The following is a 97,549-nucleotide window of genomic DNA, read 5'->3' as shown; positions in this document are numbered from 1 at the left end:
AACGCATGGATTAGCTTGGCAAACATCAAACGGGTGCTCAAATTCTGCTAACTCAAACAGCTTCTTAACCCTGGCCGCTTAGCTCGCAAGGACAACACCTTACAATACACGGCCTACGACGAGCAGGGCCAACCCGGCGTGGTGAAGTACCTGCCCGTGGAAGACGTGGCCGACCTCTACGTCTTCGGGTCGCTGGACGCCAATTCCAGTCTCTACAATTTTCTGGGCAAGCAGGGTATTTCGGTGCATTTCTTCGACTACTACGAGCACTATACCGGCTCGTTTATGGCCAAGGAATACCTGCTGGCCGGCAAGCTTCAGGTCAATCAGACCCAGCATTACACCTCCAAAGCCCGGCGGCTGGTGCTGGCCCGCAAGTTCGTGGAGGGCTCGGCGTTCAACCTGCTCAAGAACCTGCGCTACTACCAGGGCCGGGGCCGGGCGGTAGGCCCGGAAATCGACCGGATTGAGGGCTACGTCGCCTCGTTGCCTTTTGCCACGGCCGTACCCGAGCTGATGGGCCTGGAAGGCAACATCCGCCAGACCTACTACGGGGCCTTCGACCGGCTGGTGCCGGCCAAGTACGCCTTTGGTACCCGCACCACCCAGCCCCCGCAGAATGAGCTGAACGCGCTGATGTCGTTCGGCAACATGCTGTGCTACTCGGCCTGTTTGTCGCAGATCTACCATACCCAGCTCAACCCGACCATCAGCTTTCTGCACGAGCCCGGTACCCGCCGCTTTTCGCTGGCCCTGGACCTGGCCGAAATCTTTAAGCCCCTGCTCGTGGACCGTCTCATCTTCCGGGTGCTCAACAAGAAGGAGATTCAGCCCCGGGATTTCGTGCAGGACCTGGGCCGGTGCGTGCTGAAGGAGTCGGGCCGTAAAACCGTGGTGCGGGTGTTTGAGGAGCGGCTGAAAGAAACCATTCAGCACCGCTCCCTCAAGCGCAGCGTGAGCTACCAGCATCTTATCAAGCTGGAATGCTACAAGCTTACCAAGCACCTGATGCAGATGGAAGAATACAAGCCCTTCAAGGCGTGGTGGTAGGCTCGTTTTTGGTTTTTGGTTTTTTGGTCAGCCATATCGACCCCAGGGGCGGCGCCTTCTACGTGCTGACAGGTGGTTGTTCGTGAGTTGTTTTCAACGGGTTTACTGGTTCGGCCATGTACGTATTGCTAGTGTATGACATCAAGGAGAAGCGGGTGGGCAAGATGCTGAAGCTCTGCCGGCGCTATCTGAACTGGATTCAGAATTCGGTGTTTGAAGGGGAAATCACGGAGGTAAAACTGAAGGAAATGCTGGCCAAGGCCGACGCCTTCCTGGACCTGGAGGAAGACAGCGTGCTGATCTTCAAAAGCCGCAGCCAGCAGTGGCTGGAGAAGCAGGTGGTCGGGCTGGAGCGCAACCGGCTGGATACATTTTTATAGCGCCGCTGGTCGTCGGTTAGGGAAGAACACCCAGGAACAAGGACCGATTTTAAACCGGGTTTAGCGTAACCCACTGACTACCATTAGTCGTCGCTCCCCCAGCAAAATCGTTCTATTACCGACAGACGACTTTTACCCCGCTGTTCTGCCGGAAAAGCAGTAGTTTCCGCCGCGCAAACGGGCTTTTTCGTATGGGCTTCAATCGGACTGTGTGGAATTGAAATGACAAGGACGTGGTGCGGGCCGCGCGCGGGGCCGCAGGCTTCAATCGGACTGTGTGGAATTGAAATGTGCAAAACACAGGCAGACCACCGCCGTCGAGCAGCGCTTCAATCGGACTGTGTGGAATTGAAATATATTCTTCCTTCCAATTTCCTGTTGTCAGCTGCCGCTTCAATCGGACTGTGTGGAATTGAAATGGAGCAACTCCCGCCGAACGTGGTAATAATTCGGCAGCTTCAATCGGACTGTGTGGAATTGAAATTCACTTTGCGCGGCAATTTCAAACAATGTTTGAAGCGTGCTTCAATCGGACTGTGTGGAATTGAAATGCCGCGGCGGGCTACCATCTGCTTGGCCTCAGCCAGGCTTCAATCGGACTGTGTGGAATTGAAATAGGTTTTTGCTCCGGGAGTTGACCACTATCGCCGTGGCTTCAATCGGACTGTGTGGAATTGAAATCGATCTGTTGTGACGGTGGCGGAACTGGTACCGGGGGGCTTCAATCGGACTGTGTGGAATTGAAATCGAGAAAACGCGCATTTGCGGCGCGGGCCGCCTTTTGCTTCAATCGGACTGTGTGGAATTGAAATGTTGAGCAGCTCCGTGAAAGCCTCTTCGCTCAGGGGCTTCAATCGGACTGTGTGGAATTGAAATAGATAACGAGTTGAAAAGCAATGCGTTGCGGCCATTGCTTCAATCGGACTGTGTGGAATTGAAATGTTCCACGACGCAGCCGCGGCCGTTCTGACTACGCCGCTTCAATCGGACTGTGTGGAATTGAAATGCGGAGTAGCTCAGGACTGTGCCAACGGAATTGAACGCTTCAATCGGACTGTGTGGAATTGAAATGGCCGGGCGCTGGCCGGGCGCGTGGCGCACGTTCGTTGCTTCAATCGGACTGTGTGGAATTGAAATCGTATTGTACAATAGTTGGAATATAGCCGCGCTGGGCTTCAATCGGACTGTGTGGAATTGAAATACGCATGACGCAGCGCATCAGCCCGGAGCGCGAAGCCGCTTCAATCGGACTGTGTGGAATTGAAATACGTCTCACCTGCAACGGCGGGGGCTTGCGCGAGGGGCTTCAATCGGACTGTGTGGAATTGAAATATCTTGGCGGGGGCAACGCCACCACCTCCACGATCCGGCTTCAATCGGACTGTGTGGAATTGAAATCGATTTCAGGGAAGTAGCGGTTCTGGCGGATGTCGGCTTCAATCGGACTGTGTGGAATTGAAATCAATCGACGAGCTGGTATCAGCCCTGGCGCTGCTCAGCTTCAATCGGACTGTGTGGAATTGAAATGTAGTTGCATTCTAGGTCATAGGTGAGGCTGTATGGCTTCAATCGGACTGTGTGGAATTGAAATGGCGTGGGGCCGTGGGGGTAGGCGGTTAGGCGGCGGGGCTTCAATCGGACTGTGTGGAATTGAAATGGGCCTTCCGGCCGGCGGAGCATATCCAGACCGACCGCTTCAATCGGACTGTGTGGAATTGAAATTGCCAGTAGGCTGTCCGGGCGGCGTGGGCCTGTTCTGCTTCAATCGGACTGTGTGGAATTGAAATATTATTACAGCGGTTACAGGGTGGCAATGCGCGGGGCTTCAATCGGACTGTGTGGAATTGAAATTGCAACCCGGTCAGGAAGGTGGCACCGAGTTCGCGCGCTTCAATCGGACTGTGTGGAATTGAAATGGGTGACGCCGGGGCCGTGTCCGCCATGCGCGTGTACGCTTCAATCGGACTGTGTGGAATTGAAATGCGCAAGCTGTTGCGGCTCTCGAGTATGCCGAAGTGGCTTCAATCGGACTGTGTGGAATTGAAATCGGTAACCTCCGGAAAAGTGCGGTCAAATGGGCTGGGCTTCAATCGGACTGTGTGGAATTGAAATCAGACCATCACGCCGGGCACCTCCGTAACATTCGCGCTTCAATCGGACTGTGTGGAATTGAAATGCGCCCGGCCGGGCAGCTGCAACCAAATCCGCTAGCGCTTCAATCGGACTGTGTGGAATTGAAATAGGTGCAGCGCCCGGGGTGCGGCCGGGTTGCGGTGCGGCTTCAATCGGACTGTGTGGAATTGAAATAGGTGCAGCGCCCGGGGTGCGGCCGGGTTGCGGTGGCTTCAATCGGACTGTGTGGAATTGAAATTGCGCCTGCTGCTGGTAGATGGTACCGTTGTCACGACGCTTCAATCGGACTGTGTGGAATTGAAATCGGCTCTCAACATCACTTAAAAGCCTTGTTCGGTGGCTTCAATCGGACTGTGTGGAATTGAAATTGAAACTATCCGCCTTCACCCGCAACGACGCCGCCGGCTTCAATCGGACTGTGTGGAATTGAAATAAATGAAGGCGGGGGAATGACTGCGCCACAACACCAGCTTCAATCGGACTGTGTGGAATTGAAATAAATGAAGGCGGGGGAATGACTGCGCCACAACACCATAGCTTCAATCGGACTGTGTGGAATTGAAATGTTTTTTCGAGGCGGCTCACTCTTAATTTTTCGATAGCTTCAATCGGACTGTGTGGAATTGAAATGCCAGCATGAGCCAAAGCACGAAACCAGCCCAAATAGCTTCAATCGGACTGTGTGGAATTGAAATGCAGGTCCAGGCCCAGCGCATTACGTTCGTAACACTGCTTCAATCGGACTGTGTGGAATTGAAATTGACTTGGCTCGGGTGTACACCGAGGCCAAGGCCGCGCTTCAATCGGACTGTGTGGAATTGAAATGCGAACTGATCCAGCGTCAGCTCCGGATTGGCGCACGCTTCAATCGGACTGTGTGGAATTGAAATGAGCGGGTATGGCACACCGGGGAAGACGAAGAGTTCGCTTCAATCGGACTGTGTGGAATTGAAATAGGCCACGGCCGGGGGCGCTATTGCCCCGGTGACGGCTTCAATCGGACTGTGTGGAATTGAAATGAGAAAACGCGCATTCACGGCGCGGCCCGCCTTTTCGCTTCAATCGGACTGTGTGGAATTGAAATTGACGATGCATGAGAAGGGCAGCCTGCGCAAGTTCCGCTTCAATCGGACTGTGTGGAATTGAAATGTGGTCATGGCCCCGCGCATGACGCAGCGCATCAGCCCGCTTCAATCGGACTGTGTGGAATTGAAATAAAAAGCCCCGACCGCTCAACTGGTCGGGGCTTTTCAGCTTCAATCGGACTGTGTGGAATTGAAATATGTACGGTTGTGATGCGTGGGAATATCTGCAACGGCTTCAATCGGACTGTGTGGAATTGAAATTACCTCGCAGCAGCGGAGTACTCGCATAGCGCTGCGCTTCAATCGGACTGTGTGGAATTGAAATAGTATCGGTACACCTATCGGTTACACTGCCCTTTCGGCTTCAATCGGACTGTGTGGAATTGAAATACTTCGGGAACCAGCGCAGCAGGCGCGGGCTGCCATGCTTCAATCGGACTGTGTGGAATTGAAATCGCGCTCCACGGCGCAGGCCGCGCACTCCGAGAGCAGGCTTCAATCGGACTGTGTGGAATTGAAATCGTTTGGCTACGACACGAATTTCACGATGTGGCTGTGCTTCAATCGGACTGTGTGGAATTGAAATACTGTTGTCCGTGCCGGTCAGTCTGGATATGCTCCGGCTTCAATCGGACTGTGTGGAATTGAAATGCGCCTACCCGGAACAGGGCCGGCGGCGGGGGAAGGCTTCAATCGGACTGTGTGGAATTGAAATTACTAATCAGCACCCCGTCCGGCAGCCCGCCGGGCGGGCTTCAATCGGACTGTGTGGAATTGAAATAGTCGTGGCGTGGGGACTTGCTTAGGGGCGCCTTGCTTCAATCGGACTGTGTGGAATTGAAATTGCATCTACCTCTGGCCTTAACCTGCCACGTCGGGCGCTTCAATCGGACTGTGTGGAATTGAAATGAGGCTGCTGACCACGTTCGGTTTCACCATTGCGGCGCTTCAATCGGACTGTGTGGAATTGAAATCAACCTTGTCGGCAGACAAACCCGGATGATCGAGCCAGCTTCAATCGGACTGTGTGGAATTGAAATGCGCTTGCCAGATTCATTTAGCCTATGAAATTGCTCGCTTCAATCGGACTGTGTGGAATTGAAATAACGCATCACGTTCGTAACACTAACACTGCCTTGCAGCTTCAATCGGACTGTGTGGAATTGAAATAGGTGCAGCGCCCGGGGTGCGGCCGGGTTGCGGTGCGGCTTCAATCGGACTGTGTGGAATTGAAATTACGTCGATTGCCTGGGCCGGGCTTTTCTCGTGTTTGCTTCAATCGGACTGTGTGGAATTGAAATTTACGCGAGTTGATAAGACCGGCATGGAGGCCGTCGGCTTCAATCGGACTGTGTGGAATTGAAATGCGCCAGACCGCCTACCAGTTCCGTCAGGCTATGCTGCTTCAATCGGACTGTGTGGAATTGAAATTCTTTCATCTCGATACCGCCTACGTGCGCCGGGCCGGCTTCAATCGGACTGTGTGGAATTGAAATCAAACGCAACCAAACGAGTCCACCACCACAACCAACGCTTCAATCGGACTGTGTGGAATTGAAATGGGTCACGTAAAAGCCTTCGGTGCCGCCAAGGGTGTGCTTCAATCGGACTGTGTGGAATTGAAATGACGCACCGACTGAATGAAAGTACTTATTGCCAGCGGGCTTCAATCGGACTGTGTGGAATTGAAATGGGCTACGGGGCAGATCCGCTTCCCCGACAGCCCCGGCTTCAATCGGACTGTGTGGAATTGAAATATCACCAGCATCCGCCTGTTTCCGAGCGGCGAAGTAGCTTCAATCGGACTGTGTGGAATTGAAATACGGACGTTCTTATGCTTCATAGTATTTATGAAGGGCGCTTCAATCGGACTGTGTGGAATTGAAATGACGGGAGCATTGACCTAATCCTCTGCGATCTGCCGTGCTTCAATCGGACTGTGTGGAATTGAAATAACAGTATAACAGACGATTGTTCGTCGACCTCCTAAGCTTCAATCGGACTGTGTGGAATTGAAATCGCGGTGCGGGAAAGGGGCGGCAGGGCGTAGAAGGCGCTTCAATCGGACTGTGTGGAATTGAAATTTCGGGGAAATAGCTGCTGTACCGGTTTTTGTAGGCGGCTTCAATCGGACTGTGTGGAATTGAAATAGGGTGTAGCGCAGCAGGAAGTCCACCGGGTAGCCGGGCTTCAATCGGACTGTGTGGAATTGAAATCGCTGCGGGAATACCTTCAACCACTTCAAGAACCCGGGCTTCAATCGGACTGTGTGGAATTGAAATCGGAACGCCGTGGCGACCTTTGGCTGTTGGATACCTGCTTCAATCGGACTGTGTGGAATTGAAATCGGGCCGGCACCGCATTGACTTCATTGAGAACCGCGCTTCAATCGGACTGTGTGGAATTGAAATAAGCGCAACCAAACGAGTCCACCACTGCGACCAACGCGCTTCAATCGGACTGTGTGGAATTGAAATACTGCTGCCCGTGCCGGTCGGTCTGGATATGCTCCGCTTCAATCGGACTGTGTGGAATTGAAATTGACCTGGCTCGGGTGTACACCGAGGCTAAGGCCGCCGCTTCAATCGGACTGTGTGGAATTGAAATTCGTAGACCACCCGCAGGCGGGCGCTCAGACCGGGCAGCTTCAATCGGACTGTGTGGAATTGAAATTGCGCCCTTCGCGGAGACTGGAGCCGTCCATGCATCGCTTCAATCGGACTGTGTGGAATTGAAATATCTACCCCGGCATCCGGGCCCGCCTCGACACGCCCGGCTTCAATCGGACTGTGTGGAATTGAAATTGCTTGGGGCTCACGTTGTCGCGGGTGCGCAGGGCCGGCTTCAATCGGACTGTGTGGAATTGAAATTGGCTTATCGGTGGCCTTGTTGGCGTGATCGGCATTGCTTCAATCGGACTGTGTGGAATTGAAATGGTGGGGGCGTAGCCGAAATACTCCATCGTGCCCGTGCTTCAATCGGACTGTGTGGAATTGAAATTACATCGGCAAACACGGCTATATCTGCTCGTGGAAGGGCTTCAATCGGACTGTGTGGAATTGAAATAATTGCGTTTCGTTCAGATATGCACCTGTTGCACCGGCTTCAATCGGACTGTGTGGAATTGAAATCGCAACGGGCCCGGTTACACCCACCGCGGCGCCCGTGCTTCAATCGGACTGTGTGGAATTGAAATGAACCAGGTCGGGGTGCAGGTCGTCAATGCGGTTAGAGCTTCAAGCGGACTGTGTGGAATTGAAATCACAAAAAGCCCCAACCTGATGCAGGTTGGGGCGTGTTTCAAGCGGACTGTGTGGAATTGAAATGCCTTGTCGACTATGTAAATACCCCCATCTATAGCAGTTTCGTGAACAGTATATTTAGTGCTCGCTGCTCTGGACTGGTCGCTGGGAGCGGACGTTGAACGGCCCGGGCCAACGACGACCGGCCCGACGGCTGATAGCCGCCGGACCGGCAGCCACACCGTTCGCGAAACCGCTATAAAAACTGCTTCAATCGGACGGTGTGGAATTGAAATTGCTGGAACACGGCGGGCCTTTATTCAGGGGACCAGCGCTTCAATCGGACGGTGTGGCATCAGCTCAGTCCCCAATTCTGTGCACGTCTGGCTCCCCCTCGCCCTTTGGAGAGGGGGCCGGGGGGTGAGGCATCCGGCAGAACGGCAGGGGCCGAGCCAGACGGCGCGGACTAGATCTTTTCCGGCAGCAGCAGCGCGTCGGCGAAGTTGCCGCGCACCACTTTGTCGCCTTCGGTTACGGCTTCGACCAGCAGGGCCCCGCCCACGAAAGCGCCTTTCCAGGACTCGCCCAGGCCGCCGAACACCTCCTCCCGGTCGCCGCGGGAGCGGAGCTTGTTCACGCCTACTTTAAAGGCCCGCACTTCCCGGGCCGTACGCGCGGCCCATTTCACATCGTCGGAGGCCACGGCCGCCACCAGGGCGCCGTTGCTGATGTTCATCTCCCCCACCAGCTCCTCCACCCGATCGACCAGCACGATGGAGTCGATGGGGCCGAAGGGCTCCTTGAAGTACAGCTCACTCTGCCGCGGCAGGTTCACCAGCGCCCGCGGGGCCCGGTAGGCCGAGCGGTCCTGACCGGGCAGAAACAGGCTCTCGTCGAGGCGGCCTTCGTAGATGGGCGTGGCCCCGGTTTTGAGGGCATTATCGTAGAGCCGGTCGAGGTCTTCGGCCTGGGCTGCGTTGATGACGGGCCCAAACGCCAGGTCGGGCAGCGGGTCGTCGGCGTGGTCCACGAGCGTGGGGTTGCCCACTTTCAGGCCCTGCATCGCGGTCCAGTAGGTTTCCAGAAACTGCGGAAACAGGCGGCGCTCCACCACGAAGCGCACGTAGGCCGTGCAGCGCTGCTTGCCGTAGTCGTAGCCTTTTCTGAGCTGGTCGGCCAGCGTAGCCCAGTCGGAGTAGTCCCAGATGCCGTAGGTGTTCACGCCTTCCATTTCCAGCATGTAGCGCTTGTTCTGGGTGGCCAGGGCGTCGGCGATGTTGCGGCCGTTGTAGCGCCCGCCCACGAACGAGAGGCAGTCGATGGCCTCGTGCTTGACCAGCACGTCGCTCAGCTCCCCCCCCGAGCCGCTGACCAGCGTGACGGGCAGGCCGCAGCGGCGGGCAATGGCGAACGTCAGACTCAGGGAGATGAAGCCGCCGTCGGTGGGGGTTTTGGCGATGACGGCATTGCCGCACAGCACCTGCACCAGCACCGCGTGCAGCAGCACCGACATCGGGTAGTTCCAGGAGGCAATGTTGCTCACCAGCCCCAGGGGCGTGCGCCGGCCCAGCATGCCTTCGATGTTATCCACGTACCACTGCACGCCCTCGATGGCGCGGTCGATGTCGGTGAAGCCCAGCTTGGCGGTTTTGCCGATTTCCCACATGATCAGCTTACCCGTCAGCTCGACGTGGGTGCGCAGCTGATTCAGGCAGTCCTGCACCCGGCTTTTCCGCTCGTCGAGGTCGGTGGCGGCCCAGGCGGCAGCTTCGCCCTTGGCAAATACCACGGCCCGCAGCGCCGTACCGGGGCTGAGCATGGGCATCCAGCCCAGCTGGGTGCCATCTACGGGCGAGGTGAACTCGCGGGGCGTGCCGAACTCCTGCCAGCGGCCTTCGAGCAGATTCAGGAATTTGCCATCGGCCGAAAATACTTCCGGCGTCGCGGTTTTCATCTGGCTCAGCAGGCTGCTGAACTCCACCTGGGGCGAAATCATCTTGGACATAAGGTAAAAAAGGAGCGGTGAGAGGTGGAGGTTGGTTGAGGTTGTGCTTAAAAGTAGGTTGGTTTGAATTAGGTTTTGTCATGACCCGGAATGAGGGCTAAAACCGGTCGGGGAGCGGCCCAACGGAACCCCAGGGCCGCCTATGCGGTAAGCAGCCTCAGACCATACCCCGCACCCCCCCGCCCATGGGCCCCGCCGCCGATATTCCCGACCCTAGTGCTGCGGCCCGCCTGGCCGACCAGAACCGACAGCTGCGGCAGATTCTGCGGCAAAGCCCGGCCATGATAGCCACTTTTGAAGGGCCCGACCACCGCTTCAGCTTTATCAATCCGGGCTACGACCAGCTGGTGGCCCACCGTGGACGGCTGGGCTACCCCCTGGGCGAGTGTATTCCTGAGCTGGTAGCCCAAAGCTTCTTTGGCGAGCTGGATACCGTGTACCAAACGGGCCGGCCCTGGGTAGGGCTGGAAACCTACGCCGAGCTGGTTGACCAGACCACGGGGCAGCGCCGGCAGCTCTACATCGACATCACCTACGAGCCCCTGTGCGACGGGCAGGGCCGGACCACCGGAATCCTGGTGTTTCTGGTCGACGTGACGGCGCGGGTGCGCTTCCGGGAGCAGGCCACGGCCCTGCAACGCGAAGTACAGGCCGCCGACGGGCGCCTGCGCCGGCTCACCGAAGCCCTGCCCATCATTACCTTCACCGTGAGTGCCGCCGGCCAGCTGTCGTACGTGAGTCCGCAGTGGTACGCCTACACCGGGCAGCCCGCCGGCGGGCCCTGGGCCGCCGTAGACGCCGCCTGGCGCACCCGGCTGCACCCCGACGACCAGCTGGCCGTGGCCCGGGAAATTCAGGCCAGCCTGGCCGCCGCCCGCCCTCTGCGCCTGGACCTGCGCCTGCGCGGCGCCGCGGGGCACTACCGCTGGTTTCAGACCGAAATCGTGTCGGAGTGGGACGCGGCCGGGCAGCTGGTTCTGCACCACGGCTACCTGCTCGACGTGCACGAGCTGCGCGAGGCGCAGCAGCAGCTCCGGCTGCGCGACCAGCAGCTCCGCCAGATTCTGGGCCAGCTGCCGGCCGGCATTGCCACGCTGGAAGGGCCCGAGCACCGCTTTTCCTACTCTACGCCCGGCTACGACGCCCTGGCCGGGGGCCGCGTGACGCTGGGACGCACGGTGGCGGAAATGCTGCCCGAGGTAGTGGACCAAGGCTTTATCGGCCTGCTCGACCACGTATACCGGACCGGCGAAACCTTTCAGTCGGACGAAATCCGGGTGAAGCTGCTCGACGCCGCTACCGGCGAGCTGGGGGAGCACTTCGTGGCCCTCACCTACCAGCCCCTACACGACGACCAGCAGCGCGTCATCGGTATCCTCGTCTTTGTGCTCGACGTGACCCCGGCCGCGCGGGTGCGGCAGCGCGTAGCGGCGCTGCAGGCCGAGGCCCTGGCCGCCGCCAGCCAGCGGGCCCGGCAGGCCCAGGACCGGGAGCGGGAGCTGCACCAGATGAAGGCCGACTTCGTAACCCTGGCCTCGCACGAGTTTCGCACCCCGCTGAACACCATGCTAACTTCTACGTCGCTGCTGGAACACTATTTCGGGGCCGCCGACGCGCCCAACCACCACAAGCACGTGCAGCGCGTCAAGGCCGCCATCCACGATCTGACCAGCATCCTGAATGGCTTTCTGCACCTGAACTCGCTCCCGGCCGGCCCCGCCCCCGTGGTACGCGGCGAGATTGAGCTGGCGGCCTTCATCGACAACGTGCTCGACGAGCTGAGCCCCGCCCTGCGGCCGGGGCAGCGCATCCGCTACGAGCCCGGCGCTGCCCGGGTCACCTTGGACGGCAACCTGCTCAAGCACATTCTGGTGAACCTGCTTTCCAATGCCAGCAAATACTCGCCCGAGAGCAGTGACATCTGGCTGCTGACCCACGCCGACGCCGCGGCCCTGCGCGTAACGGTGCGCGACGCGGGTATCGGCATTCCGGTGGAGGATCAGGAGTACGTATTCAACGATTTTTTCCGGGCCCGCAATGCCACCCACATTCAGGGCACCGGGCTGGGACTGTACATGGTGCGCCGCTACGTGGAGCTGATGCGTGGCCGGCTGGAGTTCACCAGCGAGCTGGGGGTGGGCTCCGAGTTCACCGTTCGCCTGCCCCTGCATGCTCCCACGCTATGAAAACTATTCTGCTGATTGAGGACAACCGCCCGGGGCGGGAAAACACGGCCGAGATTCTGGAGCTGGCGGGCTACGCCGTAGTGCAGGCCGCCGATGGCAGGCAGGGCATTCTGGCCGCCCGGCAGCAGCGCCCCGATCTGATTCTGTGCGACATCATGATGCCCGGGCTGGACGGCTACGGCGTACTCCATATTCTGAGCAAGGACCCCGCCACCGCCGGGGTTCCCTTCGTGTTTCTGACCGCCAAATCCAGCCTGGAGGATTTCCGCAAGGGGATGAACACCGGGGCCGACGACTACCTGACCAAGCCCTTCGACGGGCAGTCGCTGCTGCTGGCCGTGGAGCTGCGGTTGCAGAAGCTCGCGGCGACGCGAAGCGGGGACCCGGCCCCGGACCCCGCCCCGGGCCTGGGGGAGCTGCACACGCTGCTGGCACCGGAGCACCGCCAGAAAACCTACCGCAAACGCACGCTCCTCTACCGCGAAGGCGACGTGCCGGCGGGCATCTACTTTATTCACGAGGGCAAGGTCAAAACGTTTAAAACCGACGAGGGCGGCAACGAGTACGTGACCGGCCTGAGCAGCGCGGGCGACTACGTGGGCCACCTCAACGTAGTGGAGGACCCGCCCTACCCCAACTCCGCCACCACGCTCGAAGAGTGCGTTATCAGCTTTTTTCCGCTCCAGGAATTCCGGACCCTGCTCATCCGGTCGCCAGCCGTGGCCCGGCAGTTTTCGGCGCGGCTCTCCCAACAGCTTATGGCCCGGGAGCAGCAGCTGCTCCGGTTGGCCTACCACTCGGTGCGCAAGCGCCTGGCCGACGCCCTGCTCAGCTACCAGCAGCTCTACCACCCCGACGCCGACGCCCCGGCCCCCGACCTGCTGGTATCGCGCGAGTACCTGGCGGCCGTAGTGGGCGCGTCCAAGGAAACCATCAGCCGGATGCTCAGCAAACTGAAGGAAGCCCGGCTGATTGATATCCGGGGGGGCCGCATCAGCATTCCCGACGTGGAAAAGCTGCGCCGCATCCGGGTCTGAGGCTGGTTTTGTAGCCGCGGCCCGGAGTGGTGGCTCCCGCGCTTCCCCCTCCCCCGGCCGTATCAGCGGACTGACTTGGCCAGCACCCCGATGGCACGACGGGCCCGGGTTTTCACGGTGCCCAGCGGAATATCCAGCTCCTCGGCGGCTTCGGCCTGGGTGAAACCGTTGTAGTACAGCAGGTCAATCAGCTGCTGATCGTTGGGGCTGAGCTGGTCAACCAGCTCCCGCAGGCCAATGTGCTCGGGTTGAAATGAGACGGCCGCCGCCTGCTCCCTGACGGCCAGGGCCGTCAGGTCTTCGGTACGCACCGCCGCCTTGTAGCGCTGGGTCCGGATGTGGTCGATGGCCACGTTGCGGCACACGTTCAGGGCCCAGGTGAACAGGCGCCCCCGGTTGGGGTCGTAGCTGGCAAAGGAAAACCAGATCTTGACCATGCTTTCCTGCAGAATATCCTCAGCTATGGCCTCGTGCTTTACAATGCGCCAGATCATGTTGTGCAGCGCCTTGCCGTAGCCCTCGTAGAACAGCGTCATGGCCGTTTCATCGCGGGCATACAGGCGCCGGACAAGTTCCTGCTCCGGGGCCCGGAGGACTAGAGCTGCTGGTAAAGACATAAAGTACTGGCAGAGTTTAGGATAGCCCGGATAGCTCGGGAAAAGCAGGGTTGATCAACCGAAAAAACTACCGCTACAACGGCCTGGCCACTGGTTGGCGACGGGCCGGAAGCAGTTGCGTCTTCAGCCGTTACCCCTGGCGCCTGGTAGAACGCACCCGGTAATCAAAGGTTGGCGAGTACCTGTAAGGATAAAATGACCCCCGTCAGTCCGGGCGGTGACCGAAGTCATTTTTCGCCTCCCCACGGACGAGCTTACTCCGGCGTTGTGCCCGGCGGCCGGGCCGCCCGGGTAGTCCGCGCCGAAATTCCACTGAGCCGGCGCTCCAGCGGCGCTATTTTCTCCGGTTCCTTTTCCGACTGCGCGTGGGGGCCCTACCTTTGCGGTTCGTTTTTCGGGGTCCTGCTCCTTTTTTATCTTGCGCTTCTTATTTCGCTTTCGTTTCTGCCGCCGGCTGGCCCCCGTGGCGCTGCTGCTGCTGCTGCTGACTTTCTCCGCCCAGGCGCAGGTTGCTCCGGCGCCCTCGCCCCTGCTGCGCGAGCTTATTATCCGCACCGATACCGCCCGCGCCGCGCTGAGCCGCCAGCTGCTGCCGGTGCAGGGAGAAGCACGGCTGACCTTTCCTTACCAACAGGACGACGAAACCGCCGAGCTGCTGATCTACCCGCGGGTGTGGCGGCCCCAGGCGCCGCCGCGCCTGCGCCGCTCCGCCGACTTTATCCTGCTCGACTCGCTCACGGCCGTGGGCAACCAGTATTACCGCACCAAAATCCGCTTCCGCGACCTGACGGCGGCGCGCTTTCTGCAGCTCACCTTCACCCAGGCCGCGGACAGCGTGGGCCGCCCGGCGCTCACCCAGACCGTGCCCCTGCTGCCCGTGACGCGCACCACCCTGGAGCTGCACCCCAACGATACGGAGCTGTTCATCGGGGAAGAAAAGGTGTTTGACCTGACCAGCAACCACCCCAAAAACGTGCGGGTTTCCGCGGAATGGACCCGGGGACAGGACATCGACTACCGGCTCAGCCAGGAAAACGGGCAGCTGCGGCTGCACGTGCTGCCCAACGTGCCGGGCTCCCGCGTGCTCACGGTGCGGCCCCAGACGGAGCGGCCCTTTCTGGTCGAAAACGGCCGCCGCCTCAGCTACGCCCTGGCCCCGCTGCGGCAGGAATTCACGGTGAAAGCCAGCCGCCTGCGCTTTCTGAGCGTGGACAAAAAAGAACTAACCCTGGACGACTTTTCGCGCCGCCAGGGCGTGGAAATCATCCTCGACAATGGCCGCAGCTTCGAGCTGAAGCGCACTTACCGCATCGAAGACCAGGAAGAAGCCGGCGGGGCCCTGATGGCCGAGCTGTTCACGCGCCAGTACCTGACCAACGACCGGGTACTGTGCTGGCTGCGCGTGTACAACCCGCACCGGCAAACCGATAGCTACCTCTACATCAAGGAAAACGACCTGCCCAGGTACATCACCAACTTCAATATCTCGCCCAAAACCAGCATTGCCACCGTGCAGGTGCGCCACCGCGGCGGCGACTGGAGTCCGAACCTGGCCGTGAATCCCGGCGAAACCGTGGACGTGCGCCTGGAAGGCGAGTCGCTGCAGAAAGCCCGGTTGCACTTCGAGGATCTGACGGTGATTCCCTCCGACTCCAGCGTGCGGACCGAGCGGGCGGTGGTGTACCGCGTGCAGGTCCCGGTTACCATCGACAAGCGCCGCATCCTGATCTTCAACGCCGGGCAGCCCACGGGCTACGCCCTCACGGTGAAGGAGTTTCAGCGGCCCCACCCGCTCGACTTCGTGGCCGTGAACTTCGGCGAAGGGCCGCGCGTCGTCAGCCGCCTCAGCGGGCCGGTGCTCTATGGCCGCGTCATCTCCGACGTAGTGTTCAGCTTCAACCCCAACGGCCTCGACACCGACCAGCAGCTCTACGGCAAGCAGTACCTGAGCTTCGACATCCGCACCCAGAACAGCAAGGGCGAGCTGCTGGAGATGCGCACCCTCGACAACGTGGTGATTTGTCCCGGCGACAACTCGGTGCGGGCGGCCTTCTACCAGGATAAGCAGTGCCAGGTGGGCAACCTCAGCCTCAACAACCTGCTCAGCGCCCGCAAAACCTACGACCTCGACGACTGGAGCACCATCAGCATCACCATCCGCCACAACCCCAGCCAGTACCAGGAGGCGGGCTTCACCCAAAAGCTGGAGCTGGTGCTGAAGCGCCGCCTCAAATTCGACATCGACGTGAGCTTCCCCGGCGGCCTGCTGACCAAGTACAAGGGCGAGGCGAGCTACACGTCCTTCGGGGGCATTTCCCTGGCCATGCTAGGGCAGCTGAGCTTCTATCACCCCGAAAAAATCAACCGCCTGCGGCCCTACAAGATCGGGGCGGGCTTCGTGGCCCTGAATGCTTTCGACCTGAGCAAAAACGGCGGCAACCGGGACCTGGGCCTGGTTATTCTGGGCTCCGTCTACCCCACCCGCCGCGAAGCCAAGCTCACCTTCCCGCTCTACCTGGGCGGGGGCTACCTGCTTTCCACCGGCAAGCCGTTCTTCCTGCTCGGCCCCGGCATCGGCGTAAGGCTTTGATAATTAAGAATTAAGAATTAAGAATTAAGAATTGATACGGCCGGTCTTCCGACTGGGGTGGCTCCGCGGCAGAATTCTTAATTCTTAATTCTTAATTCTTAATTCAATCGAAAGGTGGCTCCGCGGCAGAATTCTTAATTCTTAATTCTTAATTCAATCGAGATGATAGTGCCGCGGCCCAGGCGCGACTCTACCTTGAGCTCCCCACCCAGCAGGTCGATCCGGTTGCGGATGCCGGCCAGCCCGATGCCCGTGAGCGGAGCCTCCAGGTGCGCGGGGCTGATGCCGACGCCGTTGTCCTCCACCGATATGTGGAGGTCTGGCCCTTCGTGCACGACGTGAATGAAGACCTCACTGGCTTGGGCGTGCTTGATGATGTTGTTGAGCAGCTCCTGCACCACGCGGTACGTGGCAATTTCAATCAGGCGCGGGCGCGGCTTTTCCAGTCCGGCCAGGTTTAAGTGAAACCGCAGGTTCTGCTTGGGAATCCGCTTGCAGAGCTCCTCCAGGGCTATCTTCAGCCCAAAATCCTCCAGAATCCCCGGCGTCAGCTCGAAGGAGATAGTGCGCGTAGCCCGGATGGCGTCGTTGAGCAGGCTGATGGCCGTGGTACGGAACGGCGACACCGCGGCGGAGCGGTTTTCCAGGTTGAGCTTGGCGGCGTACAGCAGCTGACCCACGCCGTTGTGCAGGGCCTCGGCAATCCGTTTGCGCTCCTCTTCCTGAGTGGTCAGAATGGCCGACAGCACTTCCTGCTGCTGGCGTAGCTTCAGCCGGGTAGACTCTTCGGCCAGAGCCACCCGCTCGGTTACGTCCCGGATCAGAATCAGGCCGCCGTTCACCTCGTTCCCGGGGCCCAGCAGGGGTACCAGGTAAGATTCGTAGTGCCCCGGCTGAGGATGAAAAGGCAGGTTATAGCGCGTTACGCGCTGCCCCTGGAGTACCCGCCCGATGGCCTCCCCTTCGGCTTTGGCCTGCCATTCGGGAAATACCGCGAAGACGTCGCGGCCCAGCACGTCGGCGGCCCGGTGGCCGGTGCGCTGTTCCAGCACCCGGTTCCAGGCCAGAAACCGGCCCTGCTGGTTGAAGGCCATAATTCCGTCGACGCTGTTGTTGAGCAGGCTTTCAATCACTTCCTTTTCGGTTTGCAGCTGCTGCTTCTGCTCTTCTACCTCCGTCACGTCGATGACCAGCAGCGTGGCCTGCCGGCGCTGCTCATCGAAAAAGCCGTAGCCGTGAAAGTAAATCTGCCGGCCCGCGTACTCCACCGCCGTGTCGAACTCCACCCGCTCCCCGGCCAGCAGGCGCCCAACGGGAGTCCGGGCGGCGGGGAAAGTATCCAGGACATTCCTCCCGATCAGGGAATCGTTGGTCAGGCCGAGGTTGCGCAGCCCCTGCCCACCCGCTGCCACGTAGCGGCCATCGGGCTCCAGGCGGGCCAGCACCACGGGCATGGTTTCGAGCATGCGCTGCATGAGCAGGTTTTGGTAGCTCAGCTCCTCGGCGGCCTCGTGCTGGGCCGTCACGTCGCGCCACGTCATGTGCAGCAAGAGCTGCCCACTCACCGTAATCGGGGTCAGCACCGCCTCCACCCAGCAGAGCTCCCCCGACAGGCGGTACAGGGTAAACTCGCCCCGCCAGGAGCCCCGGTGCTGCGCCACCGCCACGGCCTGGGCGAAATACCCGGGGCTGGGCCTCCCATCGGGGTGGTGCGGGGAAGCCCGCGCCCAGGGAGAATGGCCCACCAGCTGCGTTTTCTGCCGGGCCCCCAGCAGCCCCAGGGCGGCGGCGTTGCAGGCTACTACTACGTTGTGGTGTACCAGCAGGCTGGCATCGGCGCTTTGCTCGAAGAGCTGCCGGAACCGGGCCTCGCTGGCGGCCAGCGCCTGGCGGGTTTCGCGGCGGGCCGTGGTATCGATGACGGCCAGCCGGCACTGGGGCTGCTCGGCGCCGGGGGGCGCCACGGCCAGCCCTTCGAGCTGGGCAAAGAAGGAAGTCCCGTCTTCCCGCAGCATTTCCAGCTCGCAGGTCTGGCGGGAGCCGGCGGCGAGCACCCGGGCCAGAAACCCGGCAAATTCTTCGCGGCCCGCCGGAGCTATGAACAGCGGAAAACGGTGGCCGATGAGGCGCTGGCGGACGGCGCCCAGCAGCGTGGCCCCGCTCAGGTTGAGCTGCCCGATCAGCCCGTGGGCATCCAGCGTAAAGTACCCGACCGGAGCAAAGTCGTAGAGGTCCACGTACTGGGCCCGCACGGCTTCGGTTTCGGCCTGGGCCCGCAGCAGCTCTTCGTACTGCATTTCGAGCTCAAGCTGATGGACCTGCAGCTCCTGTACCAGCCGCTGGACGTCCTGGGGACTTGTATCGCTAACCGCCTGCGTGACCAGCAGGCGCCGGGCCTCGGCCCGGCGCCGCAGCTCCAGCAACGCCGCATGGGCAGCGGACGACGAGGGTTCAGCAGTGCTCATGAGCCTGGTGCGTTGTGGATTCGGGTTAGCCCTCAGCAAAGAAAGCCCGCGGCTGGTACCAGGCCCTAACCGCGAAACAGCAGTTAGTTGTCCAGCTCTTTTATGCCCAGCAGAATCCGGTTGGTAGGATGCCCCTCGCTTTGCAGGCGGCGGCCGTAAACCAGCATGCGCCGCCGGCCCAGCCCCACAAAGTCGGCTTCGACCACCGTCTCGTCGAATTCGCTGGCGTCGGTGCTGAGCAGAGCCTGCAACTGCCCCCGCAGCTGGGAGCCTTGCCAGCCGCCCCCGGACAGCTCCCAGAATAGCCGGCCTTTCGTTTGCTCTGGCCCCAGCGCGAAATACCGGGTAAACGACCAGCTGGCGCTAACCACCCGCAGGCCTTCGTCGAGCACCACGAGCATTTCGCGCACCGTTTCCACGATGCCCTCCGCGAAGTGACTGCTGGCCTGCAGCTGTTCTTCCAGCCTTTTCAGCCCCGAGATGTCGGTGAAGGTGATGACGGTACCGCTGATGTAGTTGTCCAGGGTGCGGTAGGGCAGAATGCGCATCACGTACCACTCGCCGGCCAGGGTTTGAATGTTCACCTCCCGGCTCACCAGCCGGTCGAGGACCCCCTGCACGTCGCGGGCCAGATTTTCGTGGCGCAGATTGCTGGCAAAGTGGGTGATGGGACGGCCTACGTCGGTGGGCAGCAGCCGGATGATGCGCGCCACGGGCGGGGTGAAGCGCTTAATCAGCATGTTGTTGTCCAGGAAAATAGTCGCTATTTCCGTGGCATCCAGCAGATTCTTCATGTCGTTGGCCGCCTGGCTCAGCTCGTCCGACTTACTCAGGTACTGCGTATTCAACGTCATCAGCTCTTCGTTGAGGCTCTGCATTTCCTCCTTGTTGGTCATGGCCTCCTCATTGGTGCTTTGCAGCTCCTCGTTGGCGCTCTGCAGCTCCTCATTGGCGCTTTTCAGCTCTTCCAGGCTGGTTTCCATTTCCTCAATGGTCGTGTAGAGCCGGTGCTTGGTATGCTGCAGCTCCTTGTCCAGCGCGGCTACCGTACCGTCGCGGGCCGGGTCCGGTTCATGCTTTTCTTTCCCCAACCTTACCCTCCGGGGAGTGGACACTTCCTCGAAGGCGACCAGTAGCAGGCCGGCTACGCCCTCGGGCTCGTTCAGAAACTTCACCGTGAGGCGCAGCAGCTGGTGGCCGGCATCGGTTTTCACCTTCACGTTTTCTACCGTCACATCCTGGCGCTCGGTGGTGGCCCGGTGCACGGCCCCGCTGATTTCGAAGTTCAGCTCCTCGCGCGCCATTTCAAACAGGTTCATGGTCCCCAGCCCCGGAGCCGGCTCCAGGTAGCGCCCGGTGCGCCCGTGGATATAGAGAATTTCGCCTTTGGCGTTGATCAGGACCGCGGGCGGGCAGAAGGCCTGCATCAGGGTCTTCTGCACCAGCGCCGCAAACGGGCCGTCTTTGCCAGGTACGGGAGAGGTCATGGTACCGGTAGCGCTGGCCGGAGCCGCCGCGTGCCGCGCCAGAGAAAAAGGAAAGTTGAGGAGGCGACTGAACTGGGACGAAGCCTCGGTACGCCGCGACAGCTTCCACTTCACGTCGAGGGACAGGAACAGCTCCTGAAAGCCCGTCAGGTTTTCCGAGGGCCCCAGAAACAGCAGTCCCCCGGGATTCAGGGCGTAGTGAAACACGGGAATCAGGTTTTTCTGCAGCTCCGTCGAGAGGTAGATCAGCAGATTACGGCAGCACAGCAGGTCGAGCTTGGTGAACGGCGCATCTTTGTTGAGGTTGTGCAGGGCAAAGACCACCACGTCGCGGACCTGCTTGCGGATCTGGTACCCCCCGTCAGTGCGCTGAAAAAACCGCTGCAGCCGTTCCGGGCTCACATCCCCCGCGATGCTGTCGGAGTACAGGCCGGCGCGGGCCCATTCAATCCCCTCGGCGCTGATATCGGTAGCAAAGAGCTGAATCTTATGGTCCTGCCCGGCTTCCAGCTGGTCGAGGCATTCGAGCACCGTCATCGCCAGCGAATAGGCTTCCTCACCCGTCGAGCAGCCCGGGGCCCACACCCGGATGAAGCTGCCGGCGGGTTTCAGGCGCAGGACCGGCAAGAGGTGGTGCTGCAGCCGCTCAAAGGCTTCCGGGTCGCGGAAGAACTTGGTTACGCCAATCAGCAGCTCCTTGAATAAGGCTTCCACTTCCGCCGGGTTTTCCTGCAGGTAGCGCACGTAGTGGGTGAACTCGCGGATCTGGTGGGCATTCATGCGCCGCTCGATGCGCCGGAACACGGTGTTGCGCTTATACAGGCTGAAGTCGTGGCCGGTCCGGGCCCGGATCAGCAGAAAGATTTTCTGCAGGGCGTGGGCGGGCTTGGTCGCCGACTCGGCTACTTCGCGGAAGGGGCGGTTGGCAAAGGGCTGGTTGACGTATTCGAGCAGCTTGGCGGGCAGTTCATCCGCGGGCAGCACGTAGTCGACAAACTCGGTGGCAATAGCTGAGCGGGGCATGCTGTCGTACTCGGCCGTTTCGGGATCCTGCACCATCACCATCCCGAAGTTTTCCATCACCAGCTTCAGCCCAATGGTGCCATCGGAGCCCATCCCCGAGAAGATAATGCACACGGCCCGCTCCCGGGCGTCATTGGCCAGGCTCTGGTAGAAGAAATCGATGGGCAGCCGCCGGCCCCGCGGCTGGGTGGGCACGAACAACAGCAGCGTGCTGTGCAAAATCGACATTTCCTTGCCCGGCGGTATCACGTAAACGTGGTTCCGCCGCACCCGCATCCCATCTTGGGCCTCCGCTACCGGCATGCTGGTATAGCGCTGCAGGATGTGGGGCAGCTCCGATTCCGCCTCGGGGGCCAGATGCGACACCACCACGAACACCAGCCCGCTGCCGGGAGGCAGGTGACGGAAGAACTGCTCAAATCCTTCCAGCGAGCCCGCCGAGCCGCCCAGGCTCACAATCGTCAGCTTCTCCGACTCGCTTTCCGGGGGCCGCGCTCTCTGGCTCCGCGGGGCCACCCCGGCCGAAGCAGCCGGCAGCCCGTCGGGGGGGAGGGTAATCTGGATGCCGGGCTCGTTGGCCGGCGGGGGAGGAACTGGGGCGGTGGACATGGTAAAGACTAGGGAGGGAGACGAAACCTGCTCGGCGGCGCAGCCGGGGCCCACTGCCGCCCGGACTACCGCGGGTGCGCCGCCGATTCCGGATCTTCAAGCCGGGCCAGGAAGTTTTTTTAGCGTAGCCAAAGCTAACCACATTCTACTGCTCGCGGCGGGCCCCAAGCGCTTTTACGGAAAATAATGCGGCCGCGAAGGCCGCTTTGTCCGTAGTTGACCTCGGGCCGCGGGACAAACACGCTCGTCCTGTTTCTTCCCTTCTTCCTTATCCTTTAGGCGATGAACGATCATCATATCATTGTCATTGGCACCTCGGCCGGCGGAATGCCGGCGTTGTGCCAGCTGGTGGCCCAGCTCAACAATACCTTACCGGCCGCTGTGCTGGTCGTCCAGCACCTGGCACCCGATTCGTGGGGGGCGCACCTGGTAGAACGGATGGCCCGGCACACCTCCATGCGTTGTCAGCTGGCCGTCGACGGCACCCCTATTGAGTTGGGCAACATCTATCTGGCTCCCCCCGACCGCCACCTGCTGGTCCGTGACGGCCATATTCTTATTACCAGAGGCCCCCGGGAAAATCACTACCGCCCGGCGGTCGACTCGCTTTTTCGCTCGGCGGCGGCGTATTATAGTACCCGCGTGATTGGCGTAGTGCTCACGGGCATGCTCCATGATGGCACCGCCGGGCTGGAATTTATCAAGCGCTGCGGCGGGCGGGCCCTCGTGCAGGACCCGGCGGATGCGGAGTACCCCGGCATGCCCGAGAGTGCGCTGCACAACGTAGAAATAGATGACGTGCTGCCCATCTCGCTGATGGGGGCCCGGCTCGAAGAACTGGTATTTCAAAACGTCCAACCGGTCTGGCCCGTTCCAGAGGACATTAAGCTGGAGGCCGCTATCGCGGAAAGAGTTGTGGGAACCGGCACTACCGAAGAAGCAAGTCAGCTGGGCCATACGGTGCCCGTTACCTGTCCCGACTGCGGGGGCTCGCTCTGGCAGATGAAGCACGGGAAGATACTGCGCTACCGCTGCCACACCGGCCATGCCTTCACCGCTGACTCGCTGCTGAAGGAATCGCAGAAGTCGCTGGAGGAGTCGTTGTGGGTGGCCCTGCGCATGCTGGAGGAGCGCAAAACGCTGCTCACCAACATGGCCATCCGGGGCGAAGGCAGCTCAAACGGGTCGCAACAGGAGCGGATTGAAGAAATCAAAAAGCATATCAACCGCCTGCGCGAGTTCATGCTGAACGGAATGAGCAATTCGGCCGTCCCCGGCCCGCGACCTCCCGGCCCGGTGCTCACGCCCGACGACGACGATCTGGAGTTAGCGGCCGAAGCGTAGACCGACCTGGCGGCACGCCCGGTGTCAAGGTTTGCCGAAGCCCCACCGAAGTAATTTTCGGCGGGGCTTTTTTATTTTCCGGCTTCGTGGCTTCCTCTTCCGCCCGGGCGGGCGGGCAAAACATCCGCCGGGCCGGGCCGCTTTCCTACTGTTGCTCCTCTCTCTGCCCGCTATGAAACTTCTCTACAGCTACCTGCGCCACTACCGGGGCCTGCTGGCGCTGGCGCTGCTGCTGGCCGCCATCAACCAGATTTTTTCCCTGCTCGACCCCTACATCTTCCGGCAGATCATCGACCGCCACGTGGTGAAGGCCGGCGAAACGGTGTTTCACGCCGGTTTCTGGGCCTTCCTGACCGGCGGTGCGGGCGTGCTGATTCTCAAGGCCATGGGCGTGGCCATGGTGTCGCGCGTGGCCAAGAACTTCCAGGATTACTACGTCAACGTCATCACCCAGCGCCTCGGGGCCGAGCTGTACTCCGATGGCCTGCGGCATTCCCTGGAGCTGCCCTACCAGGTGTTTGAAGACCAGCGCTCGGGCGAAACCCTGGGCAAGCTCCAGAAAGTCCGTACCGACGTGGAGCGCCTAATCCAGAGCTTCGTCAACGTGCTGTTCATCTCCCTGGTCGGCATCATCTTCGTGGTCTGGTACGCCATCAGCGTGTACTGGCCCATCGCGGCGGTGTACTTTCTGACCATTCCTGTTCTAGGGTCGCTGAGCTTGTTTCTGAGCAAGCGCATCAAGGTGATTCAGAAAACCATCGTGGCCGAAACCACCGCCCTGGCCGGGTCCACCACCGAAAGCCTGCGCAATATTGAGCTGATCAAAAGCCTGGGGCTGGCCCAGCAGGAAACCAAGCGGCTGAGCGCCACCACCGGGAAAATACTGAAGCTGGAGCTGAAGAAGGTGCGCTACCTGCGGTCGTTGTCGTTCGTGCAGGGCACGTTTGTGAACCTGATGCGCAACGTGATTCTGCTCATGCTGCTCTACCTGGTGGTGCAGCAGATCATCACCGTGGGCGAGTTCTTCTCCTTCTTCATCTACTCCTTCGCCATTTTCGGGCCGTTGCAGGAAATGGGCAGCATCATCAACGTGTACCGCGAAACCGAGGCTTCCCTGGCCAACTTCCAGCTGATCCTGGCCACACCCAAGGACGTGAAGCCCGCCAACCCGCAAATGATTGAGCAGATCCGGACCCTGGCTTTCGACGACGTCCGGTTCAAGCACCTGTCGGCCTCCACTGCCGCCCTGGATGGCATTTCGTTCGACACCAGGCTGGGCGAAACCATTGCTTTCGTGGGGCCTTCGGGTTCGGGCAAAACTACGCTCGTCAAGCTGCTGGTGGGGCTCTACCCGCCCGCCAGCGGCCGGATCTGCTACAACGGCATCCCCGAAAATCAGATCGACCTCGACCAGCTGCGCGAGCAGATCGGCTTCGTGACCCAGGATACCCAGCTTTTCGCCGGCACCATCCGCGAAAACCTGCTATTCGTGGCACCCCAGGCTACCGACCAGGAATGCCTGCACGCCCTGCACCAGGCCGCCGCCGATGGGTTGCTGGCCCGCGCGCCCCTGGGCCTCGATACCGTTATCGGGGAAGGCGGGGTGAAGGTTTCGGGCGGCGAAAAGCAGCGGCTCAGTATTGCCCGCGCCCTGCTGCGCCGCCCTACCCTGCTCGTTTTCGACGAAGCCACGTCGTCGCTGGATTCGCTGACGGAGGAAGAAATCAGCACCACGGTGCGGGAGCTGTCGGGTTCGCGCCAGCACATCACCATCCTCATTGCCCATCGCCTGAGCACCATCCTGCACGCCGATAAGATCTTCGTCCTGGAGCGCGGCCACATTGCCGAACAGGGCCGGCACGAGGAATTGCTGGCCCAGAAAGGCCTGTATTACGCCATGTGGCGCCAGCAGATCGGCGAGCGGCCGGCCGCCGATATTTTGCCCGCCACCAAAAAGCTGGTCAAGGCGTAGCTGCAAACCCAGCGCGCCTGACCGGCTACGTCGCCAAACGAAAACAACCCCGCCGGCCCCTACTTTTTCACCATGCGCCCCCACCGGACGGTTGTGCCATCCGTCCACTCCACCAGATACAGGCCGGGACGCAGACCACTAACCCCGACCTCGGTCTGGTCAGCTGCCAGCGGGAGGCGCAGCCCGGCCTGGCCGGCCAGGTCGTAGAATATTAACCGGCCGGGGCCGCTGGGCCGCGGCACCAGCGCCCAAAGCTTATCATCCACGGGGTTCGGGTAGAGGTCGAGGCGGGTCAGGACCGGGCCGCGCACCGCCACCAGCGGGGAGTACTCCGTGCGGCCATCGACATCCACCTGCCGGAGCCGGTAGTAGCGTACCCCCACGAACGGCGTGGCATCCAGGAACTGGTAGGTGCGGCGCCCGCTGCTGCTGCCCGCCGCGGGCACGCGGTGTACTTCCGTCCAGCTCGCCGGGGCCGGGGTGGCATTGGCTTCCACCGCGAAAAAGGCGCTGTTGGTTTCGCTGGCGGTTGCCCAGGTAAGCCGGGTGCCCCGCCCCGGCTGGTAGGTGGCCGCAAAAGCCACCAGCTCTACGGGCAGCACGGTTGGGCAGTCCGGCGGAATAACGGCGGCCAGGGGCGGACTCAGCGCCGGGAAGGAAGCCGTGCAGGGGTTGCTGGCGCTGAACGCAAACACGTCGGTACCCCCGGCAATGTCACTATCCGGATCCAGGGTACGCTTGTTTACTGCCGGGGGCACGGCGAAGTTCATCACCGCGGCATTGTCGATGAGGTGGGTAAGCTGGGTGCCGTGGCCCAGCTCGTGCAGGGCCACGGTTTCAAAATCGAACTGCGCCCCGGTAGCCAGGGCCGGGCCAAATTGCCAGTTGGTACCGGTATTGAACGTGTAGTCCATTTCGACCAGCGAAAAGAAAACCTCGCCATTGATGCCGCAGCCGGAGTAATAGGCATTGGTGACGCCGAGCACCCCACTGGGCACTTCCCCGGCGGATCCGAAGCGCACCACGTTGCTGCCGTCACTCGCCGTGGCTTCGGCCGCCGCGGTGGCGCTGACTTCCCGGCGCAGGCGCGTGGCGCAGGCCCAGGTAGTCAGGGCCCGCCCGAACGACGCGGGCGCGCCGGCCCGGCTCGTGAAGCTGGGACTGTATTGCAGCGTATAGCCGCCCTGGCCGTCGTCGTTGATGAGCCGCGGCCGATTGGGCGTATCGCCGCCGCCCGCCAGCGTATTGATGAGGGCGTAGACGACGGTGAGGGCGGTGGGACTGTCGCCGGTTTCGTCGGTGTTGTTTGTGACGCGGAAAATGCCGGTGCCGGCCGTATTGCCCGTGCCGGCCCCAACGGCGCCTCCTACAATCAACGACGGCACCCGGACCTGAATCTGAGTCTCGGACCACAGCACGTAGTCGGTGGGGTTGGCACTGAGGTAGGTGCTGCCGCCGTTATCGGCGTTCGGAAAGCTCACGCGGCTGCGGCCCGGCGTAGCGCCAAAATTGCTGCCGTTGATGGTCAGGACGGAACCGGTGCCGGCGGTGAGAGCCTGGGGCGTAAAGCTGGTAATGATGGGCACGGCCGTGGGCCGGGCCAGCCGGGGCGCGTCCAGCAGCTCGTTGGGCCGCATCTGGCGGATGGCCTGGCCGGTGAGCTGCTGCAGGGCCGGATACAACGCTCCGGTGATGGAAGCATAGCGGGCAAAAGGCTCCGCGGCCGTGCCACGGGTCAGGTCGTAGCGGATAACGCCCTGCGGGCCCGCCTGCAGCCGATACAAACCCGCTTCGCCGGTGGCCGGGTCGGGCTCCAGTAAAAACACACCCTGCTCGGCCGGCCGTAAGCCGGCCGAGCTGCTGACCTCCTCCCGCCGCAAACCCAGCGTGCCGCCCGGCTCAGCCAGCCGCAGCTCCCCGGCCGGCAGCAGCCCCTGAAATACCTTGTACACCGTCAGCTCGCTCACCGTGAACAAGTGGTCATTCCGCCCGGCCAGCACCTGCTGCCGGCCCACGCTGGCTTCCACTATCAGCGGGGCGGCCGCCACCCGTTCGGGCAGCGGCACGGGCCGCAGCAGGCAGCCGGTCTGAGCCGCTACGGGCAAGGTCCCCAGCAGCACTACCAGCACCAGGAATCCAGCGCCGCCAAAGGGCGCGGGCAAGCAGCGGAGTAAACGCGTTTTCATGGTCGGGCACGTAAAAAGGTGAGATGCGCTGCCAAATAGCAGCAAGCGAAAAAGCGGGCGGGTGACTCCCGTGGCCAATCATTCCTGCGCGTCAAAGCACGAAGACTCCTCCCCTGACGTTTAGCCCCTGAAGCTCGTCTTTGGCTGCCCAGGCTGTTTAAAGCTGAATTCTGGCCGAGTTATTGATTTACGTCTCGCCTACCAAAAGGATACCCGAATGCCCCTCAACCGCCTCTTTCGCCGTACTCCGGGCCTGTTGCTGGCCGCCTGGCTCGTTCTTACCGGTAGCACCCCGGCCCAGTCGGCCGCGGGCCCCCGCGACGTACTCCGGGAAATCACTGATGTGGTAGGCCTGAAGCCCCGCTTCGAGCTGCGCGCCACCACGGCCGTCCAGAATGCCGCCGCCGTGGTCTACGACGGGCACCGCTACCTGCTCTACAATCCGCAGTTTGTGGCTACCGTGAACCGGGCCGGCCGCACCGACTGGGCTGGCATCAGCATTCTGGCCCACGAAATGGGGCACCACCTCAACGGCCACACGCTGCTGGCCGGCGGCAGCAAACCCGCCGATGAGTTGGAGGCCGACGAGTTCTCGGGCTTCGTACTGCGCAAGATGGGGGCCAGCCTGGCCGAATCCCAGGCCGCCATGGCCGTCATTTCTGATGACGCGGCTTCGCTCACGCACCCGGGCCGGGCCAACCGCCTCACGGCCATCAGCCAAGGCTGGCAGCAGGCCAACAACCAGATTGCCGCCAGCTCCCGCACGACGGCGCCTTCTGCCGCGCCGGTAGCCTTAGCCAGCCGACCGCCCCAGCGGACCGCTTCGGCGGAGCCGCTGAGCGTAGTGGGTAAAATCACCTTCCGGGCCAACCCCGCCGAGTCGTACTACCTCACCAACCGGCTCAACGTGATGAAGGTAGACGCCGATAGCGGGACGGCAAAACTGGTCGGCCGGCTCACCCGCTCGTCGAACACCAGCTTCCCCTACGTTCTGGTCGATGGTCAGGAGCGCCACCTCTACGTGAGTGCCCGCGGGGGCGTATTTAACCCCCAGGGCCAGCAGGTAGGCCTGCTTTCCGATCCGTCATAAGCTTTCCGGGACTGCCGCAGGGAGCAGAGCCCAGGACAGTACTGGTTAAGCACTACCCATTTTTCAACGTCTGAAGCCCTCTACCGACCATTGGTAGAGGGCTTTACTTATTTGCGGGCCTGACCACTCCCGGAAAATCGCCTTTCGTCGGTTCAGACTGACCGGTATCACCGAGTTGGGTTATGTAGGGCCGTGCTACCTTGCCGGCTCAATCTCAAACCACCGCCATGCCCGCTTCCTACCCGTTTCTGCTCGTCGATGCCTTCACTCAGACCGCGCTGGGCGGCAACCCCTGCGCCGTGGTGCTCGATGCCGACGACCTGACGCCGGAAGTCATGCAGCGACTGGCGCGGGAGTTCAACCAGTCGGAAACGGCTTTTGTGCGCCGCTCGGCTACGGCTGACTTTGGGGTACGCTACTTCACGCCGGCGGAGGAAATCCCGCTGGCCGGTCACCCTACTATTGCTACTGTCGCGGCCCTGCTCCACACCGGTCGCCTCCCTCTGACAGGGGCCAATACTACGCTCCAGCTGGAGCTGCTCGAAGGCCCGATCCGGGTGGACGTAGCGGCCCCGGCCAGCCCGAACGAGTGGCCCCAGGTGCTGATGACCCAGCGGCGCCCGGTATTCGGCACCCTCCACGACCCGGCCGTAGTGCTGCCCCTGTTCGGGCTCACGCCCGACGACCTGCACCCTGGTTCGGTCATCCAGACCGTGAGCACCGGCACGCCTCAGCTCATGCTGTTGCTGCGTGACCACGAAGCGCTGCGCCGGGCTCATATTCCCGATACCGCTGCCTTCGCCCGCTACCGCGCCGCCAGCGACTTTTTCAGCCCGCACCTGTTCTGCCTGGGCGGGGCCACCGCGGCCGGACAGACGTTTGCCCGCCATTTCGGTACTCCCCCCGATATTGCGGAAGACCCCGTAACCGGCTCCGCCACGGGCGGCATGGCGGCCTATCTGTGGCACTACGGTTACGTTCCGAACCCGGACTTTGTGGCTGAGCAGGGCCATTGGATGGGACGAGCCGGAGCGGTACAGGTACGCATCGTTGGCCCGCGCGAAGCCATTGAAGCAGTCCAGATCGGCGGCACGGGAGTGGTGGTGGTGGAAGGCCGGCTGACGGTATAGCCTTTACCTGTTCTGCGCGGCATCTCGCTGGCAAAACAACCGGGTTTCCAGCCATGAAAAGCCCGGCCTACGGCAACTCCTCTTGTCCTTACCCAAATCCTGAGCGGGCTTGCCCGGATGTGCTTCCCGCAGGGTCCCGCAGGGGTAGAGCGCAGTGTCTCGCAGTGCCATTCAGCAACGACACGGCAAGACACTGCGCTTTAACACTGCGCGACCCTGCGTGAAAGCTTCATTGCAGCCGCTGGAAAAGATGTGGGGAAGGACAAGCCCACGGCAACTCCCCAGGGCACCCTACTGTTTAGGAGTAGTAATTGAGAAGTCCAAAGTGGGCCTTCTCAGTCCATCTTTTCCTTTTCAGCCTCTCCCGTGCCCGAGCTACCCGAAGTCGAAACCTACCGTCGTTTTCTGGACGAAATCATTCTGCACCAGCCCATCACCGCTTTTGAAGTGCGCGACGCGCACGTCCTGGGTACTGATGAGGACACGCTGCGCCGCAATCTGGTGGGCCAGCAGGTAACCGCCACCCGCCGCATCGGCAAAAACTGCTTTCTGGAGCTGAGCAACGGCACGGCCCTGGCTCTGCACTTCGGCATGACCGGCGACGTGGGCGCCTACCGCGACGACCACGATGCGCCGCGCTTCACCCGCGCCGCCCTGCACCTGGCCGACGGCCTGCGCGTAGCCTTCATCGATCCGCGTAAGTTTGGCCGGATCCGGCACACCGGCAGCGTAGCGCAGTATCAGCAGGCCAAAAAACTAGGGCCTGATGCGCTGGACGTAACGGCCGCGCATCTGCAGCAGGTGCTGGGGTCGAAGAAATCCATGATCAAGCCGCTGCTGCTCGACCAAAGCGTGACGGCGGGCCTCGGCAACTGGATTGTTGATGAGGTATTGTTCCAGGCCAGGATTCACCCGGAGCGGCGGAGCAATACGCTTTTGGCCAAGGAGTTCAAGGCTATCCACGCCGCTATTCAGCTGGTGCTAACCACCGCCATTACCCATGAGGCTACTTATCGTCGTTTCCCGGCGTCCTTCCTGATCCATGCCCGGGAGTGGGATACATCGGCCACCCCAGGCACGGAGCAGCATCACTGCTGCCCCCGGCACTCGAAAACCGAGATAGCAAAAAGCTACGTTGGTGGTCGGGCAACCTATATCTGCCCGCGGTGCCAGCCCGTTCCCGACCCATTAAAATAATACTAATCCATCTTCTCAAAACCCTTCTCAAAATCTATCGGGAAGGGTTTTTATTTGCGCAAGTTTACTGAAACACAAAATCTTATGTTTGATTTACCAAGTTTAACTTTCTTAATATAATATTTCAATAATTGTCTTTTTCCGCGATATTCTGAATTATGTTTTTTACCTTTGAAGCAGGATCACCGCTCAAAGGTCAGGGCAGGGAAGGATACGGGGTTGTTGGGAAAAGAAAGTGGATTGCCTATGCCACATGGTTACTACGCGTTTTTGCGTGCTGTTTCATTCACCTTAATTGTTGTCATGAAGAGAATGTCCTTTTTGCTGGGATTGGCTGCTGCCGCCCTGTCGTTTACCTCGTGTCAGAAAGAATTGGATCAGGTGCTGCCCGCGACCCAGGAATCTGCCGCCGCGCTAACCCAGTCTAAAAACGACTTGCTGACGGCCAGCCCCTGGCATCTGGCCGCCTTAACCAGCAGTGTTGCGGCCACTGCCTCCCAGGAGGCTGGCACCGTTGATATGCTGGCCCGCCTCAAGCCCTGGGTCCGCGACAACGTATTCACCTACGCCGCCGGAGGCAGCTACACCGCCAACGAAGCGGAAATCAAAATTCATCCTCAGACCCCGCAGCAGCTGACCGGCACCTGGCAGCTCAGCGCGCCCGGGGATTCGCTGACCGTGACCCAGGAAAATGTAGCTCGTCATTATGCCGTAGCCGAGCTGACGGGTAGCACCCTGCGCCTGAACTACACTCAGGCCGGCAAAACTACTTCGAGCGTGTACTCCCACTAGTTTTCTGTGGTTTACCCCCAAAAAAAACCACCCTGCCTTGCTGGCAGGGTGGTTTTTTTTGAGCTATTGGCGCGCTCCTGGCCATATAATCGGCGAATAGCGAGGAGACGTTACCGCTGATTATTCCTCAGCTCGGCTTTCCGCGTGAGCGTAGTGAGCCAGGAGTCCGTGAGGGCCGACTCACTTTCTGAGCCCCGGCGGCGCTCGTTGCCCACGACGTCGGTGGGACCGGGCAACGTGCGGTTGGCCCAGCTGAGCAGATTGGCCGTGGTGCCGGGCAGCAGGCCGTGGAAAGCCGCCAGCAGCTTGGCGGGCAGCCCCAGAATAACCTCGGCGTCGCCCCGGCGGCAGGCGTTCCAGATCAGGCGGCCGGCGCTTTCGGCATCCATCGAAATGACCGGCAGCGAGTCGGCAATGCTGAAAGCGGCGTACTCTTTTTCGTGCTGACCCTTCACCATGGCATTGCGGGGGCTGCCGGTGCGCATCAGGCCGGGGCACACGGTGGTCACCTGAATTCCGTACTGCAACAGCTCGGCGCGGAAGCCTTCCGAGAGGCCTACCAGCGCAAACTTGCCGGCGCTATAGGGCACCAGATGAGGCACGGCTACCTTGCCGCCTACCGAGGCAATGTTCACGATTTTGCCTTCGCCCCGCCGCCGCATGGCGGGCAGCACGGCCAGCATGGCGTGCAGCGGGGCCCAGAAATGCACGTCGAGCGACTCTTCGTAGTCGCGCACTTCCATGTGGTCGAGCGGGCCGGCCGTGATGATGCCGGCGTTGTTGATGAGCACGTCGATGGGGCCCAGCTGCTGCCCGACTTCGGCCACCAGGGTGCGTACGTCGGTGGCGTCCGAGAGGTCCCGGACCAGGGTCATCACCTCCGCGCCGTGGACGGAGAGTTCCTGCCGGGCGCGTTCCAGCTCATCCGCGTCGCGGGCGCAGATGGCCACGCGGGCACCTTCGGCCACGGCCTGCCGGGCCAGGATGAGCCCCAGCCCCCGGGAGCCCCCGGTGATGAGCACCACGCGGCCGCGCAGGTCGTAGGAGCCGCGGCGGTTAACGAAAAGGGTGGCGGCCGCCAGCAGGGCCCCAGCCCCGGCCGCGGCCAGCCAGTTGTTTCGGGTTTCTCGCTTCATAGTGCTATGTAAGCAAACCCGCCCGGAAAGGTTACGCCGTCCTCCCACCTGATTTTTCCGGCCGTCTATCCGAAATAGCCCCAACTTGTCGTTCATGCCGGGGAAACGCCCTTTTTGGCATCATATTTACACGGAAAACCTGCTGCGTCTGGGCCAACCTCAGCCGCTTCCCCTCTCTGCTTACCCTGTTTCTCTCTATGAAAACTTTCCTGCTCACCTCCTGCGCCGTACTGGCGGCGGCTGCCGCTCAGGCTCAGACGACCCCGGTCAAGACTAAAACCAAAACCGAAACGGCGGCGGCCACGGTGAAAACCAAGACCAAAGCTCCTGCTTCGGCCCCGGCCACACCCAAGCCGGTCCCGACGCCGCCGTCCGAAAAGGTGGAGGCTAAAGCCACGGCCCTCACGGCCAACATGCGTCAGGCGCTGAATCTGACGCCGGCCCAGGCCGAGAAGGTGCAGCAGCTCAACGTGACGAGTGTGCGCAACGTGGAAACCGCCCGCCTGCAATACCGCACCGATCTGCGCAAGCTCAACGCTATCATCAACGACATCGGCCAGTCGCGGCTGGCCGGGCTGAAGGACGTGCTGACGGCCGACCAGTTTGCCCGCTACCAGCGCAAGCGGGAGGAGAAAATGGGTATTCAGAACACCCCCGGCAATCAGGGCAACCCCGTCCCCGGCCTGCCAGGCAACGGAAACGAGTAGCTGATTTTCTTGCGGCGGTTATCCCTGGCTCGGCTCAGACTCGACTCAGGATAACCGCCGAAAAGCGCCCCGTTTGCCGCTCATCAGTCTGCCTACGCCCGGAAGGTTTCGTAGCCCAGCTTGAGGATGATGCCGCAGACCACCACCAGGAACAGGACCCGCACGAAGCCGGTGCCGCGCTGCAGGGCCACTTTGGCCCCCAGTGCCGAGCCCAGCGTGTTGCAGACGGCCATGGGCAGCGCTACCTTATACAGGATCTGATTGGTAAAGGCGAAGTAGGCGACGCCGGCCAGGTTGGTGGCCACGTTCACCAGCTTGGCCGAGGCGGAAGCGGTGAGGAAGTCGTAGCCGAACAGGCCCACGAAGGCAAACAGCAGAAAGCTGCCGGTGCCCGGGCCAAAGAAGCCGTCGTAGAAACCCAGCCCCAAGCCAACGGCAACCCCGTAGAGCGGCTCGCGGTTGGCGGGCAGGCGCGGGGCGTGAATAGCGCCGAAATCCTTGCGCCAGAAGGTGTAGAGGGCAATAACGACCAGCAACCCCAGCACCAGCGGCCGTACCAGCCCGGCCGGCAGCAGGCTGACCACCCGCGCCCCCAGAAACGAAAACAGCGCCGCCGTAATGGCCGCCGCACCCACGGCCCGCCACCGGATGGGCACCTGGCCGGCGTAGCGCCGCAGCGCCGTAGCGGTGCCGGCCAACGACGAAACCTTGCCGGTTCCCAAAATAGTCGGGACCGGCACGCCGGGCAGCAGCAGCAGCATGGCCGGCAGCTGAATCAGCCCGCCGCCCCCCACGATGGAATCGATGAAGCCCGCCAGGAAGGCAAACAGGCAGAGCAGAATCAGCGTGGTGGTAATCATAACTGAGGTTACGCCGGGTGAGGGGGTTGCCGGCGGTTAGAAGCTGGGAGTTAGGAGTTGAGGAAGCCGGGGTTAAAAGATGAAGGAACGAAACGCGCGCCAAGGCAGACGCGTCTTACCTCGGCAACCTGCTCGTATTCTGCCTTCCAGCTCCTAACTTCCAGCTCCTCAAACCGGGTTTCCGTAATGCCCCGCGGAACCGCAGATCATAAAAAGGGCCGGGGGCAACCGGGGGCGAAGATATGGCGGCGCGCCGGACCGGGCCGGATAAATTCCGGGCGGCGCGTCAACTCCACCGGGCCAGGGCCCGTACCTTCGTTCGGCCTTCCCTGCTCTGCTGCTTCATGACTTCTGCTTCTATCCCGACGGCGTCCGCGCCCGCGGTGCTGCCCCACCGCACCAAGCTGCTGACCCTGGCCGGCGTACTGCTGGCGTTGTTCCTGGGCTCCCTCGATCAGACTATCGTGTCGACCGCCCTGCCCCGCATCGTGGCCGACCTGCACGGGTTCGACCGGTTTACGTGGGTAGCCACGGCCTACCTGGTGGCCAGCACGGCCCTGGTGCCGGTGTATGGCAAGCTGGCCGATATGTACTCGCGCCGCGCCATCGAAGTCACCGCTATTCTGATATTCCTGGCCGGCTCGGCCCTGTGCGGCTTAGCCGGGGAGTTCGGGACGCTGCCCGTACTGGGCGACGGCATGAGCCAGCTCATCATCTTCCGGGCCGTGCAGGGCCTGGGCGGCGCGGGGCTGTTTGCCATGGCCTTCATCGTTATTGCCGACTTGTTTACGCCCGCGGAGCGCGGACGCTACCAGGGTTTTGTGGGGGCCACGTTCGGCCTGTCGTCGGTACTGGGGCCGTTTCTGGGCGGCCTGCTTACCGACCACGGCACGGGTCTGGTCCCGGGTATTGCCGGGTGGCGGCTGGTGTTCTACGTGAACCTGCCGCTGGGCCTGCTGGCGCTGTGGTTTATTCTGGCCAAGATGCCCCGGCTGAAGCCCCGCGGCGAAAAGCAGCCGCTGGACTACCTCGCGGCCCTGCTGCTGATGACCGGGCTGGTACCCCTGATCATCGCTTTACAGCTGAATAAGGCCGAGTACGCCTGGGCTTCGCCGACTACGCTGGGGCTGCTTGCAGTTTCGGCAGCCTCGCTGCTGCTGTTCGTATTTCGCTCGTTGCGGGCCACCAACCCCATTCTGGACCTCAGCCTGTTTCGTAACCACGTCTTCCGGCCGGCCATCATTGCCGTATTTCTTCTGGGGGGCTCTTTTCTGAGCCTCGTCATCTTCGAGCCCGTGTTCATGATCAACGTGCTGGGGGTGACGGCTACCAGGGCCGGGGTGAGTCTGATTCCGCTGTCGTTGGGCGTGGTGCTGGGCTCGATGCTGGCCGGACGCATGGTGTCGCGCTACGGCCACTATAAGCGCTGGATGCTGGGTGGCGGACTGGTCCTGCTGGGCGGGCTCCTGCTGCTGGGCACTATGCCTGTTACGGTTTCCTACGGGCAGGTATTGAGCTACGTCCTGCTCTGCGGCCTGGGCCTGGGTCCTACCATGCCGCTCTACACCCTGGCTATTCAGAATGCCATCGAGCCGCGCTTTATGGGCCAGGCGACGTCAGCCAGCCAGTTTTTCCGGCAGATTGGCGGCGCTATTGCCGCGGCCCTGTTCGGCACGGTGCTCACCATGAGTCTGGCCGGGCCGCTGTCGGCAGCGGCTCCCGCCAAGGCTCCCGCGCTTCAGCACCAGCTGGTAACTCATGGGGCGGAACTGCCAGCGGGAGCCGGCTCGGATAGCCCGGCACCCCTGACGCCAGCGCTGAAAGCCGCGTTTGCCCAGGCTATTTCGCGCATCTACCTGTGCACCATGGCGCTGGTGGCGGCGGGGTTGGTGGCGTCGCTGTTTATTCCCGAGCTACCGTTGCGACGGTCCCACCAGGGGGCCGCCCCGGCGGAGTAAACTAATTGCGGCCGTTGAGCTGTTTGCCAGATTCTGAGCCCCGTCGCGGGTTCTTCACTCCCGTCTTCTCCCCCGCATGACTATCCCTGAGCTTCAACTCAGCGTGCTCGACCAGTCGCCCATCCGCCAGGGCGGTACGGCCCGGCAGGCGCTGCTGGAAACCATTGCGCTGGCCCGCCTCACCGACCGGCTGGGCTACACCCGCTTCTGGGTTTCGGAGCACCACAATGCCAGCTCCCTGGCCGGCTCGGCCCCGGAAGTGCTGCTGGGCCGCCTGGGCGCCGAAACCCACCGTATCCGCCTGGGCTCGGGCGGGGTGATGCTGCCCCACTACTCGGCCCTGAAAGTAGCCGAGAATTTCCGCCTGCTCGAAGCCCTCTACCCCGGCCGCATCGACCTGGGCATCGGCCGCGCCCCCGGCACCGACCGGATTACGGCCCACGCCCTGAACCCCCACAACCAGTTCCGCGACGAGGAATTCGCCGGGCAGCTCATGGACCTGCGGGCCTACCTCCACGATGAGGTGGTGCCCGATACCATCCACGCCCGGGTGAAAGCCGCGCCCTTTATCGACACGGTGCCGGAACTATGGCTGCTCAGCTCCAGCGGGCAGAGCGGCCTGTTCGCGGCCGAAATCGGGGCCGCGTTTTCCTTCGCCCACTTCATCAACCCCGTCGGGGGCCCCGACATGGTGCGGCTATACCGGGAGCGGTTTCGGCCGTCGGCGGAGCTGACCGCACCCCAGGCCAACGTGGCCATTTTCGTTTTCTGCGCCGATAGCCAGGAGAAGGCGCAGGAGCTGGCCGAGGCCCTGGCCCTACAGATGCTCAAGCTCGAAATCGGCGACCGGACGCCTATTGGGCCACCCGATTCGGTCCGCAGCTTTCCCCTGGCGCCGGAGCAGCGCGCCCGCCTGGCCTACCATCACCAGCGCATCATCAGCGGTACCCCCGGACGGGTGAAAGCCCAGTTCACCCGCCTGGCGGCGGCCTATGCTGTAAACGAAATCGTAGCCGTCACCATCTGCTACGACTTCCAGGACCGGCTGCGCTCCTACGAGCTGCTGGCCGAGGCGTTTGAATTGCCCGCGGCCATCGAAAAGGAGCAGCTGGCAGCAGCTGAGTAGCCAATAACGTCTCGTCTGTCATCCTGAGCGGAGCAAAGCGGAGGGAAGGACCTTCCTTCTTCGCCCCTAAGTAGGCCGAAGGAATTAGTTTGACTTATCAGCACGTCATGCTTCATCTGGCGTCCGCCTGTCGAAGCATCTCTACCGCTTCGCTGAACGGACCTGATGAAGCGGTAGAGATGCTTCGACTTCGCTCAGCATGACGTTTTTTTATTGCCAAGTAATTTTTACGACCTACTTACCAGGCTTTTTTAACGGCCAAAGCCTTCTGCCGCGCCCCGGTGGAGGGCTTTACTCATTTTACACCGCGTGGCGGGTTATCCGAGGAAGGTCCTTCCCTCCGCTCTGCTCCGCTCACGATGACAGCAGGTTTTTCCCGCAGCCCGCGCCATCTTTGCCCGTATACCGCCGCTCATGACCAACCCGACCCACCTGGCCCCCGAAAAGCCGGCCCACCCCCTTGCTGCCCTGCTCAGCCGTGCCGGCCTCGACTGGTTTCTGCTCGGGCTGATTGGGGTAGTAGCCCTGGCGTATTTTTTTCCCGATGTGGGTAGTAACGCTAGTCCGGTGCCGTGGAAGGCGCTGACCACGGGCGGCGTGGCCCTGATTTTCTTTTTCTACGGCCTGCGCCTCAGTGCCGAAAAGCTTACTGCCGGGCTGCGCAACTGGCGGCTGCACACGGTGGTGCAGCTCACCACCTTCGTTCTGTTTCCGCTGCTGGCTCTGGTGGCCCGGCCCTTCATGACCAGCGAGAAAGCGGAGCTGCTGTGGCAGAGCATTTTCTTTCTCTGCACCCTGCCCAGCACGGTTTCCACCTCGGTGGTGATGGTGGGCATTGCGGGTGGTAACCTGCCCGCGGCCATCTTCAACGCCAGCATTTCCAGCCTGCTCGGCATTCTGCTCACCCCGCTCTGGTGCAGCTTTATCCTGCACACCGGCACCGGCAACGGCCACCTGTGGAGCCTGGCGCTGAATCTGCTCTGGCAGGTGGTGCTGCCGGTGGTGGCGGGGGTGCTGCTCAACCGCCGCTTTGGTCACGTAGCCGAGCGGTACCGCCAGGAGCTGCGCGTGTTCGATCAGGTCACTATCCTGCTTATCGTTTTCACGTCCTTCTGCGAGTCGTTTGCCGAGGGGGTGTTCCGCCGCTACGGCCCCGCCGATATTCTGGCCCTGGGCGCGGGGATGGTGGCGTTGTACTTCCTGATTTTCGGGTTGGTCTGGGGGCTGAGCCGGCTGCTGGGGTTCTCCCGCGAAGACCGGATTGTGGCGCTGTTCTGCGGCTCCAAAAAGTCGCTGGTCCACGGCAGCGTACTGGCCAGTCTGCTGTTTCCGGGTGCCACCCTCGGGGCCCTGCTCCTGCCGCTGATGCTCTACCACGCCCTGCAGATCATCATGGCCAGCGTGATGGCTCAGCGCATGGCCCGGCAGGTGGCGGGCTGACCTGATTAAGTCGATCCTGCGCATTGCACAATAGAAATAATAACCTGACTATAATCAGGGCGGCACCGGAGTTCAAACCAGCGGTATTCAGCCCCCAGGCTCAGCGATAGGCATTTCAAGGAAAGCTTGGCAGAAGCCGCGGCCTTTTGTACTTTTGCTGCTTGTCCCTATTCTCCCTCCTACCCGCCTGCTTGCTTCATGAAAAAGAGCTTTCTGCTTTTCTCCCTCCTGCTTAGCCTGACCGTAGCCGCCCTGGCTACCCCACCCAATAAAGAGCTGCTGACGGCCGTCATGAAAAAAAACGCGCCGCAGGTGGAAACCCTGCTGGCCGCCGGGGCCGACCCCAACGCCCCCATCGAAGTAGTACCCGGCTTCCCGACTACCTACCTGATTACCGCCGCCGACAATGGCAGCCTCGACGTGGTGAAGGCCCTGGTCAAGCATAAAGCCCAGGTCAACCAGTCCGACGCCTTCAAGGCTACGGCGCTGATGGCGGCCGCGGGCAAGGGCCATATGGCCATGGTGGAATTCCTGCTGGCCAGCGGCGCCGACGCCAAAGCGAAGGACGACGACGGTAAAGACGCGCTGGCTGCGGCTAAGGCCAACGGCAACGCCGAAGTTATCAAGCTTCTGGAAGCCAGGCTGAAATAATCAGCGCCTTATGATCAGCTGCTGAAGCGGCCGGACAGGTTGTCCGGCCGCTTTTTTATGCCCCTGCAGGTCCGAGCAGTTGGTTTGGCCACACCTATTTCAGGAAATCGTAAGACCTGGGCTCGTAAGATGAACTATCTTATTCTGAATTGCATTCTGTCGCTGCAATCCAACCCAACTACTTATGCTTGATGTCCAGTTGACCAACGCCGGGTTCTACGAAATTGCCGGCTCCGGCTCTTCCGTAGCCGGTGTCACGCTCATCCGCCCGGGTCGCCGCGAATCGGTACGGGTATTTTTACCCCATAACTCGCCGGAGGTGGAAGTTTACACCGGCTCGGTCCGGAACGGCCGGCTGGTATACCAGGGTTCCGCCGAAAATGCCGCCCTGCTCACCCTGCTGGCCAACCGCAACAACTAATCTGCCTTTGTTTGATTGAACACCTTTACGCTTCCTCCCGACGGCCATCCGGCCGGTGAACTCACACCAAAAAAGCGCCCGACAGCAATGTGGGGCGCTTGTTTGTACAGAAAAGGGTACTGCTGTCCGTATTGCTACCGGCTCTTTACCGCAGTTTCTCGTGGAAAAACGCCAGCGTCAGCGCCCAGGCTTCCCTGGCGGCGGCCGCGTTATAGCTCGGCCGCTCATCGCAGTGGAAGCCGTGGTCGGCGTAGGAAATGATGGTGTTGATGTAGGGCTTGCCGGCGGCGTCTACGGCCGCGGTTACCTCCGCAATCTGCTCCTGGCTGATGTGCGCGTCGAGCCCGCCCCAGAAGAACAGATGGGGCGCGTGCAGATCCGGGGCGCGGTCTTTCAGCAGGTGGGTGCCCCCGCCATAATACGATACGGCCGCCGCCAGCGGCAGCACGGCATTGGCCAGAAACGACACCCGCCCGCCCAGGCAGAACCCGATGCTCCCGATTTTATCGGCCACCACTTCCTCCCGGGCCTGCAGCCAGGCGTAGGCCGCCTGTACATCGGCCGTCAGCCCCTCCGGGGTAATGGCGGCGAAGTGCGGCATGGCGCTGGGAAAGTCGTTGTAGGGAATTTCCAGCCCCGGTGCGGCGGTGCGGTGAAACAGCTCGGGCGCAATCACCACGAAGCCCGCCTGGGCCAGCCGGTCGGCCACGCTGCGGATGTGGTGGTTCACGCCAAAGGCTTCCTGGAGCAGAATGATGCCCGGGTGCGGGCCGGTGGTGGTGGGGAAAGCGGTATAGGCCTGCAGCTCGGTGTGGTCGGCAGCCTGCAGAGTTATGGCGTTGGGGTAGGTCATGGGAATGCTTGGGGGATGAATGAACCGGCTAAAGCTGGGAGCGGGGGTTTTGTCTAGAGCCTCACATCTGCAGCAGCCGTACAATGAGCCCCGTCCAGCCGGTTTGGTGGCTGGCGCCCATGCCGCGGCCATTGTCGCCGTGGAAGTACTCGTGGAAGAGCAAGTTGTCCTTGAAGTGGGGGTCGGTTTGCAGCAGCTCGTCGTTGCCGAAGGCGGGGCGGCGGCCGGTTTCGTCCTTCAGAATCAGCCGGGTGAGGCGGCCGGCCAGGGCCTGGGCTATTTGCTGGAGGTTGAGCAGCTGGCCCGAGCCGGTGGGGTATTCCACCGTAAACTTCTCCCCGTAGTAGAAGTAAAACCGCTGCAACGACTCAATAATGAGGTAGTTGATCGGAAACCAGATCGGGCCGCGCCAGTTGGAGTTGCCCCCGAACATGCCCGACTCGGCCTCGCCCGGCACGTACTGCACCGTGAAGTCGGTTTCCTCGGTGCTGTACACGTAGGGCGCGTCGAGGTGGTGGCGCGACATGGCCCGGATACCGAATTCCGACAGGAACTCCTGCTCATCGAGCATGCGGTGGAGCAGGCTTTTCAACCGGTCCTGGCGCATCAACGACAGCTTGTGGCGGGCGCCCTTGCCGGGCTCGTCCCAGCGGCTGACCAGCTTGGCCAGGTGGGGCCGGTTTTCGAGCAGCCACTTCGCCCGGGCCGAAAACTCGGGCATGGCATCCAGCAGATCCTGCTCAATCACTTCCACGGCGAACAGCGGAATCAGCCCCACGATGGAGCGCACCTTGAGCTTGGTCCGCTCGCCGTCGGGAGTGTGGAGCACGTCGTAGTAAAACTTGTCCTCGGCGTCCCAGAGGTTGAATTCGCCGTCGCCGCCGCGGGTCATGGCGTCGGCGATGTAGAGGAAGTGCTCGAAGAACTTGCCCGCCATTTCCTGGTACACGGGGTTGGTTTTGGCCAGCTCCAGGGCCATACGCATCATGTTGAGGGCAAACATGGCCATCCAGCTCGTGCCGTCGCTCTGCTCGATGAAGCCGCCCGTGGGCAGCGGGGAGCTGCGGTCGAACACGCCGATGTTGTCGAGCCCCAGAAAGCCGCCCTCGAAGATGTTCCGCTCACTCTTGTCCTTGCGGTTCACCCACCAGGTGAAGTTCAGGGCCAGCTTGTGAAACACGGCTTCGAGAAAAGTGGCGTCGCCGCAGCCCGCGTTCAGCTTCTTATCCATCTGGTACACCCGCCAGGTAGCCCAGGCGTGCACCGGGGGGTTCACGTCGTTCAGGTTCCACTCGTAGGCCGGCAGCTGCCCGCTGGGGTGCATGTACCAGTCCTTGGTGAGCAGGCGCAGCTGCTGCTTGGCAAACTCGGCATCGACCATAGCCAGCGGAATGCAGTGGAACGCCAGGTCCCAGGCCGCGTACCACGGATACTCCCACTTGTCGGGCATCGAGATGATGTCGGCGTTGTGCAGGTGGCGCCAGGTGCTGTTGCGCCCCGCCCGCCGCTCCCGGGCCGACTTATAGCCCGTCGGGTCGCCGTCGAGCCACTGGGTCACGTCGTAGTAGTAGAACTGCTTGCTCCAGAGCATGCCGGCGAAGGCCTGGCGCTGCACGTTGCGGGCGTCGGGGTTGGTCACGGCTTCCTGGAGGCAGTCGTAGAACTCATCGGCCTCGTGCTTACGGGTTTCCAGGAGGGCGTCGAAGGTGGCGAAGGGGTCGTCGAACTCCATCTGGCTCAGGCGCAGGCGCACCGTCCGGCTTTCGCCCGGCCCCAGCTTCAGCTTGTACTGGGCCGCCACCTTGGTTCCTTCCTGCCGGGCGTTAACAGCCCCGCGCACCCCACCGACCACGTAGTCGTTGATGCCGTCCTTGAAGTGCATGCCCTGGGCCGGCAGGTCGTAGAGGCGGGCGCCGTTGGTATCGTTTTCGCAGAACAGCAGCGCCGGGGTTTCGTCGCAGTAGAGGTGGTAGCGGCCCAGCGTGGGGTGGTCGGCCCGCACCGTGCCGGGGTGGGTTTCGTGCAGCGTGGGGCGTTCCTCCTGGGCATCCCAGCTCCAGGTGTTGCGAAACCAGAGCTGGGGCAGCACCTGCACCCGGGCGGTACGGGGGCCGCGGTTGTGCACCGTAATCTGCAGCAGCATATCATCGGGCCCGGCCTTGGCGTACTCGATGAACACGTCGAAGTAGCGGCGCTCGTCGAAGATGCCGGTGTCGAGCAGCTCGTATTCGGCTTCCTCCCGGGTGCGGGCGGCGTTTTCGGTCAGCAGCTCCGCGTAGGGAAACGCCTGCTGCGGATACTTGTACAGCATCCGCATGTAGGAGTGGGTCGGGGTGCTGTCGAGGTAGTAGTAGAGCTCCTTCACGTCCTCGCCGTGGTTACCCTGCCCGTTGGTGAGGCCGAAGAGGCGCTCCTTCAGAATCTCATCCTTCCCGTTCCAGAGGGCCACGGCCAGACACAGCCGCTGCTGGTCGTCGGAGATGCCGCCGAGGCCTTCCTCGCCCCAGCGGTAGGCCTTGCTGCGGGCCATGTCGTGGGTGATGTAGTCCCAGGCGTTGCCGTCGGGGCTGTAGTCTTCGCGCACGGTGCCCCACTGCCGCTCGGTGAGGTAGGGGCCGAATTTCTTCCAGAGGGCCTTTTGCGCGTTGGTATCTTGTAAGCGTAGTTGTTCCTGCGTCATAGGTGGTGGCTCCGGGTCCCGGAATATACGGGTATCCCCATGTTTGCGGCTACGCGGGGCAGATCGGCCATAGGGAAGCGTGGCCGGTTCCGGCGAGTGAAGTTCTGCCGTACTGGGTTTTGAGGGCAAGGGTTGTCGCACCCGGTGCAGTGGCCCGGCCGCTCAGCCAGGGGGGAGGGACTACCAGGCTGGTCGAAGGGTACTCCCACAAGCTCCCCGGCACGCACTACCGGCAACACTCCCTGCTGCCTGCACCACGCCTGACCAAATGGACGCCTGTTATTCTTGGATACTACCGGCAACACTCCCTGCTGCCGGCACCCTCGCCGCTACTTCCCCGAATACGTCACCGAAACATAATACAGCCCGCCCACGCCCGGCCCACCCAGATACGACACGTAGTACCGATTCAGCACGTTGGTAGCCCCCAGCTTAAAGCGCAGCGCGGCTTCCGGCACCGCGTAGCTGAGCTGGGCGTCGAGAGTATGGTAGGCCGGCACGCTGCCCGTGACCAGGAAGGTCTGGGAGAAGTAGCGCTGCTGCCAGCGGTAGTTCAGCCCGAAGCCCAGGTGGCGGAATACGTCCTCGCTGCCCAGGCTCAGGTTATACATCCAGCGCGGCGTGTTGAAGCCGTCCTCCAGCCCGTCGCCCGACTCAGTGCGGGCCAGGCGGGCGTAGGTCACGTTGGCCCCGGCCTGAAAGCCCCGGGGCAGCTCGTAGCGCAGGCCCAGGGAGCCGCCGTAGGTGTACACCCGGCTCCGGGCATTGGTCCAGAGGCGGTAGCGGTTCTGAGTGGCCCGGGCGTTGAGGTAGATGGCGGCCGAGTCGGGGTTGTTGGTTTTGGGCACGTAGGCTTCCACCTGGGCGATAAAGTCGCGGTAGGCGTTGTAGTAGAAATCCACGTCGGCCCCCAGCCGGCCGCCGGGGCCCAGGGCCGCCTTGTAGCCCACTTCCAGGGAGCGGATGTACTCGGGCCGCAGATACGTGTAGGGCGTACGCCGCAGCAGGCTTTTATGCTGGTCGATAGCCAGCTCCCGCTTCCGGGCCGGCGGAACCGGGGTGGTATTGGCGTTGATGGCCGCCGTCACGGCCAGGTTGAAGGCGTCGATGCTGCTGCGCAGGTAGCTGTTCTCAAACACCCCGTCCGACATCACCCGCAGCCCGCCGATGCGCTTCACCTGCCCGCTGTTCACGTTGGAAAACCCCTCGAACAGACTGGGAAAGCGGTAGCCGCTCTGGTAGCTCCCCCGGAAATGATGCTGCCGCGTGGGCGAGTATACTGCCGTGAAGCGCGGGTTGAAGCGGGTGCTGAAGTAGTCGTTCCTGTCGGCCCGCAGCGTGGCCGTGAGCCGCAGCTTGTCGGCCAGCAGACGGGCCCCGGCCTGCACGAAGCCGCCGGTTTTGGCGTAGGTCAGGTTGTCGCGGAGCGGGTCCTGGCCTTTTTCGGGGTTGATGAAGTAGTTGCCGTCGGGCACGATGACGTAGGTGCGGTGGTCGGCCCCGGCCAGCAGGTCCACAGTCGCGGGCAGCCACTTGCTTCCCTGGCGCCGCAGCGCCTCCCCGATGTTCACCTGGCCTTCCGCGTGCACCAGGTTGGCCCGCACCCGCAGCGCCGCGCCCTGGTCCCAGTTGTTGATGTCCTGCAGCTCCCCCAGCCGCTGGCCAAACGCCGGCGTACCGGGTTGCAGCCGCCCCGCATCGGCGGCCGCGCGGGCCGTGGCGTGGGCCGCGGCCACCGGCTGCCCGGCCAGCGTAGCCGCGTTCCAGGCGCGGGTGTACTCCTGGTTCCAGCCGGCATCGGTCCTGAAGCTGCGGTCCAGGTTTTCGGCGGCGGAGCGCAGGTTGTAGCTGCGGCCGGTATTCTCCCGGGTGAGGTAAGCCCGCGCCTGCACCACCGGCCCGGTGAGCTGCAGGGCGTGCTGCTGCAGGCGGTAGTCCTGGAGGCGGAAGCGGTTGGAGCGCTGGTACACGTTGTCGAGCACCGCCACGCGGTAGGTGTAGGTCAGCTCCGCCTGGTCCGTGAGCCGGTAGTGCAGGGCGGCGTCGGCCCGGCGGTTTTCCAGCCGGTAGTCCACCACGTCCCGCTCATCGTAGCCGGTGCGGGCCACCGAGTAGCTTTTGCCTCCCAGCGTCAGCGCGCTCCGGTTCGACGACTCGTTGCCGTACCCGTTCACCGGGTCGCGGGCCGGGTTGTCGGTCCCCCGCAGGCCCGTGGTGGCGTTGCCGTCGGGGTTCAGCTCGGTCTGGTCGTGGGCTATCCAGTCGGAGCCGCGCAGGTAAGAGCCGTTCACCTTGAAGGCCAGCTTCGGCGTCAGCCCCCGGGCGTAGCGCACGCTCAGGTCGGTGTAGGGCCGGGGCCGGGAATTCGGGTCGTGCAGGTGGTTCACCCCGGACTTCTGCTGCACGCTGAACCCCTGGGAGGAAAACGGATTCCGGGTGGTGAAATTCGCCAGCCCGTTGATGGCGTTGAGGCCGTAGAGCGCCGCCGCCGTACCCGGCACGATTTCCACGGCCGCAATGTCCAGATCACTTGGCCCGAGCACGTTGCCGATGGGCGCGCCGAGGTGGGGCGCCTGGTTGTCGATGCCATCCACGAGCTGGGCAAAGCGCACGTTGGTGGTGTTGGTGAAGCCGCGGGCGTTTATCACCTTGAAGCCCAGGCTGGGCGTAATCATCTGCACGCCCTTCACGTACTCAAGGGCCTCGAAAAACGACGGGGCCGGCGTGAGGCGCAGGTCCCGGGCCGTGAGCTTCTCCACCGTCACCGGCGAGTGCAGAATACTTTCCTCCACCTTCGAAGCGGCCACCACCACTTCGCCCAGGGCCACGCTGCGGCGGGTGGTGTCGGCGGCCGGGCTGGCCGGGCGGGGCCGGGTGGGCGGGCGCTGCTGCGCGGCCGCGTCAGCGCCCGCCAGAACACTTAATACCGTGAAAGCAGCCGGAATACCACCGCGTAAAACGTGCTTCATCGAATCAGAAAAGTAGCCGGCGACTTCGTTATATTTTCAGCAATATAACGACACCGGCCGCCGCTGGTTTTTTTATTCGCTCAGCCGCTGGGTTTCCTGCGCCAGAAATGCCTGAAACCGCGCCTGCATGGCCTCAAACTCCGCCACCAGCTGCTGTCCCGCCGCCGTTACCACGGCTCCGCCGCCGCGCTTGCCGCCGGTCTGGGTGTCTACCAGCGGCTGCCGCGCCTGCTGATTCAGGGAGTTTACCAGATCCCAGGCCCGCTTGTAGGACATCTCCATGGCCTGGGCCGCTTTGGAAATGGAGCCCAGCGCCTGAATCTTCGCCAGTAGCTCCAGCCGGCCGATGCCCATAAACCGGTCGTCGGGCCCCTCAATCCAGAGGCGGCCGTTGAGGTGAAAGGTCAGGTCGGGGCGCAGCAGGTCTTTCATGCTGCAAGCTTAGGAAAATAAGACTGCAGCCCCTATTTCGTCTGTCCAGGACTTACGCAAAATGCTTTCACGCAGTGTTTCGCAGTGTTAAACCGCAGTGTTTCGCAGTGCGAGGACGTTAACCCCTGCGAAACACTGCGTGAAATGGCACCAGGAGGGTTTTGCGTAAGTCCTATGTCATCCTGAGCAGCGCGAAGGACCTTCCTCTTTCCGTACTGCAACGCTCTTTTCAACGCCCAAAGCCTTTTACCTGCATTCTGTAGATGGCTTTGCTCATTTCAATGTGCCGGCAGGGTATCGGAGGAAGGTCCTTCGCGCTGCTCAGGATGACCGGCAAGTAGGAATGACCGTTTGCTTTATCCGCGGGAGACGCGAAGTGTCGCGTCTCCCGCGGCGTTCCCGGCTTGGGTTTGGGTACCTTGCCGGCCCGCTCCCTCTCCCACCCAGTACCCCATGCGATTCACTTTACCCACCATTGTGGGGGCGCAGTTCTGCTGCACCTCGCTCTGGTTTGCCGGCAATGCCATTGCCCCGGAAATTGCCGCCCGCTTTCACCTGGGTCCTGGCTTCGTGGCTTCCCTCACCAGCGCCGTGCAGCTGGGCTTCATCACCGGCACCCTGGCCTTCGCCCTGCTGGCCGTAGCCGACCGCTTCTCCCCTTCCCGCGTGTTTTTTGTCAGCGCCCTGCTGGCCGCGCTGGCCAATCTGGGCATCATGCTCGAAGGCCTGGAAACCGAAGGGTTGCTGCTGTTCCGGTTTCTGACCGGGTTTTTCCTGGCCGGCATCTACCCGGTGGGCATGAAAATAGCCGCTGATTACTACGAGGCCGGGCTGGGTAGGTCGCTGGGGTTTCTGGTGGGTGCCCTGGTGCTGGGCACGGCGTTTCCGCACCTGCTCAAGGGCCTCACCACCCGGCTGCCCTGGCAGGCCGTGACGCTGGCCACCTCGGCGCTGGCAACCCTGGGCGGCCTGACCCTGGTGCTGCTGGTTCCCGACGGACCTTACCGGAAAGCCGGGCAGCACCTGCGGTTTTCATCTCTGCTGGCCGGGTTCCGGCAGCCCCGGTTTCGGGCCGCCGCGCTGGGCTATTTCGGCCACATGTGGGAGCTATACACCTTCTGGGCCTTCGTGCCGGTGATGCTCACTTTCTACAACGGCCAGCATCCGGGCGCGGGGATTTCCGTGCCCCTGCTCTCCTTTCTGATTATCGGCGGCGGGAGCCTGGCCTGCGTGGGCAGCGGACTGCTCTCGCAGGTGATGCCGGCCCGCGCGGTGGCCACGGCGGCGCTGGCGTTGTCGGGGCTATGCTGCCTGGCGTCGCCGCTGGTGCTGGGGGGCAGCTCGCCGGCGCTGCTGCTGGGGTTCCTATTTTTCTGGGGCCTGGTGGTAGTGGCCGACTCGCCGCTGTTTTCCGCGCTGGTGGCCCGCAATGCGCCGGCCGCCACGCGCGGCACCTCACTCACCATCGTCAACTGCCTCGGATTCGCGCTGACCATCGTCAGCATTCAGCTCACGGGCTGGCTCGCGCCCCGGCTTGGGCCGCAGCTGCTGTTCCTGCCGCTGGCGCTGGGCCCGGCGCTGGGGCTGTGGGCATTGGGGCGGGAGGTATCCAGGTGACGCCTATGGAGCATAATTAAGTGTTCCTCCAATGGCTTCAATCCAACCAACGTTGGCTGGATTGAGACCATTGGGTTGCGTACTAAACGCAGATTGCTGACATTCGACCTCCTTTGCTGGTGACAGCAATACAGATGTTAGCGGACATTACGGACAAGCCTATGAAAATCTATACAGAACTTACAGCGGATTCATGATCGGGGTACGCTCCGGTCCGGCGGCTTTTTCAGCCGTCGGGCCGGTCGCCGCCACAACAACCCGCCAGCATGAACCAATGGCCGCGACCTTCGACCGGCCCGACGGCTGAAAAAGCCGCCGGACCGGAGGGAGTGGAACAGGCTACATTGTTCGCGAAACCGGTATAGAACACATTTCCGCTAAATCACCTTAAATATTATTGGGGGTACTGCTAACTTACAGGCTGTTTCCGACCTTCTTTTTACCACCTGTTGCCCTTGTTGCCCTCTTTTCCTGATGCCCAATCACGGTCGTTAGGAAGCACGACAATTAGGTTTTTTTGTGTCCATATTTTAGGTGACTCATATCATCAATCACAGAATTTAAAATCCATGAGTATTTTTTTATCCTTTTTTTTCCTCAAAAAATAACTCTGTCGGACATTGTTAACTACACTTGATTGCAGGAAAAAAACGAAGCACATAACTACTTTTTTTAACAGTTATACAATACTCTCATTGTTCATTTTATTATTCCCATCGATTGGCACTGCCCAACAGCAAATATATATTGAACCTACTGTAGGTCTCCAAACGAGACGTGGAGGTTTTGACAAAGGCGCACCTCATTTAGAGCGTGCCGGATTGAGTGTCTTTTCTTATGGCCTGTTAGTACGTTGGAAATCCATGGCAGAGAGCAGATTAGATTACAGTAGTGGGTTGATGTTAGGAGGCGCAAGTTTTGGCTATCGGGCAAGCATTCCCCCACAAAGCCTTATGGGTACTACGGCCAGCTTTTCTGCTGGCAAATCTTCTAGCACGAACGTCTGGCATTTCCCTTTGCGCGTTGGGTATCAGATAAAAGAACTCTACCTGAATCGTGTTCAAAATGAACAACAGACGCTTAAAATAAGTCTACAAGCTGGACCTCAACTTGATTATCTGGTGAAAAATCAATTCGACAATTACAACGACTCTCCTATAAGTTCGGGGCCAAGTTCTAATAATCGTATTGGTCTGCTGCGCACTCCAATTGACTCAGCGCGTTGGGGGTCATCTATTTATGCGGGAACGCAGTTCCGCTACTGTCGCAAAGGGCACGAACGGCTACAGTTGACACTCTATACTATTTTGGGGCTCACTGATATGCTCACTTATAGGCTGGATTATCAGTTAAATAATGATTCCTTTTCTACCCTAATCCGGGCACGTACTTCAGCCATAGGGTTTTCTGTTGGTGTGCCCATACGGATATGGCCTTTCGGATTCAAATCTCAAAAAATAGAAGGAAAACAGTAAAGTGGGCAGCACTATAGATGTTTCGTGAGCGGTGTACCTGTAGTATAGAAACGCACGACTTCGCGATTTCTACAATACAGGTACGCGAACCGGAAAAACGGCTATACATCAAAAAAACGCCCCGCAACCTTCCGGTTCAGGGCGTTTTCCGTTGCGGCAAGCCGCACAAGCTACAGCAGCTTGTCAATCGTCAGCGGCAGCTCCCGCACGCGCTTGCCGGTGGCGTGGTACACGGCGTTGGTGATGGCGGCGGCTACGCCCAGCATCCCCACTTCGCCGATGCCCTTCACCCCCAGCGGGTTCACGATATCATCTTCCTCCTCCACGAACAGCACGTCGATGTCGTGGATGTCGGCGCACACGGGGATGTGGTATTCGGCGTAGTTGTGGTTCACGTAGCGGCCGAACTTGTGGTCCATCACGGTTTCTTCCATCAGGGCCATGCTGATGCCCCACACCACCGAGCCCAGCACCTGAGAGCGGGCCGTTTTGGGATTGATGATCCGGCCGGCGGCCACGGCATTCACCACGCGGGTAACGTGAATCGTCCCCAGGTCCTCATCGACTTCTACCTCAACAAACACCGCGTTGTGGGCGTGCAGGGAGTATTGCTGCTGCTTCGCCATGTTGGGCCTGGCCGTGGCATCAGCCTCCACTTTTTCCTCCCCGCTGGCCTGCACAATGTCGCGGATGACGACGGCCTGGTTTGGGTCGAGGCGCAGGCGCAGCTGGCCGTTCACGAACTCCACATCCTCGAAGCTGGCATCTTCCAAAGGCGAGCCTTCCAGCTGCTGGGCCAGCTTCAGCAGCTTTTCGCCCAGCGCATCGCAGGCTTCCTTCACGGCGGTGCCAACCGAAGCAGCCGTCCAGGAACCACCCTGAATGGGAGCCGCCGGGAAGGTAGTATCCCCGAGCTGGAAGTCGACGGCCTCCAGGGGCAGGCCCAGGGTTTCGGCCGCAATCTGCGTCATGATGGTGTAGGTGCCGGTGCCGATTTCGTTCGTGCCGCTCTGCACCGTGAGCTTGCCATCGGCCGTGAGCGAGACTTTCGCCGCCGCTTTCTGCTGGGTGGCATCCCAGACGCCCCCCGCCATGCCCGAACCGACGAGCATAGTGCCCCGGCGCGTGGAGCGCGGCGCCGGATTACGCTTCTCCCAGCCAAACTTAGCCGCCCCTTCGTGGTAGCACTCCCGCAGCTTCTTGCTCGAAAAGGGCTTGTCCAGGTTCTGGTCGCGGACGGCGTAGTTGCGGATGCGGAAGTCCAGCGGGTCGAGGCCGGCGGCGTAGGCCATTTCGTCCATGGCTACTTCCAGCGCGAATGAGCCCGTGGCCGCGCCGGGCGCGCGCATATCCTGGGGCGTGTACACGTCGAGCTTGGCTAGCTGGTAGCCCAGCTTCACGTTGTCGCACTGGTAGAGCATGCCCGACCAGTTCACCACGTTCTCGGTGTAGTCCTCGAAGCGCGAGGTTTCGTGCATGGCGTGGTGCTGCAGGGCCGCCAGCGAGCCATCGGGTTTGGTGCCCAGCTGCACCGTTTGCAGGGTGTGGGGGCGGTGGCCCAAGCTGAACATCTGCTGGCGCGTGAGGCTCACGCGCACCGAGTGCTTCAGCTCCAGCGCCGCCAGCACGGCCATAAACAGCTGGTACTGGGGCCGCAACCCCGAGCCGAAGCCCCCGCCGGTATATTTCGAAATCACGCGGGCATCTTCCTTGCTCAGCCCGAACACCTTGCGAATCACCTGCTGACTATTGAAGGCCCCCTGCGTCTTGTCGTACACGTTCAGCTTGCCGCCCTCGAGGTATTCCACGGTAGTGGCAAACATCTCCATCGGGTTGTGGTGCTGGGTGCCGTGCACGTATTCCTGGTCGATGCTATGCATGGCGGCGGCCAGGGCCTGGTCCGGGTTGCCCCGGGGCGCGGGCGGCGGCATGAAGCCGGTTTTGCCGGTGCCCGGCTCGAAGCCCTGGCTGCGCTTGGTTTCGATGTTGGTTTCGTGCCCGGTAACTTCGTACTCGATTTTCAGGATCGAAGCGGCGTAGCGGGCCAGCTCAAACGTGTCGGCCACCACCAGCGCCACGGGCTGCTGGCTGAACTTGATTTCGGCGTTGTGCAGGGGCCGGAACGGGGAGCCGCCGGGGGCGATGTCGTCCTTATAGCTGCGGTCGAGCAGGGCCAGCGTGGGCACATTTTCGTGGGAGAACACCTGGAGCACGCCCGGCAGGGCCAGCACTGCGGCGGCATCAATTTTCGTGATTTTCCCCTTGGCAATGGGGCTGCTCACCACGTAGCCGTAGGCCAGGTTGGGCACGTTGAACTCGGCGGCGTACTTGGCGGTGCCCGCTACCTTGGCCGGCCCGTCGACGCGGCTCGTAGCCTGGCCGATATAGTTGGTAGTACTCATACAGCTCAGGGATTAGAATTCAGGAAGGCTTCGGATACGGGCAGCCCTTCGGCGGCCTGCTTCAGGGCCCGCACGATGGCGCGCTTAGCCAATTCAATTTTGAACGTGTTGTGGCCGTAGCCTTTGGCCCCCTCCACCACTTTGGCCGCAGCCCGGCGGAAGGTTTCCTCGGTAGCCGGCTGACCTTTGAGCAGGTCTTCGGCGGCCGGGTCGCGCCAGGGCTTGTGGGCCACGCCGCCCAGCGCCAGCCGGGCGTCTTTAATGGTGTTGCCGTCCAGCTGCAACGCCGCCGCCACCGATACCAGCGCAAAAGCGTAGCTGGACCGGTCGCGCAGCTTCAGGTAGCTGAAGTGCTGGCTGAAATCTTCGGCCGGCAGGTCGATGGCCGTCACGATTTCATCGGGCCGGAGGGTGGTGTCGAACTGGGGCGTGTCGCCGGGCAGGCGGTGGAAGTCGTCGAATTTGATAACCCGGTCCCCGCTTTTGCCCGTCACGCGCACCGTAGCGGCCAGCGCGGCCAGGGCCACGCACATATCCGACGGGTGGGTGGCAATGCACGACTCGCTGGTGCCCAGGATGCCCAGAATGCGGTTGTAGCCGCCGATGGCCGAGCAGCCCGAGCCGGGTTCCCGCTTGTTGCAGGGCGTGGCCAGGTCGTAGAAGTAGTAGCAGCGGGTGCGCTGCAGCAGGTTGCCGCCGTTGGTAGCCATGTTGCGCAGCTGGGGCGAAGCTCCCGCCAGAATAGCCTGACTCAGCAGCGGGTAGCGCTTCTCCACTTCGGGGTGCCAGGCCGTGTCGGCGTTGGTAGCCAGCGCGCCCAGGCGCAGGCCGCCGTCGGGCGCGGCGTCGATGGTGGTGAGCGGCAGGTGGTTGATGTCGATGAGCCGGGTAGGCCGCTCGATGTTTTCCTTCATCAGATCGAGCAGGTTGGTACCGCCCGCAATAAATTTGACTTGGTCGGAAGCCGATTTTTCGCGCACCGCCGTCTCGACGACCGTGGCGCGGGTGTAGGTAAAACTGTTCATCGACTAGGCTTTTTGAGTGTCCAGAACTTCCTGCACCGCCGCAAGGATGTTGGTGTAGGCGCCGCAGCGGCAGAGGTTACCGCTCATCAGCTCCTTTATTTCGGCGGCCGTTCTGGCCTTGCCCTCGTTGATCAGGCCCTGAGCCGAGCAGATCTGCCCCGGCGTGCAGTAGCCGCACTGGAAGGCGTCGTGGTCGATGAAGGCCTGCTGCAGCGGGCTCAGGCTGTCTTCCGTCCCCAGCCCTTCGATAGTGGTAATCTCGGCGCCTTCCTGCATCACGGCCAGCGTCAGGCAGGCATTGATGCGCTTGCCATTGACGAGGACGGTGCAGGCGCCGCACTGCCCATGGTCACAGCCTTTCTTGGTGCCGGTCAGGTCGAGGTGCTCGCGCAGGGCGTCGAGCAGGGTGGTCCAGGGGGCTAGCTGCAGCTGTTTTTCCTGGCCGTTGATCCGCAGCTTCACGGTGCTGGTCGGCAGCAGGGGCGCGTTTATGGCCACCCCGGCGGAATGAGTTTGGATTTCGGGCATAAGGAAAGGTGAGTTGGAAGTGACGGACTAAAGACGGCCCGGCGGCTGGTGTGGAGAGCCGCCGGGCCCAGAGCAGAATCGGAGTGAATCAGGATTGGAGCGGCTCTGGGCCGGGAAGGAACCGGGCCCAGAGAGCGTGAAAAGAGCTTTTCAGGATACGCAGAGGCGCGTTTTAGGTTAAAGTCCGCCCGCACTTTTTAGCTTACTTTTCCCCGTTTAGGTCCTGTACCGGCTTGCCGCGCCTGCCAACGGCGACCGGCCGCTACGACGATGCCTTTTCGCCCCGCCGGAGTTTGGTAGACCAACCCAGCAAGACCACTGCCCTCTTGGCCTCCTACGCCGGCTCCTTCACCCCCGACCCGGGCGTAGACGGGACCAACACCAACCGGCCGCCGTCGCTGACTGACCACTACGAGGCAGGCATCAGGAACGACCGGTGCACAGGCCGGGAAGGCGGCGGCGGCCCAAAGGTGTCCGTGAACCCCTACCCCGGCGCGGTCAGCGACAAAGTCAACTACCGCGACACGCTCTGCTTTTCCGTGAAGCTGTTTAGAAAGTTGGTTTTTCTACGCGTTTGTCATCCTGAGCGCAGCGAAGGACCTTATCCCGCCTGGTAGTTCATCGAGCGGGTACCGTTCAGCCGGGATAAGGTCCTTCGCCCTGCTCAGGATGACAGACTGCTTGACTTTCTAAACCGCTTCCGTGTATGCCTGCCGGGCACCACCTTCCCCGTCACGGGCGTGATTATGGGGCTGAGCCGGCTGCGCCAGGCCAAAAGGAAGGAAGCGAAGCCACGCGCCGCCCAGGCAGCAGCAGCCGGCCAGCGGGAAAGCCGGTTAAACTGATTCTTAGGGGCGCGAGCCTAAGCTGTACCCCACACCCACCATGAGCATGGCACTGGGCAGCAGCTCATAGTACTGCGTTTTTTCGCCCCCCAACCGCCCGCCCAGGGTGCCATCAGCCAGCGCCGACCAACGGGGCGTGGCCTGGTAGCGCAGAGCTAACCCGCCCGACAGGAAGGCATCCGTCCGCTGCTCGACCTGATCGTCCGAAGTGGTAGCCGTGGTGCCACTGGAGTGATACGTCCGGCGGTCGTTGATATCAGTGTAGCGGAATGTGAGGCCCCCGAGCAAGGCCACGCGGAGTTTCTGCGCGGCCGGGTTGAGCACGAATTGCAGCTGCACGGGCACCACGGTGCTGTACACTACTTTATGCTGCACGTATCGACCAGTCGACCAGGACTCATCCCGATCAAGCCTGAGGCGCTCATAGGCCACGCTGCTGCGGAAGGCCAGGCGCGGGCTGAAGGCGTAGGTGGCGTGCAGGGTGGGCGCAAAGCTGATTCCATCGACTGAGGTGTTGGCTCTGATGTAGTAGCCCGACATCGACGTCAGACCCAGCCCGACGCACCAGGGTTGTCGGGCAGGACTTGCGGTAGGCACGGCAGTCTGCGCCAGCGCGCCGGCGGCCGTAAAAACCCCGGCCAGCAACAACATAAATGTTTTCATAAACGCGTTTATAGGAATCTGAACAATAACTTCCTTTCAGGCTGGCAAGCTAGGAAATTCCGCCAAGCAGCCCAATACATTGGGTGGGCCACCGCGTAAATAAGGAGCCGCCGCAGTTGCCGGTGGCGCGGCGGCGAACAAGCGAAACCCGGGGCCGGTCACTGCCGCCAGCGCAGGCCGGATGGCCGGGCCGGCGCAGTCGTTTTGTTCGTGCCCCGATTCTGCCCCGCAGTTTTCCGAAACGGAGCCGCCGCCGATGGAGCCTCGGATTACCCGCCTATATTTGGGCAAAAACCGACGTGCTATGCAAGTTTCCCGAATGGCCGGCAGCCTGATTGGCTCCGAGATTATCAAGATTGGTAATGAGGTCACCGAGATGATCAGGAAGGGCGAGGACATCTGCAACCTCACCATCGGCGACTTTGCGCCCGCCATCTTCCCGATTCCGGCCGGATTGGAAGCCGGCATTTCCGCCGCTTACAAAGCCCACCAGACCAACTACCCGCCCGCCAACGGGGTGGTTGAGCTGCGCCAGGCCGTGGCCCGGTTCACCGAGGAGCGCCTGGGCCTTAGCTACTCGCCCAACGACATTCTGGTGGCCGGCGGCTCGCGCCCGCTGATCTACGCCACCTACCTGGCCCTGCTTGACCCCGGCGACAAGGTGGTATTCCCGGTGCCGTCGTGGAACAACAACCACTACTGCCACCTCTCGGGCGCCGAAGCAGTAATGGTGGAAACCCGGGCCGCGAACAACTTCATGCCCACCGCCGCCGAAGTAGCGCCCCACCTGAAAGGCGCCACGCTGCTGGCGCTGTGCTCGCCGCTGAACCCCACCGGCACCGTGTTTTCGCGCCAGGATCTGGAGCAGATCTGCGACCTGGTCATTGCCGAAAACCAGTCCCGCGCTCCTGGTGAAAAGCCGCTCTACATCATGTACGACCAGATTTACTGGATGCTGACGTTCGGCGAAACCAAGCACTACGACCCGGTAAACCTGCGCCCCGAGCTGCGCGACTACGTGGTGTATATCGACGGCATCTCCAAGTGCTTCGCGGCCACCGGCGTGCGGGTGGGCTACGCCTTCGGCCCCAGTGGCATTATCGACAAGATGAAATCCATTCTGGGCCACGTGGGGGCCTGGGCCCCGAAAGCCGAGCAGGTAGCTACCGCCGCCTTCCTGCCCCAGACGGCCGCCGTCGATGACTTCCTCGACGACTTCAAGATCAAGATGCAGGAGAGCCTGAACGCGCTCTACAACGGCCTGCAGAACCTCAAGCAAGCGGGCTACCCCGTCGATGCCATTGTGCCCATGGGGGCCATTTACCTCACCGCCCAGCTAAGCATCCTCGGCAAAACCACCCCGGCCGGGTCGGTGCTAGCCACCAACAAGGACATCACCTTCTACCTGCTTTCGGAAGCCAAGCTGGCCCTCGTACCCTTCGGCGCGTTTGGTACTCCGGACACCTCCACCTGGTTCCGGATGTCGGTAGGCGGCGCTTCGCTGCAGTCCATCGAAGCTGCCTTGCCCCGCCTTAAAAGCGCGCTGGATGCCCTGAAATAAGCGTATTGAGGGGTAACTTCCCGTCGGCGGCGGCGTTGAGTCAGGAGGAACGCTACGTTCTGGCGCCACCGGCCGGCGCGGTTCCGGTTAGTGCATTTCACCCTTATTTCAGCTTCTATGCTCAGCCCCGAAGAGTATGCCCAGCTTCCCGACGCGTTGAAGTATCCGCCCCACGAAACCGGCCCGTACCCGCTGGCCACGCCCGAAGAAATGGACCTCAAGCGCGGCTGGTGCTGGTATCCGCGTCCCGCGCCCGAGCCTCAGTCGGCAGAGTAGAGGACGGCAGCAGAACAACCAAAAAAAAGCCTTTCACTGACGTGAGAGGCTTTTTTTGTTGTTCCGGCACGGCATTGAGCTAGCCCTGGCGGGTCGCCTAAAACGGCGGGTCGTCGTTGCCGAAGTTGCTTTTCGGGAAGGGCGTGGGGCCGGGGCCACCCTCGTTGATTTTGCTGCCCAACCGGATAGTACCGGGGGTGAAGCCGGTCTGCTCGTCGAAAGTACTGGCCGGGAAAGCCCCCGTGTTGTACTCGGCATCCATGCCGAAGCCGCCACCGTCGAGGTCGGCAAACTTGGTGAACTTGCCGATAAACTTAAGCTGCACGGTTTCCAGGGAGCCGTTCCGGTGCTTGGCGATGATAACCTCGCCGGTGCCCTGCGTCGGGTTACCCATTTCGTCCTCCGTAATCTTGTAGTACTCGGGCCGGTAGAGGAAGATAACCATGTCGGCATCCTGCTCGATGGAACCCGATTCGCGCAGGTCACTGAGCTGGGGCTTCTTGTCGCCACCGCGGGTTTCCACCGAGCGCGACAGCTGCGACAGCGCCAGCACGGGCACGTTCAGCTCCTTGGCAATGCCTTTCAGAGCCCGCGAAATCGAGGCAATTTCCTGTTCGCGGTTGCCCATCCCCTTGCCGTCGGTGTTGCCCGTCATCAGCTGGAGGTAATCGATGATGATCATCGAAATATCGTGGTGGGCCTTGAGGCGGCGGCATTTGGTACGCAGCTCCCGGATGCTCAGGCCCGGCGTATCATCGATATAAATCGGGGCCGACGACAGCGCCGAAATCTTGTGGTTGAGCTGGGCCCACTCGTAATCGGCCAGGTTACCCTTCTTGATCTTCTCGGAGTCCAGCTCCGCCTCGGCCGAAATCAGCCGGTTCACGAGCTGGAGCGAGGACATTTCCAGGGAGAAAATAGCCACCGGCTTCTTAAACTCCACCGCCGCGTTGCGCATAGCCGACACCACGAAAGCCGTGTTGTGGGTCACCGTCATGTCCTGAAGCAGGAACAGCCGGTTGCCGTCGATGGCGAAGCCGTAGTAGTCGTCTACCTGATCCGGCTCCACTGAAATGCCGGTCATGCGCCAGTCGACGGGGCTCTTCCAGGGCTGGGCCTGCTTACGCGCTACCCGCACCGGCACCCGGTTGATGTCACCGTAGATGCGGACCCGGAATACTTCGCTTTCGTAGCCGATGCTGCTGATGGCAGCCCGCTTTTTCCGGAGCGAGGTGCGGAAGCCCAGGGAATCAGCCAGAAACTTGATCTGCCGGGCCAGCCGGTGGTTCTTCTGGGTGATTTCGTAGCCGTTGGATACCGGGTCGAGGTGACCGTCGGAGTCAAGCAGGCCGGCCAGCAGGCGCAGGCGGTTTTCGGTGCTGTTGCTGAGGTACTGCTGGGGAATGTGCTTGTCGCCGAGCACGCCGAGCTGGCGCAGCTCATCCTGCAGCGAGTACTGAGCCAGGCTGCCGCCCTGCCGGCCGCGGGTGATGCCGTAGCTGTTGCAGCGGTCGGCTACCACGCCCACGGTCACCTGCATGTCCAGCGCGGCGGCATACTCGTGCAGGTAATCGATGATTTCCGGGTTCTGGCCGGTGATGCGGCAGTTGCCGGAGTTGCCGTCGCCCAGCCAGACGCCGAGGAAATACGGGTCTACCGCAACTTCCTGGGCAGCAAACTCGACCGGTACCTTGTAGCCTTTGTAGTTGGTGCGGAACTTGGCCGACTTGCCCAGCCAGTCCTTCACCGTGATGTTGAGCACGTCGCCGTGGTGGTGCGGGCCTTCGGTGCGGCTGCGCTTGAGGGAAAGGATGTGGCTTTCGTTGACACGGTAGGCTTCGCCCTTGTTCTGGCGCACCCAGTACATCTGCTCCCGGCCCCGGGCAATATTGAGCACCCGGCGCGGAGTGGAATCGTCGCCCATCAGCAGCTCGCCGGCCCGCACGTCTTCCACGTTGCGCAGCGTACCGTCGAACATCAGCACTTTCGTGCCTTTGCCTAAGCACTTGCCCATGCCCGGACGCGCGGCAATAATCACCAGGTCAGATGGTTGCCAGCCCGAGGTGACGCGGTCCAGGGCCGTGAAGCCCGAGGGTACGCCGGTGAGGCCGTCCTTCTGGTTTTTCTTTTCTTCCAGCTCCTTGATGGCCTTGCCCATCAGGCTGCGCATGTCGTCGAAGTTCTTGCGGATGTTGGATTCCGAGACTTCAAACAGGTCCTGCTCAGTCTTGTCGAGCAGGTTAAATACGTCGGTGGTGTCTTCGAAAGCGTCGCGCTGGATGGTGCTGGCAATGTTGATCAGCTCCCGCTTGATGGCGTTTTCGGTGATGATGCGGGCGTGGTACTCGATGTTGGCCGCCGAGTTCACCTTGAAGGTGAGGTTGGCCACGTAGTGCGCGCCACCGGCCGTTTCCAGCTCGCCCATCTCCCGCAGCTCGTGCGTGACGGTCAGAATATCAATCGGCTCCGACTTATCGAACAGGTTCAGGATGGCCTTGAAGATGCGCGTGTGGCCTTCCTTGTAGAAGCTCTGGGGCTTGAGGATGTCGATAACCGTGGTCAGGGCATCCTTTTCCAGCATCAGGGCCCCCAGCACGGCCGCTTCCAGCTCCAGGGCCTGGGGGGGCAGCTTGCCGGCCGGGCCGCCGCTCATCGACGGCTGCGCGGGCCGGCTGTTCCAGGCAGCCTTGGCCCGCGAGGCCGAAAGTTTTAAGCGGTCATCCATCTGGTCGTTCATCGTGTACTCAGCAAATCTAACCCAAAAGGGGGCACAAAGCTAACGGCTAAGCCGCAGAATGTGGATGGTCAAAAACTCTTTCTTTTCGGTACATTGTCCGGAGTGGGCCGGGGCCGGCGGGCCGCGCGGCGCTCAACACGGGTCGTTTGCTACCTTTGCGCCCCCTGTTAAGCTTATCTGCTCCGCTTTAGTTTCTCTGAATGCCCGCTACGCCCGCTTCCCTGAACCGCCTGCACCTGATTGCCACCGGCGGCAGCATCATGCACAACCTGGCCCTGGCCCTGCACCGCCGCGGTGCCCGGGTCACGGGCTCCGACGACGAGATATTTGAGCCCGCCAAGAGTCGCCTGGCCGCCGCGGGCCTGCTGCCGGCCCGGGAAGGCTGGTTTCCGGAAAAAATCACCGCCGACCTCGACGCCGTTATCGTGGGCATGCACGCCCGGGCCGACAACCCCGAGCTGCTCCGGGCCCAGGCGCTGGGGCTGCGGATTTACTCCTTCCCGGAGTTTATCTACGAGGCTTCCAAGGACAAGCAGCGGGTGGTTATCGGCGGCTCCCACGGCAAAACCAGCATCACGTCCCTCATTCTGCACGTGCTGCGCTACCATAAGCGCAAGTTCGACTACGCCGTGGGCGCCCAGCTCGAAGGCTTCGATCTGATGGTGCAGCTGTCCGACGACGCGCCCATCATCATCATCGAGGGCGATGAGTACCTGGCTTCGCCCATTGACCGGCGGCCCAAGTTTCACCTCTACCAGCACCACATCGGCCTGATTTCGGGTATCAGCTGGGACCACATCAACGTGTTTCCGACCGAGGACGACTACCGGGAGCAGTTCCGCATCTTCGCCGGGATGACGCCCAAAGCCGGCGTGCTGATTTATGATCAGCATGATGAGCAGGTGCAGCTCGTGACCGTGCCCACCAACCCCGACGTGACCTACATCGGCTACGGCCCCCACGACCACGTGGTGAAGAACGGCAAGACGGCCCTTATCACCAAGAAGGACGAGGAAGTGCCCATCCAGGTGTTCGGCGACCATAACCTGCGCAATATCTCGGCGGCCAAGGAAGTGTGCCGGCAGCTGGGCATCAAGGGCAAGGATTTCTACGAGGCCCTGGCTACGTTCAAAGGGGCGGCCCGCCGCCTGGAGCTGGTGCGCGAAGGCGAAGGCTCGGTGGTATACAAGGACTTTGCCCACGCGCCGAGCAAGCTGAAAGCCACGGCCACGGCCTTCAAGAAGCAGTACCCGAAGCGCCGGCTGGTGGCCTGCCTGGAGCTGCACACGTTCAGCAGCCTGAACCCGGCCTTTCTGCCCCAGTACGCCCACACCTTCGACGCACCCGACGTGGCCGTGGTCTACTTCAACCCCCAGGTGCTGGAGCACAAGCGCCTGCCCGCCCTGCCGCCCGCAGCCGTGCAGGCCGCCTTCCAGCGCCCCGACCTGCAGGTATTCACCGACAGCCAGGCCCTGGCCGAGTTCCTGCACCAGCAAAACTGGCAGGATGCCAACCTGCTGATGATGACCTCGGGCACCTTCGACGGACTCGACCTGAACCAGCTGGCGGAAGAAGTAACCCGATGAAACCACCCCTCCTCCTCCTGCACGGCGCCCTGGGCTCGGCCAGGCAACTGCAACCCCTGGCCCGCGACCTGGCCCAGTTCTACCAGGTTCACCTGCTTTCCTTCAGCGGACACGGCGGCCGGGAGCTGGTGGCCGGCGAGTTTACGATGCGGCACTTTGCCCGGGAAATCCAGCAGTACTGCAGCCGGAATAACCTGACGGCGGTACACGTGTTCGGCTACAGCATGGGCGGCTACGCGGCACTGCTGAGTGCGCTGCTGGTGCCCGGCATCATCAGATCCATTACCACCCTGGGCACCAAATTCAATTGGACGCCCGAAACGGCAACGGCCGAAACCCGGCTGCTGGACCCGGCCAGAATTCAGGAGAAGGTGCCCCAGTTTGCCCGGCAGCTCGAGCAAACCCACGCGCCTACACCCTGGCCGGCAGTAGTAGCCGCTACCGCCGCCATGCTGCACGAGCTCGGCGCTAACCCGCCGCTGACGGCCGAAAACCTGGCGGGCATCAGCATTCCGGTGCAGATACTGGTGGGGGAGCTGGACAAAACGGCCGGCGTAGATGCCTCGGCCCGGTTTGCCGGCTACCTGCCCCATGCCCGCTGCGAGACCATCATGAACACGCCCCACCCGCTGGAGCGCGTGAACCCGGACTTCCTGGCGGGTCGGATTGTGGGCTTTATTGCGGCGGCGGCAGTGCTGTAGAGCCCCATCCTTACATTTCGGCGTTGAACGATACCCAAACGACACTCAACGGCGCGGCCGCCGCGACGCCAGGGGGCGTTTTTCCATCGTTCGATTCAGACCTTTAAAAAGGCCCGCTACTCACGTACTTGTCCTTCCCCACATCTTTTCCAGCGGCAGCGATGAAGTCTTCACGCAGTGTCGCGCAGTGTTAAAGCGCAGTGTCTCGCTGTGTTGTTGCTGAATGGCACTGCGAGACGCTGCGTTCTACCCCTGCGCGACACTGCGTGAAGCACATCCGGGCAAGCCCGCCAAAGATGTGGGGAAGGACAAGTACTCACGTAGCGGGCCTTGGCTTATTTAGTATCCGGCTTCGGGGGCACCGGCAGCCTGGGGCGGCGGCGGTCCGAGACCACCAGCAACGCCAGAGCCGTCAGGGTCAGGCGCAGAATCCATGTGCGGTTCATTTGCGGAAGATGCCGTTGGTGTTTTCTACCACTAAGTCGCAGCGGCTGCCGCCGCTGTTGTCTTCGCAGGTGGTACCCACGATACGGTTTTTCTCAAAGGAGAAATAGCAGAAGTTGCAGCCCACGCTGGTCACGATGTAGCGCTCGGCGTTGGAGCTCAGGTAGAGGCTTTTGTCGGTGGAGGTTTGCAGGGGAATGGCCATGGAGCGGAACATGCCGTTGCGCAGCCCCAGCCCCACCAGGTAGTAGACGGCTTTATCCTTGGGACTTTCCTGCACCTTGCGGATCATGGTTTTATCGACCACGGTACCATCCTTGAACTCGCGGATGAAGGCCGAGGCCAGCTGGGCGCGCGGAATCAGGTATTCCACCTTGCCCTCGGCAATGCGCGCTACCTGCTTGCTGGTCGCTTCCATCTGCCGCCGCTTCACCTCGTCGGGGTCGGAAGTAGGGCCGCTGACTTCGGGAAAGCCACCGCCCCGTTTGGGCTTGGTGGTTTCGCAACCGGTGAGCATCGTGAAAAGAGCCGCTGCGGACAGCAGGCCGGACAGAAAAGAACGCGGGGATAGTTTCATTAAGACGGGCTCGGAGCCGGGCAATTAGCGGGGCTTATAGTATTTACGCGCTTCGGGCAGCTCCCGCTGGATATCGGCAATGCGCGTGCCGTTGGAGGGGTGGGTGGAGAGAAACTCGGGGGGCGAGGCCTGCCCTTCCCGGGAATCCATGCGCTGCCAGAAGGCAATGGCTCCGTCGGGGTTGTAGCCGGCCAGGGCCATAAAGATAAGCCCCAGATGGTCGGCTTCCGTTTCCTGATTACGGCCGTATTTGAGCAGGCCCACGGAGGTACTCACCCCGAACGCCTGCAGGGCCAGCTGCTGGGTGGCCGGCGCGTTGCTGGCCAGCGCCGCCGACAAGGCCTGCCCGCCGAGCTGCTGCACCAGGCCCTGGCTCATCCGCTCGGAGCCGTGCTTGGCTACGGCGTGGGCAATTTCGTGGGCCATGACTACGGCTAGGCCGTTTTCGTCCTGGGTGGTGGACAGGATGCCGGTGTACACGGCCACTTTGCCGCCGGGCATGCACCAGGCGTTTTCCTGCTTGTCCTCAAGCAGGTTGTATTCCCACTGGTAGCCGGCCAGCTGGTCCTGGGCATTCTGGGAGCGGAAATACGACTCCACGGCCTGCTGAATCCGCTGGCCCACATTCCTGACCAAAGCCGTCTGGGCCGAATTGGCGGACAGCCGGCTGGTGCGCAACACTTCCGCGTACTGCTGCTGGGCCAGGGTGATAATTTCGGTATCGGAAACCAGGCTGAGCTGGCGGCGGCCCGTAATCGGGACGGTGGTGCAACCCGCGGCGACGAGCAGGCAGGCGGCAAGGGCAAGTTTTTTGAACATGGGGGGAAGAGCTTGGGCGGGAAATAACCGGACTGCCGCCGCTGGGCGACGGACCGGCCAAGAAAGCGCGGACGCCGTGGGGTGCTATACGTCGGGCGGCGGGTAAAATGTTTGGCCGGCGGCGGCCAACGGGAGGCCCCGCCGGTACGTAGGCCGCACTTCCGGTTTTCCGGGCCGCGAATTAGCGCTATTTTTGACCGGCACCCTGCCCTCCTTGTCTTTCCTCCATGAAAATAATCTGCATCGGCCGCAACTACGCCGACCACATTGCCGAGCTCCGGAACGAAACGCCCGACGCGCCCGTCATCTTCCTCAAGCCCGATACGGCCCTGCTCCAGCGCAACCAGCCCTTCTTCTACCCCGACTTTTCCCGGGACATTCACCACGAAATCGAGCTGGTGCTGCGCGTGAGCAAGAACGGCAAGAACATCGACGAGAAGTTCGCCCCCACCTACTTCGACGCCATCGGCCTGGGCATCGACTTCACGGCCCGCGACCTGCAAAGCCAGCTCAAAAGCAAGGGGCTGCCCTGGGAGCTGGCCAAGGGCTTCGACGGCTCGGCCCCGCTGGGCACCACCTTCAAGCCGGTGGCGGATTTCGCCGACCTGGCCAACATCAACTTCCACCTCGAAGTGAACGGCGAGGTGAAGCAGCGCGGCAATTCGGGGCTGATGCTCCACCCTTTCGCGGCCATCATCAGCTACGTGTCGCGCTTCATCACCCTGAAAATGGGCGACCTGATCTTCACCGGCACCCCCAGCGGCGTTGGCCCCGTGCAGATCGGTGACCAGCTCACGGGCTTTATCGAGGGCGAGAAGATCCTGGACCTGGCCGTGAAATAGCCGGCCCGCGTACCCCATTTTTGTTGATTGTGCCGTTGTAAGGCTGGTCTTTTTTCTGCTTGTCATCCTGAGCCTGCGAAGGACCTTATCCCGTTGAAGCGACTCGTTCAACCGGCATAAGGTCCTTCGCTCTGCTCAGGATGACAAACGAGAAAACTGCTCTTCACCGCGGCGCTTGTGCCTGTTGATTTGATTTTTCTGAATGCCGACTACCTCTTTGCCTACCTCGCCGCGCCGGCTGCTCAGCCTGGCTTTGCCTTTTTTGCTGCTGCTGCTCGGGCTGCGCCCCACCTCCTGCGGCGGCCAGGAGCCCGATTCTTCCGACAAGCCCAAACCCCGGGCAGCCCCGGTACCAGCCGGCCGCTCCACGGTGGCCCCCGGCTACTTTTTGCTGCCCATCAAGCCTGGCCAGCCCAATTTCCTGGCCGCCAGCATGGGCGAGCTGCGGCCCAACCACTTCCACGGCGGCCTCGACATTAAAACCGACGGCCGGGTGGATCTGCCCGTTCACGCCGCCGCCGACGGCTACATCTCCCGGCTCAAGCAGAGCAGCTTCGGCTACGGCAACGTGCTCTACCTCACTCACCCCAACGGAATGACCACCGTATACGGGCACCTGAACCGCTTTCTGGGTCCGGTGGCCGGGGCGCTACGCCAGAAGCAGTACGAGGGCCAGACCTACGAGCAGGAGCTGTTCTTTGGCAAGGACCAGTTTCCGGTGAAGCGCGGCGAAGTGGTGGCCTTATCGGGCAATACGGGCGGCTCGGCGGGCCCCCACCTGCACTGGGAAGTGCGCGACGCCCAGGATAACCAGCTCAACCCCCTGCAATGGGGCGGCTTCAGCGAGATTCAGGACCACGTGGCACCGACGTTCCAGGCCTTCGCCGTGGAGCCGCTCACCATCGAGGCCCGGGTGCAGGGCAGCTTCAACAAGGCGCTGTTTGTGCCCCGGCTGGCCCCCGGCGCCGGCGTGGCTACCGTGTGGCCCGATACCATCCCGGCCTTTGGCACGGTGGGCATCCTGCTCCAGGCTTTCGATAGGTTCGACAACGCCTGGAACAAGAACGGCCTGCAACGGGTGGATGTGCGCGTGAACGGGCAGCCCCTCTACTCCCACACCGTAGACAACGTGCCCTTTCCCACCGGCACCCGCGCCGTGAATCAGCACGTGGACTACGAGTGGATGATGACCCAGGGCCGCACCCTGCAGAAGCTCTTCGTCGACGACGGCAACGCCCTGCCCATGTATACCACCGGCCCCACCAAAGGCCGGCTGCGGGTGGAAGACGGCCAGCTCTACACCGTGGAAGTGAAGATGAGCGACTCCTACGGCAATGCCACGCCCCTCACCTTCGTGCTGCGCGGGCAGCGCCCTACGTACACCAAAACCCGTAGCGCGGCGGTGAAAACGCCCGCCCTGCGCTGGGAAATCACCCGCAACATCCTCAAAGTCATTGCCACCGACCCCGACACGGCCCGGCAGGGTGCCAACGCCGTACTGCTGCGCGGCAACCGGCGCCTGGAGCTGCGGCCCAGCTACACCACCCAGAGCCAGAACGTGTACCTCTACGACCTGCGCGCCGGTCTGCCCGACTCGATCCGCTTCGGCGCCATCACCCGGCGCTTCGACCGTCAGGTGCTGATTCCGGCCGGCACCGAGCAGGGCTTTGCCGATAACTTCCTGAACCTGGATTTCGCGGCCCAGACCCTGTTCGACACGCTCTACCTGCAAACCAGCTACAAGGACGGCACCTGGACGGTACATAACCCGCGCCAGTCGCTCTACCAGCCCCTGCGCGTGACGCTGAAGCCCACCGCGGAAGTAGCCGATAAAACCCACTCGGCCGTGTATTCGGTTAACGCCCGCGGGGCCCGCAACTACGTGGGCGGCAAGTGGGACGGCAACCAGATTTCGTTTTCGACCAAGGTATTCGGGCAGTTCCGCATCTTCGCCGACACTATTCCGCCCACGGCGCGGCTGGTGAGCCGGGGTGCGGGGGGGCTCGTATTTAAGGTGGGCGACAACCTCTCGGGGCTGGCCAGCTACCAGCTGCTGATCGGGGGCCGATTCCGCCTGTTGCGCTACGAGCATAAAAACGCCACCCTCTTCACCGAGCGCCAGGATACGCTGGGCCCACCCCTGCGCGGCCCCGCTACCCTGCGCCTCACCGATCAGGCCGGCAACGAGAAGGTGGTGAGCCTGAATCTGTAGCCTTAGCCGCCACTCCCGCCGGCCCGGCGCGTATCGTTCACCGACGGCAACGGGCGCGGGCGACGCGTCCCTGCCGCGGCCGGGTAAACGCTACCTGCGCCCGTTCGTACAACTCAGCTACCTTCCAGCCGACCAAACCCTATCGTTATGGCCAAGAACCTGCTCCATCGTCGTCAACCCGTGCTGTTCACCGCCGCAGCGGCCCTGCTGGGTACGGGCGTGGCGGCTTTCGTGTATGCCCGGCGCAAGCTGCTGCACCCGCTGCCCACCGTACCGCATGTGGAGCTGAAGCGCTACATGGGGCTGTGGTACGAAGTAGCCCGCCTGCCCACCCGCTACGAGAAGGACTGCCAGCACGTCACGGCCGAATACCGCCTGATGCCCGACGGTAAGGTGAGCATCCTCAACACCTGCCACAAACACGAGTTGCAGGGCCCCATCGAAAAGGTGAAAGGCACTGCCCGCGTGGTGGATGCCGAAACCAATGCGAAGCTGAAAGTGAGCTTCTTCTGGCCCTTCGAAGGCGACTACTGGATTCTGGACCTCGACTACGTCGACTACCAGTATGCCCTGGTGGGGGAGCCCGGCCGCAAAAACCTCTGGCTCCTGAGCCGCAAGCCCCACCTCGACCGCACCTTCCGCGACCAGCTGGTAGCCAGGGGCCGGGAGCTGGGATTCCCGACGGAAAACCTCATTTTTACGGGCCAGCCCGTCATCGACAAACCGTAGTAACCCCCCGCTCCCGCTTCCTTATGCCCCTCACCGCCGGTACCCCCGCCCCCGATTTTGAAGCCCCCGACCAGGACGGCAACCTCATTCGCCTCCGCGACCTGCGGGGCCGCAAGGTGGCCCTCTACTTCTACCCCAAAGACGACACGCCCGGCTGCACTGCCCAGGCCTGCAACCTGCGCGACCACCAGGCTGAGCTGACGGCGGGCAACGTACAGGTTATCGGCGTGAGCGTGGATGGGGAGAAGTCGCACCAGAAGTTCGCCCTCAAGTACGAGCTGCCCTTCCCGCTGCTGGTCGATACCGAGAAGAAAATAGTGGCAGCCTACGGCGTGTGGCAGGAAAAATCGATGTACGGCCGCAAGTACATGGGTACCATGCGCGTCACGTTTCTCATCGATGAAAACGGCGTTATCGAAAAGATCATCGAGAAGGTCGACACCAAGAACCACGCGGCGCAGCTGCTGTAGGCCTCATTCCCTTTGCCTCACCCCGGCCCTCTCCTAAGGAGAGGGAGCCTGATGGCGCGACCGGACAAACGCCTCAGCTTTTCAGCTGAGGCGTTTGTGTTCTTACGAATTCAACAAAATCTTCTCTTCGGTAGCAGCGGAGGCGCAAGCCGACGCCGTGCTGCTAATCGTCAGGCTCCCCTCTCCTTGGGATAATGCGCATTACGCATTTGCGGGTTGGGGTGAGGTAAACAAGGCTAGGGCCACTTCGCCAAGAACCTTACCTTTGCCCCTACACCCTCCTTCCAACTTCCATGTCGCAGGACGCTACACTCACCCAGACCTCCACTCCCGAAACGCCCGCCCCGCCCGCGCCGAAAAGCGTAGCCGAGCTCAAGCAGATTGCCGCCCAGGTGCGGCGCGACATCGTGCGCATGGTGCACGCCGTAAACTCCGGCCATCCCGGCGGCTCGCTGGGCTGCACCGATCTGCTGGTGGCACTGTACTTCCGCCTGATGAAGCACGACCCCAGCTTCCACATGAACGGCGAAAATGAGGACCTGTTCTTCCTGTCGAACGGCCACATTTCCCCGGTGTTCTACTCCGTGCTGGCCCGCGCGGGCTACTTCCCGGTGAGTGAGCTGGCTACGTTCCGTAAGCTGAACTCGCGGCTGCAGGGCCACCCCGCCACCCACGAGCACCTGCCCGGCATCCGCATTGCCTCCGGCTCTTTGGGCCAGGGCCTGAGCGTGGCCACCGGCGCGGCCCAGGCCAAAAAGCTCAACGGCGACAACCGCCTCGTGTACGTGCTGATGGGCGACGGCGAGCTGGAAGAAGGCCAGGTGTGGGAAGCGGCCCTGTATGCCCCCCACCACAAGGTCGACAACCTGATTGCCATCGTGGACCGCAACGGCCAGCAGATTGACGGCAGCACCGCCGAAATCGGGGGCCTGGGCAACCTGCGCGCCAAGTTCGAAGCTTTCGGCTGGCGCGTGCTTGAGGCCGACGGCAACCAGTTTGAAACCCTGCTCCCGGCCCTGGAAGAAGCCCGGTCACTCACCGGTCAGGGCGTACCTGTTATGCTGCTGATGGACACCCAGATGGGCTACGGCGTCGACTTCATGATGGGCTCCCACAAATGGCACGGCGTGGCGCCCAACGATGAACAGCTCGAAAAGGCGTTGCAGCAGCTGCTGGTGGAGCAGGCCGGCGACTACTAAGTCATGAACAAGCTATTTGGTGAATACTACGCTCCCATTGTTTTTACAATCTGGATTGTTTCGGTATAAATGATAGTAAAAGGCGAATACGGTTTCGTTCCGGGTTTGTGTGCGGCTATCATGGCAGCCGGTATTGCCTTTTTGCTCATTGGGGCAACTAAGGCCAAATCCGATAAAACCAAGTTGGTGGCGCTGGTGGGTTCTGTAATAGTTATTGTCAGCTTCATGGTACTCATTGTCGAGCGCGAGGTTCCTATCGAGCCTTCTGAGCAAACAACTCAAGCAGAATAAGATGAAAGCCCCGTTTTGGGTACGCTACGTGGTACTGCTGCTAGCCATATTTTGGCGGGTGGCTCCCGTAGCTGCCCAGAACGCCGAGCCCGAGAAGCCCAAAGTCACCCGTATCCTGTTCGTGCTCGATGCCTCGGGCTCGATGATGGCGCCCTGGGAAGGCAGGCCCCGCTGGGACGTGGCCCGCAGCCTGCTGGCCAAGATGGTGGACTCGCTCAATGCCTACCCCAACCTGGAGCTGGCCCTGCGCGCCTACGGCCATCAGCACCCCAACTCGGAAAACAACTGCGAGGACTCCCGGCTGGAAGTGCCTTTCGCACCCAAAAACGCCCGGGCCATCAAAGCCCGGCTGACGGCCCTCAAGGCCCAGGGCAACACGCCCATCACGTATTCCATTCTGCAGTCGGCCAACGACTTTCCGGTGGACAAGAACTCCCGCAACGTCCTCATTCTGATTACCGACGGGCTGGAATCGTGCAAGGGCGACCCGTGCGCCACTTCGGTGGCGTTGCAGCGCAAGCACGTCTTCCTCAAGCCCTTCATCATCGGCTTGGGGGCGGAGCGGGATTTTGGCAAGCAGCTCGAATGCCTGGGGCAGTACTACAACGCGGCCGACGTGAGCACCTTCCGCACCATCCTCGACAACGTCATCTCCCAGACGCTGACCAAAACCACCGTCAGCGTAAACCTGACCGACGAGGGCGGCAAGGCCGTGGAAAGCAACGTGAACATGACGTTCGTGAACAACGTGACCGAGGCGCCGGAGTACAACTACGTGCACTACCGCGACGCCCAGGGTAAAGCCGACCTGCTCGACATCGACGCGCTGCAGAGCTACGACCTGGTCATCAACACCGTGCCGCCGGTGCGCCAGCCGAACCTGCCCATCAGGCCCGGCCGGGCCAACGTGCTGACCTATAAAACACCCCAGGGCACGCTGAGCTTACAGTCGCCGCGGATTTCGCCGAACCCCTACGGCCAGGTGGACGCGGTGGTGCGGGCCGCGGGCAATAATGGGGCGACGGTGGTCAGTGTGCCCTTCGGCGCGAAGCAGAAGCTGCTGACCGGCAACTACGAAGTGGAGCTGCTCACGCTGCCCCGCATCGTGCGCCGCGTCAGCATCCGGCAGGGCCAGGAAACGGCCGTGACCTACGACGCCCCCGGCACCCTGAACATCGTGACGGACCTGAAGGGCTTCGGCAGCATCTACCAGCTCAACAACGACGACTCCCAGACCTGGGTGTACAATCTGCCCGAAAACAGCAGCAAGGTGAATCTGCCCATGCAGCCGGGCGTGTACCGCTTGGTGTTCCGCACCAAAACCGCCACCGGCAGCAAGTTCACCGACGTGCGCAGCTTCTCCATCCGCAGCGGGCAGACCAGCTCGGTGAGTATGTTCACGAAATGATTTAAACCATCTGTCATCCTTCATCTGGCGTACGCAAAGCGAAGGACCTTCCTCCGATACCAGATAAGCCCCTTTCAACGCGGCCCGAATGCACCACCACTACTACGTTTACCTCGTCACGAACCCCGCCAAAACGTCGGTGTACACGGGTGTGACGAACGACGTACAGCGGCGCATTCAGGAGCACTTCGACAGCCGCGGCAACCCCAGCACTTTCGCCGGCCGCTACTTCTGCTACAACCTCGTGCACTATGAAGCCTTAGAGCACATTGCAGGTGCTATTGCCCGGGAGAAGGAAATCAAGGGCTGGACGCGGGCGAAGAAGGGTGCTTTGATTGCAACTACTAACCCGCAGTGGCTGACCCTGAACTACGCGGAGCTGTGAGATGCGTTGAATGGAGCTTTTCGCTTAACTGAGGAAGGTCCTTCACTCCGCTTCGCTGCGTTCAGGATGACAAAAAGATAAAAACCCAAGACCCCAATATGAAAGACTTTCCCTACACCGAATCAAAAGACACCCGCTCCGGCTTTGGCGTGGGTTTGCACGAGCTGGGCAAAACCAACCCCAACGTGGTAGCCCTCTGCGCCGACCTTACCGGCTCGCTCAAGATGGATGCCTTTAAGAAGGATTTTCCCGAGCGGTTTTTCCAGGTCGGCATTGCCGAAGCCAACATGATGGGCCTGGCCGCGGGCATGACCATCGGCGGTAAAATCCCGTTCACGGGCACCTTCGCCAACTTCAGCACCGGCCGCGTCTACGACCAGATCCGCCAGAGCATTGCCTACTCGAGCAAGAACGTGAAGATCTGCGCCTCCCACGCCGGCCTCACCCTGGGCGAAGACGGCGCCACCCACCAGATTCTGGAAGATGTGGGCATGATGAAGATGCTGCCCCACATGACGGTCATCAACCCCTGCGACTTCAACCAGACCAAAGCCGCCACCATCGCCATTGCCGACTACGAGGGCCCCGTGTACCTGCGCTTCGGCCGCCCCGTGGTGCCCAACTTCACCCCCGCCGACCAGAAATTCGAAATCGGCAAAGCGGTAATGCTGAACGAAGGCGCCGACGTAAGCATCTTCGCCACCGGCCACCTGGTCTGGAAAGCCATCCTGGCCGGTAAGATCCTGGCCGAAAAAGGCATCGACGCCGAAATCATCAACATCCACACCATCAAGCCGCTGGATGCCCAGGCTATCCTGGCTTCGGCCCGCAAGACGCGCTGCGTGGTCTCGGCCGAGGAGCACCAGATGAACGGCGGACTCGGCGACTCCATCGCCCAGCTGCTGGCCCGCGAGGAACCCCTGCCCCTGGAAATGGTGGCCGTGAACGATTCCTTCGGCGAAAGCGGCACCCCCGACCAGCTCATGGAGAAATACGGCCTGCTGGAAAACGACATCGTGGCCGCCGTGGAGAAAGTGCTGGCGCGGAAGGCGAAGTAGGTTCCTGTCAAAAGTAAAAAGCCCCCGCAACTGAGAAGCTGCGGGGGCTTTTTGTTAGCGGTGTCGCCACCAACGTTTCGCGGCTTTGCGAGGTGGCGATTTTTACCACAAATATTAATGCGGAGAACCAATGTTTGATTAACCACAAATGTATCTGCGGAGCACTGAACCGCCACTTTTGCCAAACCGCTGTTATGGGTATGTGCTTTTTTCATTCAATCAGTTTTTCAATGTATAAAAATGAACTGTATTCAATTCTATTTTCATTGCTACTAAAATATTTAATTTTGTCTTCTTTGATTACAGTTCCGTTTTTAGACCATCTTAAATTCCAATTACAATTGCAAGGTTGAATTATTGGTTTTCTTAACCTTTCTGTTGATAATTCGACATACCAAGTCCATGTAGGTGATTTATTTTTTGCTTGATAAGGTTCGACGTCCCATAATTCTATTTTATGTTCTGTGCTTGAATTTGAAAATGTCAGAACTTCGATTAAGGGTTTATAATATGTTAAATCCGATTCCGAAAACCCTCTTTTTGGACACTTTATAAAACCTAACTTCTTCCAAAAATTTTCCGATTCTCTTGGTGAACAGAATAATTTTATAGCTACAATTTTTTGGAGTTTTAAATACTCTGAAAATTGATTGTAAAAATGTTTTCCAAATCCTTTTCCTCTTAGGTCTGGTTTAATTTCCAATATGTCAATTTCAGCAGTTATTTCCCCTTTGCTCCATACAATAAAACCAACAGGTTCTCCACTTAGATCAATCGTTACAAACTCTTTATTGCTATAAGCTTTCTCAATTATTGTCCAATTACAATAGAAGCCTTCATTTAATGAATTATGTTCATCTAACAACCACTTCTCAATTTTTTCAAAATCGGATTTAGTTGGAGATATGTTTAATTTAATTTCTGGTTTCATTTGTATGTTCGGTTTTTTAGCATTACACATAACATTAGGGTTCCCGAAACTCGGTACTGCCGTAAGTTTCGGGAACCCGCGCTATGTACGCAAGAAGCCTTCGGGAAGCATACCCAGATTGGCTTGCTTCCCGAATGTCTGGTTTCATAGGCCTAACGTGTCGAGTGGGGAAGCGGGGCGGGTAGTTTGGGCCACATGCATGTAGATCTCCGTGGTTTTAATGCTGCTGTGTCCCAGCAAATCCTGAATGATGCGAATATCGGTACCGGCTTCGAGCAAGTGCGTCGCGTAGGAGTGGCGGAGCATATGCAAGGTAACAGTTCGGCGGATTCCGGCCCGCGCGGCGGCTTGCCGACTAACCATCTGGAAGCTGCGGGCGCGGCGGCGAATGTGCGGACCAACGCCGCGGCGACTTTTCAGCTCATTTATTCGTCGGCGCTACGCTTTTCGCCGCCATCCTGCGCCGGACCACTGACCTGATATAGAAGGGCACCGGCCGCACACCTAAATACAGCACCGCCCCGATCAGGGCTAACAGTGAGCCGATGCCGGTGGGCAGCATGGTGCCAAAGGTAAAGGTCATGCCCAGCACAAAGCCCAGCAGGCATTCGGCCCGGTAAATCGGCAAGAACAGGGCCAGGGCCAGCAGCCCCAGCAGCAGGTATCCCGCCGGATCGGTATAGCCCAACGTGAAAAACACGGAAAGCAGGATTCCCACCAACAGAGCGGCAACAAACCCATAGAGCACGCCCGCTCGCGCCTTTGCCCCGGCGGCCGGTTCAACGCCTGCCCGCAGTACCCGCTGCTGAATCCGGTACAGCAGAAACCAGGTGAGCACCGGCAGCAGCAGTCCGCCCCACCAGTTTGAAATTGCCGGCAAATCTTCCCGCGCCAGCAGATGATGGCTGGGCACGCCGCCATGAGCATGGCTCCAGAGGAGCATTGCCCAGATGACCAGCGTTACTGCGGCGGTGCCAGACATGCGATAGGTAAAGAGGTTGTTTTCGCTCATAAAACCCGGCTTTAACGGTTTTCGTATTTTTCGATTTCCTCCGGTAGTTCAATGCTACTATCCCGGGTCAGGCTCAGGCTGCTGGCGGTCAGCGGCGAGTAACGTGCAGCGGCGGCCTGAAAATCAGGCTACCGCCGACGCGGCGGCTTCGGCCCGCAGCTGCCGGGCGGCGGCACCTCCCTTATAGAGCAGCATCACCAGAAAAAAGCGCAGAAATAGTCCCGCCGTAGGCGGCGGCGGGCTGCCCGGCCCGCCATCGACGAAGGCCACCACCACGTCGAGGACCAGCAGGGCCATACCGAGGTAGAGCGGCAGGCGCGCCTTTTTCGCCCTGGCCCACCAGGCCAGCCCGAAGTAGACCAGGCCCACCACCGCCGTCGCGTAGCCGAAGCCGTACTGTTGCAGGACGGCCACCAACCCTAATTCCGCCACCAGACCCAGCAGCAGGTTCAGCCCCCCGATAAACAGCAGCGCATAGAATGCCTGTTGCAGCCGGTAGTAAGGGTGCGTGGAACTGCCCGGCAGGGGCTGACCGTCCAGCAGCAGCTCCACTTCTTCCTGCGCGAATTGTTGCTGCAATCTGGCCTCGAGCACCCGGCCATCGGCCAGCGTGACGGCAACGCCCTGCTTCAGCGCCGAGCGGCTCGTCAAACGCGCGAGTACCCCGCCGTCCTGGCTGATGGTGAAGTTCTTCCAGAATAAGCCCCACCGCAAATTGATGGCTTCCGTTTTGGCTTCGTCGAGATAGTAGGTTTTGGCCAGCATAAAGTGTTCATCAGGAGACGGAAAGCAGACAGCAGTGAGCGCTGCAAGATGCCGGAAAAAACCAGATTTCCCTGGGCCTGAAAGCTTCCTCGGAATCAGCCTTTTAGCCGGAACAGCAGGAACCGCCGGCCCCGGATCTTGGGCTTATTTTTGCCGCTGGTTAAACTCGGCCTGCCTTTTTCGCTCCAACCGTTCACCGCCGCTCCTTAACCCCGCTCCCTGCTTGGAAGACCAGGAAATCCTTGCCAGGTTCGCCGACCCCGCCGCCCGCAACGTGGCCTTCAACCAGCTGGTGCGCAAGTACCAGCAGAAGGTGTACTGGCACGTGCGCAAGATGGTCATCGACCACGACGATGCCGACGACCTAACCCAGGATACCTTCGTCAAGGTCTGGAACCACTTGGGCAACTTCCGCCAGGATGCCTCGCTCTACACCTGGATTTACCGCATTGCCACCAATGAGTGCCTGAATTTTCTGAGCAGCAAGCGCCGCAGGTTTTTCCTGCCGCTGCATGACGTAGAGGCCGAGCTGGCCGCCAAGGTGGAAGCGGACCCCGGCCTGGCCGGCGACGAAATTGAGCTGCGCCTCCAAAAAGCCATTCTGCGCCTGCCCGACAAGCAGCGGCTGGTGTTCAACATGCGCTACTACGACGAGACGCCCTACGAGCAGATGGCGGAAATCACGGGCACCAGCGTAGGCGCCCTGAAAGCGTCGTATCACCACGCAATGAAAAAAGTGGAACAATACGTCAACGAAGAAACTCACCCCGATTAAACCCGGCGGCCCCGGCCGCATCTTAGCTATATGAAGACTCCTTTTCGCCTCGACGAGCACCCGCACCGGCCGCAGCCCCTGGCGGAGCCGCCCGCTGGCTACTTCGACCGGCTTCCGATGCAGATCATGGCCCGCGTGCAGCCCGCGGCTACCCGCGAACCGGCCGCCTTGGGCTGGCTCACGGCGCTGTCGGTGCCGCTGCGCACGGCCCTGGCTGCCGTAGTGATTCTGGGCGGCTTTGCCACAGCTTTCCTGCTGAGCCCCACGGCAGTTGACCCTTCCGATGCCGGGGCGCTGTCGGCGGTACCGCAAGCCGAGCTGGTGCAGTATCTGCTGGCCAGCGACACCCGGGTTTCGCTCAACGACCTCGCCGACCTGCCCGCCACCGGCCACGCCCTGACCAACAGCTACCTGCAAGCCTCGCCCAATGAGCTGCAGGAAGCGCTGGACGCCCAACCCACCGAAGAAATCTATCTGTAACTGCTGTTACGCCAGGAGCCAAGAGCCAGGAGTTAGAAGCTAGGAGTTAGAAGTTAGAAGTCAGAAGTCAGAACACTGGAGCGTGTGGACACTTAACGAAAAAGGCGGTCATGCTGAGCTTGTCGAAGCATCTCTACCGCTTTTTTGCGGCAAAACGTTCGGTAAAGATGCTTCGACAAGTTCATCATGACTGTTTCGATGGCTTCAAAGGCCCTTTTAGCTAAGTGTCCACACGCTCTAGAAGCTGCCGATTCAAGACATGGCTGCCTTGGCACCCGTTTCGTTCCTGCATCTTTTACCAACTGCTCTCCGAACTCCGAACTCCTAGCTTCTAGCTTCTGACTTCTCACCGCCGGCAACCCGCCTCACCCGGCGTAGCATCAGTCGGTAAACCTTATTTTGCTCACCCTTTTGCTTTCTCTCCATGAAATATCTGTTGCGCAGCCTGCTGGCTTTTCTTCTGCTCGCTTCCTGGTCCGGCACTGCTGCCGCGCAGGGCGGCCGGGGCGGGGGCCGGCAGGCCCGCCTGAGCCAGCTCGAAAACGCCAGGATCGCCTACCTCACCGAGAAAATCTCGCTCACCCAGGACCAGGCCCAGAAGTTCTGGCCCGTCTACAACGAATTCACCGGCAAGCGCCGCGACATCAACAAGCGGCTACGGCTGCTGCGCATCAACAATGCCGACGGCCTCACCGACCAGCAGATTAAGGACAACCTGACCCAGGGCCTGGCGCTGCGCCAGAACGAAGTGAGCCTGGAAAAGGAGTACTTCGACAAATTTCAGAAGGTGCTTACCATCCGTCAGGTGAGCAAGCTGTTCCTGGCCGAGCGGGAGTTCACCAGGGAAGTGCTGCGGCGCGTAGCCGGAGGCCGGCCGGGGGCCGGCGGCACCCTGCCCGGCGCCGCCGACGACTGATTTTTGCTTTGCTATCAGCGAAGCTGTTTAGTAGTTCAACAGGTCTGTCATCCTGAGCACAGCGAAGGACCTTCCTCCGATATCCTGCCCAGCCGGGTTAAATGAGCAAAGCCCTTCCCCGTGGCGCGGACCAGGATGTTGGGCAGGGAAAGGAGCTTTGTGAGAGCTGCAAGAGGCAGGTCCTTCGCAAGCGTACGCCAGATGAAGGATGACAGCCGGCAAAAAAAAATCGAATTACTAACCAGTTTCAGCGCAAAAAGGCTGCTCCGGCAGCCTTTTTTGTTTGTTGGGGAGTCGGTATGAGTTGGCCAAACGAGGTTGACGCCCATCCTTGCGGCCCGGGGCAAATGACCTACCCCGCGTAGCTTACCTTTGGGCCCCGAATCTGTTTGTGGTTCGGGTAGTGGTGGCCAGTGCCTCACTACCGAAATCCGGAAGCCGGCCATTGCAGCGTCTCTGATTCTGCCGCCCGGCTTCTCCCTCCTAGCTTCTCCCTCATGCTTACGCCCCGCCAGCTTTTCCTGCGCCACCAGGCCCAGACCTCCGATACGCCCCTGCTGCTCGAAATTGAGCGGGCCGAAGGCGTGTACATGTACGCTCCCGATGGCCGCCGCTACCTCGACCTGATTTCCGGTATCGGCGTCAGCAACGTGGGGCACCGCCACCCGCGGGTGGTGCAGGCCATCAAGGACCAGGTGGATAAATACCTGCACCTGATGGTGTACGGCGAGCTGGTGCAGGCCCCGCCCGCCGCACTGGCCCAGGCGCTGCACGAAACCCTGCCGGCTCACCTGGACACCGTATTTTTCACCAATTCCGGGACCGAAGCCATTGAGGGCGCCCTGAAGCTGGCCAAGCGCCACACCGGCCGCCCCGAGCTCATTTCCTGCCACAACGCCTACCACGGCTCCACCCACGGTGCGCTGTCTATCACCGGCTCCGAAGACTTCAGGCAAAGCTACCGCCCCCTGCTGCCCGACGTCCGCCACATCCACTTCAACGACTTTGCCGACCTGGCGCTGATTACGGAGCGTACGGCAGCCGTCATCGTCGAAACGGTGCAGGGCGAAGCGGGCGTGCGGGTGGCGCAGGCCGGCTACCTGCCCGCGCTGCGGCAGCGCTGCACCGAAACCGGCACGCTACTGATTCTGGACGAGATTCAGTGCGGGTTCGGGCGCACGGGCACGCTCTGGGCGTTCGAGCAGTTTGGGCTGACGCCCGACATTCTGGTGTGCGCCAAGGGCATGGGCGGCGGCATGCCCATTGGCGCGTTCATCTCATCGGCAGAAATCATGGCGGGCTTCAAGAGCAATCCGGTGCTGGGCCACTGCACCACGTTTGGTGGCCACCCGGTGTCCTGCGCGGCTTCGCTGGCTACGCTGCGCGTGATTCAGGACGAGAACCTGCTGGCGGACGTGCCCGAAAAAGCCGCCCGGTTCCGGCGGCTGCTGCGGCATCCGGCCATTCGGGCGGTGCGCGGTCACGGCCTGCTGATGGCCGTGGAATTCGATTCGTACGCGGTGCTCAAGCCTATTATCGACCGGGCGCTGGAGCACGAAGGCATCCTCACCGACTGGTTCCTGTTCTGCGACAACTCCCTGCGGCTGGCCCCACCGCTCACCATTTCCGCGGCGGAAATCGACGGAGCCTGCGCCGCCCTGCTGCGGGCTATCGATTTCGTGGTGCAGGCAAAGGATGAGTAGGAATAGGATTAAAATTAAAAAGACCGTCATTCCGAGCTTGCCGAGGAATCTCGCGTGGCGTCGGTAGATTACTACTCCAGCATCAGCACGCGAGATTCCTCGGCAAGCTCGGAATGACGGTCTGAATACCGACCGCCAACTACCCGATACCCCTTATAGCCCGGGGCCGTGGCTGTCTTTCTGGAAGTTCAGAAACGACTGGCTTTCCTCCTTGATCTGATGACGCGGCAGGCCGTCTTTCACGCCCATCGAAATCTTGCGCACCAGTACGCCCACAATGGCTTTGCGGAATCCCAGCTTGCCGGCCATGTCGATGCAAAAGTCCATTTCCATGTCGTCGACCACACCATCGGCCAGCATCATGTCGACGAGGTCAAAAATCTGGTCGAACCGCTCGGAATCATTGTCGGGAATAACCAGGTTCACGCTACTGGAGTTGGCTACCACGCTATTCACATCTTCGGCGCGCATCCCGTTTTTCTTGCCCACCGCCATGATGAAGCTCATTTCCCGCTCGTCAATATGACCGTCCGCTTTAGCCAGGGCGACCAGATTCATGAGGTGGCTCTTCATTTTCTTGGTTTGCTCGTTTTCAAAAAAGCCAAACATAGGGGGCAGTGCTTAAGGAAGGGTGGGAAATTGAACGAAGGGCCGGCAAAAACTTTCGCTAACGGATAGGCGCAGGGGGTTAAGATAGTAGCTGCCGCGGTATCATCCAATACGGAGTTCCAAAAAAAACAGCTAGCCCCACGCTTCCGTTTGCGCATAATCCGATTCAGGAACTTAGATTTTGCCGGGGATTCCTCACCTTTGCCCGCTTCAATCAGCATTGAATCTGACTACCTCGAGATATGATGAAACGCATTGCAGTTTTCACCAGTGGCGGCGACTCGCCGGGCATGAACGCGTGCATCCGGGCGGTGGTGCGTACGGCCGTGTACCACGGCATTGAAGTGTACGGCATCATGCGCGGCTACAGCGGCATGATCAACGGCGAGTTCGTCAAGCTCGACTCCGCCTCCGTATCCAACACCGTGCAGAAGGGCGGTACCATTCTCAAGTCGGCCCGCAGCCAGAAATTCCTGACTAAGGAAGGCCGGCAGCAGGCGTTCGATCAGCTCGTCAACAACGGCATCGACGGGCTGGTGGCCATCGGCGGCAACGGCACGTTCACCGGCGCCATGATTTTCGAGCAGGAGTTTGGCATCCCGACCGTGGGCGCGCCCGGCACCATCGACAACGACCTCTACGGCACCGACTACACCATCGGCTACGACACGGCCGTGAACACGGCCCTGGAAGCCATCGACAAGATCCGCGACACGGCCGACTCCCACGACCGGTGCTTTTTTATTGAGGTGATGGGCCGCGACTCGGGCTACATTGCCATTCCCTGCGCCATTGGCGGCGGGGCCGAAATCGTGATGATTCCCGAAACCCAGATGTCGACCGATGCCGTGATTGACACGCTGCGAGCGGGCTGGAAACGCTCCAAGACGTCGTTCATCGTCATCGTGGCCGAGGGCGAGGAAGAAGGCAGCGCCACCATCGTGGCCTCGAAAGTGAAGGAAGCTATTCCCGAGCTCGATACCCGCGTCACCATCATCGGGCACGTGCAGCGCGGGGGCTCCCCCACCGCCGCCGACCGTATGCTGGGCTCCCAGATCGGCATTGCCGCCGTCGAAGGCCTCATGAACGGCATGCGCAACGTAATGGCCGGCATCGTGGACCGCAAGCTGGTCTACACGCCTTTCACCGACACGATTCACAAGAAAAAGCTTATCAACCAGAGCTTTATGCGCATGGTGGAAATTCTGAGCGTGTAGCTGGGGAAGTGGTGAAAGGTGAAGTGGTGAAAAACCGGCTGTCATCCTGAGCAAAGCGAAGGACCTTCCTCGTCGCCACTAATAACTGATGTTACGCAGTCTGTTTCTTGTTGCTGGTTGCTTGTTTCTGATTGGTCGTTTTTAAGCCGTTTTTTGGGAGCACATTCAACCAGAAACGAGAAACAAGCAACGAGAAACACCAGTTGCCAAAGTTGCCTGCGTAACATCAGCAATAAGGCCATCTAAATGAGCAAAGCCCTTTACCACGCAACGGTAAAGGGCTTTTGCATTGAAAAAGGCAGCCCAAGTGTGGAACGGGGAAGGTCCTTCGCTTTGCTCAGGATGACAGCCATTTTTCACCACTTTACCTTTCACAACTCCCCCATTTCCACCCAGTCATACGCCGCATCCCGGCGCAGCCAGCTGAGCTGGCGCTTGGCGTAGTGGCGGGTGTTGCGCTTGAGCAGGCGGACGGCTTCGGGCCAGTCGTGCCGGCCGTCGAGAAAATTAAAGATTTCCTGGTAGCCCACGGTGTGCAGGGCGTTGTGGTGGCGGTAGGGCCGCAACGCTTCCACCTCGGCCCGCAGCCCCGCGTCCAGCATGTGGTCTACCCGCTGATCAATGCGTTGGTAGAGCACTTCCCGCTCCCGGGTGAGCGCCACTTTGATGCTGGTAAAGGGCCGCCGGGTTTCCCGGGCCGCGCCGTGGAAGCTGGAAAAGGGCTGCCCGGTCGCGCGCGTGACCTCCAGGGCCCGCAGCACCCGCTGGTGATTCTGCCGGTCGATGCGGGCGTGCGTCACGGGGTCGAGGCGCTCCAGCTCGGCAACCAGCGGCGCCAGGCCGTGCCCGGCCAGCTCCTGCTGCAGGGCGGCGCGGATTTCAGGGTTGGCAACGGGCATATCATCCAGCCCTTCCGTCACGGCCTGCAGGTAGAGGCCCGAGCCGCCGGTCAGGATGACCAGCGGGTGCTTTTGAAACAGCTCATCCAGCCGGGCCAGACACTCTACTTCGAAGCGGCCGGCGTTGTAATCCTGCGTGATGCTGTGCGAATTGATGAAGTGGTGGGGCACGCCCTGCATTTCAGCGGCCGTCGGCTTGGCCGTGCCGATGCTCAGCTCCCGAAAAAACTGCCGCGAGTCAGCCGACACGATTTCGGTGTTGTAGTGCCGGGCCAGCCGCACGCACAGCGCCGTTTTGCCCACGGCCGTGGGACCGGCTACCACCAATAGCGTGGGGCCGGCAATCGGGAGGTCGAATAGGTTCATGCAGGAACAGAATGCGGGGTCAATAAGGTAGCGTAAAGCGCCAGCAGCTGTTTTTCCTCGTGCTGCCAGCTGAGCTCTAGGCGGGCGCGGCGGCAGTTGTGGGCCAGCGCCCGGTAGCGGGCGGGCTCGTCGCGGAGCAGCCGGTTGAGGGCGGCGGCAATGGCCGTGGGGGTCAGGGCGACCACTTCAGCCACTTCATACTCGTCGTTGAGGTGGCGGTACTCGGGGAAATCGACGATGAGCTGAGGAATGCCCGCGTGCAGATAGTCGAAGAACTTGTTGGCCAGCGAATAGTAGTAGCTCAGGCCCTGATTTTCCAGCAGCATCACCCCCACGGCAGCGTGGCGCGTCACTTCGTGCAGGTCGTCGGGCAGCACGAAGCCGCGAAACTCCACCTGGCCCGTAGCCAGGAGCCCCAGCGCCGCGGCCCGCGCCCGCAACGGGGCCGATAAGTCGCCTTCGCCGCAAATAACCAGGCGGCCGGCCACGGCGGGCATCGCATCGAGCAGGGCCTCCAGGCCGCGGCCCGCGTTCAACGCCCCCTGATACAGGATATAGCTACCGGCGGCAGGGGCCGTCGGGGCCGGCGGCAGCGGCGCCGCGCTCAGCCGGCTGATGTTGCGGACGACGGCAAACGGCCGGCCGTAGCGCTGCTCAAACACCCGGGCCAGGGCCGGCCCGACCGTGTAGGCCAGCGTCGCCCGGGGCACGATGAAGCGCTCAACACCCAGCCAGACGCGCCGGATGGCCGGGCGGGCCACTACTTCGGGCACCTCCGTAAACAGCTCGTGCGCATCGTACACGAACGGCTGCCCCGCGAGGCGGGCCCGCAGCCACACCGGCAGCGCGGTATCCAGATCGATGGCGCACCAGGCCCCGGCTTTTTGGGGGAGCAGGTAAAAGAACAGCCGCAGGTTGAACTCGAGGTAGAACAGCTTGCCCCTGGTCGCAAAGCAGCGCAGCCGGTGCTGCCGGTAGGGCTGGGGCGTGAGCGGCCGGGACGTGGGCCATTCGCGGCCGACCAGCAGTACCGGGTAGCCGTGGGCGGCCAGACTGCCGCAGATGCGCTGCATCCGCTGGTCGTAGTTCAGATCGGTGGTGACGGTGAAGAGCAGCGGGAGCATATAACTGATGTTGCGCGGGGCATTACGGAAACCCGGTTTGAGGCGCTGGAAGCGAGGAGGCAGAAGGCAGAATACGAGCAGGTTGCCGATTCAAGACGCGTCGGCCCGGGCACCCGTTTCGTTTCTTCCTCTTTTACCGCCTGCTCCCTAGACTCCTGACTCCTGACTTCTAACCGCCGGCAACCCGCCTCACAGTGCGTAACATCAGCATATAACTGGGTTGGAGCTACCGCATTTGCGCCCCGGGGCGGGAAAAAGCCGGATGATTTGGGATATTTTTGACAAATTTAAGCAGTTAAAAACCGTGTGCTGTATTATGGCCTGCCTGCGGGCCGACAATAGTCCGCTTACCTATCCGCCTGATGTCTGTTCGTCCTGTTCCTCCTGTTCGTCCTGTTGCTCCGGCTGCTCCCGCGGCGGAAGCGCCTGCGGCTTCCCCCCCGGATTTTTACCGGGCCCTTTTTGAAGAGGGCTACGATGCTATACTCCTCTATACCGAGCAAGGTACGCTGGTCGACTGCAATCTGACGGCCCTGCGCCTGCTCGATACCACGCGCGAGCTGCTGCTGGGCACCGGCCTGATGGCGTTTGCGCTGCCGCCCACCGACGAGCGGCAGGATCATTGGCTGTCGGAGCCGATGCTCCACGAGGCCATTCTGACCACGGCCCGTACGGGGGAGAAATTCTCCCGCTGGTGGTATGGTCAGCGCCCGGACCACCAGGCCGTGGATGGCTGGGTGACGCTGCACCGCGTGATGCTGCCCGAGGGCCTGGTCCGGGTGCAGCTGACCCTGCGCGACGTGACCAAAGGCTACCGGCGCCACGAAACCGTGACCCAGCAGCAGGTGATGGACCGCGGGCAGCAGCAGCTGCGCGACCTGCTCAGCCGCACCAACCTGAGCTACGTGCTGGTCAACCGGGAAGGCGTAATTGGGGACGTCAACGACTTCTTTCTCAACTATACCGAATACAGCCGGGAAGAAGTACTGGGGCAGCCGTACCATCAGCTCTTTGCCCCGCCGGCCGAAAAGAACCGGCTCCGCCAGGAATTCAGAAAGTGGGTCCGCACCGAAAAGCTGCAGGATTTTTACGAGCGGGCCCTGATTACCAAATCAGGCCAGGAACGGATGGTGAACTGGCACGCCGAATTTGCCCGCGACTTCGACGGCAACATCGTGGGGGTGCTGGTCGTCGGCCGCGACTTTACGGAGCGCCACCTCGCGGCCCGGGCCCTGACCGACAACCGCACCCGCCTGCAGGATTTCCTCGACAATGCCCACGACCTGATTCAGAACCTGAGCGTTGACAACCGCTTCCTGTTCGTGAACAAGGCCTGGAAGGAGAAGCTGGGCTACGACGACGACGACCTGCCCTACCTGACTCTGGGCGACGTGGTGCACCCTTACTACAAGGCCAAGCTGCTCTACCAGCTGCGCAACCTCTACAAGGGCGAGAAGGTGAACAAGCTCGAAACCGTGTTTCTGACCAAAACCGGCAAGCCCGTGCACCTGATCGGCTCTATCAGCTGTTCCTGGCAGGACGATGAGCCGGTGAGCACCCGTGCCATTCTGCACGACATCACCGACCGCATCAAGGCCGAGCGCCTGCAGAAGGTGTACTACAGCATTGCCAACCTGGCCATCAGCTCCAAGGATCTGCACTCGCTCTACGGCGCCATTCACCGGGAGCTGAGCAAGATCATTGAAACCAATAACTTTTTCATTGCCCTCTGCGACGACGAGCGCACCCAGCTGCAGTTTGCCTACTTCGTGGACCAGAACACCCAGGGGGAGCAGGGCCTGGTGTCGCGGCCGTTCTCGTCGGGTGTATCGGAATATATTATCCGCACCGGCCGGCCCCAGTTTCTGCTGCGCCCCGAGCTGGAGGAGCTCATCAATAATGGCACCATCACGGCCTATGGGCTGATGCCGGAAGTGATGCTCTGCTCACCGCTCAGCATTGGGGAACGAATTATCGGGGTGATTACGGTGCAGGACTACCACCGCGCCGACGCCTACGCCGTTGGCGACATCGAGATTCTGCACTTCATCTCCAACCAGGTGGCGCTGGCCATTGAGCGTAAGCGCAACGAGGTGCAGATTCAGAAGCAGAACGCCCGGCTGAACGCCATTTTTGAAAGCGGCTCCCACCTGATGTGGTCCGTCGACACGCACTCGCGCCTGACCTCCTTCAACCGCAACTACTCGGCCTACTTCCTGCGCCGTAACGGCGTGTACCCCACCCTGAACGTGAACCTCTGGCAGGCCGATCTGGGCATGATGGAGGAAGATGCCCGCGAGGCTTTCGTGGAGAACTACCGCAAAGCCTTCCAGGGGCAGCCCCAGCGCTTCGAGGTGCGCCTGCGCGACTCGCGCAGCCAGGATACCTGGCGCGAAATCTACCTCAACCCCATTTACCTCGACGACGGCTCGTTCGAGGAAATTTCGGGCATGGCCCACGACATCACCGAAAAAAAACGCTCCCAGCTGGAGCTGGCGGCCCAGGAAGAGAAGTTCCGCGCCATCTTCGAGTCGTTTCAGGACGTGTACTACCGCACCGACGGCCGGGGCGTGCTTACCCTGGTGAGCCCCTCGGTGCTGGACATGCTGGGCTATACCCCGGAGGAAGTTACCGGCACACCTATTTCCGACTACTACATCAACCCCTGGGAGCGCGAAAACTTGCTCGGCAGCGTGCGGCTGCACGGCGAGGCCCGCAACTACGAAATTGCCATGCGCCACAAGGACGGCCACGCGGTGAGCGTGCTGGTAAACGCGCGCATGGTGCAGGATGGCCCCAGCGGTACCGAAGGTATCGGGCGCGACATCACCGAGCTTAAGCAGATGCAGGACGACCTGCGCCGGGCCAAGGACGAGGCGGAAGCGGCCCTGCACGCCAAAACGCAGTTCCTGGCCAACATGAGCCACGAGCTGCGCACGCCCATGAACGGCATCATCGGCATGATTGATCTGCTGCACCAGACCGTGTCGAGCGAGGAGCAGGAAGACTACGTGGATACCCTGCGCAAGTCCAGTGATGCGCTGCTGGCCATTCTGAACGACATCCTGGACCTCTCGAAGATCCAGGCCGGCAAGCTCCAGCTCAGCGAAACGGGCATCGACCTGCACTACACCCTGGAGAAGATCCACTCGCTGTTTGCCAACCGCGCCAACCAGAAAAAGCTCAAGTTCACCTACCACATCACGCCCCATACCCCGCGCTTCATCATCACCGACGAAACCCGTCTGCTGCAGATTTTGTCGAACCTGGCGTCCAACGCCATTAAGTTTACCGCGGCCGGTACGGTGAGTATCGTTGTGTCGTCGGTTTCGACCGACGGAATAGAGCACATGCTGCGCTTCGCGGTGCAGGACTCGGGCATCGGCATTTCGGCCGCCAACGAGAAGCTGCTGTTCACCAACTTCACCCAGCTCGACACCACGCCCACCAAGTCGTTCGGCGGCACCGGGCTGGGGCTGGCCATCAGCAAGCAGCTGGCGGAGCTGCTGGGCGGGGAAATCGGCATTTTCTCCAACGAGGGCGACGGCTCCACGTTCTGGTTCACCATGCGCTGCCGCCTGGCGCCCAACCCCGAGGAAATCGTGCAGGAGCGCCAGGCCTCGCGGGAGCGGAGCCTGGAAGTGGTGCGCTTCGAGTCGGCCCCGCGGGTGCTGCTCGTCGACGACAACCCCATCAACCAGAAAGTAGCGACCCGCCTGCTCGACAAGCTGGGCTGCCAGATCGACGTGGCCGGCGACGGGTTCGAGGCCATCAGCAAAGCCACCGAGCCAGAGGCGCACTACGAGCTGATCTTCATGGACATTCAGATGCCGGAGATGGATGGGGTGACGGCCATGCACGAAATCCGGCGGCGGCTGGGCCGGCAATGCCCGCCCATCGTAGCCATGACGGCCTACTCCATGAAGGAAGACGCCGAGCGGTTCGTGCAGCAGGGCATGGACGACTACGTGTCGAAGCCCGTTAAGTCGCAGGCCCTGTACACGGTGCTGCGGCGCTGGACCGGGGCCACCGAGCGGCTGACCACCCTGAACCTGACGCCCGCCGCCGAGCCCGGGCCGCCGGCGGAGCCGCCGGCTGTGCCACTCGCCCCCCCGGAAACCGCCGGGCCGGCGGCGGCGGGGCTCATCGACCCCGATATTCTGGAGCAGCTCCGGCAGCTGGGCGGCGCGGAGTTTGCGGCCCAGCTCTACGTCGATTTTGAGCACGAGGCCCGTCAGCTGCTCGACGAAGCCCAGGCGCTGGTGCAGGCCGGGCAATACGAGCAGATTTTACCCCATCTGCACCAACTCAAAGGAACCGGATTTACCTTGGGGCTGAATCCGCTGGCTGAGTGCGCCCAACAGTTGGAGCACGACCTCAAAAAAGGCCACGTTCACCACGCGGCCGCGAACTTTCAAACTCTGCGGCGTTACTTTACGCAGTTCACGGCCGTATACCCCACCATCACCAGCGCCACCTGATTTTCTGCTACCTTCCCGGCAGGCCTTTCCTCTCATTCTGACCCCCACAAACTTCCCTTCCCATGGCTGATTCTAAAACGATTCTGATTGCCGAGGATAGCTCCGTTATTCTGAACCTGACCAAGAAAATTCTGGAGCTCCAACAATACCGTATTGTCTCGGCTAAAAACGGGGGCGAAGTCATCAAGCAGATCGAAAGCCAGCCGATCGACTGCGTGCTGATGGACATCAACATTCCGGTGAAAGATGGCATGGAATGCACCCGCGAAATCCGCCGCCACCCCGATGCGCGCATCGCCCAGATTCCGATTATCGCCATCACCGGCAACGCCAACAACTACTCCATGGAGCAGTTCCGCGAAGCCGGCGTGACCGACTACCTGCCCAAGCCCCTCGACTTCGACGCCCTGGTGCGCGTGGTAAAGCAGTACGTGGGGTAAGGGAATTAATAATTGATAATTAGTAATTAAGAATTGGGGTATCACCTCTCTTCTCCGCTGGTGTGAGCAATTATTAATTCTCAATTACTAATTACTAATTCAAACGCAGTGCAGATAACTTTCCTCGGCACCGGCACGTCGCAGGGCGTGCCCATGATTGGCTGCCAGTGCCCCGTGTGCCGCTCCGTGGACTACCGCGACAAGCGCCTGCGGGTGTCGGTGCATATGCAGGTGCAGGGTAAAAGCCTCATCATCGACTCCGGGCCGGACTTTCGCCAGCAGGTGCTGCGCGAACGGATCGACCACCTCGATGCCCTGATCTTCACCCACGAGCACAAGGACCACACGGCGGGCCTGGACGACATCCGGGCCTACAACTTCCGGCAACGGCAGGATATGCCCGTGCACGCCGAGCCGCGGGTCCTGGACCAGCTACGGCGCGAGTACGCCTACATCTTCGCCGAGCAGAAGTACCCGGGCGTGCCCAAGGTGCAGACGATGCCCATTCTCAGCGACACGGACGTGTTTCTGGTTGAGGGCGTGGCCGTGCAGCCCATCCGGGCCCTGCACTATAAGCTGCCGGTGCTGGGCTTCCGCATCGGCAACTTCACCTACATCACCGACGCCAACTACCTGTCGCCGGAGTCGCTGGAGCTGGTGCGGGGCTCGGAAATAGTAGTGCTGAACGCCCTGCGCCACGAGCAGCACATTTCGCACTTCTCGCTGCAGGAAGCCGTGGACATTCTGACCGATCTGGCCCCGCGCCGCGCCTACCTCACCCACATCGGCCACCAGCTGGGCCGGCACCGGGAGGTAGAAGCCACGCTGCCGGACTTCGTGCGCCTGGCCTACGACGGGCTACGGGTGACGGTGGCGTGAATCGGGCCTAATTTCCGTTGGGCTTGGTCACGCGCAGCGTGACGGAGAAATCGTGCCGGGCCGGGTTGCACTTAAGCATTTTCCACTTCACGTAGTAGAGCACGTAGCGCCGCCCATTTGCCCGCACGCTGGTCGTGTCAATCCAGTTGGGAGTGCCGGCGGCGGGGCGGTTCGCGGGCAGGGCTATCTGCTGGCTCTGCCCGGCCGCGTCGGTCACGCGCAGGCGGGGAAACACGTTGGTGCCTACCGCGCAGACTAAGGAAGAATTGTCGCTGCACGCGCCGGCGGGGCAATAGGTGTACTGTACCTCGGCCAGCGCCACTTGCAGCTCCGGGTTCGGCGCGGTGGGAATCTGCGCGAGCTGCTGGTAGGTCAGGCTGAAGTCCTGGTTGAAAGCCACGGTAACCGGGGCCGGTACTACGTAGGCTTCATCTTCTTTCTCGTCCTTCTGGCAGGCCGCCAGACTCAGACCCAGAGTGGCCAGTAACAGGTAATTTTTCATGGTATAGCTGGTTAGGGAAACTCGTTAATTGGCGGCGGCTTTGGTTACGCGCAGGGTTACGGACACGTCTTTCTTCCCGGCCTGCTCCCGACGGCTACCCGTGTTCCATTTGGTGTAGTAGAGCACGTAGCGCTGGCCATTGGCTTTTACGCTGGTCGTATCAATCCAGGCCGGCGTATATTCCCGGCTGGCATTCGCCGTCAGCTTTACCTGCTGCACGCGGCCCTGGGCATCGGTCACGCTCAGCGTGGGAGCAACGAAGCTGGTCACGAAACAACATAGCACGTCTTTGGGGCAGAAAAAATAGTCCAGGTCCGTTACTTCAACCGTCAGCTCCGGCTGGGTTGCCGCGGGCAGCCGGGCGGCCTGCTGGTAGTGCAGGCTGAATTCCGCGTTGAAGGCCGCCACGACTGCCGCGGGGGCCACGTCATTTTCTTCGTCCGTTTTCTGGCAGGCCAGCAGACTCAGTCCGGATACCGTCAGGAGGAGGCATTTTTTCAGCATGGCTACTGCGTTGGAGAATGGTGAATAGGATAAGATGCCCAAGCGTAGTTGGGAGAGCCGTCGGAACAGCGCCATGGTTGCAACCCGCGCAGTAATTTTTCTCTTCTACCTTCAGCCGGCCGGAAAGCCTGCCGGCCGTCGTTTCCCGCCATCCCGAATAGCAGGCGTTTGTTTCCCTGATTCATGCACAACAACTATTACTTCCTGCGCCAGCTGGCCCCGGCCCTCACCCAGACGCTGGCCGGCTTTCGGGTGGCGGCGTGCTTTTCGCAGGAAAAAGACGAGCTGATCATCGGCCTGGTGAAGGACGAAGCCGAGTTCTGGCTGAAGGCCCAGCTCTCGGCGGCCTTCGCGGTGCTGGCCCTGCCCGAAACCTTCAACCGCGCCCGCGCCAACTCTGTGGACCTGCTGCCCGAGCTGCTGGGCAAAGTGGTGATGCGGGCCAGCGTCTTTCTCCATGACCGGGTACTGCAGCTGCATTTTCAGGGCGACGCGACGCTGCTGTTCAAGCTCTACGGCCCGCGCCCGAACGTCGTTTTCCGCCCCGGCCCCAACGCCCCGGCCCAGCTTTTCCACCAGCGCTACCTGGCCGATGCCGACCTGGTTTCCGCTCCTCCCGCCCCGGCCCCCGACCCGGCTTATCCGCTGCGCCAGTACCCGGCCCTGGGTGACGTGCCCCCGCGCTACCTGCGCGCCCAGGGCTACGACCAGGCCGATGCCGCCACCCGCCAGCAGCTGGTGCACGACGTGGTGGCGCAGCTCGAAAACCCGGCTCACTTCTACCTCACCGCCCTCGAAGGCAAAAGCCGGCTGACCTTGCTCCCGCTGGGCGACATCGAGCAGACGCTGCCGCCCGACCCGGTGGCCGCGCTGCGCCTGTTCGTGCGCCTTATCCTGGGCCGCCGCGCCTACGAGGCCGAGCTGCGGCAGGTGAAGCAGGGGCTCGAAAAGCGCGCCGACGAAGCTACCTTCAGCGCCGCCCAGTCGCGCAGCCGGCTCTACGCCCTGGAGCACACCGTAGGCTACCGCCAGACCGCCGACCTGATTATGGCCAACCTGAGCCATATCCTGCCCGGCGCGGCCTCCGTCGAAGTCCTCGATTTCTACCAGGACGACCAGCCGCGCGTCATCAAGCTCAAGCCCACCGAAACGCCCCAGCGCACGGCCCAGAACCTGTACCGCAAGGCCAAAAACCAGCAGATCGAAACCAAAGAGCTGCTCGAGCGCAGTGAGCGGCGCGAAGCGGAGGCGTTCTGGTGCCTGGAGCGCCTCGAAGAGCTGGCCGCCATCACCGAGCTGCGGACCCTGCGGGCCTGGCGCAAAACCCACGACCTGCTGCCGGCCACCAAGGCCACCGAAGCCGCCGAGCTGCCCTTCAAGGTCTTTACCGATTCCGGCTTCACCATCCTGGTCGGGCGCAACGCCCAGAACAACGACCTGCTCACTCAGCGCTACGCCCACAAAGACGACCTCTGGCTACACGCCAAGGACGTGACCGGCTCCCACGTCGTGATAAAGCACAAGGCCGGGCAGCCCATTCCCGAACCCGTAGTGGAGCGGGCCGCCCAGCTGGCCGCCTGGTATTCGCGCCGCAAGAACGACTCGCTCTGCCCCGTTACCGTGACGCCCAAGAAGTTCGTGCGCAAGCGCAAAGGCGCCATTGCCGGGCAGGTGGTGGTGGAGCGGGAAAAAGTGGTGCTGGTAGTTCCCAACAACCCGTTTGAGCGGGTGGGTTAGGCCTTGGGGCCACCGCGGTAAAAGCAGAAACCCGCTTCAGCTGCGCTGAAGCGGGTTTCTCGTCGTTGTGCGCGCGGGGAGATTCGAACTCCCACACCCGAAGGCACCACCCCCTCAAGATGGCGTGTCTACCAGTTTCACCACGTGCGCGACTGATCCAAAAACACTCTACTCCAAACAGAAGCCGCTGCTCCCGTACTTCACTAAGGCGGTGAAGTGGGGACAAAAGTAGCCGGTTATGCCAAGCGGTGCAAGCCCGGACGCTTTTTTTTACCGCCGGGCGGCAGCCGTCACCCGCTGTTTTCCGGCTTTGTCGCTGGTAATCAGAAATCCATGCCCCGGAAACCCGAGGGGCGGCAGGGGTTTAATTTTCACCAAACCCTTTTCTCCTCCCCTGATTCCTCCTGTTTTCAACCTTTCCCCAACTGAAACCCACGTTTCCGGCGGACCGCCGGCCCTACAAAAATGCAAAGGCCCCCTTTACTCCGTTGATTTGGCAGCCGAAAAAAACCCGCCATCGGGTAGACGGCGGGCTTTACTAAGCGCTGAAGTTGATTAGTTAGCGCGAACCAGAGGCGTGTCGACCACGTGCTCCGACACGAACCAGACCTGCATTTCGTTGGTGCGCATCACCTGACTCACTACCAGATCGTTGGTGCCGTCATCACCGCTTTCGTCGGCACGCTTGGCAAAATCGTGGCAGTTCTTGAGCATGATCTGGTGGGCCTCCAGCAGGCGCGACACCTGAATGGGCGCTTCTTCCCGGTCCCTGGGCGGCCGCGGAATAGTGGTCAGCTCGGCCACGTCGGCAGCCATGGCAATGGCGACGCCGCCCAGGATCTGGATGCGCTCGGCAATGGTATCGACCAGCTCGCTCTGCTCCTCATAGTGCTTGTCGTAGAGCAGGTGAAGCTGGTAGAACGTAGGGCCGACCACCTGCCAATGGTGCTTTTTGTAGAGGTCGCGCAGGGTAATAGTATCGGCCAGCATCTGGTTGAGCATGGTGGCGCTGTCCAGGCGAACCGAATCGGCCAGGCCGATGGGCAGGCGCTGCGACACGGTGCCGTATTTCTGCAGGGCCGCCGGGGCGTGGGTCTGCTGGTTCATCACCGGCTGCACGCTTACGCGGGCCGTGCCGTTGGCAGAAGGGGCGCTCTGGCTGGCTGGGGCAGCTTTCCGGGGAGCAGCAGCTTTGGCGGCGGGTTTCTTGGTGGGGTCTTTGGTAGCCATAAGGTTGGAATGCTGAAAAGGAGCGGGTATGGGCGAAGGCGGGTTACGCTTTGCTGGTTGCTTTACGCATGAAATCCGGGGAGGTTTGCCCGCCTGGAAAGTAGCCGCCGGTTGGAAAGCGGGCCCGACCGCGCCCTCGGCCAGCGGCAGCCTGCTTGTACTACAATACCTTCGGGGCAATGTTTCGCCCGGGCCAGCCGGACTGGCCGGGACTTTGGGGCGGAATTTTGGTTACGCTCAGGCGGTCGGCTGGCCGCCCGGCATTTCGCCCGCAATGCCCGTACTTAACTCCTGATTTTACCCGTTTCCGCCCATGCACCCGCACGTCTACCCCCACCCCGAAGACCACCTGACCAGCTCGGCCATGCTCCAGAACATCGTCATCGGCCTGTCCGATGGGCTCACCGTGCCCTTTGCCCTGGCGGCGGGGCTGAGCGGGGCCGTCGATTCGTCGGCGCTGGTAATTACGGCGGGGCTGGCCGAGATTGTGGCGGGCTCCATTGCCATGGGCCTGGGCGGCTACCTGGCCGGCCGCACCGAGGTGGAGCACTATGCCGCCGAGCTGGCCCGGGAGCACCGCGAAGTGCAGCACGTGCCGGAGGTGGAACGGGCCGAAGTGCGCGACCTGCTGGCCGAAATCGGGCTGTCGGCCGCTACCCGCGAGCTGGCCGTACGGGAGCTGACCACCGACCCGGAGCAGTGGGTACGCTTCATGATGAAATATGAGCTGGGCCTGGAAAAGCCCGACCCCCGGCAGGCCCCCAAGAGTGCCGCCACCATCAGCCTGGCCTACGCCGTGGGCGGGCTGATTCCGCTGAGCGCCTACTTCTTCACGGCCACGCCCACCGAAGGGCTGCTATGGTCGGCCATGATTACGCTGGTGTGTCTGCTGCTGTTCGGCTACCTCAAAAGCCGGCTGATCGGCCAGCCCCCCCTGATGGGCGCGCTCAAAATGGCCGGTATCGGGGCCCTGGCCGCCGGCGCCGCCTTCGTCGTCGCCCGCCTCATTAGCAATTAACAATGAGCAATGAGCAATGAAGCTACGCCCTTCTCCCCGAGCGGGGTTGCCCGTATTGCCCCTTTCCCATCGTCACCGTACAACTCCCCGCCCAGCCCTACTTGCTCATTGTTAATTGCTCATTGCTCATTGCTCATTGTTAATTGTTAATTATTCATTGCAGACATGGCTTTTCCCTTCTTCGGCGACGACAAATCGAAAATAGCGCAGATGCTGGCGACTCTGCCCCAGCAGGGCCGGGTGGAGTGGATCGGCATTCGGCCCGTCCGCCGGGAGCCGCTGGTCAGCCTGCCCGAAGTGGCAGTGCTGACCGACCGCCACCTGGCCGGCGACCACGCCCGCCCCAAGCCGGGCGGCAAGCGGCAGGTGACGCTGGTGCAGCACGAGCACCTGGCCGCCGTAGCCGGCTACCTCGGCCTGACCGAACCCGTGGCACCCGGCCGCCTGCGCCGCAATCTGGTGGTGAGCGGGCTGAACCTGCTGGCGCTGAAAAACCGGCGGGTGCAGCTCGGCGACGAGGTAATCCTGGAAATCACGGGTGAGTGCCACCCCTGCTCCCGCATGGAGGAAGAGCTGGGCCCCGGCGGCTACAACGCCATGCGCGGCCACGGCGGCCTCACGGCCCACATTGTGCGGGGCGGCGTGCTGCGCGTGGGCGACGTAGTGCGGGTGCTGGCGGCGGTGCCGGCAGTCCCGGCCGGAGCATAGCGTGGGGTCGGGGTCACTATTCGCTGGTGGCCCGGGGAAAGTCGTGGCGCGACCATTCGCTCCAGGAACCGACGTAGAGCTTCGGCACGCCCAGGCCGGCCTGGGCGAAAGCTAGCAGCGTGTGGCAGGCCGTGACCCCGGAGCCGCAGTGCACGATAACCTGCTCCGGTGCCCGCGTCCCCACCACGGCCGCATACTTTTCGCGCAGGGCCGCCGGAGGCAGAAACTGCCCGGCCGCGTCGAGGTTGGTGCTGAAGGGGACGTTCACCGCGCCCGGAATATGGCCGGCCACCAGGTCGATCGGCTCCGCCTCGCCCCGGTAGCGGAAGGCCTCGCGCACGTCGATAATCAGGCTATGGCCGGTTTTGGAAGCGTGTTGCACCTCAGCCGTAGGGGCTGTGGGCAGCTGCCATTCCCCGACCGGATAGGGGGCTACCGGCTGGGACACGACCACCCCGGCGCTGATCCCGAAGCCCGCCGTCAAAGCCGCCGGCAGTCCCCCGTCCAGTACCTGCACCGCCGCGTGGCCGGCGCTACGCAGCATCCACCAGAAGCGGGCGGCCGCGTTAGCCCCGTTTTTATCGTCGTAGACCACCACCCGCGTAGTGGGGCCGATGCCGAGCTGGCCCAACAGGCGAGCAAATTCGGCCAAGGGTGGCAGCGGGTGGCGGCCGCCGTGGGCGGCATTGGCGGTGGGGCGGGCCAGGTCCGTTTCCAGATCCACGAACTGCGCCCCCGGCAGGTGGCCGGCCTGGTAGCGCGAGCGGGCTTCGGGACCGGAGCGGGCATCAATCACTACCACGGATTCGGTGGCCTGGCGGTGGCGGAGTTCGGGGGCGGTTAGTACGGGCAGCATGGGCTTCAGCATAAGTGGCGTGATGGCCCCCGAATCAGGCGGGGCCGGTAAGGCGGGGACAAGATAGGATGCCGCCGCCAGCCGGAGCACCCGCGGCCCGGCTTTGGCCCATCAGCTCCGTTTTAGTCCTGCTGGGAGGGCATGAGCTCGGAGCCCGCCGGCGCGGCGCGCCGCGCCAGGCGGTAGACCACGGCCAGCACCACGTTGTTTTTCAGCGCCGTCCCCTGGGGTTGCAGCTGGCCGTTACGGATGGCCGCCGGGCTGTAGTTGGCCTGGTTCAACCACCCGACCTGTACGGTGAAATGGGAATTGAACTGGTAACCCACCCCGGCGTAGACGCGGTTGCGCTCCAGCACCGGCCCCCGGGGATTAAGGAAGATTTCGTCGTAGACGGACAGGAAAACCGTGTTGGTGGTGATGGTTGACTTGTTCAGGGGCAGAAACGCGTTCAGCCGGTAGCGCAAGCGGTTACGGGTGCTGCTGCTGGCGTTGGGATAGGAAAACCAGCGCTGCTCCACCCGGTAGCGGTGCTCGACGCGCAGCCGCTTCATGTACTGGCTCAGCACCAGCTGCAGCCACAGGCGCTGCTCCACGCTCCGCGGCCCGGGGTCGGCGAAGGTGGCGTAGCGGCCTCCGCCCAGCAGCCCCGTGAAGTTCCGGTCGAGGTCATAGCTCACGCCCCCTTTCAGCTCCTGGTAGAAGTACCGGCGCAACACCCCGTCGGTGCGGGCCTGGGCCTCAGCAAAGCCCCCCCATTTCTGCGTAGAGCTCCCCGGCAGCTGCACCGTGCCAATCAGCCAGCTACCCCAGGGGCCGGGGGTCTGGGCCGAAGCGGTGGGGCAGCCGATGCCCAGCAACGCCAGAAAAACGCCGTACCCAAGCAACACTTTAGTCATCGGCAAACAGGGGGTTAGGGCGGCGAAGGTAGGCGCAGAAACTGGTTTTTTTCCAGGCCCCATAAGCTCCCGGGGCCAGGCGCCGCCCTAAAAACAACCACCTACCCCGCAGGCCGGAGCGGTTGCTCAGGGGGAGGGCAGTCGTGGTCGGGTTCAGCAGCTGTGTGAAGCAGCCGGTTCTGAAGGATAGAACCAGACAGCAGACTCCTCAGCAGCCCGGGCTGCCGGGGAAACCAAAAAATATTCTGCTCCGGAATTCCGGCTGCGCGATACCGGCCTGTCGGCTTCGGCTAACCAGGTTGCAGATCAGACCGGCGACGAACCGCGGCTGCTACCAGGCGGCGCAGTGCGTCGCTCCGGCAGGCATCGGGAAAGCCCTGCCCTGCTCATTTGGATCGACTGTATCCCCTCCGCACAACCAGGCCGGACAGACCGTTTAGGCACGGTAAAATCAGCTTCTCCGCTCTGAGTACTGCGTAGGTAGCGGAGTAGAGTCCGGGGTGGCCGGGGCTGAGCCGCAACCCTGCTGAGTGCTACCGGGCCGCTGGCCTTCCCTGAGCTAAGCCGACCCTCGGGCCGCTGCGGCTGGCCGGCACCGGCCGAATACCGACGCGCCCCTAATCCCTTACTAACCAGACTAGAGCCTGTTATGCACTGGAGAGCGGTTTGACGTGTCGGGCAAGCACAATGCCCAGAAAAACGAGGAAATGAAGTTGTTGCAAGCTATACCCATCACGAAGCAGGTTGCGAATCGATAATATGAAATTTTAGGGTTAGCAGGGACATGAGTTCTGTGCC

The 97,549-nt window shown here is 61.7% G+C and carries 74 protein-coding genes, 1 tRNA gene, 1 pseudogene and 1 CRISPR repeat array; of the genes and pseudogenes, 44 read left to right on the top strand and 32 right to left on the bottom strand.

Going from position 1 to position 97,549, the window contains the following annotated elements:
- Nucleotides 1-72: 72 nt before the first annotated feature.
- Together cas1b and cas2 are read left to right on the top strand one after the other, a co-directional pair.
- A pseudogene (cas1b, locus tag ABD833_RS10580) lies at nucleotides 73-1,050 on the top strand (type I-B CRISPR-associated endonuclease Cas1b); the annotation flags it as partial.
- A gap of 116 nt (nucleotides 1,051-1,166) precedes the next feature.
- Entirely contained in the window at nucleotides 1,167-1,430 is a 264-nt protein-coding gene (gene cas2, locus ABD833_RS10575) for a CRISPR-associated endonuclease Cas2 (protein WP_345072868.1), read from the top strand.
- 195 nt (nucleotides 1,431-1,625) lie between these two features.
- Nucleotides 1,626-7,974: direct repeats of the CRISPR family, unit length 29 nt; unit sequence GCTTCAATCGGACTGTGTGGAATTGAAAT.
- Nucleotides 7,975-8,356: 382 nt separating this feature from the next.
- Here cas2 and ABD833_RS10570 read toward each other — a convergent pair.
- The gene (locus tag ABD833_RS10570; RefSeq protein ID WP_345072866.1) at nucleotides 8,357-9,895 is read right to left on the bottom strand and encodes an aldehyde dehydrogenase family protein; all 1,539 of its coding nucleotides are present in this window, start codon (nucleotides 9,893-9,895) and stop codon (nucleotides 8,357-8,359) included.
- A gap of 185 nt (nucleotides 9,896-10,080) precedes the next feature.
- On the opposite strand from ABD833_RS10570, the gene ABD833_RS10565 reads away from it, so the two are divergent.
- Both ABD833_RS10565 and ABD833_RS10560 read left to right on the top strand, forming a co-directional pair.
- Complete coding sequence (locus ABD833_RS10565; protein WP_345072865.1) at nucleotides 10,081-12,081, top strand: sensor histidine kinase; 2,001 nt, start codon at nucleotides 10,081-10,083, stop codon at nucleotides 12,079-12,081.
- Complete coding sequence (locus ABD833_RS10560; protein WP_345072864.1) at nucleotides 12,078-13,118, top strand: response regulator; 1,041 nt, start codon at nucleotides 12,078-12,080, stop codon at nucleotides 13,116-13,118. Before ABD833_RS10565 ends, ABD833_RS10560 begins: the two co-directional genes overlap by 4 nt.
- Nucleotides 13,119-13,180: 62 nt before the next feature.
- On the opposite strand, the gene ABD833_RS10555 is transcribed toward ABD833_RS10560, so the two are convergent.
- Complete coding sequence (locus ABD833_RS10555) at nucleotides 13,181-13,735, bottom strand: RNA polymerase sigma factor (protein WP_345072863.1); 555 nt, start codon at nucleotides 13,733-13,735, stop codon at nucleotides 13,181-13,183.
- Between the two features lie 418 nt (nucleotides 13,736-14,153).
- Between ABD833_RS10555 and ABD833_RS10550 the strand changes: the two genes are divergently transcribed.
- Complete coding sequence (locus ABD833_RS10550; protein WP_345072862.1) at nucleotides 14,154-16,325, top strand: hypothetical protein; 2,172 nt, start codon at nucleotides 14,154-14,156, stop codon at nucleotides 16,323-16,325.
- A gap of 134 nt (nucleotides 16,326-16,459) precedes the next feature.
- Here the strand turns inward: ABD833_RS10550 and ABD833_RS10545 are convergent, their stop codons facing one another.
- The gene (locus tag ABD833_RS10545) at nucleotides 16,460-18,790 is read right to left on the bottom strand and encodes a sensor histidine kinase (protein WP_345072861.1); all 2,331 of its coding nucleotides are present in this window, start codon (nucleotides 18,788-18,790) and stop codon (nucleotides 16,460-16,462) included.
- Between the two features lie 83 nt (nucleotides 18,791-18,873).
- Nucleotides 18,874-21,909, bottom strand: a complete 3,036-nt coding sequence (locus ABD833_RS10540; protein WP_345072860.1) for a CheR family methyltransferase — start codon at nucleotides 21,907-21,909, stop codon at nucleotides 18,874-18,876.
- 282 nt (nucleotides 21,910-22,191) lie between these two features.
- On the opposite strand from ABD833_RS10540, the gene ABD833_RS10535 reads away from it, so the two are divergent.
- Together ABD833_RS10535 and ABD833_RS10530 are read left to right on the top strand one after the other, a co-directional pair.
- The gene (locus tag ABD833_RS10535) at nucleotides 22,192-23,253 is read left to right on the top strand and encodes a chemotaxis protein CheB (protein WP_345072859.1); all 1,062 of its coding nucleotides are present in this window, start codon (nucleotides 22,192-22,194) and stop codon (nucleotides 23,251-23,253) included.
- Nucleotides 23,254-23,425: 172 nt separating this feature from the next.
- On the top strand, nucleotides 23,426-25,225 hold the full coding sequence (locus ABD833_RS10530) for an ABC transporter ATP-binding protein (protein ID WP_345072858.1): 1,800 nt from the start codon (nucleotides 23,426-23,428) through the stop codon (nucleotides 25,223-25,225).
- 59 nt (nucleotides 25,226-25,284) lie between these two features.
- Here the strand turns inward: ABD833_RS10530 and ABD833_RS10525 are convergent, their stop codons facing one another.
- Nucleotides 25,285-27,411, bottom strand: coding sequence for an IPT/TIG domain-containing protein (locus tag ABD833_RS10525; RefSeq protein ID WP_345072856.1), 2,127 nt, complete (start codon nucleotides 27,409-27,411; stop codon nucleotides 25,285-25,287).
- Between the two features lie 217 nt (nucleotides 27,412-27,628).
- On the opposite strand from ABD833_RS10525, the gene ABD833_RS10520 reads away from it, so the two are divergent.
- From ABD833_RS10520 to ABD833_RS10505, 4 genes are all read left to right on the top strand, one after another.
- The gene (locus ABD833_RS10520) at nucleotides 27,629-28,501 is read left to right on the top strand and encodes a M48 family metalloprotease (RefSeq protein WP_345072855.1); all 873 of its coding nucleotides are present in this window, start codon (nucleotides 27,629-27,631) and stop codon (nucleotides 28,499-28,501) included.
- Nucleotides 28,502-28,728: 227 nt separating this feature from the next.
- Complete coding sequence (locus tag ABD833_RS10515) at nucleotides 28,729-29,631, top strand: PhzF family phenazine biosynthesis protein (RefSeq protein WP_345072854.1); 903 nt, start codon at nucleotides 28,729-28,731, stop codon at nucleotides 29,629-29,631.
- Nucleotides 29,632-29,997: 366 nt separating this feature from the next.
- The gene (mutM, locus tag ABD833_RS10510; protein ID WP_345072853.1) at nucleotides 29,998-30,828 is read left to right on the top strand and encodes a DNA-formamidopyrimidine glycosylase; all 831 of its coding nucleotides are present in this window, start codon (nucleotides 29,998-30,000) and stop codon (nucleotides 30,826-30,828) included.
- A gap of 303 nt (nucleotides 30,829-31,131) precedes the next feature.
- On the top strand, nucleotides 31,132-31,620 hold the full coding sequence (locus tag ABD833_RS10505) for a hypothetical protein (protein WP_345072851.1): 489 nt from the start codon (nucleotides 31,132-31,134) through the stop codon (nucleotides 31,618-31,620).
- A gap of 110 nt (nucleotides 31,621-31,730) precedes the next feature.
- Here ABD833_RS10505 and ABD833_RS10500 read toward each other — a convergent pair whose 3' ends face one another.
- The gene (locus ABD833_RS10500; protein WP_345072850.1) at nucleotides 31,731-32,756 is read right to left on the bottom strand and encodes an SDR family NAD(P)-dependent oxidoreductase; all 1,026 of its coding nucleotides are present in this window, start codon (nucleotides 32,754-32,756) and stop codon (nucleotides 31,731-31,733) included.
- Nucleotides 32,757-32,953: 197 nt separating this feature from the next.
- On the opposite strand from ABD833_RS10500, the gene ABD833_RS10495 reads away from it, so the two are divergent.
- Nucleotides 32,954-33,463 carry a hypothetical protein gene (locus ABD833_RS10495; protein ID WP_345072848.1) on the top strand — a complete coding sequence of 170 codons (510 nt, stop codon included), beginning with the start codon at nucleotides 32,954-32,956 and terminating at the stop codon, nucleotides 33,461-33,463.
- A gap of 92 nt (nucleotides 33,464-33,555) precedes the next feature.
- On the opposite strand, the gene ABD833_RS10490 is transcribed toward ABD833_RS10495, so the two are convergent.
- Entirely contained in the window at nucleotides 33,556-34,323 is a 768-nt protein-coding gene (locus tag ABD833_RS10490; RefSeq protein WP_345072847.1) for a sulfite exporter TauE/SafE family protein, read from the bottom strand.
- Between the two features lie 344 nt (nucleotides 34,324-34,667).
- Here ABD833_RS10490 and ABD833_RS10485 point away from each other — a divergent pair, with 344 nt between their 5' ends.
- From ABD833_RS10485 to ABD833_RS10465, 5 genes are all read left to right on the top strand, one after another.
- Nucleotides 34,668-36,281 carry an MDR family MFS transporter gene (locus tag ABD833_RS10485; RefSeq protein WP_345072846.1) on the top strand — a complete coding sequence of 538 codons (1,614 nt, stop codon included), beginning with the start codon at nucleotides 34,668-34,670 and terminating at the stop codon, nucleotides 36,279-36,281.
- A 76-nt stretch (nucleotides 36,282-36,357) separates the two neighbouring features.
- On the top strand, nucleotides 36,358-37,407 hold the full coding sequence (locus ABD833_RS10480; protein ID WP_345072845.1) for an LLM class flavin-dependent oxidoreductase: 1,050 nt from the start codon (nucleotides 36,358-36,360) through the stop codon (nucleotides 37,405-37,407).
- 414 nt (nucleotides 37,408-37,821) lie between these two features.
- On the top strand, nucleotides 37,822-38,847 hold the full coding sequence (locus tag ABD833_RS10475; protein ID WP_345072844.1) for a bile acid:sodium symporter family protein: 1,026 nt from the start codon (nucleotides 37,822-37,824) through the stop codon (nucleotides 38,845-38,847).
- Nucleotides 38,848-39,045: 198 nt separating this feature from the next.
- Entirely contained in the window at nucleotides 39,046-39,498 is a 453-nt protein-coding gene (locus ABD833_RS10470) for an ankyrin repeat domain-containing protein (RefSeq protein WP_345072843.1), read from the top strand.
- A gap of 184 nt (nucleotides 39,499-39,682) precedes the next feature.
- Entirely contained in the window at nucleotides 39,683-39,919 is a 237-nt protein-coding gene (locus ABD833_RS10465; RefSeq protein ID WP_345072842.1) for a hypothetical protein, read from the top strand.
- A gap of 145 nt (nucleotides 39,920-40,064) precedes the next feature.
- On the opposite strand, the gene ABD833_RS10460 is transcribed toward ABD833_RS10465, so the two are convergent.
- The 4 genes from ABD833_RS10460 to ABD833_RS10445 all read right to left on the bottom strand — a co-directional run bounded on the left by ABD833_RS10460 (nucleotide 40,065) and on the right by ABD833_RS10445 (nucleotide 46,853).
- The gene (locus tag ABD833_RS10460) at nucleotides 40,065-40,772 is read right to left on the bottom strand and encodes a dienelactone hydrolase family protein (protein ID WP_345072840.1); all 708 of its coding nucleotides are present in this window, start codon (nucleotides 40,770-40,772) and stop codon (nucleotides 40,065-40,067) included.
- A 61-nt stretch (nucleotides 40,773-40,833) separates the two neighbouring features.
- Nucleotides 40,834-43,452, bottom strand: coding sequence for an MGH1-like glycoside hydrolase domain-containing protein (locus tag ABD833_RS10455; RefSeq protein ID WP_345072838.1), 2,619 nt, complete (start codon nucleotides 43,450-43,452; stop codon nucleotides 40,834-40,836).
- A gap of 329 nt (nucleotides 43,453-43,781) precedes the next feature.
- Nucleotides 43,782-46,421 carry a TonB-dependent receptor gene (locus ABD833_RS10450; protein WP_345072836.1) on the bottom strand — a complete coding sequence of 880 codons (2,640 nt, stop codon included), beginning with the start codon at nucleotides 46,419-46,421 and terminating at the stop codon, nucleotides 43,782-43,784.
- 72 nt (nucleotides 46,422-46,493) lie between these two features.
- Nucleotides 46,494-46,853, bottom strand: a complete 360-nt coding sequence (locus ABD833_RS10445) for a winged helix-turn-helix domain-containing protein (RefSeq protein WP_345072835.1) — start codon at nucleotides 46,851-46,853, stop codon at nucleotides 46,494-46,496.
- A gap of 453 nt (nucleotides 46,854-47,306) precedes the next feature.
- Here ABD833_RS10445 and ABD833_RS10440 point away from each other — a divergent pair, with 453 nt between their 5' ends.
- Both ABD833_RS10440 and ABD833_RS10435 read left to right on the top strand, forming a co-directional pair.
- Nucleotides 47,307-48,470, top strand: a complete 1,164-nt coding sequence (locus tag ABD833_RS10440) for an MFS transporter (protein WP_345072834.1) — start codon at nucleotides 47,307-47,309, stop codon at nucleotides 48,468-48,470.
- 695 nt (nucleotides 48,471-49,165) lie between these two features.
- Nucleotides 49,166-49,945 carry a hypothetical protein gene (locus ABD833_RS10435; RefSeq protein ID WP_345072833.1) on the top strand — a complete coding sequence of 260 codons (780 nt, stop codon included), beginning with the start codon at nucleotides 49,166-49,168 and terminating at the stop codon, nucleotides 49,943-49,945.
- Between the two features lie 170 nt (nucleotides 49,946-50,115).
- Here the strand turns inward: ABD833_RS10435 and ABD833_RS10430 are convergent, their stop codons facing one another.
- Genes ABD833_RS10430 through ABD833_RS10420 form a run of 3 tightly spaced genes read right to left on the bottom strand, consistent with a single transcriptional unit; the run spans nucleotide 50,116 to nucleotide 53,900 of the window.
- Nucleotides 50,116-52,347, bottom strand: a complete 2,232-nt coding sequence (locus ABD833_RS10430) for a xanthine dehydrogenase family protein molybdopterin-binding subunit (protein WP_345072832.1) — start codon at nucleotides 52,345-52,347, stop codon at nucleotides 50,116-50,118.
- Between the two features lie 5 nt (nucleotides 52,348-52,352).
- Nucleotides 52,353-53,372, bottom strand: a complete 1,020-nt coding sequence (locus ABD833_RS10425; RefSeq protein ID WP_345072831.1) for an FAD binding domain-containing protein — start codon at nucleotides 53,370-53,372, stop codon at nucleotides 52,353-52,355.
- Nucleotides 53,373-53,375: 3 nt separating this feature from the next.
- Nucleotides 53,376-53,900, bottom strand: coding sequence for a (2Fe-2S)-binding protein (locus tag ABD833_RS10420; RefSeq protein ID WP_345072830.1), 525 nt, complete (start codon nucleotides 53,898-53,900; stop codon nucleotides 53,376-53,378).
- A gap of 233 nt (nucleotides 53,901-54,133) precedes the next feature.
- Here ABD833_RS10420 and ABD833_RS10415 point away from each other — a divergent pair, with 233 nt between their 5' ends.
- Nucleotides 54,134-54,517 carry a hypothetical protein gene (locus ABD833_RS10415; RefSeq protein ID WP_345072828.1) on the top strand — a complete coding sequence of 128 codons (384 nt, stop codon included), beginning with the start codon at nucleotides 54,134-54,136 and terminating at the stop codon, nucleotides 54,515-54,517.
- Nucleotides 54,518-54,748: 231 nt separating this feature from the next.
- Here ABD833_RS10415 and ABD833_RS10410 read toward each other — a convergent pair whose 3' ends face one another.
- On the bottom strand, nucleotides 54,749-55,408 hold the full coding sequence (locus ABD833_RS10410) for a hypothetical protein (RefSeq protein ID WP_345072827.1): 660 nt from the start codon (nucleotides 55,406-55,408) through the stop codon (nucleotides 54,749-54,751).
- Nucleotides 55,409-55,712: 304 nt separating this feature from the next.
- Here ABD833_RS10410 and ABD833_RS10405 point away from each other — a divergent pair, with 304 nt between their 5' ends.
- Nucleotides 55,713-56,969 (top strand): pyridoxal phosphate-dependent aminotransferase, encoded by a 1,257-nt coding sequence (locus tag ABD833_RS10405; RefSeq protein ID WP_345072826.1) that lies wholly within the window; start codon nucleotides 55,713-55,715, stop codon nucleotides 56,967-56,969.
- Nucleotides 56,970-57,086: 117 nt separating this feature from the next.
- Nucleotides 57,087-57,245, top strand: a complete 159-nt coding sequence (locus ABD833_RS10400; RefSeq protein WP_345072824.1) for a hypothetical protein — start codon at nucleotides 57,087-57,089, stop codon at nucleotides 57,243-57,245.
- Nucleotides 57,246-57,342: 97 nt separating this feature from the next.
- Here the strand turns inward: ABD833_RS10400 and dnaB are convergent, their stop codons facing one another.
- On the bottom strand, nucleotides 57,343-59,898 hold the full coding sequence (gene dnaB / locus ABD833_RS10395) for a replicative DNA helicase (RefSeq protein WP_345072871.1): 2,556 nt from the start codon (nucleotides 59,896-59,898) through the stop codon (nucleotides 57,343-57,345).
- Nucleotides 59,899-60,182: 284 nt separating this feature from the next.
- On the opposite strand from dnaB, the gene ABD833_RS10390 reads away from it, so the two are divergent.
- Both ABD833_RS10390 and ABD833_RS10385 read left to right on the top strand, forming a co-directional pair.
- Nucleotides 60,183-61,568, top strand: coding sequence for a UDP-N-acetylmuramate--L-alanine ligase (locus ABD833_RS10390; protein WP_345072822.1), 1,386 nt, complete (start codon nucleotides 60,183-60,185; stop codon nucleotides 61,566-61,568).
- Nucleotides 61,565-62,269, top strand: coding sequence for an alpha/beta fold hydrolase (locus ABD833_RS10385; RefSeq protein ID WP_345072821.1), 705 nt, complete (start codon nucleotides 61,565-61,567; stop codon nucleotides 62,267-62,269). Before ABD833_RS10390 ends, ABD833_RS10385 begins: the two co-directional genes overlap by 4 nt.
- 442 nt (nucleotides 62,270-62,711) lie before the next feature.
- Here the strand turns inward: ABD833_RS10385 and ABD833_RS10380 are convergent, their stop codons facing one another.
- Together ABD833_RS10380 and ABD833_RS10375 are read right to left on the bottom strand one after the other, a co-directional pair.
- Complete coding sequence (locus ABD833_RS10380) at nucleotides 62,712-63,290, bottom strand: hypothetical protein (protein WP_345072820.1); 579 nt, start codon at nucleotides 63,288-63,290, stop codon at nucleotides 62,712-62,714.
- A 24-nt stretch (nucleotides 63,291-63,314) separates the two neighbouring features.
- Nucleotides 63,315-64,109: a M48 family metallopeptidase gene (locus tag ABD833_RS10375; protein WP_345072818.1), complete on the bottom strand. Its 795-nt coding sequence runs from the start codon at nucleotides 64,107-64,109 to the stop codon at nucleotides 63,315-63,317.
- A gap of 227 nt (nucleotides 64,110-64,336) precedes the next feature.
- Here ABD833_RS10375 and ABD833_RS10370 point away from each other — a divergent pair, with 227 nt between their 5' ends.
- From ABD833_RS10370 to ABD833_RS10330, 9 genes are all read left to right on the top strand, one after another.
- On the top strand, nucleotides 64,337-64,951 hold the full coding sequence (locus ABD833_RS10370; RefSeq protein ID WP_345072816.1) for a fumarylacetoacetate hydrolase family protein: 615 nt from the start codon (nucleotides 64,337-64,339) through the stop codon (nucleotides 64,949-64,951).
- Nucleotides 64,952-65,153: 202 nt separating this feature from the next.
- Nucleotides 65,154-67,163, top strand: a complete 2,010-nt coding sequence (locus ABD833_RS10365; RefSeq protein ID WP_345072815.1) for a M23 family metallopeptidase — start codon at nucleotides 65,154-65,156, stop codon at nucleotides 67,161-67,163.
- A 147-nt stretch (nucleotides 67,164-67,310) separates the two neighbouring features.
- The gene (locus ABD833_RS10360; RefSeq protein WP_345072813.1) at nucleotides 67,311-67,892 is read left to right on the top strand and encodes a lipocalin family protein; all 582 of its coding nucleotides are present in this window, start codon (nucleotides 67,311-67,313) and stop codon (nucleotides 67,890-67,892) included.
- Nucleotides 67,893-67,915: 23 nt separating this feature from the next.
- A complete protein-coding gene (gene bcp / locus ABD833_RS10355; RefSeq protein ID WP_345072812.1) occupies nucleotides 67,916-68,362 on the top strand; it encodes a thioredoxin-dependent thiol peroxidase in 447 nt (148 codons plus the stop codon).
- Nucleotides 68,363-68,655: 293 nt separating this feature from the next.
- Nucleotides 68,656-69,561 (top strand): transketolase, encoded by a 906-nt coding sequence (locus ABD833_RS10350; RefSeq protein WP_345072810.1) that lies wholly within the window; start codon nucleotides 68,656-68,658, stop codon nucleotides 69,559-69,561.
- A 69-nt stretch (nucleotides 69,562-69,630) separates the two neighbouring features.
- The gene (locus ABD833_RS10345) at nucleotides 69,631-69,852 is read left to right on the top strand and encodes a hypothetical protein (protein ID WP_345072809.1); all 222 of its coding nucleotides are present in this window, start codon (nucleotides 69,631-69,633) and stop codon (nucleotides 69,850-69,852) included.
- A 1-nt stretch (nucleotide 69,853) separates the two neighbouring features.
- Nucleotides 69,854-71,260 (top strand): vWA domain-containing protein, encoded by a 1,407-nt coding sequence (locus ABD833_RS10340; protein ID WP_345072808.1) that lies wholly within the window; start codon nucleotides 69,854-69,856, stop codon nucleotides 71,258-71,260.
- 88 nt (nucleotides 71,261-71,348) lie between these two features.
- Entirely contained in the window at nucleotides 71,349-71,645 is a 297-nt protein-coding gene (locus ABD833_RS10335; RefSeq protein WP_345072807.1) for a GIY-YIG nuclease family protein, read from the top strand.
- Between the two features lie 98 nt (nucleotides 71,646-71,743).
- Nucleotides 71,744-72,703, top strand: a complete 960-nt coding sequence (locus ABD833_RS10330) for a transketolase family protein (RefSeq protein ID WP_345072806.1) — start codon at nucleotides 71,744-71,746, stop codon at nucleotides 72,701-72,703.
- Between the two features lie 211 nt (nucleotides 72,704-72,914).
- Here ABD833_RS10330 and ABD833_RS10325 read toward each other — a convergent pair whose 3' ends face one another.
- From ABD833_RS10325 to ABD833_RS10310, 4 genes are all read right to left on the bottom strand, one after another.
- Nucleotides 72,915-73,634 carry a GNAT family N-acetyltransferase gene (locus tag ABD833_RS10325; RefSeq protein ID WP_345072804.1) on the bottom strand — a complete coding sequence of 240 codons (720 nt, stop codon included), beginning with the start codon at nucleotides 73,632-73,634 and terminating at the stop codon, nucleotides 72,915-72,917.
- Between the two features lie 144 nt (nucleotides 73,635-73,778).
- Entirely contained in the window at nucleotides 73,779-74,024 is a 246-nt protein-coding gene (locus ABD833_RS10320; RefSeq protein WP_345072870.1) for a tyrosine-type recombinase/integrase, read from the bottom strand.
- A gap of 31 nt (nucleotides 74,025-74,055) precedes the next feature.
- Nucleotides 74,056-74,646, bottom strand: a complete 591-nt coding sequence (locus tag ABD833_RS10315) for a hypothetical protein (protein ID WP_345072802.1) — start codon at nucleotides 74,644-74,646, stop codon at nucleotides 74,056-74,058.
- Between the two features lie 123 nt (nucleotides 74,647-74,769).
- On the bottom strand, nucleotides 74,770-75,411 hold the full coding sequence (locus ABD833_RS10310; RefSeq protein WP_345072801.1) for a hypothetical protein: 642 nt from the start codon (nucleotides 75,409-75,411) through the stop codon (nucleotides 74,770-74,772).
- Nucleotides 75,412-75,634: 223 nt separating this feature from the next.
- Here ABD833_RS10310 and ABD833_RS10305 point away from each other — a divergent pair, with 223 nt between their 5' ends.
- The 4 genes from ABD833_RS10305 (at nucleotide 75,635) to ABD833_RS10290 (ending at nucleotide 79,285) form a co-directional block, all read left to right on the top strand.
- The gene (locus tag ABD833_RS10305) at nucleotides 75,635-76,186 is read left to right on the top strand and encodes an RNA polymerase sigma factor (protein WP_345072800.1); all 552 of its coding nucleotides are present in this window, start codon (nucleotides 75,635-75,637) and stop codon (nucleotides 76,184-76,186) included.
- A gap of 30 nt (nucleotides 76,187-76,216) precedes the next feature.
- Nucleotides 76,217-76,666 (top strand): hypothetical protein, encoded by a 450-nt coding sequence (locus ABD833_RS10300; RefSeq protein ID WP_345072798.1) that lies wholly within the window; start codon nucleotides 76,217-76,219, stop codon nucleotides 76,664-76,666.
- A 424-nt stretch (nucleotides 76,667-77,090) separates the two neighbouring features.
- On the top strand, nucleotides 77,091-77,582 hold the full coding sequence (locus tag ABD833_RS10295; protein ID WP_345072796.1) for a hypothetical protein: 492 nt from the start codon (nucleotides 77,091-77,093) through the stop codon (nucleotides 77,580-77,582).
- A gap of 497 nt (nucleotides 77,583-78,079) precedes the next feature.
- Nucleotides 78,080-79,285: an aspartate aminotransferase family protein gene (locus tag ABD833_RS10290; protein ID WP_345072794.1), complete on the top strand. Its 1,206-nt coding sequence runs from the start codon at nucleotides 78,080-78,082 to the stop codon at nucleotides 79,283-79,285.
- 153 nt (nucleotides 79,286-79,438) lie between these two features.
- On the opposite strand, the gene ABD833_RS10285 is transcribed toward ABD833_RS10290, so the two are convergent.
- Nucleotides 79,439-79,858: a tellurite resistance TerB family protein gene (locus tag ABD833_RS10285; protein ID WP_345072792.1), complete on the bottom strand. Its 420-nt coding sequence runs from the start codon at nucleotides 79,856-79,858 to the stop codon at nucleotides 79,439-79,441.
- A gap of 281 nt (nucleotides 79,859-80,139) precedes the next feature.
- On the opposite strand from ABD833_RS10285, the gene pfkA reads away from it, so the two are divergent.
- Nucleotides 80,140-81,111, top strand: coding sequence for a 6-phosphofructokinase (gene pfkA, locus ABD833_RS10280; RefSeq protein ID WP_345072869.1), 972 nt, complete (start codon nucleotides 80,140-80,142; stop codon nucleotides 81,109-81,111).
- Between the two features lie 165 nt (nucleotides 81,112-81,276).
- On the opposite strand, the gene ABD833_RS10275 is transcribed toward pfkA, so the two are convergent.
- From ABD833_RS10275 to ABD833_RS10265, 3 genes are read right to left on the bottom strand one after another with little or no spacing between them, the layout of a single operon-like run.
- Entirely contained in the window at nucleotides 81,277-81,486 is a 210-nt protein-coding gene (locus ABD833_RS10275; protein WP_345072790.1) for a hypothetical protein, read from the bottom strand.
- The gene (gene miaA, locus ABD833_RS10270) at nucleotides 81,483-82,376 is read right to left on the bottom strand and encodes a tRNA (adenosine(37)-N6)-dimethylallyltransferase MiaA (protein ID WP_345072789.1); all 894 of its coding nucleotides are present in this window, start codon (nucleotides 82,374-82,376) and stop codon (nucleotides 81,483-81,485) included. The genes ABD833_RS10275 and miaA overlap by 4 nt, the downstream gene beginning before the upstream one ends.
- Nucleotides 82,373-83,500 carry a glycosyltransferase gene (locus ABD833_RS10265; protein ID WP_345072787.1) on the bottom strand — a complete coding sequence of 376 codons (1,128 nt, stop codon included), beginning with the start codon at nucleotides 83,498-83,500 and terminating at the stop codon, nucleotides 82,373-82,375. The genes miaA and ABD833_RS10265 overlap by 4 nt, the downstream gene beginning before the upstream one ends.
- 362 nt (nucleotides 83,501-83,862) lie before the next feature.
- Between ABD833_RS10265 and ABD833_RS10260 the strand changes: the two genes are divergently transcribed.
- The 3 genes from ABD833_RS10260 (at nucleotide 83,863) to ABD833_RS10250 (ending at nucleotide 89,300) form a co-directional block, all read left to right on the top strand.
- Complete coding sequence (locus ABD833_RS10260) at nucleotides 83,863-87,981, top strand: PAS domain S-box protein (RefSeq protein ID WP_345072785.1); 4,119 nt, start codon at nucleotides 83,863-83,865, stop codon at nucleotides 87,979-87,981.
- A 62-nt stretch (nucleotides 87,982-88,043) separates the two neighbouring features.
- Nucleotides 88,044-88,421 carry a response regulator gene (locus tag ABD833_RS10255; RefSeq protein WP_345072784.1) on the top strand — a complete coding sequence of 126 codons (378 nt, stop codon included), beginning with the start codon at nucleotides 88,044-88,046 and terminating at the stop codon, nucleotides 88,419-88,421.
- Between the two features lie 108 nt (nucleotides 88,422-88,529).
- Nucleotides 88,530-89,300, top strand: coding sequence for an MBL fold metallo-hydrolase (locus tag ABD833_RS10250; protein WP_345072782.1), 771 nt, complete (start codon nucleotides 88,530-88,532; stop codon nucleotides 89,298-89,300).
- Between the two features lie 7 nt (nucleotides 89,301-89,307).
- On the opposite strand, the gene ABD833_RS10245 is transcribed toward ABD833_RS10250, so the two are convergent.
- Nucleotides 89,308-89,802, bottom strand: coding sequence for a hypothetical protein (locus ABD833_RS10245; protein WP_345072780.1), 495 nt, complete (start codon nucleotides 89,800-89,802; stop codon nucleotides 89,308-89,310).
- 24 nt (nucleotides 89,803-89,826) lie between these two features.
- Entirely contained in the window at nucleotides 89,827-90,306 is a 480-nt protein-coding gene (locus ABD833_RS10240; protein WP_345072779.1) for a hypothetical protein, read from the bottom strand.
- A gap of 183 nt (nucleotides 90,307-90,489) precedes the next feature.
- On the opposite strand from ABD833_RS10240, the gene ABD833_RS10235 reads away from it, so the two are divergent.
- On the top strand, nucleotides 90,490-92,043 hold the full coding sequence (locus ABD833_RS10235) for an NFACT RNA binding domain-containing protein (protein WP_345072778.1): 1,554 nt from the start codon (nucleotides 90,490-90,492) through the stop codon (nucleotides 92,041-92,043).
- Between the two features lie 68 nt (nucleotides 92,044-92,111).
- Here the strand turns inward: ABD833_RS10235 and ABD833_RS10230 are convergent.
- Together ABD833_RS10230 and ABD833_RS10225 are read right to left on the bottom strand one after the other, a co-directional pair.
- Nucleotides 92,112-92,193: transfer RNA gene (locus ABD833_RS10230), tRNA-Leu, on the bottom strand.
- 405 nt (nucleotides 92,194-92,598) lie between these two features.
- Nucleotides 92,599-93,273 carry a Dps family protein gene (locus ABD833_RS10225; protein WP_345072776.1) on the bottom strand — a complete coding sequence of 225 codons (675 nt, stop codon included), beginning with the start codon at nucleotides 93,271-93,273 and terminating at the stop codon, nucleotides 92,599-92,601.
- A 313-nt stretch (nucleotides 93,274-93,586) separates the two neighbouring features.
- Here ABD833_RS10225 and ABD833_RS10220 point away from each other — a divergent pair, with 313 nt between their 5' ends.
- Nucleotides 93,587-94,291, top strand: a complete 705-nt coding sequence (locus ABD833_RS10220; protein WP_345072774.1) for a VIT1/CCC1 transporter family protein — start codon at nucleotides 93,587-93,589, stop codon at nucleotides 94,289-94,291.
- Between the two features lie 165 nt (nucleotides 94,292-94,456).
- A complete protein-coding gene (locus tag ABD833_RS10215; protein ID WP_345072773.1) occupies nucleotides 94,457-94,999 on the top strand; it encodes an MOSC domain-containing protein in 543 nt (180 codons plus the stop codon).
- Nucleotides 95,000-95,015: 16 nt separating this feature from the next.
- Here the strand turns inward: ABD833_RS10215 and ABD833_RS10210 are convergent, their stop codons facing one another.
- Together ABD833_RS10210 and ABD833_RS10205 are read right to left on the bottom strand one after the other, a co-directional pair.
- A complete protein-coding gene (locus tag ABD833_RS10210; protein ID WP_345072772.1) occupies nucleotides 95,016-95,855 on the bottom strand; it encodes a sulfurtransferase in 840 nt (279 codons plus the stop codon).
- A gap of 122 nt (nucleotides 95,856-95,977) precedes the next feature.
- Nucleotides 95,978-96,751, bottom strand: coding sequence for a DUF2490 domain-containing protein (locus ABD833_RS10205; protein WP_345072771.1), 774 nt, complete (start codon nucleotides 96,749-96,751; stop codon nucleotides 95,978-95,980).
- Nucleotides 96,752-97,549: the final 798 nt, after the last annotated feature.

This window comes from Hymenobacter fastidiosus (assembly GCF_039539565.1).
GTDB classification, from domain to species: Bacteria; Bacteroidota; Bacteroidia; order Cytophagales; family Hymenobacteraceae; genus Hymenobacter; species Hymenobacter fastidiosus.
Note: the sequence above shows the minus strand (reverse complement) of the source record. Positions and strands in the feature narration are given on the sequence as shown.

Excerpts from the sequence above, each read along its gene's own strand:
- cas2 (WP_345072868.1), top strand. The coding sequence starts at position 1,167 with ATGTACGTATTGCTAGTGTATGACATCAAGGAGAAGCGGGTGGGCAAG.
- ABD833_RS10570 (WP_345072866.1), bottom strand. The coding sequence starts at position 9,895 with ATGTCCAAGATGATTTCGCCCCAGGTGGAGTTCAGCAGCCTGCTGAGC.
- ABD833_RS10565 (WP_345072865.1), top strand. The coding sequence starts at position 10,081 with ATGGGCCCCGCCGCCGATATTCCCGACCCTAGTGCTGCGGCCCGCCTG.
- ABD833_RS10560 (WP_345072864.1), top strand. The coding sequence starts at position 12,078 with ATGAAAACTATTCTGCTGATTGAGGACAACCGCCCGGGGCGGGAAAAC.
- ABD833_RS10555 (WP_345072863.1), bottom strand. The coding sequence starts at position 13,735 with ATGTCTTTACCAGCAGCTCTAGTCCTCCGGGCCCCGGAGCAGGAACTT.
- ABD833_RS10545 (WP_345072861.1), bottom strand. The coding sequence starts at position 18,790 with ATGAGCACTGCTGAACCCTCGTCGTCCGCTGCCCATGCGGCGTTGCTG.
- ABD833_RS10540 (WP_345072860.1), bottom strand. The coding sequence starts at position 21,909 with ATGTCCACCGCCCCAGTTCCTCCCCCGCCGGCCAACGAGCCCGGCATC.
- ABD833_RS10535 (WP_345072859.1), top strand. The coding sequence starts at position 22,192 with ATGAACGATCATCATATCATTGTCATTGGCACCTCGGCCGGCGGAATG.
- ABD833_RS10530 (WP_345072858.1), top strand. The coding sequence starts at position 23,426 with ATGAAACTTCTCTACAGCTACCTGCGCCACTACCGGGGCCTGCTGGCG.
- ABD833_RS10525 (WP_345072856.1), bottom strand. The coding sequence starts at position 27,411 with ATGAAAACGCGTTTACTCCGCTGCTTGCCCGCGCCCTTTGGCGGCGCT.
- ABD833_RS10520 (WP_345072855.1), top strand. The coding sequence starts at position 27,629 with ATGCCCCTCAACCGCCTCTTTCGCCGTACTCCGGGCCTGTTGCTGGCC.
- ABD833_RS10515 (WP_345072854.1), top strand. The coding sequence starts at position 28,729 with ATGCCCGCTTCCTACCCGTTTCTGCTCGTCGATGCCTTCACTCAGACC.
- ABD833_RS10505 (WP_345072851.1), top strand. The coding sequence starts at position 31,132 with ATGAAGAGAATGTCCTTTTTGCTGGGATTGGCTGCTGCCGCCCTGTCG.
- ABD833_RS10500 (WP_345072850.1), bottom strand. The coding sequence starts at position 32,756 with ATGAAGCGAGAAACCCGAAACAACTGGCTGGCCGCGGCCGGGGCTGGG.
- ABD833_RS10495 (WP_345072848.1), top strand. The coding sequence starts at position 32,954 with ATGAAAACTTTCCTGCTCACCTCCTGCGCCGTACTGGCGGCGGCTGCC.
- ABD833_RS10490 (WP_345072847.1), bottom strand. The coding sequence starts at position 34,323 with ATGATTACCACCACGCTGATTCTGCTCTGCCTGTTTGCCTTCCTGGCG.
- ABD833_RS10485 (WP_345072846.1), top strand. The coding sequence starts at position 34,668 with ATGACTTCTGCTTCTATCCCGACGGCGTCCGCGCCCGCGGTGCTGCCC.
- ABD833_RS10480 (WP_345072845.1), top strand. The coding sequence starts at position 36,358 with ATGACTATCCCTGAGCTTCAACTCAGCGTGCTCGACCAGTCGCCCATC.
- ABD833_RS10475 (WP_345072844.1), top strand. The coding sequence starts at position 37,822 with ATGACCAACCCGACCCACCTGGCCCCCGAAAAGCCGGCCCACCCCCTT.
- ABD833_RS10470 (WP_345072843.1), top strand. The coding sequence starts at position 39,046 with ATGAAAAAGAGCTTTCTGCTTTTCTCCCTCCTGCTTAGCCTGACCGTA.
- ABD833_RS10465 (WP_345072842.1), top strand. The coding sequence starts at position 39,683 with ATGCTTGATGTCCAGTTGACCAACGCCGGGTTCTACGAAATTGCCGGC.
- ABD833_RS10460 (WP_345072840.1), bottom strand. The coding sequence starts at position 40,772 with ATGACCTACCCCAACGCCATAACTCTGCAGGCTGCCGACCACACCGAG.
- ABD833_RS10455 (WP_345072838.1), bottom strand. The coding sequence starts at position 43,452 with ATGACGCAGGAACAACTACGCTTACAAGATACCAACGCGCAAAAGGCC.
- ABD833_RS10450 (WP_345072836.1), bottom strand. The coding sequence starts at position 46,421 with ATGAAGCACGTTTTACGCGGTGGTATTCCGGCTGCTTTCACGGTATTA.
- ABD833_RS10445 (WP_345072835.1), bottom strand. The coding sequence starts at position 46,853 with ATGAAAGACCTGCTGCGCCCCGACCTGACCTTTCACCTCAACGGCCGC.
- ABD833_RS10440 (WP_345072834.1), top strand. The coding sequence starts at position 47,307 with ATGCGATTCACTTTACCCACCATTGTGGGGGCGCAGTTCTGCTGCACC.
- ABD833_RS10430 (WP_345072832.1), bottom strand. The coding sequence starts at position 52,347 with ATGAGTACTACCAACTATATCGGCCAGGCTACGAGCCGCGTCGACGGG.
- ABD833_RS10425 (WP_345072831.1), bottom strand. The coding sequence starts at position 53,372 with ATGAACAGTTTTACCTACACCCGCGCCACGGTCGTCGAGACGGCGGTG.
- ABD833_RS10420 (WP_345072830.1), bottom strand. The coding sequence starts at position 53,900 with ATGCCCGAAATCCAAACTCATTCCGCCGGGGTGGCCATAAACGCGCCC.
- ABD833_RS10410 (WP_345072827.1), bottom strand. The coding sequence starts at position 55,408 with ATGAAAACATTTATGTTGTTGCTGGCCGGGGTTTTTACGGCCGCCGGC.
- ABD833_RS10405 (WP_345072826.1), top strand. The coding sequence starts at position 55,713 with ATGCAAGTTTCCCGAATGGCCGGCAGCCTGATTGGCTCCGAGATTATC.
- ABD833_RS10400 (WP_345072824.1), top strand. The coding sequence starts at position 57,087 with ATGCTCAGCCCCGAAGAGTATGCCCAGCTTCCCGACGCGTTGAAGTAT.
- dnaB (WP_345072871.1), bottom strand. The coding sequence starts at position 59,898 with ATGAGCGGCGGCCCGGCCGGCAAGCTGCCCCCCCAGGCCCTGGAGCTG.
- ABD833_RS10390 (WP_345072822.1), top strand. The coding sequence starts at position 60,183 with ATGCCCGCTACGCCCGCTTCCCTGAACCGCCTGCACCTGATTGCCACC.
- ABD833_RS10385 (WP_345072821.1), top strand. The coding sequence starts at position 61,565 with ATGAAACCACCCCTCCTCCTCCTGCACGGCGCCCTGGGCTCGGCCAGG.
- ABD833_RS10380 (WP_345072820.1), bottom strand. The coding sequence starts at position 63,290 with ATGAAACTATCCCCGCGTTCTTTTCTGTCCGGCCTGCTGTCCGCAGCG.
- ABD833_RS10375 (WP_345072818.1), bottom strand. The coding sequence starts at position 64,109 with ATGTTCAAAAAACTTGCCCTTGCCGCCTGCCTGCTCGTCGCCGCGGGT.
- ABD833_RS10370 (WP_345072816.1), top strand. The coding sequence starts at position 64,337 with ATGAAAATAATCTGCATCGGCCGCAACTACGCCGACCACATTGCCGAG.
- ABD833_RS10365 (WP_345072815.1), top strand. The coding sequence starts at position 65,154 with ATGCCGACTACCTCTTTGCCTACCTCGCCGCGCCGGCTGCTCAGCCTG.
- ABD833_RS10360 (WP_345072813.1), top strand. The coding sequence starts at position 67,311 with ATGGCCAAGAACCTGCTCCATCGTCGTCAACCCGTGCTGTTCACCGCC.
- bcp (WP_345072812.1), top strand. The coding sequence starts at position 67,916 with ATGCCCCTCACCGCCGGTACCCCCGCCCCCGATTTTGAAGCCCCCGAC.
- ABD833_RS10350 (WP_345072810.1), top strand. The coding sequence starts at position 68,656 with ATGTCGCAGGACGCTACACTCACCCAGACCTCCACTCCCGAAACGCCC.
- ABD833_RS10345 (WP_345072809.1), top strand. The coding sequence starts at position 69,631 with ATGATAGTAAAAGGCGAATACGGTTTCGTTCCGGGTTTGTGTGCGGCT.
- ABD833_RS10340 (WP_345072808.1), top strand. The coding sequence starts at position 69,854 with ATGAAAGCCCCGTTTTGGGTACGCTACGTGGTACTGCTGCTAGCCATA.
- ABD833_RS10335 (WP_345072807.1), top strand. The coding sequence starts at position 71,349 with ATGCACCACCACTACTACGTTTACCTCGTCACGAACCCCGCCAAAACG.
- ABD833_RS10330 (WP_345072806.1), top strand. The coding sequence starts at position 71,744 with ATGAAAGACTTTCCCTACACCGAATCAAAAGACACCCGCTCCGGCTTT.
- ABD833_RS10325 (WP_345072804.1), bottom strand. The coding sequence starts at position 73,634 with ATGAAACCAGAAATTAAATTAAACATATCTCCAACTAAATCCGATTTT.
- ABD833_RS10315 (WP_345072802.1), bottom strand. The coding sequence starts at position 74,646 with ATGAGCGAAAACAACCTCTTTACCTATCGCATGTCTGGCACCGCCGCA.
- ABD833_RS10310 (WP_345072801.1), bottom strand. The coding sequence starts at position 75,411 with ATGCTGGCCAAAACCTACTATCTCGACGAAGCCAAAACGGAAGCCATC.
- ABD833_RS10300 (WP_345072798.1), top strand. The coding sequence starts at position 76,217 with ATGAAGACTCCTTTTCGCCTCGACGAGCACCCGCACCGGCCGCAGCCC.
- ABD833_RS10295 (WP_345072796.1), top strand. The coding sequence starts at position 77,091 with ATGAAATATCTGTTGCGCAGCCTGCTGGCTTTTCTTCTGCTCGCTTCC.
- ABD833_RS10290 (WP_345072794.1), top strand. The coding sequence starts at position 78,080 with ATGCTTACGCCCCGCCAGCTTTTCCTGCGCCACCAGGCCCAGACCTCC.
- ABD833_RS10285 (WP_345072792.1), bottom strand. The coding sequence starts at position 79,858 with ATGAAGAGCCACCTCATGAATCTGGTCGCCCTGGCTAAAGCGGACGGT.
- pfkA (WP_345072869.1), top strand. The coding sequence starts at position 80,140 with ATGAAACGCATTGCAGTTTTCACCAGTGGCGGCGACTCGCCGGGCATG.
- miaA (WP_345072789.1), bottom strand. The coding sequence starts at position 82,376 with ATGAACCTATTCGACCTCCCGATTGCCGGCCCCACGCTATTGGTGGTA.
- ABD833_RS10265 (WP_345072787.1), bottom strand. The coding sequence starts at position 83,500 with ATGCTCCCGCTGCTCTTCACCGTCACCACCGATCTGAACTACGACCAG.
- ABD833_RS10260 (WP_345072785.1), top strand. The coding sequence starts at position 83,863 with ATGTCTGTTCGTCCTGTTCCTCCTGTTCGTCCTGTTGCTCCGGCTGCT.
- ABD833_RS10255 (WP_345072784.1), top strand. The coding sequence starts at position 88,044 with ATGGCTGATTCTAAAACGATTCTGATTGCCGAGGATAGCTCCGTTATT.
- ABD833_RS10245 (WP_345072780.1), bottom strand. The coding sequence starts at position 89,802 with ATGAAAAATTACCTGTTACTGGCCACTCTGGGTCTGAGTCTGGCGGCC.
- ABD833_RS10240 (WP_345072779.1), bottom strand. The coding sequence starts at position 90,306 with ATGCTGAAAAAATGCCTCCTCCTGACGGTATCCGGACTGAGTCTGCTG.
- ABD833_RS10235 (WP_345072778.1), top strand. The coding sequence starts at position 90,490 with ATGCACAACAACTATTACTTCCTGCGCCAGCTGGCCCCGGCCCTCACC.
- ABD833_RS10225 (WP_345072776.1), bottom strand. The coding sequence starts at position 93,273 with ATGGCTACCAAAGACCCCACCAAGAAACCCGCCGCCAAAGCTGCTGCT.
- ABD833_RS10220 (WP_345072774.1), top strand. The coding sequence starts at position 93,587 with ATGCACCCGCACGTCTACCCCCACCCCGAAGACCACCTGACCAGCTCG.
- ABD833_RS10215 (WP_345072773.1), top strand. The coding sequence starts at position 94,457 with ATGGCTTTTCCCTTCTTCGGCGACGACAAATCGAAAATAGCGCAGATG.
- ABD833_RS10210 (WP_345072772.1), bottom strand. The coding sequence starts at position 95,855 with ATGCTGCCCGTACTAACCGCCCCCGAACTCCGCCACCGCCAGGCCACC.
- ABD833_RS10205 (WP_345072771.1), bottom strand. The coding sequence starts at position 96,751 with ATGACTAAAGTGTTGCTTGGGTACGGCGTTTTTCTGGCGTTGCTGGGC.